The 99,319-nt window shown below is 64.1% G+C and carries 85 protein-coding genes and 1 pseudogene; 53 read left to right on the top strand and 33 right to left on the bottom strand.

Annotated elements, in window-relative coordinates; genetic code table 11:
• The 11 genes from QRN22_RS21115 to pobA form a co-directional block, all read right to left on the bottom strand.
• Positions 1 to 493, bottom strand: a 493-nt coding sequence (locus tag QRN22_RS21115) for a TRAP transporter small permease (protein WP_285403967.1), incomplete at its 3' end; no start/stop codon positions are given.
• Between the two features lie 166 nt (positions 494 to 659).
• Complete coding sequence (gene dctP / locus QRN22_RS21110) at positions 660 to 1,655, bottom strand: C4-dicarboxylate TRAP substrate-binding protein DctP (RefSeq protein ID WP_042556739.1); 996 nt, start codon at positions 1,653 to 1,655, stop codon at positions 660 to 662.
• Between the two features lie 342 nt (positions 1,656 to 1,997).
• Positions 1,998 to 3,383: a sigma-54-dependent transcriptional regulator gene (locus QRN22_RS21105; RefSeq protein WP_042556741.1), complete on the bottom strand. Its 1,386-nt coding sequence runs from the start codon at positions 3,381 to 3,383 to the stop codon at positions 1,998 to 2,000.
• Positions 3,380 to 5,197, bottom strand: coding sequence for a sensor histidine kinase (locus tag QRN22_RS21100; protein ID WP_179539259.1), 1,818 nt, complete (start codon positions 5,195 to 5,197; stop codon positions 3,380 to 3,382). Before QRN22_RS21100 ends, QRN22_RS21105 begins: the two co-directional genes overlap by 4 nt.
• A gap of 127 nt (positions 5,198 to 5,324) precedes the next feature.
• Positions 5,325 to 6,194 carry a dTDP-4-dehydrorhamnose reductase gene (rfbD, locus tag QRN22_RS21095; RefSeq protein ID WP_042556742.1) on the bottom strand — a complete coding sequence of 290 codons (870 nt, stop codon included), beginning with the start codon at positions 6,192 to 6,194 and terminating at the stop codon, positions 5,325 to 5,327.
• On the bottom strand, positions 6,191 to 6,736 hold the full coding sequence (rfbC, locus tag QRN22_RS21090) for a dTDP-4-dehydrorhamnose 3,5-epimerase (protein WP_042556743.1): 546 nt from the start codon (positions 6,734 to 6,736) through the stop codon (positions 6,191 to 6,193). Before rfbC ends, rfbD begins: the two co-directional genes overlap by 4 nt.
• Entirely contained in the window at positions 6,736 to 7,605 is an 870-nt protein-coding gene (rfbA, locus tag QRN22_RS21085; protein ID WP_042556744.1) for a glucose-1-phosphate thymidylyltransferase RfbA, read from the bottom strand. The genes rfbC and rfbA overlap by 1 nt, the downstream gene beginning before the upstream one ends.
• A complete protein-coding gene (gene rfbB, locus QRN22_RS21080) occupies positions 7,602 to 8,669 on the bottom strand; it encodes a dTDP-glucose 4,6-dehydratase (protein ID WP_042556745.1) in 1,068 nt (355 codons plus the stop codon). Before rfbB ends, rfbA begins: the two co-directional genes overlap by 4 nt.
• A gap of 104 nt (positions 8,670 to 8,773) precedes the next feature.
• Entirely contained in the window at positions 8,774 to 9,637 is an 864-nt protein-coding gene (ypfJ, locus tag QRN22_RS21075) for a KPN_02809 family neutral zinc metallopeptidase (RefSeq protein WP_042556746.1), read from the bottom strand.
• Positions 9,638 to 9,653: 16 nt separating this feature from the next.
• Positions 9,654 to 10,088 carry a DUF411 domain-containing protein gene (locus QRN22_RS21070; protein WP_042556747.1) on the bottom strand — a complete coding sequence of 145 codons (435 nt, stop codon included), beginning with the start codon at positions 10,086 to 10,088 and terminating at the stop codon, positions 9,654 to 9,656.
• Positions 10,089 to 10,142: 54 nt separating this feature from the next.
• Complete coding sequence (pobA, locus tag QRN22_RS21065; protein WP_042556748.1) at positions 10,143 to 11,327, bottom strand: 4-hydroxybenzoate 3-monooxygenase; 1,185 nt, start codon at positions 11,325 to 11,327, stop codon at positions 10,143 to 10,145.
• Positions 11,328 to 11,471: 144 nt separating this feature from the next.
• Between pobA and QRN22_RS21060 the strand changes: the two genes are divergently transcribed.
• From QRN22_RS21060 to QRN22_RS21045, 4 genes are read left to right on the top strand one after another with little or no spacing between them, the layout of a single operon-like run.
• Positions 11,472 to 12,338: a helix-turn-helix domain-containing protein gene (locus QRN22_RS21060; protein WP_042556749.1), complete on the top strand. Its 867-nt coding sequence runs from the start codon at positions 11,472 to 11,474 to the stop codon at positions 12,336 to 12,338.
• Between the two features lie 36 nt (positions 12,339 to 12,374).
• A complete protein-coding gene (locus QRN22_RS21055; RefSeq protein WP_042556813.1) occupies positions 12,375 to 12,761 on the top strand; it encodes a DUF4345 domain-containing protein in 387 nt (128 codons plus the stop codon).
• 31 nt (positions 12,762 to 12,792) lie between these two features.
• Positions 12,793 to 13,506, top strand: coding sequence for a GntR family transcriptional regulator (locus tag QRN22_RS21050; RefSeq protein WP_042556750.1), 714 nt, complete (start codon positions 12,793 to 12,795; stop codon positions 13,504 to 13,506).
• Positions 13,499 to 13,960, top strand: coding sequence for a GNAT family N-acetyltransferase (locus QRN22_RS21045; protein WP_042556751.1), 462 nt, complete (start codon positions 13,499 to 13,501; stop codon positions 13,958 to 13,960). The genes QRN22_RS21050 and QRN22_RS21045 overlap by 8 nt, the downstream gene beginning before the upstream one ends.
• A 253-nt stretch (positions 13,961 to 14,213) precedes the next feature.
• Here QRN22_RS21045 and QRN22_RS21040 read toward each other — a convergent pair whose 3' ends face one another.
• Positions 14,214 to 15,161 carry a PDR/VanB family oxidoreductase gene (locus QRN22_RS21040; RefSeq protein ID WP_042556752.1) on the bottom strand — a complete coding sequence of 316 codons (948 nt, stop codon included), beginning with the start codon at positions 15,159 to 15,161 and terminating at the stop codon, positions 14,214 to 14,216.
• Positions 15,162 to 15,229: 68 nt separating this feature from the next.
• Positions 15,230 to 16,294, bottom strand: a complete 1,065-nt coding sequence (locus QRN22_RS21035) for a Rieske 2Fe-2S domain-containing protein (RefSeq protein ID WP_042556753.1) — start codon at positions 16,292 to 16,294, stop codon at positions 15,230 to 15,232.
• 395 nt (positions 16,295 to 16,689) lie between these two features.
• Here QRN22_RS21035 and QRN22_RS21030 point away from each other — a divergent pair, with 395 nt between their 5' ends.
• From QRN22_RS21030 to QRN22_RS21015, 4 genes are all read left to right on the top strand, one after another.
• Positions 16,690 to 18,018: an MFS transporter gene (locus tag QRN22_RS21030; protein WP_042556754.1), complete on the top strand. Its 1,329-nt coding sequence runs from the start codon at positions 16,690 to 16,692 to the stop codon at positions 18,016 to 18,018.
• A 389-nt stretch (positions 18,019 to 18,407) separates the two neighbouring features.
• Positions 18,408 to 19,019 (top strand): hypothetical protein, encoded by a 612-nt coding sequence (locus QRN22_RS21025; RefSeq protein WP_042556755.1) that lies wholly within the window; start codon positions 18,408 to 18,410, stop codon positions 19,017 to 19,019.
• A gap of 9 nt (positions 19,020 to 19,028) precedes the next feature.
• Positions 19,029 to 19,235, top strand: a complete 207-nt coding sequence (locus tag QRN22_RS21020; RefSeq protein ID WP_042556756.1) for a helix-turn-helix domain-containing protein — start codon at positions 19,029 to 19,031, stop codon at positions 19,233 to 19,235.
• Positions 19,236 to 19,315: 80 nt separating this feature from the next.
• Entirely contained in the window at positions 19,316 to 19,993 is a 678-nt protein-coding gene (locus QRN22_RS21015; RefSeq protein WP_042556757.1) for a hypothetical protein, read from the top strand.
• A 142-nt stretch (positions 19,994 to 20,135) separates the two neighbouring features.
• Here QRN22_RS21015 and QRN22_RS21010 read toward each other — a convergent pair whose 3' ends face one another.
• A complete protein-coding gene (locus QRN22_RS21010; protein WP_082045931.1) occupies positions 20,136 to 21,455 on the bottom strand; it encodes an OprD family porin in 1,320 nt (439 codons plus the stop codon).
• Positions 21,456 to 21,819: 364 nt separating this feature from the next.
• Here QRN22_RS21010 and mhpT point away from each other — a divergent pair, with 364 nt between their 5' ends.
• From mhpT to QRN22_RS20975, 7 genes are all read left to right on the top strand, one after another.
• A complete protein-coding gene (gene mhpT / locus QRN22_RS21005) occupies positions 21,820 to 23,037 on the top strand; it encodes a 3-(3-hydroxy-phenyl)propionate transporter MhpT (protein WP_042556758.1) in 1,218 nt (405 codons plus the stop codon).
• Between the two features lie 13 nt (positions 23,038 to 23,050).
• Entirely contained in the window at positions 23,051 to 23,590 is a 540-nt protein-coding gene (locus tag QRN22_RS21000) for a DUF3237 domain-containing protein (RefSeq protein WP_042556759.1), read from the top strand.
• Between the two features lie 407 nt (positions 23,591 to 23,997).
• Positions 23,998 to 24,828 carry a p-hydroxycinnamoyl CoA hydratase/lyase gene (locus QRN22_RS20995; RefSeq protein ID WP_042556760.1) on the top strand — a complete coding sequence of 277 codons (831 nt, stop codon included), beginning with the start codon at positions 23,998 to 24,000 and terminating at the stop codon, positions 24,826 to 24,828.
• A 91-nt stretch (positions 24,829 to 24,919) separates the two neighbouring features.
• Positions 24,920 to 26,368, top strand: coding sequence for an aldehyde dehydrogenase (locus QRN22_RS20990; protein ID WP_042556761.1), 1,449 nt, complete (start codon positions 24,920 to 24,922; stop codon positions 26,366 to 26,368).
• 114 nt (positions 26,369 to 26,482) lie between these two features.
• Complete coding sequence (locus tag QRN22_RS20985) at positions 26,483 to 28,354, top strand: feruloyl-CoA synthase (protein WP_042556762.1); 1,872 nt, start codon at positions 26,483 to 26,485, stop codon at positions 28,352 to 28,354.
• On the top strand, positions 28,351 to 29,589 hold the full coding sequence (locus QRN22_RS20980; RefSeq protein ID WP_042556763.1) for a thiolase family protein: 1,239 nt from the start codon (positions 28,351 to 28,353) through the stop codon (positions 29,587 to 29,589). The genes QRN22_RS20985 and QRN22_RS20980 overlap by 4 nt, the downstream gene beginning before the upstream one ends.
• A gap of 30 nt (positions 29,590 to 29,619) precedes the next feature.
• The gene (locus QRN22_RS20975) at positions 29,620 to 31,359 is read left to right on the top strand and encodes an acyl-CoA dehydrogenase (protein ID WP_042556764.1); all 1,740 of its coding nucleotides are present in this window, start codon (positions 29,620 to 29,622) and stop codon (positions 31,357 to 31,359) included.
• A 63-nt stretch (positions 31,360 to 31,422) separates the two neighbouring features.
• Here QRN22_RS20975 and QRN22_RS20970 read toward each other — a convergent pair whose 3' ends face one another.
• On the bottom strand, positions 31,423 to 31,902 hold the full coding sequence (locus QRN22_RS20970; protein WP_042556765.1) for a MarR family winged helix-turn-helix transcriptional regulator: 480 nt from the start codon (positions 31,900 to 31,902) through the stop codon (positions 31,423 to 31,425).
• A gap of 252 nt (positions 31,903 to 32,154) precedes the next feature.
• Here QRN22_RS20970 and QRN22_RS20965 point away from each other — a divergent pair, with 252 nt between their 5' ends.
• The 7 genes from QRN22_RS20965 to QRN22_RS20935 all read left to right on the top strand — a co-directional run bounded on the left by QRN22_RS20965 (position 32,155) and on the right by QRN22_RS20935 (position 37,959).
• A complete protein-coding gene (locus QRN22_RS20965; RefSeq protein WP_179539244.1) occupies positions 32,155 to 32,316 on the top strand; it encodes a hypothetical protein in 162 nt (53 codons plus the stop codon).
• A gap of 159 nt (positions 32,317 to 32,475) precedes the next feature.
• Entirely contained in the window at positions 32,476 to 33,426 is a 951-nt protein-coding gene (locus QRN22_RS20960) for a SctD/MshK family protein (RefSeq protein WP_042556766.1), read from the top strand.
• A gap of 1 nt (position 33,427) precedes the next feature.
• The gene (locus QRN22_RS20955) at positions 33,428 to 33,799 is read left to right on the top strand and encodes a hypothetical protein (RefSeq protein WP_042556767.1); all 372 of its coding nucleotides are present in this window, start codon (positions 33,428 to 33,430) and stop codon (positions 33,797 to 33,799) included.
• A complete protein-coding gene (sctY, locus tag QRN22_RS20950) occupies positions 33,796 to 34,137 on the top strand; it encodes a type III secretion apparatus assembly chaperone SctY (protein WP_042556768.1) in 342 nt (113 codons plus the stop codon). The genes QRN22_RS20955 and sctY overlap by 4 nt, the downstream gene beginning before the upstream one ends.
• Complete coding sequence (gene sctV, locus QRN22_RS20945; RefSeq protein WP_042556769.1) at positions 34,134 to 36,275, top strand: type III secretion system export apparatus subunit SctV; 2,142 nt, start codon at positions 34,134 to 34,136, stop codon at positions 36,273 to 36,275. Before sctY ends, sctV begins: the two co-directional genes overlap by 4 nt.
• Before the next feature lie 17 nt (positions 36,276 to 36,292).
• Positions 36,293 to 37,549, top strand: a complete 1,257-nt coding sequence (locus QRN22_RS20940; protein ID WP_042556815.1) for a type II and III secretion system protein family protein — start codon at positions 36,293 to 36,295, stop codon at positions 37,547 to 37,549.
• Between the two features lie 14 nt (positions 37,550 to 37,563).
• Positions 37,564 to 37,959 carry a hypothetical protein gene (locus QRN22_RS20935; protein WP_231570252.1) on the top strand — a complete coding sequence of 132 codons (396 nt, stop codon included), beginning with the start codon at positions 37,564 to 37,566 and terminating at the stop codon, positions 37,957 to 37,959.
• A 26-nt stretch (positions 37,960 to 37,985) separates the two neighbouring features.
• On the opposite strand, the gene QRN22_RS20930 is transcribed toward QRN22_RS20935, so the two are convergent.
• On the bottom strand, positions 37,986 to 38,795 hold the full coding sequence (locus QRN22_RS20930) for a tetratricopeptide repeat protein (protein WP_231570253.1): 810 nt from the start codon (positions 38,793 to 38,795) through the stop codon (positions 37,986 to 37,988).
• A gap of 108 nt (positions 38,796 to 38,903) precedes the next feature.
• On the opposite strand from QRN22_RS20930, the gene QRN22_RS20925 reads away from it, so the two are divergent.
• From QRN22_RS20925 to QRN22_RS20865, 13 genes are all read left to right on the top strand, one after another.
• Positions 38,904 to 39,533, top strand: coding sequence for a type III secretion protein (locus tag QRN22_RS20925; protein ID WP_231570254.1), 630 nt, complete (start codon positions 38,904 to 38,906; stop codon positions 39,531 to 39,533).
• Positions 39,534 to 39,572: 39 nt separating this feature from the next.
• Positions 39,573 to 39,776, top strand: a complete 204-nt coding sequence (locus QRN22_RS20920) for a hypothetical protein (RefSeq protein ID WP_042556771.1) — start codon at positions 39,573 to 39,575, stop codon at positions 39,774 to 39,776.
• A gap of 102 nt (positions 39,777 to 39,878) precedes the next feature.
• Complete coding sequence (locus QRN22_RS20915) at positions 39,879 to 40,199, top strand: hypothetical protein (protein ID WP_373565160.1); 321 nt, start codon at positions 39,879 to 39,881, stop codon at positions 40,197 to 40,199.
• Positions 40,200 to 40,201: 2 nt separating this feature from the next.
• Complete coding sequence (gene sctJ / locus QRN22_RS20910) at positions 40,202 to 40,981, top strand: type III secretion system inner membrane ring lipoprotein SctJ (protein ID WP_042556773.1); 780 nt, start codon at positions 40,202 to 40,204, stop codon at positions 40,979 to 40,981.
• The gene (locus tag QRN22_RS20905; protein WP_052493878.1) at positions 40,978 to 41,604 is read left to right on the top strand and encodes a hypothetical protein; all 627 of its coding nucleotides are present in this window, start codon (positions 40,978 to 40,980) and stop codon (positions 41,602 to 41,604) included. Before sctJ ends, QRN22_RS20905 begins: the two co-directional genes overlap by 4 nt.
• Positions 41,601 to 42,185, top strand: a complete 585-nt coding sequence (gene sctL, locus QRN22_RS20900) for a type III secretion system stator protein SctL (protein WP_042556774.1) — start codon at positions 41,601 to 41,603, stop codon at positions 42,183 to 42,185. Before QRN22_RS20905 ends, sctL begins: the two co-directional genes overlap by 4 nt.
• A complete protein-coding gene (locus QRN22_RS20895; protein ID WP_042556775.1) occupies positions 42,182 to 43,504 on the top strand; it encodes a FliI/YscN family ATPase in 1,323 nt (440 codons plus the stop codon). The genes sctL and QRN22_RS20895 overlap by 4 nt, the downstream gene beginning before the upstream one ends.
• Complete coding sequence (locus QRN22_RS20890; RefSeq protein WP_042556776.1) at positions 43,501 to 43,980, top strand: hypothetical protein; 480 nt, start codon at positions 43,501 to 43,503, stop codon at positions 43,978 to 43,980. Before QRN22_RS20895 ends, QRN22_RS20890 begins: the two co-directional genes overlap by 4 nt.
• Positions 43,977 to 44,987 carry a type III secretion system cytoplasmic ring protein SctQ gene (gene sctQ / locus QRN22_RS20885; protein WP_042556777.1) on the top strand — a complete coding sequence of 337 codons (1,011 nt, stop codon included), beginning with the start codon at positions 43,977 to 43,979 and terminating at the stop codon, positions 44,985 to 44,987. Before QRN22_RS20890 ends, sctQ begins: the two co-directional genes overlap by 4 nt.
• Positions 44,984 to 45,643: a type III secretion system export apparatus subunit SctR gene (sctR, locus tag QRN22_RS20880; protein WP_042556778.1), complete on the top strand. Its 660-nt coding sequence runs from the start codon at positions 44,984 to 44,986 to the stop codon at positions 45,641 to 45,643. The genes sctQ and sctR overlap by 4 nt, the downstream gene beginning before the upstream one ends.
• A gap of 3 nt (positions 45,644 to 45,646) precedes the next feature.
• A complete protein-coding gene (locus tag QRN22_RS20875) occupies positions 45,647 to 45,916 on the top strand; it encodes an EscS/YscS/HrcS family type III secretion system export apparatus protein (protein WP_042556779.1) in 270 nt (89 codons plus the stop codon).
• A gap of 3 nt (positions 45,917 to 45,919) precedes the next feature.
• Positions 45,920 to 46,738, top strand: a complete 819-nt coding sequence (gene sctT, locus QRN22_RS20870) for a type III secretion system export apparatus subunit SctT (protein WP_042556780.1) — start codon at positions 45,920 to 45,922, stop codon at positions 46,736 to 46,738.
• Complete coding sequence (locus QRN22_RS20865; RefSeq protein ID WP_042556781.1) at positions 46,738 to 47,793, top strand: EscU/YscU/HrcU family type III secretion system export apparatus switch protein; 1,056 nt, start codon at positions 46,738 to 46,740, stop codon at positions 47,791 to 47,793. Before sctT ends, QRN22_RS20865 begins: the two co-directional genes overlap by 1 nt.
• A gap of 345 nt (positions 47,794 to 48,138) precedes the next feature.
• Here QRN22_RS20865 and QRN22_RS20860 read toward each other — a convergent pair whose 3' ends face one another.
• Positions 48,139 to 49,869: an ATP-binding protein gene (locus QRN22_RS20860; RefSeq protein ID WP_052493879.1), complete on the bottom strand. Its 1,731-nt coding sequence runs from the start codon at positions 49,867 to 49,869 to the stop codon at positions 48,139 to 48,141.
• A gap of 704 nt (positions 49,870 to 50,573) precedes the next feature.
• On the opposite strand from QRN22_RS20860, the gene QRN22_RS20855 reads away from it, so the two are divergent.
• Positions 50,574 to 53,954: a hypothetical protein gene (locus QRN22_RS20855; protein ID WP_042556782.1), complete on the top strand. Its 3,381-nt coding sequence runs from the start codon at positions 50,574 to 50,576 to the stop codon at positions 53,952 to 53,954.
• Between the two features lie 162 nt (positions 53,955 to 54,116).
• Here QRN22_RS20855 and trmA read toward each other — a convergent pair whose 3' ends face one another.
• The 8 genes from trmA to QRN22_RS20815 form a co-directional block, all read right to left on the bottom strand.
• On the bottom strand, positions 54,117 to 55,214 hold the full coding sequence (gene trmA, locus QRN22_RS20850) for a tRNA (uridine(54)-C5)-methyltransferase TrmA (protein ID WP_042556783.1): 1,098 nt from the start codon (positions 55,212 to 55,214) through the stop codon (positions 54,117 to 54,119).
• A 238-nt stretch (positions 55,215 to 55,452) separates the two neighbouring features.
• The gene (locus QRN22_RS20845) at positions 55,453 to 56,742 is read right to left on the bottom strand and encodes an NCS2 family permease (RefSeq protein WP_042556784.1); all 1,290 of its coding nucleotides are present in this window, start codon (positions 56,740 to 56,742) and stop codon (positions 55,453 to 55,455) included.
• A gap of 282 nt (positions 56,743 to 57,024) precedes the next feature.
• Complete coding sequence (locus tag QRN22_RS20840; protein ID WP_042556785.1) at positions 57,025 to 58,272, bottom strand: MFS transporter; 1,248 nt, start codon at positions 58,270 to 58,272, stop codon at positions 57,025 to 57,027.
• A gap of 136 nt (positions 58,273 to 58,408) precedes the next feature.
• The gene (locus QRN22_RS20835) at positions 58,409 to 58,702 is read right to left on the bottom strand and encodes a hypothetical protein (protein WP_042556786.1); all 294 of its coding nucleotides are present in this window, start codon (positions 58,700 to 58,702) and stop codon (positions 58,409 to 58,411) included.
• Between the two features lie 200 nt (positions 58,703 to 58,902).
• Complete coding sequence (locus QRN22_RS20830; RefSeq protein ID WP_042556787.1) at positions 58,903 to 61,014, bottom strand: ATP-binding protein; 2,112 nt, start codon at positions 61,012 to 61,014, stop codon at positions 58,903 to 58,905.
• Between the two features lie 116 nt (positions 61,015 to 61,130).
• Positions 61,131 to 63,521: a PAS domain-containing hybrid sensor histidine kinase/response regulator gene (locus QRN22_RS20825; RefSeq protein ID WP_042556788.1), complete on the bottom strand. Its 2,391-nt coding sequence runs from the start codon at positions 63,519 to 63,521 to the stop codon at positions 61,131 to 61,133.
• 62 nt (positions 63,522 to 63,583) lie between these two features.
• Entirely contained in the window at positions 63,584 to 64,069 is a 486-nt protein-coding gene (locus tag QRN22_RS20820) for a response regulator (protein WP_042556789.1), read from the bottom strand.
• 16 nt (positions 64,070 to 64,085) lie between these two features.
• Positions 64,086 to 66,377, bottom strand: coding sequence for an ATP-binding protein (locus QRN22_RS20815; protein ID WP_082045935.1), 2,292 nt, complete (start codon positions 66,375 to 66,377; stop codon positions 64,086 to 64,088).
• A 291-nt stretch (positions 66,378 to 66,668) separates the two neighbouring features.
• Here QRN22_RS20815 and QRN22_RS20810 point away from each other — a divergent pair, with 291 nt between their 5' ends.
• Positions 66,669 to 67,604 (top strand): SdiA-regulated domain-containing protein, encoded by a 936-nt coding sequence (locus QRN22_RS20810; RefSeq protein WP_042556790.1) that lies wholly within the window; start codon positions 66,669 to 66,671, stop codon positions 67,602 to 67,604.
• Positions 67,605 to 67,687: 83 nt separating this feature from the next.
• On the opposite strand, the gene QRN22_RS20805 is transcribed toward QRN22_RS20810, so the two are convergent.
• Genes QRN22_RS20805 through QRN22_RS20785 form a run of 5 tightly spaced genes read right to left on the bottom strand, consistent with a single transcriptional unit; the run spans position 67,688 to position 70,873 of the window.
• Positions 67,688 to 68,251 carry a DUF4136 domain-containing protein gene (locus QRN22_RS20805; protein ID WP_042556791.1) on the bottom strand — a complete coding sequence of 188 codons (564 nt, stop codon included), beginning with the start codon at positions 68,249 to 68,251 and terminating at the stop codon, positions 67,688 to 67,690.
• 33 nt (positions 68,252 to 68,284) lie between these two features.
• The gene (locus QRN22_RS20800) at positions 68,285 to 68,902 is read right to left on the bottom strand and encodes a DUF4136 domain-containing protein (protein ID WP_042556792.1); all 618 of its coding nucleotides are present in this window, start codon (positions 68,900 to 68,902) and stop codon (positions 68,285 to 68,287) included.
• A 26-nt stretch (positions 68,903 to 68,928) separates the two neighbouring features.
• Positions 68,929 to 69,678 carry a methyltransferase domain-containing protein gene (locus QRN22_RS20795; RefSeq protein WP_042556793.1) on the bottom strand — a complete coding sequence of 250 codons (750 nt, stop codon included), beginning with the start codon at positions 69,676 to 69,678 and terminating at the stop codon, positions 68,929 to 68,931.
• Positions 69,678 to 69,980, bottom strand: coding sequence for a MazG-like family protein (locus tag QRN22_RS20790; protein WP_042556794.1), 303 nt, complete (start codon positions 69,978 to 69,980; stop codon positions 69,678 to 69,680). Before QRN22_RS20790 ends, QRN22_RS20795 begins: the two co-directional genes overlap by 1 nt.
• Before the next feature lie 41 nt (positions 69,981 to 70,021).
• The gene (locus QRN22_RS20785; protein ID WP_042556795.1) at positions 70,022 to 70,873 is read right to left on the bottom strand and encodes a MaoC family dehydratase; all 852 of its coding nucleotides are present in this window, start codon (positions 70,871 to 70,873) and stop codon (positions 70,022 to 70,024) included.
• Positions 70,874 to 71,107: 234 nt separating this feature from the next.
• Here QRN22_RS20785 and QRN22_RS20780 point away from each other — a divergent pair.
• A pseudogene (locus QRN22_RS20780) lies at positions 71,108 to 71,479 on the top strand (helix-turn-helix transcriptional regulator); the annotation flags it as partial.
• On the opposite strand, the gene QRN22_RS20775 reads toward QRN22_RS20780, so the two are convergent.
• Positions 71,480 to 72,835 carry a 3-oxoacyl-ACP reductase gene (locus tag QRN22_RS20775; RefSeq protein WP_042556796.1) on the bottom strand — a complete coding sequence of 452 codons (1,356 nt, stop codon included), beginning with the start codon at positions 72,833 to 72,835 and terminating at the stop codon, positions 71,480 to 71,482.
• Between the two features lie 149 nt (positions 72,836 to 72,984).
• Between QRN22_RS20775 and QRN22_RS20770 the strand changes: the two genes are divergently transcribed.
• Complete coding sequence (locus QRN22_RS20770; protein ID WP_042556797.1) at positions 72,985 to 74,262, top strand: acetyl-CoA C-acetyltransferase; 1,278 nt, start codon at positions 72,985 to 72,987, stop codon at positions 74,260 to 74,262.
• A gap of 30 nt (positions 74,263 to 74,292) precedes the next feature.
• Here QRN22_RS20770 and ada read toward each other — a convergent pair whose 3' ends face one another.
• The gene (gene ada, locus QRN22_RS20765) at positions 74,293 to 75,333 is read right to left on the bottom strand and encodes a bifunctional DNA-binding transcriptional regulator/O6-methylguanine-DNA methyltransferase Ada (protein ID WP_042556798.1); all 1,041 of its coding nucleotides are present in this window, start codon (positions 75,331 to 75,333) and stop codon (positions 74,293 to 74,295) included.
• A 172-nt stretch (positions 75,334 to 75,505) separates the two neighbouring features.
• On the opposite strand from ada, the gene QRN22_RS20760 reads away from it, so the two are divergent.
• The 8 genes from QRN22_RS20760 to QRN22_RS20725 all read left to right on the top strand — a co-directional run bounded on the left by QRN22_RS20760 (position 75,506) and on the right by QRN22_RS20725 (position 89,067).
• Entirely contained in the window at positions 75,506 to 76,393 is an 888-nt protein-coding gene (locus QRN22_RS20760; RefSeq protein ID WP_042556799.1) for a PA4780 family RIO1-like protein kinase, read from the top strand.
• Between the two features lie 2,142 nt (positions 76,394 to 78,535).
• Positions 78,536 to 81,094, top strand: coding sequence for a nitrite reductase large subunit NirB (nirB, locus tag QRN22_RS20755; protein ID WP_042556800.1), 2,559 nt, complete (start codon positions 78,536 to 78,538; stop codon positions 81,092 to 81,094).
• Positions 81,094 to 81,474: a nitrite reductase small subunit NirD gene (nirD, locus tag QRN22_RS20750; protein WP_042556801.1), complete on the top strand. Its 381-nt coding sequence runs from the start codon at positions 81,094 to 81,096 to the stop codon at positions 81,472 to 81,474. The genes nirB and nirD overlap by 1 nt, the downstream gene beginning before the upstream one ends.
• Positions 81,475 to 81,578: 104 nt before the next feature.
• Positions 81,579 to 82,391, top strand: coding sequence for a formate/nitrite transporter family protein (locus QRN22_RS20745; protein WP_042556802.1), 813 nt, complete (start codon positions 81,579 to 81,581; stop codon positions 82,389 to 82,391).
• A gap of 9 nt (positions 82,392 to 82,400) precedes the next feature.
• Positions 82,401 to 84,149 (top strand): bifunctional protein-serine/threonine kinase/phosphatase, encoded by a 1,749-nt coding sequence (locus QRN22_RS20740; protein WP_042556803.1) that lies wholly within the window; start codon positions 82,401 to 82,403, stop codon positions 84,147 to 84,149.
• Between the two features lie 238 nt (positions 84,150 to 84,387).
• A complete protein-coding gene (locus tag QRN22_RS20735; RefSeq protein ID WP_082045938.1) occupies positions 84,388 to 85,146 on the top strand; it encodes a TerC family protein in 759 nt (252 codons plus the stop codon).
• Between the two features lie 411 nt (positions 85,147 to 85,557).
• Positions 85,558 to 88,032 (top strand): sensor domain-containing protein, encoded by a 2,475-nt coding sequence (locus QRN22_RS20730; RefSeq protein ID WP_082045937.1) that lies wholly within the window; start codon positions 85,558 to 85,560, stop codon positions 88,030 to 88,032.
• 276 nt (positions 88,033 to 88,308) lie between these two features.
• The gene (locus QRN22_RS20725; RefSeq protein ID WP_231570255.1) at positions 88,309 to 89,067 is read left to right on the top strand and encodes a type IV pili methyl-accepting chemotaxis transducer N-terminal domain-containing protein; all 759 of its coding nucleotides are present in this window, start codon (positions 88,309 to 88,311) and stop codon (positions 89,065 to 89,067) included.
• A 60-nt stretch (positions 89,068 to 89,127) separates the two neighbouring features.
• Here QRN22_RS20725 and mapR read toward each other — a convergent pair whose 3' ends face one another.
• Complete coding sequence (gene mapR / locus QRN22_RS20720) at positions 89,128 to 90,537, bottom strand: GntR family transcriptional regulator MpaR (RefSeq protein ID WP_042556805.1); 1,410 nt, start codon at positions 90,535 to 90,537, stop codon at positions 89,128 to 89,130.
• A 282-nt stretch (positions 90,538 to 90,819) separates the two neighbouring features.
• Here mapR and nirA point away from each other — a divergent pair, with 282 nt between their 5' ends.
• The 6 genes from nirA to QRN22_RS20690 all read left to right on the top strand — a co-directional run bounded on the left by nirA (position 90,820) and on the right by QRN22_RS20690 (position 99,010).
• Positions 90,820 to 92,490, top strand: a complete 1,671-nt coding sequence (nirA, locus tag QRN22_RS20715; protein ID WP_042556806.1) for a nitrite reductase NirA — start codon at positions 90,820 to 90,822, stop codon at positions 92,488 to 92,490.
• Entirely contained in the window at positions 92,487 to 93,002 is a 516-nt protein-coding gene (locus QRN22_RS20710) for a DUF934 domain-containing protein (RefSeq protein ID WP_042556807.1), read from the top strand. Before nirA ends, QRN22_RS20710 begins: the two co-directional genes overlap by 4 nt.
• A 52-nt stretch (positions 93,003 to 93,054) precedes the next feature.
• A complete protein-coding gene (gene cyoB / locus QRN22_RS20705) occupies positions 93,055 to 95,010 on the top strand; it encodes a cytochrome o ubiquinol oxidase subunit I (RefSeq protein WP_042556808.1) in 1,956 nt (651 codons plus the stop codon).
• A 158-nt stretch (positions 95,011 to 95,168) separates the two neighbouring features.
• Complete coding sequence (locus tag QRN22_RS20700; RefSeq protein WP_042556809.1) at positions 95,169 to 95,612, top strand: GNAT family N-acetyltransferase; 444 nt, start codon at positions 95,169 to 95,171, stop codon at positions 95,610 to 95,612.
• Between the two features lie 291 nt (positions 95,613 to 95,903).
• Complete coding sequence (locus tag QRN22_RS20695; protein WP_042556810.1) at positions 95,904 to 98,144, top strand: TonB-dependent siderophore receptor; 2,241 nt, start codon at positions 95,904 to 95,906, stop codon at positions 98,142 to 98,144.
• A 179-nt stretch (positions 98,145 to 98,323) separates the two neighbouring features.
• On the top strand, positions 98,324 to 99,010 hold the full coding sequence (locus QRN22_RS20690; RefSeq protein WP_156152824.1) for a hypothetical protein: 687 nt from the start codon (positions 98,324 to 98,326) through the stop codon (positions 99,008 to 99,010).
• The last annotated feature ends 309 nt before the right edge of the window (positions 99,011 to 99,319 follow it).

Raw genomic sequence — 99,319 nt, 5'->3', positions numbered from 1 at the left:
GCACGATCATCACGATGTGCCACTGCTGGACGCCGAAGCGGTCCAGGTCCTCGGCACCGGTGCCGATGTTGAACAGCACCGCCACCCACTGCTCGCTGGAGTAGGCCATCAGCGCGCAGTACGCCAGGCAGATGACCAGGGCGATGATCGCCACGGTTTTCTGCAGGGCTGGCTTGAACATGCGCACCAGCAGGTCGACGCCGATGTGCGCACCGATGCGCACGCCCCAGGCCAGACCGACGAAGATCAGCCAGCCGAACATGGCCTTGGTCAGGGCCACGCTCCAGGTCATTTCCTGGGCGACATAAAGGATGCCGTCGCCAATGCTGAACATCGCATCGTTGGCGAACGGCAGGGAATCACCCAGGGCGTAGAAAACGCCGTAGAGGTTGTTGAATACCACGTACGAGAAGGTGACCAGGGTCATGCCTGCAAGCAGGAATGCCACCATCACCTCTTCGGCTTGGTTCCAGACACGAGCGACAGCGTGCATGGGTTATCTCCGTGTATGAGAGCGGTCGCGAGGCGACGTAAGAGACAGCGGCACCCGGGGCTCGGCAGCGGCGCTGCAGCCATCGGGTGTCGATATCGGCAAAGCGGGTGACGACCCCGTTCAGGAGTCGCCACCGGATGGCTCCAGGATGCGGAGCCGGGCGGCCTCAGTTGGCCTGGTTGGCGGCTTCGGCAGCCTTGATCAGATCGGCACCGATCTCGCCTTCGAACTTCTTCCACACCGGACGCATGGCTTCACGCCACAGTTCGCGCTGCTCGGGCGTCAGGGTGACGATTTCGGTGGTGCCGGCATCGAGGATGCGCTGCTTGTCTTTCTGGTTCAGCGCTTCGGCCTGCTTGTTCACCTCGACGGTGACCTCGGCCAGGATAGCGGTCAGCTCGGTGCGGATGTCTTCCGGCAGGCCGTCCCAGAACTTGGTGTTGGTGATCACCATGTAGTCCAGAACGCCGTGGTCGGACTCGGTGATGAACTTCTGCACTTCGTGCATCTTTTGGCTGTAGATGTTCGAGTAGGGGTTCTCGGCACCGTTGACCACGCCAGTCTGCAGGCCTTGATAGACCTCGGCGAAGCTCATCTTGCGCGGCGCGGCGCGCAGGGCCTTGAACTGCTCGTCGAGCACGGCGGAAGCCTGTACGCGGAATTTCAGACCACGGGCATCTTTCGGCTCGACCAGTTTCTTGTTGGCCGACAGCTGCTTCATGCCGTTGTGCCAGTAACCCAGGCCGGTGATGCCTTTGCTCTCCATGCTGGTCAGCAGGGATTTGCCTTCAGGGCTTTGCTGGAAACGATCGACGGCGCTGATGTCGTCGAACAGGAACGGCAGGTCGAAGATCTGGATCTGCTTGGTGTAATGCTCGAACTTGGCCAGGGACGGGGCGATGATCTGTACGTCACCGAGCAGCAGCGCTTCCATTTCCTTGCCGTCGCCGAACAGCGAGGAGTTCGGGTACACCTGCACGGTCACCTTGCCGTCCAGACGCTCGTCGACGAGCTTCTTGAACAGCAGCGCGCCCTGGCCTTTCGGAGTGTGCTCGGCAACCACGTGGGCGAACTTGATGGAGATTGGATCGGCAGCCTGGGCCAGGCCTGCGATGCTCAGCGACAGGGCGCAGACCAGCGCCTTGGCAGTGAAATTGAACATGGGATGCTTCCTCTTGTTATTGCCTGTCTTGTTGTTGGATGGCGCACCCTCGATGGGGGCGCTGAAACGAGCGAACAAGGGCAAGTCGAGGATTGCCGTGGAGACGGCAGCATCGGTTGGCAGCGATTGGCCTGGACTTGTACTTGTTTTTCGCTGGATCGGACTAGAGCAAGCGCTGTGCCAGGGTGTGGCGAAAATACGCAGGACAGCTTTGCGCAGGGCGCAAAGCCTTGCCCGGCATGGGGTGCTTGATTTGACGAGCTGATGACGCCAGCCCTTGCGGCTGGCGGTTTGCGGAGGGAGCGGCGAGGACGCTGAAAGAGTCGGCAATAATCCGCTTGTTTACTCGATGTCCTCTGGCGAGCTTCCGCCAGCATCCGCGAAGTTCAGCCCGTGCTTGCGCAGTTTGTCGTGCAGCGTCTTGCGTGGCACCCCCAGGGCTTCTGCCAGGCTACGCAGCGAGCCGTGATTGCGGGTCAGCTCAGCGGCGATCAGCGCGCGCTCGAAGGCCTCGACCTGCTCGCTCAGGCTTCCGGACAGGGGGGCGTTGTGCAGCGGGCTGTCATGGGACAGTTCCAGCCCAAGGTCCAGCCCCAGCGCGAAACGCTCGCCAGCGTTCTGCAGTTCCCGCACGTTGCCTGGCCAGGGATGACGCAGCAGCAGGGCACGTTGGCCAGGCTGCAGTTCGCGCTGGGTCAGGCCATGGCGGGTGCTGGCGTTGTTGGCGAAGTGCTGGAACAACACGAGGATGTCTTCGCCACGTTCGCGAAGTGGCGGAATACGCAGCGGCGCGACGTTCAGCCGGTAATACAGGTCAGCGCGGAAGCGGCCCTGATCGGCGGCGGTGCGCAGGTCTTCCTTGGTGGCCGCGATCACACGGATATCCAGGGGGATCAACTGGTTGCCACCGAGGCGCTCGACCACACGCTCCTGCAGCAGGCGCAGTAGCTTGACCTGCACCTCCAGGCTCATGCTCTCGATCTCGTCGAGGAACAGGGTGCCGCCGTTGGCGAACTCGAATTTGCCGATGCGGCGTTTCTGCGCGCCGGTGAAGGCACCAGGCTCGTGGCCGAACAGCTCGCTTTCCACCACCGACTCGGCTAACGCGCCAGCGTTGATGGCCACGAATGGCCCGTCACGTCGGCTCGACAGATCGTGCAGCGCACGCGCCACCACTTCCTTGCCGGCACCGGTTTCACCGAGGATCAGCACATCGGTGCTGATCCCCGCGAGGGAGCCGATCTGCTCGCGCAGGCGCTGGATCGCGGGCGAGTGACCGACCAGGCGAGCGGACAGTTGCTGGCGGTCGGCAAGGGCCAGACGCAGGCTGCGGTTGTCCAGCACCAGGCGCCGCAGGGCCAGGGCGCGGCGCACGCTTTCCAGCAGGTCTTCGCTGGCGAAGGGCTTCTCCAGGAAGTCGTAGGCGCCGGCGCGCATGGCCTGCACGGCCAGGGGCACGTCGCCATGGCCGGTGATCAGTAGAACCGGCAGCTCAGGGTCCTGTTCGTGCAGTTGCTTGAGCAGTTGCAGGCCGTCGACGCCGGGCATGCGGATATCGCTGACCACCACGCCGGGCCAGTCGCGGTCGATACGCTCGGCGAGGCCCTTGGCATCGGCCAGGGTGGTGACCTTGAGGCCGGCTAGGTCGAGGGTCTGGCTGAGGGCCTGGCGCAGGTGCGGGTCGTCGTCGATCAGTAGAACCTGGGTACGGGCGTCGATGATGGTCATACGGCGAAGTCCTCTGGCGGCTGGATGTTCACGCCGTTTTCGGCGCTGTGCAGGCGCAGGATCAGGTGAGCCCCCCCTTTGGGGTGGTTGCTGAATAGCAGCTCGCCACCCAGGGCGCGCATCAAGGTGTCGCAGATCGCCAGGCCGAGGCCGAGACCCTGGGCGCTGGTCTTGGTGGTGAAGAAGGGTTCCCGGGCGTGGGCCAGGGCCGTCTCGGAAAAGCCCGGACCGTTGTCGCGCAGGTGCAGCTCGACCAGATTGTCGTGCAGCTCGGTGCTGATCCAGATACGTCGCGGTTGTGCCCGTTCGCCGAGGGCATCGAGGGCATTGGCCAGCAGGTTGCTGAGCACCTGACGCAGGCGGGTTTCGCCGGCCTGGACCCAGAGCGTGGCATCGGGCAGGTCGCGGATAAGCTCCACGTCCATGGCACGACGGCGCTTGGCCAGTAGCGCCAGGGCATCGTCGATGGCCGGTTGCAGGGCCACGCTTTCCGGGGCATGGCGATCGCGCCGGGCGAAGGCGCGCAGGTGAGCGATGATCGAGGCCATGCGCTCGGTAAGCTGGCTGATCAGCTTGAGGTTGCCGCGAGCGTCTTCGGTGCGTTCGTGGTCGAGCAGTACCCCGGCGTTCTCCGCGTAGCTGCGGATGGCTGCCAGTGGTTGATTGAGTTCGTGGCTGATGCTGGCACTCATGGTGCCCAGGGCCGTTAGCTTGCTGGCTTGCACCAGTTCGTCCTGGGCCTGTACCAGTTCCTGCTGAGCCTGCTCGCGCTCCAGTACTTCCTGCTTCAGACGGCTGTTGAGGCGCTCAAGATCCTGGGTTCGCTCCTGCACGCGCTGCTCCAGTTCCTGACGGGCCCGGGTGCTCAGGGCGATGCGGTCGAGGTAGTGACGGCGTCGCTGCATCATCAGGCCGAGGAGCAGAATCAGCACCAGCAGGGCGCCGCCACCGATGGCCACCACGGTGCGTACCGAGCGATCGAGCACCACGCGGGGGGCGAGAATGCTGACGCTCCAGCCGGTCTCGTCGAGCACCCTGCTCTGGGTCAGCCAGACATCGGCATCGAGGTGCAGGGGCGGTGGCGATTGGGTCGGATACGGCTGGATGGCGGCGATGGAGGCGCGCTCGGCCTTGTCCAGCGGACGGCTGGCGTGAAACCGCCAGTCCGGTCGCGACGTGAGTATCACCACGCCATTGCCGTCGGTCACCAGTAGCTGTTCCGGGGTATTGCCCCACAGGCTCTCGGTGTGGTCGAGGTCGACCTTGATCACCATCACGCCAATCTTCTGGTTGCCATCGTAAACGGCGGAGGCGAAGTAGTAGCCACGCTTGCCGGAAGTCGTGCCAAGACCGAAGAAGCGTCCCAGGCGGCCAGCCAGGGCTTCCTGGAAGTAGGGCCGGAAGGCGAAGTTGCCACGCACGAAGGTGTCCTGCTGATCCCAGTTGGAGGCAGCCAGGGTTTCCCCGGCGGGGTTCATCAGGTAGATCACGTCGGCACCAGTCTGCTGGCGAACCCGTTTGAGCAGCTGATTGGCCGCGGCCTGGGCCGCTTCGTCTGCCGGCGTCGCGAGGACGGTACGCAGGCCTGGCAAGTCGCCAAGAATCGGTGGCAGTACCTCATAACGGCGCAAGGTGCCCAGCAGGTTGGCCACATACAGGTCGAGGGTCTGACGATTCTGCTCGGTCAGTTCGGCGCGGTAGTAACGCTCGGCGAGGTGCTGCAGCGGCCACAGCAACGGCGCCAGCAGCAGCGCCAGCAGGGCCAGGCTGCGCCAGCGTGGGCGTTTGGGCATGGTGGTGGGAATCGTGTTCATGAAGTAGGCGCCGGGAAGACCCGGGCATTATGAGCGCATAAGCTTTCAGCCGGGTAGCCCGGGTCGAGCCTGCGATGCTTGGCAAGAGCCGTGTATCGCTGCGCTCAACCCAGGCGGCGCAGTGGCGTCAGCGCGGGCTGTTCAGGCATTCCAGCAGGCCGTCCTGCCAGTCCGGCAGGCGTACGCCCCAGTCCTGCTCCAGACGAGTACCGTCCAGGCGCGAATTGAGGGGGCGCTGCGCGGGTGTCGGGTAGTCCGTGGTGGCAATCGGCGCCAGCTGCGCGACGGATCTGCCTTGGGCCTGCAACTGTGCGGCGATGGCTTCGGCGAAACCGAACCAGGAGGTCTCGCCGCGCGCGGTGAAGTGATAGAGACCCCAGGCATTGGTCTGCTGCGTTTGCCAGCGCTCGATCAACTGAGCGGTGGCCGCTGCGATGCTGCCTGCCCAGGTCGGTGCACCAACCTGATCGGCCACTACGCTGAGCTGCGCTCGATCCTGCAGCAGGCGCTGCATGGTCAACAGGAAGTTGCGTCCGTGCAGGGAATACACCCAGCTGGTTCGCAGGATCAGGTGCTTGCCACCGACCGCGGCGATGGCCTGCTCGCCGGCCAGCTTGCTGCGCCCGTAGACGCCCAGCGGATTGGGCGTGTCCTGCTCGTGGTAGGCAGCGGGGTTGCTGCCATCGAACACGTAATCGGTGGAGTAGTGGATCAGCGGCACGTCGAGGTCGGCCGCTTCCTCGGCGAGTACACCGGGAGCGCTGGCATTGATCGCGAAGGCCGCGTCCGGCTCGCTTTCTGCCGCATCGACCGCGGTGTGTGCGGCGGCATTGACGATCAGTTCAGGGCGCAGGTGGCGTACGGCGTCACGAACGCGCCCGGTATCGGCAAGGTCGAGTTGCTCTCTGCCCAGCACGATGAGTTCGTGATGCTGACCAAGCAGCAATTGCAGCTCGCGGCTGACCTGGCCGTGCTGGCCGAGCAGAAGGATCTTCATGGAAACAGCTCGGCGTCGTCGAAGCTCAGGCCCTGCTGATCCTTCGCCGAGAGTTTGGGATCGCCTTGCAGTTGCCAGTCGATGGCCAGCTTGGGATCGTCCCAGCGGATGCAGCGCTCGTGGGCCGGGGCGTAGTAATCGGTGGTCTTGTAGAGGAATTCGGCGAATTCGCTGAGCACCAGAAAACCATGGGCGAAGCCTTCCGGCACCCACATCTGGCGCTTGTTGTCCGCGGAAAGGTAGGCACCGACCCACTGGCCGAAGGTTGGCGACTGGCGACGCAGGTCAACGGCGACGTCATAGACCTCGCCTGCGCTGACGCGCACCAGCTTGCCCTGGGCCTGTTGCACCTGATAGTGCAGGCCGCGCAACACCCCGCGCTGCGAGCGGGAATGGTTGTCCTGCACGAAGGTGGGGTTCAGGCCGGTCGCTTCGGTGAAGGCCTGGGCATTGAAACTCTCGAAGAAGAAGCCCCGCTCATCACCGAACACCTTGGGTTGCAGAATGAGTACATCGGGGATTTCGGTTTGGATGACTTGCATCAATTGTCCTCGGCCAGCCCGAACAGGTACTGGCCATAGCCGGTTTTGCCGAACGCCTTGGCCTGTTGCAGCAGGCGGTCACGATCGATCCAGTCCTGCCCGTAGGCGATTTCTTCCAGGCAGGCGACCTTCAGACCCTGGCGGTGCTCGATGGTTTGCACGTATTGCGAGGCTTCCAGCAGGCTGTCGTGGGTGCCGGTGTCGAGCCAGGCGAAGCCACGGCCGAGGCGTTCCACGCGCAGATCGCCGCGCTGCAGGTAAGCGTTGTTGACGTCGGTGATTTCCAGTTCGCCACGTGCCGAGGGTTTGACCGCCTTGGCGATCTCGATCACGTCGTTGTCGTAGAAGTACAGCCCGGTCACCGCATACTGAGAGCGCGGTTGCGCCGGTTTTTCCTCGATGGAAATGGCCTGGCCCTGGGCATCGAACTCGACCACGCCGAAGCGCTCGGGATCGCGCACCCAGTAGCCGAACACGGTGGCGCCCTTGTCCGCTGCGGCCGCACGCAGCAGTTTCTCGGTGAAGTGCTGACCATGGAAGATATTGTCGCCAAGGATCAGGCACACCGAGTCGTCACCGATGAACGACTCGCCAATGATGAAGGCGCGTGCCAGGCCATCCGGCTCGGGCTGTTCGGCGTAGCTCAGTTGCAGGCCGAACTGGCTGCCGTCGCCAAGCATCTTCTGGAACTGCGGCAGGTCGTGGGGCGTGGAAATGATCAGGATCTCGCGGATGCCGGCCAGCATCAGCACCGAAAGCGGGTAGTAGATCATCGGCTTGTCGTAGATCGGCAGCAACTGCTTGGACACGCCCAGGGTGATCGGGTGCAGACGGGTGCCGGAGCCTCCGGCGAGAATGATGCCTTTCACTGTTGTTGCTCCTTGGGGGCGCCGAGCCGCTCACGCTGATAGCTGCCGTCCTGTACGCGGCGGCACCAGTCGAGGTTGTCCAGGTACCAGCGCACGGTCTTGCGCAGGCCGCTGGGGAAGGTCTCTTGCGGTGTCCAGCCCAGCTCGCGTTCGATCTTGCTGGCGTCGATGGCGTAGCGCAGGTCATGACCGGGGCGGTCGGTGACGAAGGTGATCTGCTCGCGGTAGGAGCCCGCCGCGCGCGGCTGAAGCTCGTCGAGCAGGTCGCAGATGGCATGCACCACGTCGAGGTTCTTCTGCTCGTTGTGGCCGCCGATGTTGTAGGTCTCGCCAATCGCGCCGCGGCTGACCACTTGCAGCAGGGCCCGGGCGTGATCCTCGACGAACAGCCAGTCGCGCACCTGCTGGCCGTTGCCATATACCGGCAGCGGTTTGCCATCCAGGGCATTGAGGATGACCAATGGGATCAGCTTCTCCGGGAAGTGATACGGGCCGTAGTTGTTCGAGCAGTTGGTCAGCAGCACCGGCAAGCCATAGGTGCGCTGCCAGGCGCGCACCAGATGGTCCGAGGCGGCCTTGCTGGCCGAGTAGGGCGAGCTGGGGGCGTAGGGCGTCTGCTCGGTGAACAGATCGTCGACGCCGTGCAGGTCGCCGTACACCTCGTCGGTGGAAATGTGGTGGAAGCGGAATGCCTGACGGCGCTGTTCGTCCAGCCCCAGCCAGTAGGCGCGGGTAGCCTCGAGCAGGGCGTAGGTACCGACGATGTTGGTCTGGATGAACGCCGCCGGGCCGTCGATGGAACGGTCGACGTGGGACTCGGCAGCCAGGTGCATGATGGCGTCCGGCTGAAAGTGCTGCAGGGCATCGGCCACTGCGGCCTGATCGCCGATGTCCGCCTGCACGAAGCGGTAGCGCGGGTCGTTCTCGACCTGCTGGAGGGATTCCAGATTGCCGGCGTAGGTCAGCTTGTCGAGATTGAGCACCTCATGATCGGTATCGTTGATCAGGTGGCGAATCAGCGCGGAGCCGATGAAGCCCGCGCCGCCGGTGACGAGAATGCGCATTGAAGATAGCCCGACGGTAAAAGTGTGAAGTATGCCTGCCCGGCAGGTTTTGCGTACAGCGGGCAAGCCCCGGCCGCTTCCGTGAGCCGGGTGCGGCTGGCGGTTTACAGCCGCGCGCTGGAAAAGGTGTCGCAGGCACTGACCTGGCCACCCTCGAAACCGGTGGTGAACCAGCGCACGCGCTGCTCCGACGTGCCGTGGGTGAAGGAGTCCGGCACCACCCTGCCACGGGCCTGTTGCTGCAGGCGGTCATCGCCGATGGCGTTGGCGGCGTTCAGGGCTTCCTCCAGGTCGCCGGGTTCGAGCCAGTCCAGGCGCCGCTGCGCATGGTGTGCCCAGATACCTGCCAGGCAGTCTGCCTGCAGCTCCTGGCGAACCAGCAGACCGTTGGCACCCTCCAGATTCTCGCCGCGCTGGCGCGCCGCGTTGACCTTGGCGGAGACGCCCAGCAGGGTCTGCACGTGGTGGCCGACCTCGTGAGCGATCACATAGGCCTGGGCGAAGTCGCCAGCCGCGCCGTAGCGCTGCTCCAGATCGCGGAAGAAGCTCAGGTCCAGATAGACCTGCTTGTCGCCCGGGCAATAGAAGGGGCCCACCGCCGAACTGGCGAAGCCGCAAGCGGAGTTCACACCGCCATCGAACAGCACCAGCGTCGGGTCCTGATACTGGCGATTGGCGGACTGGAAGATAGCGCGCCAGGTGTCTTCGGTATCGCCGAGAACCGCCCGCACGAATTGCGACTGTTCGTCATCCGCCGCTGGCTGCTCCGTCTGGCTGGTGGAATAGCCGCCCGACTGGCCAGCCAGTTGGCCGAGAATCTGTAACGGATCCTGGCCCATCAGCAGGCCGACCACCACGACGATGGCGATACCGCCCAGGCCCAGGCCGCGGCCACCGCCAAAGCGCGACCCACCGCTGCCGCGGGCATCCACCACGTTGTCACTGCGTCGTGCTCGTTTCCAGCGCATGGCATTGTCCTTTCAATCAGTTGCCCGGGTAGCTACTGACCACGCTTTCCTCGCCTCGTGCGTCCAGGCCGATGACCTGGTAGGCATCGCGGATGTCGCCGCGCTCCATGCCCGGCGAGCCGGTGGGCATTCCAGGTGCGGCGATGCCGAGCAGATCCGGGCGCTGGCGCAGGGTGAGGATGTCCGCCGCCGGGACATGGCCCTCGACGAATTTGCCGTCGATCACAGCGGTGTGACAGGAGCCCAGGTGCTCGGGCACGCCGAGGCGCTGTTTGACCCTATGCATGTCGGTCTCGACATGGTCGTTGACCTGGAAGCCGTTGGCCTGCAGATGGCTGATCCAGCCCTTGCAGCAACCGCAGTTGGCATCGCGGTGGACGTCGATGGTCGGTGGCTCGGCGGCCTGGGCTATGCCGGCGAACAGGCCGGCCAGCAGAAGCAGTGGGCGCATGCTGGAATCCTCGATTGGGTTGCACGAGCATAGCGCCGCGACGATGCATTTACCTCATTCGATGGCTTCGTAGGGCAACCCCACGTAATTCTCGGCGATGCTGGTGCGGCCCGCCTCGGAGCCGACGAAGTAATCCAGTTCGGTCTGGCGCATGCGCACGGTGAAGGCGTCGGTATCCGGAAAATTGTGCAGCAGCCCGGTCATCCACCAGGAAAACCGCTCGGCCTTCCAGACTCGCCGCAGGCAGATCGCCGAGTAGCGTTCGAGCAGCTCGGTACGGCCTTCGCGGTAAACCTTGAGCAGGATGCGGTACAGCGTGTTGACATCGCTGGCGGCCAGGTTGAGGCCCTTGGCGCCGGTCGGCGGGACGATGTGCGCCGCGTCGCCGAGCAAGAACAGGCGACCATACTGCATGGGCTCGACGACGAAGCTGCGCAGCGGGGCGATGCTTTTCTCGATGGACGGGCCGGTCACCAGACTGGCCGCGGTTTCGCTTGGCAGGCGCGCTCTGAGTTCGTCCCAGAAACGCTCGTCCGACCAGTCCTCCACCTGCTCCTCGAGCCCCACCTGCACGTAGTAGCGGGTGCGCGTCGCCGACCGCATGCTGCACAGGGCGAAGCCGCGCGGGTGGCTGGCGTAGATCAGTTCTTCGGCCACCGGCGGGGTGTCGGCGAGGACGCCAAGCCAGCCGAACGGATAGACCCGCTCGAACACCTGCAGGGTTTCAGCGGGAATCGATTGCCGCGACACACCATGAAAGCCGTCGCAGCCGGCGATGTAGTCACAGTCGAGGCGCTGCTCGATGCCATCCTTGCGGTAGGTGACGTGGGGCGAGCCGTCCTTCAGGTCGTGCAGGCGTACGTCGCTGACTTCGTAGTGAGTGGTAGCACCGCTGGCTGCGCGGGCGTCCATCAGGTCGCGGGTGACTTCGGTCTGGCCATAGATCATCACCGTCTTGCCGCCGCTCAGGCCCTTGAGATCGATGCGTTCGCGACGGCCGTCGAAGGCCAGCTCGAAACCGTCATGCACCAGCCCCTCTCGATCCATGCGTGCGCCCACGCCAGCTTCGCGCAGCAGATCCACCATGCCCTGTTCGAGCACCCCGGCGCGTATGCGGCCGAGCACGTAGTCGGGCGTTTGCCGTTCGAGAATGACGGTGTCGATGCCCGCCTCGTGCAGTAACTGGCCGAGCAGCAGGCCGGATGGACCGGCTCCGATAATGGCGACGGAGGTTTTCATGGGTTGTCCTCGATATTGTTGTTTGGACCCTTTGTGCTTGTATTTTTGATTGGACTTGGCCGGCGGATAAGGCAAATTCACGTCGTTTACTTGGACTTTCATAAACTCCGTTCGCCTATCGGCCATTTCTTCGAGGAGGGCGCCATGAGCCAGCAGCAGATCGCCGTGCCGGCATTCAAACTGTATGGCGATGCGCTGGAGTGGCCGACCCCCGACCTGCTGCACTGCGAGTCGATTCCCAAACGCAGCCGCCTGCATGACTGGGTGATCGAGCCCCATCGCCATCCGGATCTGCTGCAACTGCTGTATCTGCGCCGTGGCTGGGCGCTGATCGAGGTGGAGGGCGTGCAGTCGCGTATCGAAGAGGCCGCGCTGCAGGTCTTGCCGCCGCTGTGCGTGCATGGTTTCCAGTTTTCCGATGACGTGGACGGCTACGTGCTGACGCTGGCCGCGCCACTGGTAGCGCAACTGGAGGTGCATCTCGGCGCGCAGCATCCGGTTTTCAGCGCACCCGCGCTGTATCCGGCGGGCGGCGATCAGGGCTATCTGGATAGCCTGTTCGACGCCATCGACGGCGAGTACGGGCAGAGCGCACCGGCACGCAACCTGCTGCTGCAGTCGCTGGTCGGCGTGCTGGCGGTCTGGCTAGGGCGCCAGGTGCTGGTGCGCCAGGCCGCTGATCGGCCGGCGCGCGGTGAGCAGCATCTGACCGCCTTCACACGCTTGGTGGAGCTGCATTTCCGTGAGCAGCTGTCGATCGAGGAGTACGCCAGGCGCCTCGGCATCACCACGGCGCACCTCAACAGCATGACCCGTCGTTACGCCGGGCAGAGCGCCCAGGCCCTGGTGCATCAACGCCAACTGCTGGAAGCCAAGCGCCTGCTGGTGTATTCGTCGATGACCCTCAGCCAGATCGCCGACGCCCTGCAGTTTTCCGAGCCCGCGTATTTCTCGCGCTTCTTCAAGCGCCTGACCGGCCAGACGCCCAGCGCCTTTCGGCAGCAGCGTTGAGTGGCCTATGCTCAACTGACCTTGGAGGGTCATGCCATGTTGTTCGCCCGTATTTTTCTCGCTGTGCAGATTCTCGTGCTCGCCGGATTCGGCGTGGCGTATTTCCTGCGCCCTCAGGAGATGGGCGCGGTCAGCGGCATGCTGCTGATGGAGGCCGCTGCGGTGACCGATGTGCGGGCCTATTACGGCACCCTGCAAATCGGCGTGGCGGTTTTTCTCGGCCTGGGGCTGTGGCTGCGCGACCTCACCCGACCGGCGCTGATCCTGCTGCTGGTCGTCTACGCCAGCCTGGCGCTGGGGCGCATCGCCGGCCTGTGGCTCGATGGCGGCGCGCAGCAGACGTTCAATCTCTGGGCCGCGCTGTTCGAGGTGGTGTCAGCCGCTCTGGCAGGCTGGGCACTGCAGCGCTGGCGAGCGGTATGATGGGGCTTCCTACGAGGGGGGCGAGGGCGTGATGTACAAATCCGGACAGCGGGTACTGGCAGCGTTGCGGCAGATGATCGCGTCTGGCGAGCTGGTGGCCGGCGAGCGTATCGCCGAGATCCCTACCGCCGAACGGTTGCAGGTTTCCCGTACGCCCGTGCGCATCGCCTTTCGCACGCTCGAACAGGAGGGTTTGCTCTGCAAGGCGCCTGGCCGCGGTTACACGGTACGCGCGGTGACCGACGACGATATCGCGGGCGCCGTGGAGGTCCGCGGCGTGCTGGAGGGGCTGGCGGCGCGCCAGGCGGCCGAGCGAGGCCTGTCCGAAGCCATTCGTAGCCGTCTGCATGCCTGCCTGGTGGAAGGCGATCGCCTGTTCGAGAAAGGCCATGTGGTGATGGAGGAGCTGGAGATCTACCACGACCTCAACAAACGCTTTCACCAAGCGATCATCGAAGCCAGCGGCAACAGTGCCATCGCCGTGGCCCTCTCGCGCAACAACCATCTGCCGTTCGCTTCGGTCAGTTCCCTGGCGGTGGATGGCAACGACATGCCGCGCGAATACCGGCGCTTCAGCTTCGCCCATATGCAGCATCACGCCGTCTACGACGCGCTGATCAACGGCCAGGGCGCCCGCGCCGAAGGCATCATGCGCGAGCACGCCAACGCCACGCTGCGTTACGCCCGTACGGTGCAACTGGGGGATTCGAGCGAGACGGCGATGACCGTGTTGCGGCATGGCTGAACCCTGCATTCGCCGCGCACTCGAGGGTGATGCCGAAGCGCTGAGTCGGGTGATCGTGGAGACCCTGCGGCTCAGTAATGCCGAGGATTATCCACCCGAAGTGATCGACCGGGTGGTGGATAATTTCGACGTCGCTGGCGTGCGTGCACTGATGGCCTCGCGGCAGGTATTCGTAGCGCTCGATGAGGCCCGAGTGGTGGCCACTGCGAGCCTGGCGGACGATGTGGTCAGGTCAGTGTTCGTGTTGCCCGAGATGCAGGGCCGTGGTCTGGGCAAGGCGCTGATGAACCATGTCGAAAGCGTGGCGCGTGATGCCGGCGTTCACCGACTGCTGGTGCCGGCTTCGCTGACGGCCGTGGGCTTCTACTCGGCCCTCGGTTACAGCGTGGTACGTGAAGTCGTCGAAGGTGACGAGCGAACCCTGGTGATGGCCCGCCCGATCGGTGATGGCTGATCGCCCCAGCACGCTGTCGGAGATTCGACTTGGTGGGCTGAAGCCCACCCTACCGTGAGCTCAGGCCGTGGATTCGATTTGGTGGGTTGAAGCCCACCCTGCCGAGGGCTCAGGCCGTGGATTCGATTTGGTGGGTTGAAGCTCACCCTGCCGAGGGCTCAGGCCGTGGATTCGATTTGGTGGGTTGAAGCTCACCCTGACGAAGGCTCGGGCTGTAGGGTGGGCTTCAGCCCACCATCGCTGGCGGCAGGGATCAGATATCCAGCACCAGCCGCGCGCTCTTCGAGCGTGAGCAGCAGGGCGTGAACTGGTCGTTGGCGGCCTGTTCGTCCTCGGTGAGGAACAGGTCACGATGGTCCGGCTCACCTTCCAGGACGCGGGTCAGACAGGTGCCGCAGATGCCTTGCTCGCAGGACACCGGAATCTCCACGCCGATGCCACGCAGCACCTCCACCACACTGATCCCTACCGGTACCTGCAGCACATCGCCGCTGCTGGCCAACTGAATCTCGAAGCCCTCCTGAGGCTGGTCATCGGTTTCGGCGCTGAAGTATTCGCGGTGCAGGTTGTCGCCTGCCCAGCCCAGGTTGCGGGCGCTGTCGAGCACATGCTCCATGAAGCCGCCGGGGCCGCACACGTACAGATGGGTTGTCGCCTGCGGCGTGCCGATCAGCGCTGCGCTGTCCGGACGTTTACCGGGGTCGCCTTCATCGAAGTGCAGGTGCACGCGGTCGGCGAACGGCGATTGCCGCAAGCGTTCCACGAAGGCGGCCTGCTGCGCCGAGCGAGCGAAGTAGTGCAGGGTGAAGTCGGCGCCGGTATGGCTCAAGCGTTCGGCCATGCAGAGGATCGGGGTAATGCCGATGCCGCCAGCCATCAGCAGGTGACGGCTGGCATCGTGCTGCAGCGGGAACAGATTGCGCGGCTCGCTGATGCTCAGCCTGACACCTTGCTGCAAGCCATGCATGGCCCTGGATCCACCGCGGGACTCGGCGCTTTGCAATACGGCGATCTGGTAGCGATGACGCTCTTCAGGATGGTTGCACAGCGAGTACTGGCGAATCAGCCCATCGGGAAGGTGCACGTCGATGTGAGCACCCGCGCTGAAGGCCGGCAGGGGGGCATCATCTTCACGGGCCAGGTCGAAGCTGAGAATGTTCTGGGCCTGCTGCTCGATGGATTTGACGACGACGTCGATCATGATGGTTCTCTCACGAAAATTCGCTCCGCTCCCCACATCGGTGGCGAGCGCTACGGGCGGACGAGGTCTCAGCCGACCTGGCGGACGTCGATCTTCTGGGCGGCGCTGGGCTGTTCCTCGTTGATCAGGCGTTCGATGATGCGCCGCGACTGCACGCCGCCGGCGTCGATATTGAGCTTGAGCAACTGGCGCTCGGGCTGCCAGAGCAGGTTGCGCTGCTGCAGTTCGAGCATCTCCAGGTCTTCGCTGAAGATCTTGCCCTGCCCTTCGCGAATGCTGTCGGTGAGGGCCTGGTCCTCGGGCTTGAAGCTGCGTGCCATGCCCCAGAAGTACCAGATCGAGGTATCGCTCTCGGGGGTGATGAAGTCCACCACCACGCTGGCCGCCTTGACCTCCGTGGGTGCCTCGTAGCCGCCATGGCCGGCATGAGCCACACCGACTTCGATCATCACGTGGCTGGGCGGGCTGAAGCGGCAGATCTGCCAGCGGTCCACCGGTACATCCTCGGCCAGGCCATTGCCACGCAGCGCCATGCGCCAGAAAGGCGGGGCCATGATGTTTTCCATATGGCGGCTGGTGATCACTTCATCGCCTTCCACCTTGGTGACGGGTGGGGCCTCGTCGATTTCCTTCTGGCCGATGCTCGACGCGTGCACGTAGGTCTCGTGGGTCAGGTCCATCAGGTTGTCGATCATCAGGCGGTAATCGCAGTTGATGTGAAACAGGCCGCCGCCATATGCCCACTCTGGGTTTTGCGCCCATTCCAGGTGGTGAATGGTGGCCGGATCGGCCAGTTCCTGATCGCCCGTCCACACCCAGATGAAACCGTGGCGCTCCACTGCAGCGAAACGGCGGATGCCCGGGAAGCCACGAACGCGCTGGCCAGGCATGGCCACGGTCTTGCCTTCGCAGCCCATCTCCAGGCCGTGATAGCCGCAGATCAGGTTGCCGTTCTCCACATAGCCGAGCGACAGCGGCGCTCCGCGGTGCGGGCAGAAATCTTCGAGTGCCACGACCTGCGCATCGGCGCCTCGATAGAAGACGATCTTTTCTCCGCAGATCTGCCGGCCGAGGGGCTTTTCGGCGATCTCGTCAGGGGTGCATGCGACATACCAGGCGTTTTTCGGGTACATGAGTGACCTCTATTCTTGTTGGTGTTATTGGATCCAATGGTTGATTTTTAAACAGCCTAATGTCAATGGCCGTTCGGAAAAATAGTTAACAAAACAAACTGTCCGATCATCGAACGTAATATTCAGATCAGCCAAGTAGGCCTGGCACCCGGTTTTCGGGCATCGCATCGATTCAGAGCCGTCCAAGGGCTTTTTCAGGCAGTTTCCATGGATTGAGAGTTGGATCCATTTCTGCGAGTTTGCTGTTCAGCTGTTCCCCATAAAAACAATCAAGGGTTTGCGCTGATGAACCATCCTTTCTCCTTTCTGGACGTCGCTGCCGTGGGCAGCCTCCGCTCGCCTGCACCCGCACGTCACCCGCTCGCGTTCTCCACCTTCGATGCGGGAGGTGCGCAATGAGCGATCTCAGGCAGGTCGTCGACCAGGGGCCGATGCGCGGCTTTCAGTGGGTCGCCATCGGGGTGTGCATCGTCCTCAACATGATCGATGGCTTCGATGTGCTGGTAATGGCCTTCACGGCGTCGTCGGTGGCGGCGGAGTGGCAGCTCAGTGGTGCCGAGATCGGCCTGCTGCTCAGTGCCGGTCTGCTTGGCATGGCGGCCGGTTCGCTGTTCATCGCGCCCTGGGCGGATCGTATTGGCCGGCGCCCGCTGATCCTGCTGTGTCTGGTGGTTTCCGGCACCGGTATGCTGCTGTCGTCTCTGAGCCAGACGCCCACCCAGCTGGCGCTGCTGCGCGGCCTAACGGGTCTGGGTATCGGCGGCATTCTGGCCAGCAGCAACGTGATCGCCAGCGAGTACGCCTGCAAGCGCTGGCGTGGTCTGGCGGTCAGCCTGCAGTCCACCGGCTATGCGCTGGGCGCCACACTCGGCGGCCTGCTGGCGGTGTGGTTGCTGTCGCAATGGGGCTGGCGTTCGGTGTTCTTCGCGGGTGGTCTGATGACCTTCGCGGCCATTCCGCTGGTGCTGCTGTGGCTGCCCGAATCCCTGGATTTCCTGCTGTCCAAGCGGCCAGCGAAGGCGCTGGTACGGGTCAACGCGCTGGCGGTTCGCCTGGGGCAGCCGAGCCTTGCAGCACTGCCGCCGTTGCCGGCGGGGGAGCAGGGCAGAGGTGGATCATTCGCACGCCTGTTCGGCCCCGAGCAGCGTCGCAGTACCTTCCTTATCTGGCTACTGTTCTTCCTGGTGATGTTCGGCTTCTACTTCATCATGAGCTGGACGCCCAAGCTGCTCACCTCTTCCGGCCTGTCGGTGCAGCAGGGCGTAACGGGGGGTGTATTGCTGAGCATCGGCGGGATCTTCGGTGCGGCGCTGCTCGGCCTGCTGTCGGCACGTTTCTCCCTGGCCCGGGTGCTGGCGTCGTTCATGCTCATCACCGCGGTGATGCTGGTGGTGTTCACCAGCATCGGCTCGTCGTTCACGGCCGCTCTGTGCATGGGGCTGCTGATCGGCCTGTTTTCCAACGGCTGCGTGGCCGGCCTTTACGCGCTCTCGCCACTGATCTATGGCGCTTCGGTGCGCGCCACCGGGGTGGGTTGGGCCATCGGTATCGGGCGAGGTGGCGCGATCCTGTCGCCGACCGTAGCTGGTTTCATGCTCGATGGCGGTTGGCAGCCTCTGCAGCTGTACACCTGGTTCGCGCTGGTGTTCGTGGCGGCTGCACTCCTGTTGCTGACCCTGCTGCCCGCGCAGAAAGCCGGCGGGTTGAAGCCTGCGCAAGCGTGATCATCGTGCAGCGCGAGGCGCATGCCTCCCGCTACCACTTTTATCACCACAATCTCGCTGGCCCGCCTTGGGCCAGGCTTCTCGGCTTTGGCGATGAAGGGGGCTGGTGATTCCGGCCCTCTCTGCCTCGTTTCATCGGCCGACATGCTGGTGTCAGCCAGAAGCGTGCTGCTCGACCGATCGACAGATGAGCTTGCCGTCCGGCATGCGCAGGGCTGCATCATCGATCGGCGCGACGCGAGACCTGTCTGGTCTCATCCTTCTCCATGAGTGGTGAGCTGTATCGAGCGGATGGGGGTGGCCTGCTTTATTTGAATATAATTATTGTAATTTGATAATTTATTTCTAATAATCGGCGCGCACTTACCTCCCCATAAGGAAATACCCGTATGAATACCCACATCACTGGCCTGGCCCGGAAGCGGTTGCGCTGGGTCGGCATACTCGCCGCCATGCTGGCTTGGGGCATGGGCGCGATCGAGTTCATCAGCTATGTCGCCATCTGGGTCAGTGACAGGAATGGAATGCTCACCGTCATCCTCAGCGCCTTCGCCAATGGGGTATCACCGCTGCTCGATCCTTTCACCGACGCTGGCGAGGTATGGATCAATCCCGGGTTGATGCTCTCACCGCTGAGTGCGGCACTGATCATCGTCCTCGATGCCCTGCCTCAGGTGCTGGTGGCCTACATGCTGTGGCTGACCGGAGTGTTTTTCCTGCGCCTGTCGAGAGGCGAAACCTGGACCGACCGCAACGTACGCATGCTCTGGATCATCGGCGTGCTGTGCATCATTTCTCCGGCCACATTCCCCATCGCATTGACCTTGCAGAGCCTGGCGCTGTCCATCGATCTGCCCGCTGGAGAGCGCATCGTTCACGTTTCGGCAGGCATGTCTTCCTACGCGGCTTCCGAGGTGGTCAAGGGCATACTGCTCTGTTCGTTTTCCACTATCATGCGCGACGCCAAAGTGCTCAGCGACGAGCAGAGCCAATACATATAGAACAATGAAATGACCATTATCATTCGTCTTGACGTTGTCATGGCCAAACGCAAAATTCGCTCGAAGGAGCTCGCCAGCACCCTGGGAATCACCGAGGCGAATCTGTCGTTGCTGAAAAATGGCAAGGTCAAGGGAATGAAGATGGAAACGCTGGCCAAGCTTTGCGCCGCGCTGGATTGCCAGCCCGGTGACCTGCTGGAATATCAGAAAGACTGAGCTCCCTCGAATCACGGCGCCCTGCGATGCCGGGGGGCTGACTCACGAGGCACGGCTCTTCGTCGCGCAATGGCACTTACATGAATCGATACAGACTCTTCGCGCTGCTATGTCTGCTCGCGCTGGTCAGCGGCTGCGCCAGCAAAATGGATGTGGCGATCAATGCGACCCCCGACCCCGATTACCCTTTCGACCGAAATGCCGCGGTACTGGTGACCACCGCCGACGGTGACGATGAAAATGCTCTCAATGCCCGCTACTACCTGCATGACATGGTCAGCGCATTGAAGGGGGAGGGCTTTCGCAATGTCTTCACCGATCGCACCCGTCCATCCGTCGACACGGCGGCGGACCTGACCTTCACCCTCGATGTCGGCAGCAAGCGCACCCGCTACCGCTATACCGCCAACGATTACGGGCAGGTCACGACGCATACCTCGACCGTCTGCCGGGAAGACAGGAAGAGCAAGAAGAAGGACAAACGCCTCATCTGTACCCATACACCGCAAAGCCACTATGGCGTGGTGGGAACTTCGGAGCGCACCGGTCAGACCACCCGTTCGACATTCACCCTGACGGCCTGGGACCGGCACCTGCGGCGAATCGTGTATCGGCTGCGGGTTACGGCCTACAACGAGAACTGCCAGAACGGCAAGGTCGAAGCCTTTCTGGTGCAGCAGGGCCTGCAGTACCTGAATTTCCACGAACGTATCGAGCAGAAGCGAACGGTCGCGTTGCCTGAAGGCCGCGGCTGCTAACACAGGCCCACGGTCTCGGATGAGCGCTGCATCCTGCGCATCATTGGTCACCACTGCCAGCGATGCGCGAGCACCGACTGGCCTGGTGATGATGGACTCCAATCATGCCGCGTCGCGGGTAGTTGGCTCTCGCCGAGGCCCGTCACCAGAGCGCCAGGGTGTAGTCGATGTGCAGGCGGGTCTGGTTCTCGTCGCGAAACGATGCGGCAGTGGGGAAATCATTGCGGTAGATCGAGTGACGTGCCTTGAGCCCGACGCCCTTGAAGGTGCCGCTTTGAATCACGTAGCCCACTTCCAGCTGCAGTTCCCGCTCCTTGAGGTCGCTGCCGCCGAGGGCGACCAGTTCGATGTTGTCGCCACGCAGATAGCGCAAGCGGGTCTTCAGACCCGGAATGCCGGTAGTGGCGAAGTCGTGATCGTAGATCGCCTGCCAGGTGCGTTCTTTCGGATTGACGAAGTCCGAGCTCATCGCCATTTCGCTGATCACCATCGACTCCGTGCCGGAAATGTAGGGTTTGGCGCTGTCGCCGCTCTGGTGCATGTAGCCCAGCGTGAAACGATGGCCGTCGATGGCGTAGGCGAATTGCGCCGCCAGGTTGCGGTTGTCGACCTTGCCGGCCCTGGCGCTGCCGTCCTCGCCGCTGTCGAAAGCACGTAGATCGGTGCTCAATACGCCGGGGCCAATGGGCAGCTCGTGCAGCAGACCAAGGTATTCCTGGCGATACAGTTCGGCGACTTCGGTGTGGTAGGCACGCAGTTTCAGGCGTTGGCTGACTTGATAGTCGCCCCCGAAAAATACCGCGTGCGAGCTTTCGGCTGTCGGGTTGAAGCGTCGGTTCGGCGAGGCGACCGTCATCGCCTGGTAGTTGCTGGAGTCGCGGCGGTTGATGCGATCGAGATAGCCAGCGTGCAGCGTCAGGTCGTCGACGTCCATGGACTGCAGATACGCGCCGCGAAATGACTGCGGTAGCAGCCTGGCCGGACTGGCGACGATAGAGGGCAGGAACGGCGAGACATCGCCCACTTTCAATACGCTCTTGCCGGCGCGTACCTTGGCCGTAGGCGCCAGGCGTGAATATTCGTCCGCCGCGCGGCCCGTGCTGGCCGATACCGGCAGCAGCTCGGTGCCGCTGCGCTCAGGCGAGGAGTCCAGCTTGACGCCCAGCAGGCCGGTAACATCCAGGCCGAAGCCGATCTCGCCAGGTGTGTAGCCCGATTCCATCTTCAGGATGAAGCCCTGGGCCCATTCGCGGGCCGCGGATTTTGCCCCGTCATCCTTGTAGTCCCGGTCCATGTAGTAGTTGCGTGTGGTCAGCTTGGCGGTGCTTTCTTCGATGAACCCTTGCGCCACGGCGTTGCCAGCCAGTGCCCAGGGGGCCAACAGAATGCCCAGTAGAGGGACGCCGTAGCGCCAGTGGATAGAAGGCGGAGTCGTGGTGGTATTCACCCGATGGGTCTGCATGTCATTGTCCTTTTATTCTTGTTGTTGGCGCGTTGTGGCGGCAGCCTCTCGGAGGGGCCTGTGCCGGTGCAGGAATGCGTGCCTGCTGGGTGGCGAGAATGGAAAGGCAATGACGGGCGGTCAATGTGCGGTGATCGATAATCGAACGTTAAAATTGTTAATTATTTTTAGTTTTAATCGTTTCCTTTGGGTAAGTGGCTGATTCCTATCCGGTAATCGCTCGAAGCAGCATTCAATGAAGATTACTTTCGTTATTCATTATCTTTGTTAATCTTTTCATGGGTCTTCAAACGACTACCCGTCACGGGCGGTAATCGGCCGTTTTCGGGGGCGGATACAACAACAATAAAATCGAGGTTTATCCATGGACACGCCATCGCGTCGCTCGACGCTGACCGTCACGCTGTGTTTCATCGTCGCGCTCATCGAAGGGCTGGATCTGCAGTCGGCAGGTATCGCTGCCGCCGGAATTCGCCAGGCCTTCGAGCTCGATCAGAAAATGATGGGCTGGATGTTCAGTGCCAGCATCATCGGCCTGCTGCCCGGCGCCTTCTTCGGGGGCTGGCTGGCCGATCGCATCGGTCGCAAGCGAGTGTTGATCGGTGCAGTGATCATCTTCGGCATCTTTTCCCTGTGGACGGCCTATGTCGGCAGTGTCAATGCGCTGCTGCTGGCGCGCTTCATGACCGGCCTGGGCCTTGGTGCGGCATTGCCCAACCTGATCGCGCTGTGTGCCGAGGCCGTCGACGAGCGGCGTCGCGGTACGGCCATCAGCATCATGTACTGCGGTGTTCCTCTGGGGGGGGCGATCGCGGCGGTGGTCGGCATGCTCGGTGGTGAAAGCTGGCAGGCGGTGTTCATCGTCGGCGGCGTGGCGCCGTTGCTGGTAGCGCCCCTGCTGATGGTGCTGCTGCCCGAGTCCCGGGATTTCCGTGAGCAGCGCCAGAGTGCGGTGCCGGTTCGCGAATCCACCCTGCACGCGCTGTTCGGCGAGAACCGTGCGGGTGCAACGCTGGCCCTGTGGGTCAGCTACTTCTTCACCCTCACCGTGATGTACATGCTGCTCAACTGGCTGCCTTCGCTGCTGCTCGAACAGGGTTTCAGCAAGTCCCAGGCCGGCACCATCCAGATGCTGTTCAACATCGGCGGCGCTATGGGTTCGCTGCTGGGCGGGGTATTGCTGGATCGTCGTGGTCGCACTGGCGTGGTCCTGTTCGTCTATGGCGGCGTGCTGGCATCCCTGGCCGGCCTGGGGCTGGCCTCGGGCATGCTGGCCATGGCGATCGCCGGGTTCGCCGCCGGGCTGTTCGTCATTGCCGCACAATTGGTGCTCTACGCACTGGCTCCGCCCACCTATCCGACCTCGGTGCGCGCTACCGGTGTTGGCGCTGCGGTGGCGATAGGTCGTCTGGGTTCGGTATCCGGGCCGTTGGCTGCCGGGCAGATCCTGGCAGCAGGTGCCGGTACCGCCGGCGTATTGCTGGCCGCCTCGCCCGGGTTGGTGATCGCCGCGCTGGTGGTGCTCGGCATGAGTCGTCGACGAGCTGCCGATGCGCCTGTGGTTTCGCCGACTTCCCACTGAGAGGGCCGTGCCGATGAAAAGACTGACAGCTGTACTGGCAATCATCCTGAGCCTGGCAGGCGGCCTGGCCTGCGCCGATGTGAATGCACCGCCGCCGATAAAGCTCGAACCCCTGGCGCGTTTCACCGTGAATCTGGAGGCGCCGGTCTGGGAACTGGGCGCCGTCGGCCCGCAAGGCCAGCGGCGAATCATCCCGATCACCAGCGGTCATTTCGAGGGGCCCGGCTTCAAGGGCAAGATCCTCGACAACGGCGCGGACTGGCAACTGGTCGACAGCAATGGCCTGGCCATCATCGATACCCGTTACCTGCTGCAGACCGATGATGGCGCGCTGCTCTATCTGCAGACCAAAGGCTATCGCCATGGGCCAGCCGAGGTATTGCGCAAGGTCGCCAGAGGCGAGCCGGTGGATCCGTCGCAGTACTACTTCCGGGTGACCCTGCAGTTCGAAACCAGTGATCCTAATTACAGCTGGCTCAACGGCATGGTCGGCGTAGGCAGTGCCATGCGCCTGCAGAAGGCCGTGGTCTATGACGCCTTTCTGGTGAAGTGAGTGAAAGGCGCGGTGGCCCTATGGTCGCCGCACTTTTCCACAGGCAATAAAAAACCCGCCGAAGCGGGCTTTTACTGACCAATGCCAACATCCTGTCGGCGCGCCATCCTGGCTATGGTCATGTCGTCCATGACCCTGAGCACGTCCTGTGCTGCAGGTATGGGCATAGATTACGGCGCCGCCTGGGTTGTCACCAGAGCCAACCGGCGCACTGTCGTGTAAGCCTTTCGCTATACCGAAGCGGCGATGTGCACGGGTCGAGGTTATAAAGGGCGGCCTGTGTCGCTTACAGCGTGCGTTTATACGGTCGCCGAGGAAATGATGATTTTTAATAATAGTTAATTGACATAACTATTTTTCAGGGCTAGCTTCTGCTCATCGACAACAGACAACAAGAGAGCAATTCGATGAGCAAGTACGAAGGCCGCTGGCAAACCGTCAAGGTCGATGTCGAAGAAGGCATCGCCTGGGTCACCCTCAATCGTCCTGAAAAACGCAACGCCATGAGCCCGACCCTCAATCGCGAGATGGTCGAGATTCTCGAGGTGCTGGAACAGGATGCCGAGGCTCGCGTGCTGGTGCTTACCGGTGCCGGCGAGTCCTGGACCGCGGGCATGGACCTCAAGGAATACTTCCGCGAAGTGGACGCTGGCCCGGAAATCCTTCAGGAGAAGATCCGTCGCGAAGCCTCGCAATGGCAATGGCGCCTGCTGCGCTTTTACGCCAAGCCGACCATCGCCATGGTCAATGGCTGGTGCTTCGGAGGCGGTTTCAGCCCGCTGGTGGCCTGTGACCTGGCGATCTGCGCCGACGAAGCCACCTTCGGTCTGTCGGAGATCAACTGGGGCATCCCGCCGGGCAATCTGGTGAGCAAGGCGATGGCCGACACCGTGGGCCATCGTCAGTCGCTGTACTACATCATGACCGGCAAGACCTTCGGTGGTCAGAAAGCCGCCGAGATGGGGCTGGTCAACGAGAGCGTGCCTCTGGCGCAACTGCGTGAAACCACCCTGGAGCTGGCGCGCAACCTGCTGGAGAAGAACCCGGTGGTGCTGCGCGCGGCCAAGCATGGCTTCAAGCGCTGCCGCGAGCTGACCTGGGAGCAGAACGAAGATTACCTGTACGCCAAGCTCGATCAGTCGCGTCTGCTCGACGAAGAGGGTGGCCGCGAGCAGGGCATGAAGCAGTTCCTCGACGACAAGAGCATCAAGCCCGGCCTGCAGGCCTACAAGCGCTGATCGCTGTGCCTTGCTTCAGGTGGCGCTGGCGACAGCGCCGCAGTGTTGCCGACACAGGCAGCTCCCGATAAAGACAATAAGAGGAATCATCATGCTGGACGTGCCCCTGCTGATCGGCGGCCAATCGTGCCCCGCCGGTGATGGACGAACCTTCGAGCGCCGCAACCCGGTGACCGGTGACGTGGTTTCGCGTGTCGCTGCCGCCACGCTGGAGGATGCCGACGCGGCGGTTGCCGCGGCCCAGGCTGCCTTTCCCGCCTGGGCTGCGCTGGCCCCCAACGAGCGGCGTACACGCCTGCTCAAGGCGGCCGAGCAGATGCAGGCACGGGCCGGCGAGTTCATCGCCGCCGCCGGGGAAACCGGGGCGATGGCCAACTGGTACGGTTTCAACGTGCACCTGGCGTCCAACATGCTGCGCGAGGCGGCGTCGCTGACCACGCAGATCAACGGCGAGGTGATTCCCTCCGACGTCCCCGGCAGTTTCGCCATGGCCTTGCGGCAACCCTGTGGCGTGGTGCTTGGCATCGCGCCCTGGAACGCGCCGGTGATTCTCGCCACCCGCGCCATCGCCATGCCGCTGGCTTGCGGCAATACCGTGGTGCTCAAGGCATCCGAGCTGAGCCCGGCGGTGCATCGGCTGATCGGCCAGGTGCTGCAGGATGCCGGCCTGGGTGATGGCGTGGTCAACGTGATCAGCAACGCGCCGGCCGATGCCGCGGCGATCGTCGAGCGGCTGATCGCCAACCCGGCGGTGCGACGGGTCAACTTCACCGGCTCGACCAAGGTCGGGCGCATCGTCGGTGAGCTCTCGGCACGTCACCTCAAGCCGGCACTGCTGGAGCTCGGTGGCAAGGCTCCCTTGCTGGTGCTCGATGACGCCGATCTGGATGCCGCCGTCGACGCCGCGGCGTTCGGTGCCTACTTCAACCAGGGGCAGATCTGCATGTCCACCGAACGGCTGCTGGTGGATGCCCGGGTTGCCGATGCCTTCGTGGCCAAGCTGGCCGAGAAGATCGCCACCTTGCGGGCCGGTGACCCGGCTGACAGCGCTTCGGTGCTGGGTTCGCTGGTCGACGTGTCGGCAGGCGAGCGTATCAAGGCATTGGTCGACGATGCCGTCAGCAAGGGCGCGCGTCTGGTCGCGGGCGGTCAGGTCGAAGGCAGCATCATGCAGGCCACGCTGCTCGACGGGGTGACCCCGGCGATGCGTCTGTATGCCGAAGAGTCCTTTGGCCCGGTTGCCGTGGTGCTACGCGGTGACGGCGACGAGGACCTGCTGCGCCTGGCCAACGACTCCGAGTTCGGGCTGTCGGCGGCGATCTTCAGCCGTGACACCAGCCGAGCGCTGGCGCTGGCGCAGCGCGTCGAGTCGGGCATCTGCCACATCAACGGGCCGACCGTGCACGACGAGGCGCAAATGCCTTTCGGTGGCGTCAAGTCCAGCGGCTACGGGAGCTTCGGCGGCAGATCGGCGATCGAGCAGTTCACCCAGCTGCGCTGGGTCACCCTGCAGAACGGCCCGCGGCACTATCCCATTTAGCCGCGGCCGGTCCAATACCGTACCTGCCTGGCTGCGTCTGCCTGCCGTCCTTTCAGCGGGGCGGCGGCGCGACAGAAGAAAACAAGAACAACAGTGGCGGACCGATCCGCCCGAATGGAGAAACGCAAGGTGAACTCCGATATCAGACCGCGTTATCGCCAGGTTTCCATCGGCCATCCGGCCGTGGAAGTCAGTGAGCGCAAGGGCATTCTCCACATGCGTTCGCTGGAGCCGTTGGCGCCGCTACCCGAGCGCCTGCTCGATCGTCTGCTGCACTGGGCCGAGGTGCGCCCGCAGCAGACCTTCCTGGCCGTGCGCGACAGTGCGGGTGCCTGGCAGCACACCAGCTATGCACAGATGCTCGGCCAGGTGCGCGCCATCGCGCAAAGCCTGCTGGGCTTCGGCCTGAGCGCCGAACGGCCGCTGGCGATCCTCTCCGGCAATGGCCTGGAACATCTGCAGATCGCCCTCGGCGCGATGTACGCGGGCATCCCCTATTGCCCGGTATCGCCGGCCTACTCGCTGCTCTCCCAGGACTACGCCAAGCTGCGCCACGTCTGCGATCTGCTGCGCCCCGGGCTGGTGTTCGTCGCCGATAGCCAGCCGTTCCAGCGCGCCATCGAAGCGGTGATCCCAGGCGATGTGCCGGTGATTGCCGTACGCGGTGAAGTCCACGGCCGGCATTGCCTCCGCTTCGCCAGCCTGCTGGAACAGCCAGGTGGTGCCGAAGCCGAGGCGGCATTCGCGGCCACCGGGCCGGACAGCATCGCCAAGTTTCTCTTCACCTCCGGTTCGACCAAGCTGCCCAAGGCGGTGGTCACCACCCAGCGCATGCTCTGCGCCAATCAGCAGATGCTCCTGCAGACCTTTCCGGTGTTCGGCGAAGAGCCACCGATACTGGTCGACTGGCTACCCTGGAACCACACCTTCGGTGGCAGCCATAACCTGGGTATCGTGCTCTACAACGGCGGCACCTTCTACCTCGACGAAGGCAAGCCCACGCCCCAGGGCATGGCCGAAACCCTGCGCAACCTGCGAGAGATTTCGCCCACTGCCTACCTCACCGTACCCAAGGGCTGGGAAGAGCTGGTCAGTGCACTGGAACAGGACGCCGCCCTGCGCGAGACCTTCTTCGCCCGCATCAAACTGTTCTTCTTCGCCGCTGCCGGGCTGTCGCAGAGTGTCTGGGACCGCCTCGATCGGGTCGCCGAGCAGCACTGTGGCGAACGTATCCGCATGATGGCCGGGCTGGGCATGACCGAGGCCGCGCCGTCCTGCACCTTCACCACCGGACCGCTGTCCATGGCCGGCTACATCGGCCTGCCGGCGCCGGGCTGTGAAGTGCGTCTGGTACCGGCTGACGGCAAGCTGGAAGGTCGTTTCCGCGGGCCGCACATCATGCCCGGCTACTGGCGTGCTCCGCAGCAGAGCGAGGAGGTGTTCGACGAGGAAGGGTTCTACTGTTCCGGTGACGCCCTCAAGCTGGCCGATCCGGCAGATCCGCAGCTCGGCCTGATGTTCGACGGGCGTATCGCCGAAGACTTCAAGCTGTCTTCCGGGGTGTTCGTCAGCGTCGGCCCGTTGCGTAACCGCGCAGTGCTCGAAGGCTCGCCCTACGTGCAGGACGTGGTGGTCGCCGCGCCGGATCGCGAATGCCTGGGGCTGCTGGTGTTCCCGCGCCTGCACGAGTGCCGGCAGCTGGCCGGGCTGGATGCCGTTGCCAGCGATGCCGAGGTGCTGTCCAGTGCCGGGGTGCGCGACTGGTTCGCCGGCTGGCTGCAGCGTCTCAACCGTGAAGCGACCGGTAATGCCACACGTCTGGAGTGGCTCGCGCTGATGGACCAGGCGCCTTCCATCGACCGTGGCGAGATCACCGACAAGGGCTCGCTCAACCAACGTGCCGTATTGCAGTGGCGTGCCGATAAGGTCGAAGCGCTGTATCGCGGGCAGGACGATTCGATCCTGCGGGCCGAGACGGGTTCGTGAACGGCGGGCAGTTCACCGGCTTCGACGATGTCGCGATCATCGAGGCGGTGCGCACGCCCTGGGTCGACCTCAATGGGGCGCTGGCCCAGGTCTCGCCCATCGATCTGGGCATCAAGGTCGGGCGCGCCGTGCTGGCACGAGCAGGTCTCGAGCCAGGCGCGGTAGACAGCGTGCTGGCCGGCTCCATGGCCCAGGCCAGTTTCGACGCCTACCTGCTGCCAAGGCATGTCGGCCTCTACAGTGGCGTGCCACGACAGGTGCCTGCTCTGGCCTTGCAGCGGATCTGCGGCACCGGCCTGGAGCTGTTGCGCCAGGCCGGCACGCAGTTGCGTGACGGTGTGCAACTGGCACTGTGCGTGGGCGCCGAGTCCATGTCGCGCAACCCCATCGTCGCCTATGCACACCGCGCAGGGTTTCGCCTTGGCGCAGCGGTGGAGTTCAAGGATTTCCTCTGGGAGGCCCTTTACGACCCGGCCCCAGGCGTGGACATGATCGCCACCGCAGAACGCCTGGCCCATGACTATGGCATCAGCCGCGAGCAGGTGGATGCCTATGCGCTGAGCAGTCACCAGCGAGCCCTGCAGGCTCGCGACGGTGGCTGGCTGGCCGAAGAGATCGTCGCCGTCGGCAATGAGCGCTTTGAACTGGATGGCTATCAGACGCGCGGCATTCAACTGCCCAGGCGGGTTGCCGACGTGGCGCAGGATAGTCATCCACGGCCTACCGATGCCGAGGCGCTGGCCCGCTTGAATGCCATTCATCCCAACGGTGTGCAGACCGCTGGCAACAGCTGCGCGGTGGTAGATGGCGCGGCGGCGGCCCTGGTCGGCCGCGCGTGCGACTGCACGCGCTCGCCTCTGGCGCTGCTGCGCGCTGCCAGCGTGATCGGCGTGGCGCCGGAGATCATGGGCATCGGCCCCGCGCCCGCCATCCAGCTATTGCTGAAGCGCAGCGGCCTGAGGCTCGATGAGATCGGTCTGCTGGAAATCAACGAGGCTCAGGGCGCCCAGGTACTAGCGGTCAGTCAGGTGCTGGAGCTGGATCCTTCGCGTCTGAATCAACGCGGCGGCTCCATCGCTCTTGGCCACCCACTGGCCGCTACCGGCCTGCGTTTGGTGATGACCCTGGCACGGCAGCTGCGCGACGCCAATCTACGTTACGGCATCGCCGCTGCCTGCATTGGTGGTGGACAGGGCATGGCGCTGCTGATCGAGAACCCAGGCTATCGGCCTTGAGGTTTCAACCGGTACTTTGCGAGGTGCTTCATGTGGCATTACCAAGCGCCTCTGCGCGATATGCAATTCGTTCTCGAACACTGGCTGCAGGCACCTGCGGCCTGGGCCGAGCTGCCGTCTTTCGCTGACGTCGATCTGCCGTTGGCGCTGCAGGTGCTGGAGGAAGCCGGGCGCTTCAGTTCAGGCGTGCTGGCGCCCCTGAACGGCAGCGGCGATCGTCAGGGTTGCCGCTGGCACGATGGCGAGGTGAGCACGCCCGAGGGATTCGCGGACGCCTACCGCGCATTCGTGGAGGGCGGTTGGCCGGCGCTGGCCTGTGACCCCGCCCATGGTGGCCAGGGCTTGCCGCAGTTGCTCGACGCAGCGCTGCAGGAAATGCTCTACGCCAGCAACCACGCCTGGGCCATGTACACCGGCATCGCCCATGGTGCCTACCTGTGTCTGCAGGCCCACGCGCCGGAGGGCATCAAGGCACGCTACCTGGAAGCCGTCGTATCCGGGCAGGCGCTGCCGACCATGTGCCTGACCGAGCCGCAGGCCGGCAGCGATGTCGGCTTGCTGCGTTGCCGAGCCGAAGCCCATGCGGATGGCAGTTACCGGATCACCGGCAGCAAGCTGTTCATCTCCGGCGGCGAGCACGACCTGACCGACGATATCCTGCATCTGGTGCTGGCCCGGCTGCCGGATGCGCCAGCCGGCAGCCGAGGCATTTCGCTGTTTCTGGTGCCCAAGTACCTGAAGGATGGCCAGCGCAATGCCCTGCGTTGTGACGGCATCGAGCACAAGATGGGCATCAAGGGCAGCGCCACCTGTTCGCTGAATTTCGACGGCGCCCAGGGGTGGTTGATCGGTGAGGCGCATCGCGGGCTGGCGGCGATCTTCGTGATGATGAACTCGGCGCGCCTGCACGTCGGTCTGCAGGGCCTTGGGCATGCCGAGGCCGCCTGGCAGAACGCCGCGGATTACGCCCGTCAGCGTCAGCAGATGCGGGCACCGGCGCGCCCTGCCGGGGTGGCTGCTGCTGGCGCCGACCCGATCCATTACCACCCGGCCATGCGTCTGGCCCTGCTGCGCCTGCGCACGGTCAGCCAGGGTCTGCGGGTCATCGGTTACTGGGGGGCGCATCTGCTGGACCAGGCCGAGCACGCCGTCGCCGAGCCGACGCGCCAGCAGGCTCAGCGCCTGGCGGGTCTGCTGACGCCAGTCATCAAGGCATTCTTCACCGATCAGGGCTTTCACCTGGCCAGCGAGGCGCTGCAGGTCTTCGGTGGTTACGGCTACATCGGCGAGTACGCCGTCGAGCAGACCCTGCGCGATAGCCGTATCGCCATGATCTACGAAGGCAGCAACGAGATTCAGGCCAACGATCTGCTGCTGCGCAAGGTGCTCGCCGATCAGGGCCTGGCCTTCACCGAACTGCTCGCACTGTTCGACGAGGAGAGTGCCGCTGGCGGTGCGTACGCCGGGCTGTTGAATGACCTGTGCAGCACGCTGCGCGGGGTCTTGCTACGGATCCGTGAAGGCGTCGAGGGCGACGCTGAATATCCCTACCGGATCGCCGGTGACTTTCTCCATCTGATGGGCTGGGCACTGCTGGCCCATGCCTGGGCGCGTTCGGCACGCCTGGCGCGCACGCTGCTGACGGAGGATGCCGGGTATCAGGAAAAGCTCGATAGCGCGGCGTTCTTCTTCAGCTATCTGTTGCCGGAAATCGACCTGCGTATCGCGCGAATCGAGGCCGCCCGTGCGCCGTTGGCCTTTCTGCACTGAGCCAGGTGCAAGCACCTGCAGCGTGTCGACAGGCAACGCGAGCCTTGCCGCTCGACGCTGCGCTTAGCCATTGACCTTGCGCAGCAGGTGCAGCAATTGCACGCGCTCATCTTCGTCGAGGGCGGCGGTGGCGGCATCGTCGCTGGCCACGGCGACGGCTTTGAGCTGCTCCAGCAGGGTCAGCCCGGCCTTGGTGAGGAACACCCCGTAGGCGCGCTTGTCCTGCACGCCCCGTACGCGCTGCGCCAGGCCGCGGGTTTCCAGCTTGTTGAGCAGAGGCACCAGTTGCGGCGGTTCGATGGCAAGCTGGCGGGCCAGATCCGCCTGCATGAGGCCGGGCTCGTTGTCGATGATCACCATGGCGGTGAATTGTGCAGGGCGCAGGTCATGTTCGGCGAGATTGCCCACCAGATGCTGGAACACTTTCAACTGGGCGCGGCGCAGGGCGTAGCCGACCAGCGTGTCCAGCCAGTTGTCGCTGAGGGCATCGGCCCCGTGCGAGGTGCCTGGAGCGGTATCGATCTGACTGGAGGGGCTGCTCATGGGGGCTCTTCTTCGGTTAAGCGTGTTAAGCATTTTGCATGCTCGTGCTGCAGCTGGCCAGTGGCGCGGTTCTGCACATTCGTTAAGCGCTGCTCAACAAGCTTTAACAACCTTTAACAACACCGCTCGGTCATCCCTCCCTAGTCTTCGAGTCGTTGCAGGAAAGCCCGCTCACCGAGGTGGTTTTCCTGAAACCGGCCATCACCGCTGGTGGTGCCGCCAATTACCCTTAGAACCGTTCGGAGATATCCCATGGCTGAGACTCCTGCAGTAAACAGTGGCAACTCAGACGCCGCCATCGACAAGATGTCCGCAGTATTCGATATGGCGATCGAGAAGTCCGCCAAGATCACCGAGATCACCACGGCCAAGAAAGCCGAGCTCGACGCGACCAAGCAGCGTCCGCAGAACTGACCCGGGCTGCAGGCGGCGCTCGGCGTCGCCTGCAACCTGTGTCTGCGCCGTTATCGGCATCTTTTCCATCGAGTGCGTGGTCGAGCCGTTCTGGCCCGATGCGTCGTTCGATAGTGCAATCCCTGAGCCCAGGCGCGAGCCGCGAACCCGGTGAGTCATATGACTGCGATAGCCTCTAGTTCCGTCCTGCCGAACAGCGGCGACCTGCCCCGTCTGGATGTGACCGCCGGCATCCACCGTGGCGTTTCCCTGTCGCTCGATGAAGCGGTGTACAGCATCGGCAGTGGCGCTGCGGCGAACCTGATGCTGCGTGACGCCGGGGTTGCGGAGCGTCACCTGACCCTGCGCTTCAGTGCCCGCCACGTCGGCGTGGAGGCCACCGGCGGCGACGTACGGGTGATCCGCGGCGGGCGTGAAACCATGATCGCGCGCGGGCACGGCTACCGCGGTCGACTGCCTGTGGATATCCGCGTCGGCGACGCCACCCTGCGTCTCGCCATGCCGCAGCGTGGCACGGCTGCCAACCCCGTGTGGTACGGCAAGGCGCAATGGGCCATCGCCGCGCTGTTCATGTTCATCTGCGCGGGCGCCCTGGCGATGCTGCGCGACTCCCCGATGTACGCCGCGGAACCCGAGTCGCTGCAGCGGCTGACGATCGCCGAGGAGCAGCCAGCGCAAGTGCCCAGGGCCGCGTCATTGCAACTGGCCCGCGCCGATCTGGCCAGCCAGGCCAAGGCCGCCGGGCTGAACAACCTCAAACTGGACGCCAGTGCCGGGCAGTTGCGCGTCAGCGGCACCGTGGAGCCTGGCCAGGAGCAGGACTGGCTGGCCCTGCAGCAGTACTTCGATGGCCGTTACGGGCGCCAATACGTACTGCGCGGTGATGTCAGCGTACGCGAAAACGCCGCCCGCCCCCGGGTCAATTTTCAGGCCGTGTGGTTCGGCGACAACCCCTACGTGATCAACGCATCAGGTGCGCGCCTGTACCCCGGTGCCCCCCTCGAAGGTGGCTGGAAGCTCGAGCGTATCGAGGATGGCCAGGTGGTGCTGGCGCTCGGTGACGAGCGTTTCGCCCTCACGCTCGGACCTTCGCCAGTGCCTGAGGGCTAGCATGAAGATCGATTCACGCGCCCCGTTAGCTCCAGCGGACGCAGCGTCGGATGTTCGGACGCGTCCGAGCGAGCTGTCCCCCGCATCACCCACGCCGCCACCGGCCGTCCGCCAGCCCAGCCTGCCGCGCACGCCACCTCTGCCATCGGTACAGGATGACCTGCAGGCGCTGGAGCTGGCCGCTGGTGTGGAACCGGGGCTGTTCGCCGGTTCGCGGCCCGCGGAAATTCTCGAGGACATTCTCGAACGCATCCTGCCGACGCTGCCGCTCGACGGCGAAACCAGAACGCTGGCCATGGCCCTCGTCCGTGAAGAGCTCGACACCCGTCAGGCACTGGACCGGCAGCGGGTCGAAACCGAGACGGGGGAATGATGCAGCGCGACGATCATGATGCCGCCAAGCTGTTGCAAGGCCTGGGCGATCTCTATCTGCGGGTTGGTCAGGGGCAGCGCGCGCTGGTGCTGTTGCTGCTGGCCGTGCAACTGAACCCTGACGACCAGGTGTTGCTGGCCCGCCTGGCTGCGGCCTTCACCGCCATCGGCGATGGCGAGCGGGCGCTGCGCACTCTGGATCGCCTGCATGCGCTGCAGGGCGAGTCGGCAGCCTGGCTGCTATTGCGCAGCCGTGCCCTGTGGAGCTGCGGCCAGTACACCGAGGCCCGCGCCTGTTTCACTCGCTACCGGCAACTGCGCCAGGAGCGTGACGCATGATGGCGCGTCTCAGCGCCCTGGCGGGCATGGCCGCGCAACGTACCGAGGTGGTGATCGTCGCCTTCATGATGATGGCCATCGTGATGATGATCATCCCGCTGCCGACCTACCTGGTCGACACCCTGATCGGCATCAGCATCGCCCTCAGCATCCTCGTGCTGATCGTCGCGTTCTACATCAGCAAGCCGCTGGAGCTGTCTGCGCTGCCAGCGCTGATCCTGCTCAGCACCCTGTTCCGGCTGGCTCTGTCGATCAGCACCACGCGGCTGATTCTGCTGCACGGCGATGCCGGGCACATCATCGAAGCCTTCGGCAAATTCGTCATCGCCGGCGAAGTGGTGGTCGGTCTGGTGATCTTCCTGATCATCACCGTGGCGCAGTTCGTGGTGATCACCAAAGGCGCCGAGCGGGTCGCCGAGGTGGCGGCGCGTTTCAGCCTGGATGCCATGCCTGGCAAGCAGATGAGCATCGACAACGACCTGCGCAACGGCGATATCGATGCCGGCGAGGCCCGTCGTCGACGTTCCGATCTGCAGCGCGAGAGCCAGCTGTTCGGCGCCATGGACGGCTCGATGAAGTTCGTCAAAGGCGACGCCATCGCCGGCCTGGTGATTCTCTTCGTCAACCTGATTGGCGGCCTGCTGATCGGCATGCTGTCGCGTGGCATGTCCTTCGCCGAGGCCGGGCACACCTACTCGCTGCTCACCGTGGGCGACGGGCTGATCGCGCAGATCCCGGCCCTGCTGATCGCCGTGGCGGCCGGTACCGTGGTTACCCGGGTCAACAACGAGGCCGAGCAGGCCGACCTGGGTACCGAGATCATCCGCCAGATGGGCAATAGCCAGCGGGCCCTTACGCTCACGGCGCTGATCCTGGCTGCCGTCGCCTTCATCCCTGGCTTCCCGGCGCCGGTTTTTCTCGGCCTGTCGGCGGTGCTGGGGCTGTGCGCCTGGATGCTGATGCGTCGCCAGCGCCGCGAGCAGGAAGCCGAGGCGTGCGCGGCCGAGGTGGTCGAAGCGGCTGCTGTGGAGGTCGAGCCCGAAGGCGAAGCCGAGGCCTCTCCCGCCACCGCCGACTCCCGCGTGCTGCTGTCCATCGGTCCTGGGCTGGCCGAGGTGGTGCCTCTGCAGCCCTTCAAGCAGCGCCTCGAGGTGCTCTGCCACGATCTGCACAACGAGCTGGGCATCGAATTTCCGATGCCGTCGGTGCGGGTCGACATGGCCGCTGCAACGGGCAGCTACCGGGTCGAACTGGAGGGTGTGCCGGTGGATCAGGGCGACCTGAATCCTGCCCAGGTACTGCTGCGCGACGACCCCGTGCATCTGCAACTGCTCGACATTCAGGGCGAGGAGCGCGCCTCGCCGCTGAGCAGCCGCCCGGGCCTGTGGATCCCTGGCGAGCACCAGGCCGAGCTGAGCGATGCGGGCATCGTCTACCTGCGCCCGGATGAAATTCTTCGCGACGTGATGGCGCGCACCCTGCGCCGCTACGCCGGGGACTTTCTCGGTATCCAGGAAACCCGTCAGTTGCTCGCCCATCTGGAGGAGAGCCATGGCGAACTGGTCAAGGAAGCCCTGCGTGCCGTGCCCCTGCAGCGTGTCGCCGATGCCCTGCGTCGGCTGGTCGCCGAAGGGGTATCGATCCGCAATCGCCGTGCGCTGCTCGAAGCGATGGTCGAGTGGGGGGGCCGCGAAGGTGACGTCGGGCGTTTCAGCGACCACCTGCGTACCGCGCTGGCCCGCCAGATCAGCCATCAGCATGCCGATGAAAAGCGGGTGATCGCCGCCTTCGTGCTGGGCTCGGCCCTGGAGGCTCAGTTGCTGGAGGCGGCGCGCCAGCAAGACACCGGCCGCGGTGAAATCCGTGCCCGGGAGGCCACCCGCGGTCTGCTCAAGGCACTGCGTCAGCAGTGTGCGCAACTCCCCGAACAGATCAAACCGACCCTGGTGGTACACCCCGAGCTACGCCGCCGGATCCTGCGCCTGTGCATTCGTGACGAACTGGAGATGGCCGTGCTGTCCTTTACCGAACTGGCTCCGGAATACAGCCTGCAGGCGATCAAGGTGATCGGCTCACCGGCCACCTCGCGGGCGGAAAGAAACGAGCCCGCACCTGCTGCTCTGGCAGGTGCCACATGATGCGCGGGCTATTGCTGATGCTCTGCTGCATGCCGTTGCTGGCCGTGGCGCAGTCACCGTCAGGAGGCAGCATCGACCTGGCGACGGGGGAGGGGCGCATCATGCGCTTCGCCGAGCCGGTGGATGTGGTGATGGTCGCCGAGCCTGGCGTCGCCGACCTGCAGGTGGTGTCGCCTGGCGTCATCTACCTGTTCGGCAAGCGTGCCGGGCACACCACGCTGGTGGCCCTGGGCAGCGACGAGCGAGAGATCGCCTCGCTGCAGATCAACGTCGGCAGCAATGGTCGACCGATCAGCAGCGCGCTGCGCAGCCGCCATCCGCAAAGCGCTACCGAAGTGAAAGGCGTGGGCAACCGCCTGGCGGCCCGCGGCCAGGTCAGCAGCGTCGGCGAGGCGCTGGACCTCAATGCCATGCTCGACCCTACCGGGCAGGAATGGCAGGGCGCGGTGAATACCGCGACCTACCCGGGGTCGGCGCAGGTGAACATTCGCGTACGCTTCGCCGAAGTGTCCCGCGAAGAGCTGCTGCGTTACGGGGTGAGCTGGAACGCGCTGTTCAACAACGGCACCTTCTCGTTCGGCCTGCTCACCGGAGGCAATCTGGCGGCGGAGGCTGCCGCGGGCGCCTCCAACCTGATCGGCGTAGGCCTGGACAGCGGCAACTTCAATATCGATACCGTGCTTGAGGCGCTGCAGAGCAACGGCGTGCTGGAGATTCTCGCCGAGCCCAACATCACCGCCATGACCGGTGAAACGGCGAGCTTCCTGGCGGGCGGCGAAGTGCCGGTGCCGGTGCCGGTGAACAGCGATCTGGTGGGCGTCGAGTACAAATCCTACGGTGTGTCGCTGCTGTTCAGCCCGACACTATTGCCCAATGACCGTATCGGCCTGCAGGTGCGTCCGGAAGTCAGCAGCCTGATGGGCGGCAGCACGCTGGAGGTGTCCGGGTTCCGCGTGCCGTCGTTCCGTGTGCGCCGCGCCGATACCCGTGTTGAGGTGGGCAGCGGGCAAACCTTCGCCATCGCCGGCCTGTTCCAGCGGGAGAACGCTCAGGATCTGGAGAAAGTCCCGCTGCTCGGTGACATGCCGATCCTCGGCAACCTGTTCCGCTCCAAGCGCTTCCAGCAGAACGAAACCGAGCTGGTGATCCTGATCACGCCCTATCTGGTCGAGCCGGTGCAGACCCAAGCCATGCTCACGCCCCTCGATCGCACCCTCGGGGCACGTGCCGATGCACCGGCGCGCAGCAGCTCCTTCGGGTTCCACGTGCAATGAACGGGGGTATCGCGATGACGCGTCTGAGCGTGCTGTCCACCTGCCTGCTGCTTGGCGCCTGCCAGACGGAACTGCAGGCGCCGAGCTATTCCCACGGCTACCAGACCCTCGTCGACGCCAACGGCCAGACCTTGCTGGTGCCGGATGCCTGCCGTCGCGTCAGTGAGGAGGGTCAGCCGGTCGACGAGCGTGAGCTGCTGCCACTGCCGCCTGGCTGCGCCAACAACGCCAATCTGCTGCAGATGGTCGAGCGCCGCGGTGATCTGCTGCGCGGCAGACAGACGGGGCCGACGCTGGCCGCGCCGGTGGGCCGGGCAGCTCAGTCGTATCTGGAAGGCTTCGAAACCGACGAGAAGCGCCGTCGCCGGCAGGAGCAGGCGGCGCAGAGCGATACCGGGGGTGGGCAATGAGCCAGGCGATCACGCGGTCGCCACTTTTATCTCCCAGCGCTCAGCCCCAGGGCCCGTGCCCGTTCGGCGGGGTCACTGATGGCAGCGATGCGCCGGGCTTCGGCGATCAGCGCCTGGCGCTTGGCCGCGCTGGTGTCGTCGAGCTGCACGCTGGCCGGTTTGCCGCGCTCGCCAGCCAGCACCTGGACCAGCAGCGCGTTGCGCTGATGGCGCAACTGAGCGGTTGGCGCGCGATCGATGCCGTCGATCTCGCGCAGCGCATTGGCACTGTCGCCATTGAGGGCGTAGGCCAGCGCCAGGTTGCTGCGCGCATCGAGATCGCCGGGAGCCAGCTTGCGCGCGGTGGCGAAGGCACGCTGCATGGCGGCGATATTGCCCAGTTGCGCTTCGGCGGCACCCAGGCGGGCGAACGCCTGGGCATCGTTGGGCAATTGCTCGGCGGCACTGGCGAGCAGGGGCTGGGCGCGCTCCGGGTAACCCAGGCGCAGCTGCGCGGTGCCCAGGCCGAGCAGGCCCGCTGGGTTGTCCGGCTCCAGCGCGACGGCTTTCTGGTACGCCTCTTCAGCACCCCGGGTATTGCCGCTGTCCAGCCGCGCGCGGCCCAGTCGCTGCCAGGCTTCGAAACCGGCGCCGGGTTGTTCGGCGGCACGCTGATACAGCGTTGCGGCGGTACCACGGTCACCACGCGCCTCGACGTCATTGGCCAATTTCATCAGGCGTTGGTAGGCGTCATCGCTCGCTGGCGCGGATGGATTGCTGGGCGCGTTGCTGCTGCAGGCGCCCAGCAGGGCGAAGCTGGCGAGCAGCACGAAGTGGCGGGGGGAAATCGACGGCAAAGGCGCTGCTCCTGGGTTGATCCGGCACGTGCTGGGCATTCTATAGAGCCATCTTCGGCGGGGTATGTGAAGCGGCTGCGAAATCTTGTGATTGTTGCCGGCCGGCGGTTGTTTCATCGCCCTGCCTGCGCCGATAGTGGCTCCGTCAGGCGCGGCCTGGCGCTGTCGCTGCTGTTGCTGGCGGGCAGTGCGGGGCTGGCGCGCGCCGAGGCGATGCCGCAGTGGTACGAGCGGCCCTATGCCTACGTGGTGATCAATCAGGATCTGCGCAGTGCGCTGGAGGCCTTCGGGCGCAACCTCGGTCTGCCGATGGCGATTTCCAACCGGATCAAGGGGCGTGCACAGAGCAATCTGCGTGCTTCCAGCGCTGGCGAGTTTCTCGATGCGCTGTGTGGCAACAGCGGCCTGACCTGGTTCTTCGACGGCAACATGCTGCACGTGAACAGTGAGGAAGAGATCGAGATTCGCCAGTTCGAACCCAGCGGTTTTCAGCTCGACGAGTTGCAGAGCTCCCTGGACGAGCTGGGCGTGGCAGGCAAGCACCTGTCTCTGCGCAGCAGTTTTCACGGTGACGGCATGCTGATTTCCGGGCCGCCGCCCTATATGGCGCTGGTTCAGCAACGTATCGATCAGCTGCAGAGCCCGGTGGTGGCGGAGCCCGAGGTGGTTCGCGAGCGGGGGGTGCGGGTGTTTCGCGGTAGTGCCGGCATCCAGGTGGTCAAGGGTGCGGACCAATAGCAGGTAGCTTTTCAACATCCAGGTGAAAGGAGAGATTCCATGGCAGTCAGCTCGGTAGATGGCAACACCGCGGTAGAGAACACCCCCGAGGCCGAATTCGACCAGGCGTTGGAAAACGCCCAGGCCGAGGACGAACTCACCAACGACATGATCACCCAGGCGGTCATCCTCGGTGGTCAGTTCATCGTCATGCCGCGGGCTCAGGAGATCCTCAAGGAAGCCACCGCGGACGACGAAGAATAATCACGGGGATCGGCCATGACAGTCAGCGCAGCAGTCGCCACAGCGGCCCCCTCGGCCGCTGGTCAGGATGTCGCCCAGGTCTCGCAGAACCTGTTCGAGCACATGGCCAACCAGGCCAAGGGCATGCCGCAGGGCGCCAGCCCGAACCAGATTGGTGAGAACCTGATGGAGCGCCTCAACGGTTTCATCGACCGCTCACGGGGTTTCTCCGACGCAGCGGCAGTGGAGCGCACGCCCTACGTCAGCAGCTCGCCGGTGGACAAGGGCGCTGGTGTCGAGCCGGGCAAGGTCAACGAACAGCAGATCGACCGGCTGGTCGGCTCCCTCAGCCGGGTCTTCGATTACTCCATCGAAACCCAGATGGTGGTGCGTGGCGCCACGCAGATTTCCGGCTCTGCCAACACCCTGCTAAGGGGCCAGTGACCATGCGCGGGCATCCCTTTCGGCTGGTCGCGCTATTGCTGTTGACGCTGCTGTTGCAGGCCTGTGACGGCATGGTGCTGTACAGCAACCTGGGCGAGCGTGAAGCCAACAGCATGGTCGCTGCCCTACTGCGTGAGGGCATCGCCGCCCAGCGCCAGGTGCAGGAGGATGGCCGCATCACCGTCAGCGTGCCCCAGGAGCGGCTCTCCGATGCCGTGGCCCTGCTCGACGAGGCCGGCCTGCCGCAGCAGCAATTTTCCAACATGGGCGAGGTGTTCAAGAACAACGGCCTGGTGTCCTCACCGGTGCAGGAGCGGGCGCAGATGGTTTACGCCCTCAGCGAGGAGTTGTCGCACACCGTGTCGCAGATCGATGGCGTGCTGTCGGCGCGCGTGCACGTGGTGCTGCCCGACAACGACCTGCTCAAGCGGGTGATCTCGCCGTCTTCGGCATCGGTGCTGATCCGCTATGAGCCGGATACCGATGTCGATCAGTTGATTCCGCAAATCAAGACCCTGGTTGCCAACAGCATTTCCGGGCTGAACTACGACGGCGTTTCGGTCACCGCGATCAAGGCGGCGATGCGCAATCTGCGTGACGATGCCCGGCCGCCGCTGAGTTCCTTCCTGGGCATCTGGATGCTCGATGAAAGCGTGTCGCGGGCACGCACCCTGTTCTTCGCCGGGCTGCTCCTGGTGCTCGGCATGGCCGGGGCCATCGCCTGGTACCTGTGGCGCGAGCGCCAGGGTCAGGGTACCTACGTACTGAGGGAAAGCGAGTGAGCCAGGCGTTGCGCGACGCCTGGCGCGCGCTGCTGGCTCGACCGATGCAGTTCGTCGCCGAGGACTGCCTGGAGGCCGCGCTGCTTGGCGCGGTGTCCCGCGAGCGGGTGACCGATCTGGCCACACAGCCGCGCTTCGAGAGGCGCATTGGCGGCTTGCTCGCGTCCTATTACGGGCTCGAGCCACTGGCGAGCGTCGGCCAGATCGCCGATGACGACCTGCCTGTGGTGCTGCTGTCCCGGCAGCGGTTCGCCCGTCTCGCCCCGACCTGTGGCGCCTGCCAGCATGCCGCCTCTCTGGCGCGGGAAATTCGCGGTCCGCTGGTACAGACGTTGCGCGAGCAGCTTGGTGACGATACCTACGACCTGGCCGTGAGCTGGCGCGAGCCGCCAGTCGGCAAGCCGGCGATCCTCGCGGGCGATGCGCTGCTCGCCGCCATCGACCAGGAGGGTCAGCGCTGCGTGGATGCCTGGCTGGGCGCCCAGCCGGCCCCGCTGCAGGCCTGGCTGCGCCTGCGCTTCGGGCTGGCTGCGCCGCTGTCGACAGGCAGCGCCGATGACATCCAGCGGGTACGCCAGGTGGCCGGTGCCCTGACCTCCCGCGAAGAGCGGGGTGCGGCATGAGTGGCCTGCCAAGCAAACCGGGCCAGCGCATTCTGCGTGGCGAACAGGCCGCCCAATGGATCGACGGCTACGCCTTTCTGCAGGCGGCCCGCGACGAAGCCACAAGAACCCGCGACGACATGCAGCGACTGCGCGATCAGGCGCGAGACGAGGGCCTGGCGGCCGGGCGTGCCGAGGGGCAACGCGAGGCCGCGGAGCTGCTTGCGCGCACGGCGCTGCAGGTCGATGACTACCTGGCCGGGCTGGAAGCGCAGATGACCGATCTGGCCCTGGGTATCGCCCGCCAGGTGATCGGTGAACTGGATGACGGTACGCGTCTGGCACTGTGCACGCGCCGGGCATTGTCGGCGTTCCGTGAGGGGCAGCGGCTGCGTCTGCACGTCCGCCCCGATCAGCTCGACGCGGTGCGCGGGCAACTGGCCGATCTCGGCGAGCGTCTGCAGGTGGAGGCGGCTGATGGCCTCGCCGCTGGCCATGCCCGTCTGAGCAGCCCCCTGGCCAGTGTCGAGCTGGATTTGCATACCCAGCTGCAGGGGGTGCGCCAGGCGCTGTTGCCCGGCGTGCTGGAGGGCGGTGCATGAATGCGCCCCTGAACGACCTGTTGCCAACCCTCAGCGCCCGCCTGGACGATGCCCAACCGCGGCCGTTGCGCGGGCGAATCCGCAGTATCCGCGGCACCCTGATCCAGGCCAGCGTACCGGACGTCGGCATCGGCGAACTGTGCCGTCTCAGCGATCCAGCCAGTGGCCGCGTGCTGACTGCCGAGGTGGTGGGGTTCGAAGGCGATGAGGCGATTCTCTCGCCGGTCGGTTCTCTGGAAGGCCTGTCGACCCGAACCGAAATCGTCGCCACGGGCGAGAACCAGAGCGTGCTGGTGGGCGACGCGCTGCTTGGCCGGGTGATCGGGCCGCTGGGCGACTGCCTCGATGGCGGCCCGCCAGCCAGTGGCCTGGTGCGCTATCCGTTGCAGGCCGAGCCGCCTGCGCCGTTTTCCCGGCAATTGATCGAACAGCCGATGCCGCTCGGTATCCGTGCCATCGATGGCCTGCTCACGGTCGCCCGCGGCCAGCGCATGGGGATTTTCGGCGAGCCCGGCGTGGGCAAGTCGTCGCTGCTGGCGAGCATCGTACGGCGCAGCGAGGCTGAGGTGATCGTCATTGGCCTGATCGGCGAGCGTGGACGTGAAGTGCGCGAGCTGCTCGACGTCCATCTGGGGGCAGAGGCCCGTGCCCGCACCGTCGCGGTGGTCGCTACCTCGGATCGCCCGGCCACCGAGCGGGTCAAGGCCGCCCTGGTGGCTACCGCCCACGCCGAGTACCACCGTGATCAGGGCCGCCATGTGCTATTGCTGCTCGACAGCCTGACCCGCTTCGCCCGTGCCCAGCGCGAGATCGGCCTGGCCATCGGCGAGCCGCCGACCCGCCGTGGCTACCCACCGTCACTGTTTTCCGCCCTGCCACGCCTGCTGGAACGCTCCGGGCCCGCAGCCACCGGGAGCATCACGGCGCTGTATACGGTGCTCACCGAAGGCGATGCGTCCCTCGACCCGGTAGCCGAGGAAGTGCGCTCGATTCTCGATGGTCATCTGGTGCTCAGTGCCGAGTTGGCCCAACGCAACCATTTTCCGGCCATCGATGTGCTGCAGAGCCGCAGCCGCCTGATGGATCGCGTGGTCGAGCCCGAGCAGCGGCAGCTCGCCGCTCACCTGCGTGCACTGATGGCGCGGCATGCCGATATCGAACTGTTGGTGCGTACGGGGGACTACGTGCCCGGCAGCGATCCGCTGGCCGACGAGGCCATCGCCCGGCAGGCTGCCATCGAACGGTTCCTGCGCCAGGATGCCGCCGAACCGAGCAGCCTCGACGACACGCTGCGCGCGCTGCGCAAGGTGCTGGCATGAGCAGCGCCCACGCCGTGCAGCAACTGGACGAGCTGCGTCGCCTGCGCGAGCGTCGTGCCGAGGCGCAACTGGCCAGCTGGCGCGTGCGTTGCCAGGAGGCTGCCCAGCGGCTGGCCGCAGCGCAAGCCGAGGTTCGCGAGGCACTGACGTTGCTCGAACAGGAAGCCATGCAGCTGCAGACCCTGCTCAGCGAAGGTGCGCTGCCGGTGGGGCAGTACCGCAGCGCCCTGGACCTGCTCGACGCGCTGGAGGCGCAGCGCGGGCATCTCGCGGAGCAGGCCAGCGAGGCGTCTCGGCACTTGGCCGAAGTACAGGCCAGTCGTGATCAGGCTCACCAGCTCTGGTTGCGACGCCAGTTGCAATGCGAGGCACTGGAGCCCTTGTTGCAACGCCATTACCGCATTCAGCAGCGGGCCGCCGAGGCGGTCGAGGAAAGCCTGGCCGAAGACCGTCCCCATGGAGCCACACGTCGATGAATTGCCATCAGTCGTCGCTGCCCGCGCCTCTGCTACCGTCGCTGCCGCAGCTCGATGTCGCCCGGCAGGCGCTGCACAATCGTCTGTTGCGGCGCCGCCAGCCCTGGCAGGGGCACGCGGCTGGCGAGCGGCTCGAGGTCGCCGTCAACGGCCAGCCAGCAGCATTGGACGCGGCCATCGTGCTGCCTGCACGGCTTGGCGACGCAGCGCTGCAAGTGCATCTGGATGCGCCCCTGCTCGCACACCTGCTGGCACCCCTCGATCTGCAGCGGGATTTTCACAGCCTGCCGCAGCCCCTGCAGAGCGTGCTGCTCGAACAGGCGCTGTTGCCCTGGATCGAAGCGCTGGAACAGGAACTGGGCGAGACGCTGACGCTGGATGCCGAGGCGCAGCCATGGGATTTCATGCTGACCCTGCAACTGAGTATCGCGGGCGCGCGGGGCGGCGTTCTTGGCTTGGGGCTGAGCGCTGCTGTGGGCGAAGCGGTGGCCGGTTTGCTGGATCGCCATTTGCAGCCGGCGCGCCGTGCTCTGCCCGGGTTGCAGCTGGGCCTGGCGCTGCAGCGCGGTTGGCAGACCCTGAGCCTGGCCGAACTGCGCAGCCTGCAGCCGGGCGATGTGCTGATGCTCGATTGTCCGCCGGGTGCAGATGGTCTGCTGGTACTCGCCAATGGCCATCGGCAGGCCCGTTTCAAACGCCAGCAGTCCGGTCTGGAACTGCTCGAAGCCTTGCAACCGATCAACCCGAATACGGAGAACGCCATGGGGCAAGACGCCGATGATGCGCAACTGGACGATGTGCCGCTGACGGTGATCTGTCAGATCGGCAGCCTGGAGCTACCGCTGGGGCAACTGCGTGCACTGGGCGAGGGCAGTGTGCTGGCCCTGCCGGATGGCGATGCGCAGCGGGTCGAGCTGATGGTCAATGGGCGCTGCGTGGGGCGCGGCGAGCTGGTCGCCATCGGTGATGGGCTCGGTGTGCGCCTGACCCGGTTCGCCAGCCTATGACGGATTACCAACCGAACCTGCTGGAAATCATTCTGGTCGTCACCACGATCGGTCTGATTCCCCTGGCGGTGGTGACCCTGACCGGCTTTCTGAAAATCTCCGTGGTGCTGTTCCTGATTCGTAACGCCCTGGGCGTGCAGCAGACGCCGCCGAACCTGGTGCTCTACGGTATCGCCCTGATTCTCGCCGTGTACGTGACCACGCCGCTGATCGGCGAAATGTACCGCGAGGTGGAAGGCCGCTCGATCAGCTTGCAGAACGCCGAGGAACTGCGCGAGCTCGGGGACGCCCTGCATGCTCCCTTGCAGACTCACCTGTCACGTTTTGCCAACCCGTCCGAACGGGCGTTCTTCGTGCAGGCCACGGAGACGGTGTGGTCCGAGGAAGCTCGCGCCGATCTGCGCGACGATGATCTGGTGGTGCTGATTCCGGCCTTCGTCAGTTCCGAGCTGACCCGTGCCTTCGAGATTGGCTTTCTGCTCTACATTCCGTTTCTGGTGATCGACCTGCTGGTGGCCAACGTGCTGATGGCCATGGGCATGATGATGGTGTCGCCGACGCTGATCTCGATCCCCTTGAAGATCTTTCTGTTCGTCGCCGTCAGCGGCTGGTCACGGCTGATGCACGGCCTGATCCTCAGTTACGGAGGAGGGTGAAGCATGGGCCAGGACGTATTTCTCTCGTTGATGAAGCAGGCGCTGATGACCGTGCTGCTGCTCAGCGCACCCGCGCTCGGCGTGGCCATCCTCATCGGCCTGGGGGTTGGCCTGTTGCAGGCGCTGACGCAGATCCAGGACCAGACCCTGCCACAGGCGGTGAAGCTGGTGGCGGTGCTGCTGGTGCTGGTGCTGATCGGCCCGTTGCTGGCGACCCAGGTGGCGGCGCTGGCGAGCCATGTGCTGGACAATTTCCCCGCCTGGACACGCTAGGGCATGGATGCCGACATCGGCCTGGGCATCGCCGAGATCGCCTACCCGGTGATCAGTGCGGCGGCCCTCGCGGTCTGCAGAGCGCTGGGTCTGGTGTTCATCACCCCGGCATTCAACCGCCTGGGGCTGACCGGGATGATCCGCAGTTGCGTGGCGGTAGCGATCTCCGCGCCGATGTTCCTGCCGGCCTTCTCCGCGCTGACCGCACTGGAGGATTACGGCAGCTTCTTTCTCGCCGGTCTGATGGTCAAGGAGTTCCTCATCGGGGTGACCGTGGGGCTGCTGTTCGGCATTCCGTTCTGGGCCGCCGAGGTGGCGGGCGAGCTGGTCGACCTGCAGCGCGGCTCGACCATGGCACAGCTGGTGGATCCCTCCGGCGCCGGCGAGTCGGGGGTTACCGCGACCCTGCTCAGCGTCACGCTGATCACCCTGTTCTTCATGTCCGGTGGCTTCATTCTGATGGTCGACGGCTTCTACCACAGCTACCAGCTATGGCCCGTCACCGCGTTCACCCCGGTCATCGCCAGCTCGGCGCTGGAGGCGGTGCTGGCCATTCTCGACCAGGTGATGCGCATCGGCGTGCTGATGGTGGCGCCGCTGATCATCGCCCTGCTGGTGGCCGACATGATGCTCGCTTACCTGTCGCGCATGGCGCCGCAGATGAATATCTTCGATCTCTCGCTATCGGTGAAGAACCTGATCTTCACCTTCCTGATGGTGCTCTACTGCGGCTTCCTGATCCCGCTGATGCTCGAGCAGTTGGCCGAGTTCCGCGGTACCGTCGAGGTGCTCAAGACGCTCTCCGGCGCAGGTGAGCCTTAGTGGCGGGTAACAGCGGCAGCGAGGAAAAATCCCAGCCGGCCTCCGACAAGAAGCTGCGCGAGGCCCGCCAGAAGGGCCAGGTCTCGAAGAGCCAGGACATGGTCTCGGCTGCGGTACTGCTTGGCTGTACGGTATGCATCGCCTTTCTTGCCGGGGTCGCCGAGTCACGGGTGCGGGGTTTGCTCGACTTGGCCGCGACCATCTACGTCGAGCCCTTCGCCACGGTCTGGCCGCGCTTGCTGGAAAGCGCTCAGCAGGTGTTGCTGCGTACCGCCTTGCCGATCCTCGGGGTAACCGTGCTGTGCGTGGTGCTCACCAATATCGTGACCATGCGCGGCGTGCTGTTCTCCGGCGAGCCGATCAAGCCGGATATCGCGCGTATCAACCCGGTCGAAGGGGCCAAGCGCATCTTCTCGATGCGCAACGTCATCGAGTTTCTCAAGAGCCTGTTCAAGGTGCTGGTGCTGTCGATCGCCTTTTACGTGGTCGGGCGTATCGCCTTGCAGGCATTGATGGAATCGTCGCGCTGCGGCGCCGGGTGCATCGAATCGGTGTTCTTCCTGTTGCTCAAGCCGCTGGTGGCCACGGTCATCGTCACTTACCTGGTCATCGGCGTCGTCGACGTGCTGCTGCAACGCTGGCTGTTCCAGCGTGAAATGCGCATGACCCGCAGCGAACAGAAACGCGAGCGCAAGGACATGGACGGTGATCCACTGATCAAGCGCGAACGTCAGCGTCAGCGCCGCGAGATGCAGGCCCTGAGCAGCCGCAAGGTAGGTATCGCTCATGCCACGCTGATGATCGGCAGCGAAGACGGCTGGTTGGTAGGCGTGCGCTACGTTCGTGGCGAGACACCGGTGCCGGTGCTGGTGTGCATCGCCTCGGCCCAGGACGCGAAAGCCTTGCTGGCCCAGTCGGCGAGCCTGGGCTTGCCATGCAGCGCCGACGCCAAGCTGGCTGCCGAGATCGCCAAGCGTGCGGTGAAGGGCGAGCCGATCCCGGCCAATACCTTCCAACCGGTGGCCGATGCGCTGGTCGCGGCGCGATTGATCTGACGGCCAGGCGTGACGTTGCAGCCGGATTCGTTGTGGGTCTGTAGATCAGATGGTTCCCGACGCTCCGCGTGGGATCCATCGATATTCGCCCTGGTGGGCTGAAGCCCACCCTACGGGTTGCTGGTTGTAGATACCGTCTCGCCTATTACCTCGCAAGCGCTAATTCGGCATCAAAAGGCATCCCCGATGTCAGGCCGTAGGGTGGACAACGCTCTTTTTGTCCACCGTTGCATTCGGGTTGGTGGACTGAGGCCCATCCTACGCAGGGGCTGGTTGTAGGGTGGGCTTCAGCCCACCAACTGATCCCCTCGCCAGCCGTCCCGAATGCTTATAGCGCACTGTCGCTCAACCAGCCCTCCGCCGTTCTGCCGGCTGATGTTGCTGCTGCTCCACGCGAGGCCGCGACGAGCGATCCCTGTAGGGGCCAAGGCCGAGTGCCGCCAGAGTCAGTTCCAGGCCCAGCGACTGGTTGCCGTCGGTGGAGCAGGCCCAGGTCAGGGCCGAGCGGATGGTGTCGCTTTCCGCGCCGTAGAGGTTCTTCCAGGCTTCCGGCACCACGGTTTCCAGTTGGCTCGCGGCTTTCTTCACCACGGCCAGCGCATAGGCGGCGTGGCGGGCGACGATCCGTTGGGTGTTGCCGGTCTGGTCGAGTTTTTCCAGGGCATAGAGACGCTCGGTCTTGGGCATCTGGTAGAACTTCAGGGTGTCGTCGCGGTGAGCGATCAGCAGGGACTTGTCCACCAGACTTTCGATCAACGGCAGCGGATCGCCCGATAGCAATTCGTCGCCCTCGACGATGGCGCGCACTGCATTGAGGGTGAAGGTGCCGTTGAAGATCGCCACCAGGCGCAGCATCGCCTGCTCGGCAGGTGCCAGCGTCCGGTACGACCAATCCAGTGTGGCGCGCAGCGAGCGATGACGCGGCGGGGCGGTACGGCGACCTTCCATCTGCAGGCGGAATTCACCGTCCAGCAGCTCGGCGAGCTGCGCCAGACCGAAGGCGCTGGCGCGGGTCGCGGCGATTTCGATGTCCAGAGGAATGCCGTCGAGCTTGCGGCAGATGCTGATCACGTCCGCCACGTTGCCGTCGTTGAGGGTGAAGGCGGTGTCGCTGGCCTGCACCCGGTCGACGAACAATTCGATGGCCGGGTAGGCCAGCGCCTGCTCGCCGTTCGGGTGTTCACAGGCCGCCGGCAGTTGCAGGGGCAGCAGGCGTTCGACGTGCTCGCCCGCAGTGCGCAATGGCTCGCGGCTGGTGGTGAGAATGGCGCAGTCGGGGGTCCACTTGAGCAGGGTTTCCACCACCAGAGCGGTGCCATCCAGAGCCTGTTCGCAGTTATCGAGAATCAGCAACTGGCGGCGTTGCTGCAGGTGTTGCACCACGTCACGCAGAGGGTCGCTGCCCGCCTGCAGACCCAGTGCTTCGGCAAGGGCGTGGGGGATACGGCTGTCGTCATCGATTTCGCTGAGGTCGACGAAGCAGGTACCGTGGGACATCTCGCCGGCGAGTTGATTTCCCAGCGCCAGGGCTACGGTGCTCTTGCCGATGCCGCCCGGGCCGACCAGGGAGATCAGTCGAGTCTGCAACAATTGCTCGCTCAGGCGCTGCAGCACCGTATCGCGGCCAAGTGGCCGGCTGATCAGGCTGGGCAGCGACTGCAGGCGCTCTGCCACGGCAGGCTCGCTGGACGCTTCATAACGCTCGGTACGGGCCACGAAGCGGTAGCCGCGACCTGGGACGGTGACGATGTATTCGAAGCCACTTTCATCTTCACCGAGTACCCGGCGCAGTGCGACGATCTGCGCGCGCAGGTTGCACTCTTCGACGATGACCTTCGGCCATGCACAGGCGATCAGTTCGGCTTTCTCCAGCAGCTCACCCGAGCGCGAGGCCATCGCGATGAGCAGGTCCAGCGCACGGCTGCCGAGGCTGACGGGCTCGCCGTTCTTCAGTAGCAGATGCTGGCGTGGATAGAGGATGAAGGCGCCGAACCGCAAGGCGCCTTCGCTGCTGAATGGTGCATGGTCATAAGGCGTCTCGGTCGGCGTGGTGGTGCCGAGAGTGGTCGAATACATGCCTATAGTCCCTCGAGGATTATGGTTGTTGTACGCACTGGCGACGGTTGCGCGCAAACGCACCCAGTCATGCTCGGGATCGGCTCGTGTGGCGGCCCGACGAGACGGGTGCAGATGAAACGTGCCAGTGCGGCAGTTTGAATAGGCAAGAAGAAATCCCCCCAAACGTCGTTTGTTTTTGTATATCACCGCATCGCTACAACACGGTGTCGATCAGAGGCAGGAGTACTCATCGCAATTTACGTGCCGCGCCGAGGCGTGACGCGATGGTCGCTAACTGATTGATTGTGAATGGCCGGTACGGTTCACCAATGAGCGTGCGTTCGGGAAATCGGATAACGGCCGAAAACGCGTTCGGAAATCCGTCCGCGGCGAGGTCGATCGAGCACGAATGAGCTGGCATGTCGCGGTACTCCTGACAGTCCGTTCAGCGCCGCCCCTGCATCCTGTTAAGGGCCATGTGGTGCTGTGAAAAGCTGCGAAATCCGTCGCGATCAGGTTGTTACATCAATGTGACGATTGCTTGAATGAGGGAGCCGCAGGTCCTGACTTTTTGCGTGCGCCGTTCTCGTTTTCGTCATTTCGCGAGTCGTCACGCACAGCTCTGCGCCGTTCAACAAGTGCCACAGGCACTCTCTTTTGCACAAGGATCGCCATCCGGTTTTGCGACCTTGTCCACTTATCGAGCTGGAGCGCAGACGCCGATGAGCACCATCGATACAACACGACCAGAACGAGTGACCGGGCAAACCGGTGACAGTGATTTCGATGACAAGCTGCGCGAGGCGCAGAACAAGGGCGGGCAGCTCGATAAGGAAGGCATCGAGGCTTACAAGGAGCACCGTGGCCCCTACCTGGATGGCAAGCCGCCGTTGGCCGAGAGCAACCACCAGTGGAAGGAAGAAGACATCGCCAACGTCGAGAGCGAATGGCTGTCTTCCAGCGGCCATCGCCTGATGTTATGGGACGACCTGCTGCTGGTGACCATGAAAAATGGCGATCAGGTGCTGGTGCACGCTGGCGTCAATCCGCGCCTGCATGAGGTCGCCAAAGAAAAGATGGACGCTGGCGACGTCAAGGGTCCCCCGGCCTGGACGGAGAAAGGGCTGTCCGACGAGCACGAAATCTGGCTGGGCCAGCGCGAAGCCGGCGGTTTCGAAGTGGTCACCTCGGGCGAGCAGATTCCCGAGCTGGGCGATCTGCGCTTCATCGAAGACGGCTACATGGACATGAGTGCCTCGGTGTATCACCCCGGCAACGGCTTTCAACTGACCGTCGACGACAGCGGTGCCTATGGCGCGAACGACACCGCACTCTTCACCACCGCAGATGGCAAGAAGTACGCGGTATCCAAGGAGGTATCCCCCGAGGCCTACAAGAGGGTGAAGGAGCTCGCCGAGGTACGTGACAAGATCGAGAACAAGATCGACGACGAAGGCTACAAGGTGATGAGCGCCCGGGACGACATTCCAGTGCTCACCGACGATACCAAGGTGGAGTCCCTGGCTCCTGGCGTACTCGCCGTCGAAACGCCCCGGCGTGGCAAGTTCATCGTCATCGAAAGTGTCACCCCCGAGCACTTCGCCAATCTGGAAGGTTCTCAGGTAGAGAAGCAGCAGGGGGCCGTGGACAAGGCCTTCGAGGATCGCGATCTACCACCGGCCAAGGACACCGACCTGATGCTGGCCGAGACCAGCGAGAAAAAGGATGGCAAGCCGAAAACCGTCGGCGAGCTGTATTACGAGAAGCTCAAGGAGCAATACAAGGACAAGCCGGACGACTCCAAGGAAGCCAAGTATCTGCGCCTGCTGGAGGCGCGGGCCATGCTCAACGGCGGTTTCCAGTTCCTGCCTTATGTCACCGAGGATGGCGCCTTCGCCGGCACCACCAACACCAGCTATGGCAAGGACCCCAAGGAAATGAGCGCGGCTGAAATGCGCGGCCTGGTCGACGAGGGCAAGCTGGGCGAAGAGCTGCTGGCGTTGATGACCGACCCGGACATCGCCGCCGACAACGACCGCCTGCTCAAGGAGGCCATCGACAAGGTCGAGGACAAGGACGGCTTCAAGGACAAGTTGGCCGACAGCTTGCGCGATCCCGAGTACAAGAAGGCCATGGAAGCGCTGGCGAAGGACAACCCCGAAGGTGCGGCAGCCCGCTATTCATCGGACATGCAGTCGCTGAGCCTTCTGGATCCCGAACTGGCAGCGCAGATCGACACCGAATACAAGTTCGGTATTCCCATCGAACAGCTCAACGAACTGTACAAGGACGGCCTGGAGGGGGTCGGCGAAGAGAACATCGACAAGGCCACCAGCGACATGGTGTCCACCCTGCTGACCACCCTGATGACGTCGGTGCTGGGGACCAAACGCGGTACCGATATCTACAACTACTTCTTTGGCGGCGGCAAGGAGAGCGGCCAGGCCAAGCCCGAGTTGAATGCCGAGGAGCAGAAGCTCGTCACCTCGGTGGAGAGCTCCCGCGGGCCGCTGACCCAATTGCTCAAGGACAGCGCCAAGGCGAGCATCGCCGATCCTTCCGGGCAGTCCGGCGCCATCACTGCCGAGAAAATCGAAAAGGCTGTCGAGAAGGTGCCGCTGGCCGAACGCGACGGTGCCGCCGGCGTGCTCGGGAAGCTCGGCAAGACGGGCGTGCTGAGCTCCAGCGCCGGGCTGATCTCGATGGTCGCGGGTATCTACAAACTCGCCGATGGCGGCCTGAATTTCGGCGAGACACCGGCCGAGCGCATCGAGGCGGCGAAGAACTTCGTCACCACCATCAGCATGATCTCGCCAATGGCCACCATGGTCACCGGCGCGTATGAAGAGCTGTTCCGCAAACCGGGAGCCGCCGATTCTCTCGGGCTCGGCAAGAGCCTCAAAGAAACCGTCTGGGACAAGCATTTCAAGCCGAAGGATGCCCCCGAATCGGAGGCCATTGAGCTCAAGGAAATCCAGAAAAAACTCGATAAATTGCCGGAAATCGATTTTGGCGACAAGTTCACGCCGGAATCTTTCTGGAAGGACTTCGACGCCCATACGCGCGATTCTCGCCCAGCGATCGAAGACATCATCGAGCAATTGCCTGCCGAGCAGCAGGAAGAGGTGAAAAAGAACATCACCAACATTGGCAGCAGCAATCCGAATACGAAGGACATTCCGGAGGCCGACCGCTTACGTTGGGTCGGTGGTGCGTTGTCGACCGTTGGCGGTATCGCCGATGTAGCTGGCGGGGTGCTCGACCTGGTACTCGGTGGCATGGGCATCGACAAGCTGCGCAAGGAAGGCGGCACGCCCGAGGAGTTCGCGGCCAAGAGTCTGCAACTGGTTGGCGGTACGGCCGGCCTGGTCATGGGCGGCGCCGGGCTTGCCGCCGCCATTGGCGTTGGCTCAGGGGCCGTTGCCGGTGTCGTCGCTGCCGCTGCCGGAGGTGTGGGGGCCGTGCTCGGCTTCATCGGCGCCATTATCGGTGGGGTGGTTGCACTGAAGAAAAGCGAAGAGACGGTCGAGAAGGTGCGCGACTACTTCCGCGAACTGGACAAGGATGGCGTGCTCGAGAAGGAGTGGGGCGACAAGCTCAATTATCTTGTTCACATGAGCTACGAATACAAGTACTACGAGGGCAAGTACGAGGACCGTTTCGACGCCTGGTACCCCGAGGACATCCCGGTGTGGGAAGCCCAGCCCGAGCACTTCAAGGCGTTCACCGAGAAGGTCGAGGAGAAAGGGCGTATCGGCAATGACTGGTTCCGCGACAGCATGCCGGATCTGGTGACCTACAGCGGCAAGTTCGACGCCGAGTTCTATCGCGAGAACAAGGACAAGATCGACCGCATCGTCGACAACTGGGAGCAATGGCAAGGCAGCGACGATATCGTCAGCGACAAGGACTTCAACAAGCTGCTCAAGGGCGACGACCGCTTCGACAACTCCAGGGAAGACATCGAGGCCGTGCAGTTCCTGATGGATAACAAGGAATTCTTCGAATTCCTCGACACCATCCGTTTCCATCCCAACAACGTCAAAGCCGACGGCAAGATCAGCCGCAAGGACGTCGACAAGTGGCTGGAACAGGTCAGCTGATAACGCGCTAACGGCCCGCACGCTGGAGCGTGCGGGCCATTAAGATGGCTGTTTCAAGGCGATAGAGGTCATCGGTGCAGTACCTGTGGGAGCGAGCTTCTACTCCCACCATTCAGCTGTAGGGTGGGCTTTAGCCCACCAAATCGAAGGTCCGCTATCGCCTTAACGACGACGAACCAGCAGCACCCCTGATTCCATGTGGTGGGTATAGGGGAACTGGTCGAACAGCGCGCAGCGCTCGATGCGGTGGGTGTCGTGCAACTGGGCGATGTTCTGCGCCAGGGTTTCCGGGTTGCAAGAGATGTACAGGATGCGCTCGAAGCGGCGGGTCAGCTCGCAGGTGTCGGTGTCCATGCCGGCACGGGGTGGGTCGACGAACACGCTGCCGAAGTCATAGCTCTTCAGGTCGATCTCGGCCAGGCGACGGAACGGGCGAACCTCGTTGAGCGCTTCGGTCAACTCCTCGGCGGAGAGTCGCACCAGGGTGACGTTGTCGATCGCGTTGTCGGCCAGGTTGGCCAGTGCCGCATTGACCGACGTCTTGCTGATCTCGGTGGCCAGCACCTTGCGCACGCGGGTAGCCAGCGGCAGGGTGAAGTTGCCGTTGCCGCAATACAGTTCCAGCAGATCGTCTTCGCGTTCGCCGAGTACGTCGTAGGCCCAGCCCAGCATCTTCTGGCACACCTCGCCATTGGGCTGGGTGAAGGCTCCCTCTGGCTGGCGGTAGCGGAAGGTACGGCCAGCCACGTCCAGTCGTTCTTCCACATAGGGGCGTCCAACCACGATGCGTTTGCCCCGCGAACGGCCGACGATGCTCACATCCAGCTCGTCGGCGAGCACTTTGGCGGCAGCCTCCCAGGCATCGTCCAGAGGGCGGTGGTAGCAGAGGGTGATCAGCGCATCGCCGGTCAGGGTGGTGAGGAACTCCACCTGGAACAGCTTGAAGCCCAGCGTCTGGCTGGCCTGCCAGGCGGCCTTGAGGCGCGGCATCAGCGCATTGATGCGCAGGCTGGCGATGGGGAAGTCTTCGAAGAAGATCGGACTGTGCTTGTCACCGGCTTCGAACATCGCGTAGTGACGATTCTCGCTGCCGGCTTCGCGCCACAGGCGGAATTCGGTACGCAGGCGGTAGTACTCGCGCGGCGATTCGAACACCTCGGGCTCCGGGGCGGCGAAGGGCGCCAGCAGCTCCACCAGGCGAGCCTTTTTCTCGGCGAGTTGGGCGTCGTAGGCGGCGGGGTCGAATGCGGGACGGCTCATCGGTCACTCGTACGGCAGGAAAACGGGGCGCCATTGTAGCGATTCCGTTGCCGGCGTGCCGTCACCGTCGATCATCTGCGCTGCGTGACGCGGAGCGTCCGGGGAGGCGTTCCCACGCAGAGCGTGGGAACGATCGATGCATTACCTGTGGGAGCTACATGACCGATCGGGTGGCAGTGAGCGGCGTAGGGTGGGCTTCAGCCCACCGATGAGCGAATGCCTGATCGGAGGCGAAATCTCAGAACAACGCCAGCTTGATCACGCAGAAGATAGCCAGCGCCACCAACATGCCATTGAGTTCACGGAAACGCCCGGCCAGGGTCTTGGCGGCGACCCAGGTGATGAAGCCGAAGGCGATGCCGGTAGCGATCGAGTAGGTCAGTGGCATCGCCAGGGCGGTGACTACCACGGGGGCGGCCACGGTGATGTCGCTCCATTCGATCTCGGCCATGCCGGAAGCCATCAGCACGGCGACGAACAGCAGCGCTGGCGCGGTGGCGAAGGCTGGCACGCTGCCGGCCAGCGGAGCGAAGAACAGGGCGAACAGGAACAGGATGGCGACCACGATGGCGGTCAGCCCGGTGCGCCCGCCAGCGCTGACGCCAGCCGCCGATTCGATGTAGCTGGTGGTGGTCGAGGTACCCAGCAGCGAGCCGCCCAGGGCTGCAGTGCTGTCGGCGATCAGGGCGCGGCCCATCTTCGGCAGGTGACCGTCCTTGCGCATCAGCCCGGCTTTCTTGGCCACGGCGATCAGGGTGCCGGAGTTGTCGAACAGGTCGACGAACAGGAAGGCGAAGATCACGCTGATCAGGCCGACATCCAGCGCCCCGGCAATATCCAGCTGCATGAAGGTCGGTGCCAGGGAGGGCGGCATCGACACCAGGCCGCCGAACTCGCTGACCCCGAGCAGAATGCTCAGCCCGGTGACCACCAGGATGCTGATCAGCACCGCGCCGGTGATGCGCAGCGCCTCCATGCCGATGATCAGAAAGAAACCGAGAATCGCCAGCAGTGCCGCGGGCGAGCCCAGATCGCCGAGACCGACCATGGTCGCCGGGTTGGCGGCGACGATGCCGGCGTTCTGCAGGGCGATCAGTGCCAGGAACAGGCCGATGCCAGCGGCAATGGCGGAACGCAGCTCCAGCGGAATGCTGTTGATGATCCATTCGCGGATCTTGAAGATCGACAGCAGAAAGAACAGGCACGCCGACAGGAACACCGCACCCAGTGCGACCTGCCAGGTGTGGCCCATGCCCATCACCACGGTATAGGTGAAGAAGGCGTTGAGGCCCATGCCCGGTGCCAGCGCGATCGGGTAATTGGCGATCAGGCCCATCACCGCGGAACCGAAAGCGGCCGCCAGGCAGGTGGCGACGAACACCGCGCCCTTGTCCATGCCCGTTTCGCCGAGGATGCTCGGGTTGACGAACAGGATGTAGGCCATGGTCAGGAAGGTCGTGACCCCCGCGAGTATTTCGGTGCGCACGTTGGTGTTGTGCGCTTTGAGTTGGAACAGTCTTTCCAGCATGAGGGGCTCCGAGGGGCAGCGGACGCGTGTTGATAGGTGCAGAACCCAGGCGAAGCACTTCACATGCCAAGGATTGCCGGTTCTCGAAAGCGCGGCATCATAGCAGTTCGTTTGCAGGCTGGAATCATGCCCGAACGGACAGATTCGTCCGGGCATTGGTAGCGGCAAACGTGTGGTGATACCGGCCGTTGGTCTCGCTGCCTGTGGGAGCGCGCCATGCGCGCGAAAGTGGGCGTCCCCGCCCGCTCCCACCATGATCACCGGCCGGCCGCTCTTGCCGTTCTACCGCCCTTGCGGTTTTTCGTCACCCACCAGCGGATCATGGATACGGTCGCGGCTCGACAGCGCCGGGAACAGTTTGATCCACAACACGCTGATGGCGATGGCGCCGACGCCGCCCATCAGCACGGCCGGTACGGTGCCGAACCAGGCGGCGCTGACGCCGGCGCGGAAGTCGCCGAGCTGGTTGGAGGCGCCGATGAACAGGCTGTTCACCGCGCCAACCCGGCCGCGCATCTCGTCCGGCGTTTGCAGTTGCACGAAGGCACCGCGGATCACCATGCTGACCATATCCGCCGCGCCGAGCAGCACCAGGGTCGCCAGGCTGAACCACAGCGAGGTGGACAGCCCGAAACCGATGGTCGCCACGCCGAAAATCGCCACCGAACCGAGAATCACCGGGCCGACCCGCCGCTCGATGGGATGGCGCGCCAGGTAGATCGACATCAGCAGTGCACCTACGGCCGGCGCCGACCGCAGCAGGCCGAGGCCCCAGGGGCCGGTGAGCAGGATGTCCTTGGCGAACACCGGCAGCAGCGCGGTGGCGCCGCCGAGCAGCACGGCGAACATGTCCATGGAGATGGCGCCGAACACTTCCGGGCGGCTGCGGATGAAGCGGAAGCCGGCCAGCAGCGATTCCACCGAGATTTTCTGCTTCAGCGGCTTCTGCTGCGACGGCAGGCTGAGCATCAGGGCCATGGCGATCATGTACAGCACCAGCGCGGGGCCGTATACCCAGGCCGGTGCCACCGCGTAGAGCACGCCGCCGAGGGCGGGGGAGACGATGGTCGCGGTCTGCATCGCCGAGCTGGAGGCGGCCACGGCGGCAGGGAACAGGCCGGGCGGCACGATGTTCGGCAGCAGTGCCTGGGTGGTGGGCATCTCGAAGGCCCGTGCCGTGCCCATCATGAAGGCAATGAGGAAGATCATCTCGCGGGTCAGGCTGCTCGTGCTGCTGCCGATCAGCAGGGTGATGGCGACTGCAGCCTGGCCGCACTGGCACAGCGCCGCGACCTTGCGACGGTCGAAACGGTCGGCGACGTGGCCGGTCAGCAGGATGAAGAGGATCTTCGGCAGGAACTCCACCAAACCGACCAGGCCCAGATCGAGCACGTTGCCGGTGAGGCTGTACATTTGCCAGCCGATGGCCACGGTGAGCATCTGAAAGCCGCTGGCGGTGAACACCCGCGCCAGCCAGAAGCGAATGAAGGGCGTGTGATGACGCAGCAGCAACTGACCATGAACGGACATTGGAATACTTAGGCGGCTAACGGTGGCCGCCCAGACTAGCACGTCCTCTGTAACATTTGGATGCAAGAAGCTTCAGGCCGCGACGAGGGGCAGCTGGCCGAGGTTCACCCCGCCCAGGACGGGATGTTTCGAGGCTCTAGCGAATCAGACCGCTGAGTAGCCACAAACCGAGGAACAGCCAGATCAGCCCGGCGATCACCGAGCCGCGCATGAACGAGCGTACGGCGCTGTAGAGCAGGATCAGGCCGATCAGCAGCACGCCGATGCTGAGCAGCGACGGGGTCACGCCCAGCGCCCCGGACATGCCATCGATGAAGCTCGCCACCGCGCCACCCAGCAGGGCGATCACGCCGCTCAGGGCATCGACGATGAAGCGGATGAACGAACCGAACGCCTCACCGAGGGATTCGAAAAAGCCTTCTACGCGCATGGACAGATTCCTGGAAAACAGAGGAGACGGTCAGAAATGGCCGGGAGCGATTGCCGACGTCGCTTGCGACGGGGCAACCAGGTAGGGGGCCACAAAACCGCCGTGCTGGCATATTGGGCTGCCTGCCGGTGGTGGAGTTCCCGGAGTTTGCAGATGGCGTATTGGCCCGATTGCCTGGCGCCGCGCCCTGGTGCTGAAGATCAGCCCTCGAGCATCGTCTTGATCTTGCTCGCCAAGGCCTCGAACGAGAACGGCTTGGCGATCATCTCCATGCCGCTGCTCAGGTAGCCGTCGCGCACCTCGGCACCCTCGGCGTAGCCGGTGGCGAACAGCACCTTGAGGTTCGGCTGTCGATAGCGTGCGGCGTCGGCGAGCTGACGGCCGTTCATGCCGGGCAGGCCGACATCGGTGAGCAGCAGGTCGAGCGGCCAGTGCTGTTCGAGCAGGCTCAAAGCGCTCTGCGCGTCGCCAGCCTGAATCAGCTGGTAGCCGAGCTCTTCGAGTACCTCGACGATCAGCATGCGCACCACCTTGTCATCCTCCACCACCAGAATCCGCTCGCCGGTGCCCCGTGGCGCTGGCAGCGGTGCGGTGTGGGTTGGCTCGGCCGGCGCGACGTGCAGGCGTGGCAGGTAGAGGTTCAGGGTGGTGCCGCGGTCGACCTGGCTTTCCAGTTGCAGGTAGCCGCCGGTCTGCTTCACGAAGCCATAGACCATCGACAGACCCAGGCCGGTGCCCTGGCCGATCGGTTTGGTGGTGAAGAATGGCTCGAAGGCGTGGCGAATGATCTCCTGGGACATGCCGCAGCCGGTGTCGCTGACCGCCAGCAGCAGGTAGTCGCCAGCGGGCACCTGGTGGTTCTTCGCGTCCGCCTCTCTGAGCTGCGTATTGCGGGTCTCGACGCGCAGCGTGCCGCCGTCGGGCATGGCGTCACGGGCGTTGATGGCCAGGTTGATCAGCGCATTTTCCAGTTGATGACCATCGCTGCGGGTCGGCCACAGGTCCTCGGCCAGCTGGATTTCCAGTTTGATCTGCTCACCCAGGGTTCGGGTCAGCAGTTCCTTGATGGCCTGCACCAGGGCATTGACCTCCACCGGACGCATGTCCAGCGACTGACGGCGGGCGAAGGCCAGCAGGCGGTGGGTCAGTGAGGCGCCGCGGTTGGCCGAGGCGATGGCAGCCTCGACGAACCTCATCAGTACCGGGTTTTCAGCGGCCGGCAGTTTGCGCTGGATCAGCTCCAGGCTGCCGAGAATACCTGCCAGCAGGTTGTTGAAGTCGTGGGCGATACCGCCCGTGAGCTGACCGATGGCTTCCATCTTCTGCGCCTGGCGCAGCAGTTCCTCGGCCTGGGTGCGCTGCAGCACCGCTTCGCTGACACGCTCTTCGAGGTTCTGGGTCAACTGGCGCAGGGCCAATTCGGTCTGCTTGTGCTTTTCGATATCGATCAGCACGCCGGGGAAACGCAGGGGTGTGCCATCCGCCGCCAGTTCGCAGTGGCCGTTCGCTTCGGTCCAGCGGTAACTGCCGTCTGGCTGCAGCAGGCGGTATTCGGCACGGTAGTCGCCGCCCGTCTGCATGGTCCGCGCGATCAAGGCTTCAACCCTGGAGCGGTCGTCCGGGTGGATGGCCGGCGTAACGCGTTCCAGCTTCATGCCCTGGCGGGCTTCCTGCGGGTCGATGGAGAAGACCCGGGCGAATCGCTCATCGCCGCTGACGCTGTCGTTGGGAACGTCCCATACCCAGGTGCCAAGCACTGCGCCGGCATTCAGCGCCAGTTCGATACGCTCGTTGGCCGTGCGCAACTCGGCTTCGGCCTGGGCCCGTTGCTGGGTGGCGACCATCTGTTGGGTGGTTTCCACCGCGATGCACATCATGCCGTGCGAGTTGCCCTGGGCATCGAGCAGCGGGTTGAAGTACAGGTTCATCCAGGCATCGTCCTGCAGGCCCGGGCGGCGCAGCGGCAGGTAGAGGTTTTCCTGGGATATCGATTTGCCCGCCAGGCCCGTGGCGATCACGTGGCGGTTCCAATCGGCGATCTCCGGCCAGGCCTCTTCGGCGGGCACACCGAAGATTTCCGGGTGGCGCAGGCCCGCGAAGGTCGCGTAGGCGTCGTTGTAGATCAGCACGCCACTCGGCCCGCACAGCAGCACAATGGGCGTTGGCGAGGAGAGGATCAGGCGCGTGCTGCTGACCAGCACGTCCGGCCACTGGTTGATCGGGCCGAGCGAAGTGGCGGCCCAATCGAAGCGTCGGATGATATCGACGGTGTCACCGGACTGGCCGGCAAACAGGCAGGATTCTGAGGGCATGATCTAGGTCGCGAGCAGTGGTCGGGACAGGCTAGCGCAACGGCGCCACCCGTGCATGGAGCGCCGTTGCGCCGTGACCGATGGCAAGGGCTTGCCACCAGTCGCAGGCTGCGTATTCAGCTGGACTTGCAGCTGGCGAAGGCATACTGGAGCTTTTCCGCCAGTTCTTCGCTGCGATAAGGCTTCTGCACGATGAAGGCTTCATCGGCGTCAAGCCCGCCCAGTTCGGCATAGCCGGTAACGAACACCACCGGCAATGCCGGGTAACGCTGGCGAGCGATCTGCGCCAGTTCGGCGCCGTTCATGCCAGGCATGGCGAAATCTGCCAGCAGCAGGTCGATTTCGCCGTCGAGCTTGCTCAGGGCCTGCGCACCGCTTTCCGCTTCGCGTACCTGATAGCCCAGGGCATCCAGCGTCAGTGCGGTAACTTCGCGTACGCGTGGATCGTCATCGACGAGCAGAATCGTCCGTTGTGCACCATGTTCGGCAACCGGTAGCGGTTGGCTGGAGATGGCATCATCGGGCTGTATGACGTTGCGCAGGCCCGGCAGGTATACCTTGACCGTGGTGCCAACGCCCATTTCCGTGAGGATGCGGGCGCCCCCACCCGACTGTTTGGCAAAACCGAACACCTGGGCCAGGCCAAGACCCGAGCCCTTGCCGATCTCCTTGGTGGTGAAGAAGGGTTCGAAGGCTTTGGCCAGCACCGCCTCGCTCATGCCGCTACCGGAATCCTGGACCGACAGCACCACGTAGTCGCCGGGCTCCGGGTCTTCCGGGCGGCGTGGCGTCTCGGTGATGACCTCGTTGCTGGTGCCCAGGCGCAGCGTGCCGCCTATCACCATGGCATCACGGGCATTGATCGCCAGATTGAGGATGATCAGTTCGATCTGCGTCGGGTCGACCCGTGCGTGCCACAGGCCGGGTTCGGTCGTGGTTTCGATCAGTACGCTGCCGCCCAGGGTGCTCTTGAGCAGTTCCAGCATGCCGAGCACGGTTTCGCCCAGGTTGACCGCTTCCGGCACCAGGCGCTGGCGCCGCGAGAAGGCCAGCAACTGGCCGGTGAGCTTGGCGCCGCGCTCGCCGGCATCGGTGATGTTCTGCAGACGGTTGCGGGCCTTGTCCAGGTTGCCCTTTTCCAGGTCGCGGATCAGGAAGCTGGTGCTGGTCAGCACCACCGTCAGCAGGTTGTTGAAGTCGTGGGCAACGCCGGCGGTGAGCTGGCCGACCGCCTCGAGGCGCTGCATCTGTTGCAGGGTCGCCTCGACGCGTTCGCGTTCGGCGATCTGTTCGCGCAACTGCTGGTTGGTCGCGGCCAGCTCTTCCACTACCGCCCGTTCATGGGTGATGTCGCGCACCGCAGCGTAGAGCAGGTCGTCGTCGCGCACCAGAATCCAGGACAGCCAGTGGTAGTCGCCATTGGCATGGCGCACGCGGTTGACGAAGCGTACCGATACGTTCTCCGAGGTCACTTGCTCGATCTGTTGCAGGGTGTCGGTGAGGTCTTCGGGATGCACCAACTCCCAGAGCGGCCCCTGGATCAGTTCCTGACGCGACCAGCCGAGGGTTTGTTCCCAGGCCGGGTTGAGCGCGCTGGGATGCATGTCGAAGCGCAGCACCGCGAGCAGGTCACGAGACAGCTCCCAGTTGCGGTCACGCTCGCGGGTACGCTTCTCGACGCGCTCACCGAGCATGTCGTTGAGGCGCAGCAGGGCTTCGTTGGCCTGCTTCTGTTCGGTGATGTCATGCAGCACACCGAGGAAGCGCGTGCAGGTGCCCTGGTCGAAAAAAGCCTGACCGCGGGCGGAAATCCAGCGTTCGCTACCATTGCTCAAGGGCAGGCGGAATTCGGCCTGGAACTCGTTGCCGGTGTCTTTGGACAGCGCTTCGGCAACCTGTTTGCGCAACTGCAGGCGATCATCGGGGTGGCAGCGCTCGTAGAAGACCGCCATGCCGACGTCATCGTCCGCATCCAGCTCATAGAGCGCCCTGCAGCGTTCGTCCCAGATCATGCTGTCGGTCGCTGGCACGTAATCCCACATGCCCATGCGTGCTGCACCAATGGCCATTCGGGCGCGGGCTTCGACCGCTTGCAGGGTATCTTCAACGCGCCTGCGTTCATGGCGCTCGTTGACCTCGGCCATGGCCCGGTCGATGGCCTTGGGCAGGAATGGCAGATTCTGCTTGAGCACGTAATCGACGGCACCGAGGCGCATCATCTCCACGGCGTGTTCTTCACCGAACATACCGGACAGGAAAATGAAGGGCGTTTGTGGTGCCAGGCGGCGCGCCACTTCCAGTGCCTGAGCCCCTGACGATCCCGGCAGCAGGTAGTCGGAAAGAATCAGGTCGAAGCTGTCTTTCTGCAGTGCGAGTTCGGCCGCCTGATGGTCATAGACCAGAGTGCTGTCGACCAACAGTCCATTGCGTTCCAGCGCTAGCAGGGCCAGTTCCGCATCACGCGGACTGTCTTCGATGAACAGCAGTTTCAGGGGCTCGAGCGGCATGGAATGGGTCGTCAGTTACTGTCTGGAGTAGGCCCGCGCTTCAAGCGAAAGCGTATTGATCGTCAGTCGCCGTCGGATTCCGACTCGGTCTCTGAACTGCGTCGGTGCAGACGCAGCGAGCCAGGAGGCGGCTCGTTGAGCACCGCCCAGAATACACCGAGATCGGAAATCGCAGACACGAAGGCCTTGAATTCGACCGGCTTGACCACGTAAGCGTTCACGTTCAATTCGTAGGCACGCTGCAAGTCAGGGCCTTCACGCGAGGAGGTGAGCATGACGATGGGAATGCTGCGCAATTCAGACGATTCGCGAACCGTCTCCAGCACTTGCAAGCCGTCCACCTTGGGCAGCTTGAGGTCGAGCATCATGATCGCCGGATTGCCGGGCAGGCGGTCGGCATGGGCGCCGCGACGAAACAGATAATCCAGCGCCTCGGCGCCGTCACGCATGACGATCACGTCATTGGCCAGTTGACTACGCTCCAGCGCGATCAGCGTCAGTTCCAGATCGTGGGGGTTGTCTTCGACCAACAAAATCGGTTTGAGCATTCAAGTCCTCTTCCCGTCAAGAAAGCGCGGGGTGGTGGCGTTTGGGTAACGCGAAGTAAAAGGTGGCGCCCTGGTCAATTGTGCCCTCTGCCCAGACTCTACCATCGTGGCGCTCGATTATACGTCGTACGCTGGCCAGGCCTATGCCTGTGCCTTCGAATTCTTCCATGCGGTGCAGGCGCTGGAAAACCCCGAACAGTTTGTCGGCGTACTCCATATTGAAGCCGACGCCATTGTCGCGTACGAACACCACGACCTCGTCATCGTCCTCCTGGGCGCCGATGACGATCACCGCCGGATTGCGATCACGACTGTACTTGATGGCGTTGGCCAGCAGATTGCGCAGTGCCAGGTGCAGAAACACAGCGTCGGCGATCACCATCGGTAGTGGTCGCACGTGCCATTCCAGGTTGCGTCCTTGGTAGTCTGGCTTCATCTCCTCGCGAATCGAGTCGACCAGAGCCTGCAGGTTGACGTCGGAGAAGCGCAACGCCGAGCGGCCCATCTGCGAGAAGCTCAGCAGGTTGTCCACCAGGGTGCCGGCAAACCGAGCCGACTCGCTGATGTGATCGAGGAAGCGCACGCCGCGCTCCGACAGGTTGCTACCTTCGAAATCACCGAGCAGCTCCGCATAACCGGCGATATGCCGCAGTGGCGCGCGCAGGTCGTGGGAGACGCTGTAGGAAAAGGCCTCCAGTTCCTTGTTGGATTTCTTCAGGTCGCTGGCCAGTTGGGCCATTTCCTCGGCTTTGCGCAGTACGATGCCAAGCACCGCGTTGCGCAGCTCCAGCGCGCTTTCCGGTTCCTGTGCGTGCCAGGGGGTGGAAAAACCACCGATGTCTTCCTGCCAGCGCGCAAAGCTGTTGCGCGGGTTGAGCACGCCGCTGGAGCTGATCGACTTCTCTGGCTTGCCAGCCCAGGTGACGATGCGCGTCTGCTCCGGCTTGAACCAGATCAGGTAATGCGAGTGCAGCTCGGAGATGGCGACGGCCAACAGGCCGCCGACATGTTTGGCGAGCCCAGGCAGCTCCGGAATGTCGCGACTGACGTTGTCGGTCTGGAACAGGTCTTCGCCGGTTCGTGCACCTAACCAGTGCACCAGCGCGTTGACCTGGTCGCGTGGCGGCGTTTGCCCAAGCAGGTCGCAACGCGACGCGGAAATGATCGCTCCCCCACTGGCCTGGGCGAAGTTCAAGAAGGTATCGGGCAGTGACAGCAACCCGTCGCTGATACTGTCGCGGTCGGCCATGGCAGAGAGCATCTGCACGATCTGCTGGCGCAACTGCAGCAGATGCTGGGTGCGCGCCTGAGCGATCTTCGCTTCGACCTGCAGCGACAACATGCGCCCCAGCAGCTCACAGGCGGTGCGGGTCTGGAAACCCACCGAGCGGGCTTCGGCATGGTGGCAGGAGATCAACCCCCAGAGCTGCCCTTCGACCACGATGGAAATCGACATCGAAGCGATGGTCTGCATGTTGCGCATGTACTGCAGGTGCACCGGCGACACGCTGCGCAGCGCGGCGTAGCTCAGATCCAGTGGTTTGCCGGTCAGCGGGTTGAGCGCCGGGCGCAGTGGCGACGGCTGGTAGTTGGCATCCTCGATCACCCGAATGCGGTTGCCGACGTACAGGGCGCGCGCCTGGGGCGGAATGTCTGCGGCAGGAAAGCTCAGGCCGAGGTAGCTCGGATAACCCGGGTCGACACGTTCGGCGAGCACCAGGCCATTGCCCTCGGCATCGAAGCTGTAGGCCTTGACCCGGCCGAAACCGGTGATGCGTTTGACTTCGTCGACCGACAGGCGGCACAGCTCGTCGACATCGTCAGCGTCCTGCAAATGGCCGATGAAGGTGCGCACCACCGGATAGAGGTTGTTGTAGGCCGCGATCACGTTGCTGGTCGGCTCGAACTCGGCGATCAGCACGCCGTCGTAGCGGTGCACCATCATGGCGATCAACTGGCCGTTGCGACTGCCCTCACGGAACCGCACGTCGCCGACGTGGAATGGCGTGGTTTCATCGTGAGACAGCTGCTCCAGGCGCTCGGCGAGCATGGCGCTGTCTTCGAGCAATGCGTCCAGATGCCGGCCCAGCAACTGATCGGGATCCACGCCCAGCCATTCGGCGACGTTCTCGCTCACTTGCAGCACCGTCAGCGCCTGCTCGTGGAACACCATCAGAAATCCCTGGGGCTGGATGCTGCCGGGAATATGGATGGGTTCCTTGGCGCAGTTGGCGATGGCGCTGCTCAATGAAGTGATGGTTTCGCTGGACGCCAAGATGTTCTCCTTCGGTTCCAGGCCGGTCTGCATGAGCGGTCTCGAGGGCGGATGCGTTGGGAGGCAGGGACGCCGCGGTCGCCAGGGGCAATGGCGCCATGAAGTTCTCTGCACGTATGTAGTTCCCTGCACAGTCAGTCTGCACGGTCTCGCAGGCCGGGTAAACCGTAATGCGGGGGAGCGCGGGTTGCGTCACTGCGCGCAGAATGCCGGGCGGCGAGGAACTTTGCATGCGCGCGTGCCTCTCAAAGCGGTCCCCGTCTTATCGACGGACTGCAACATTCTCCAGGCAGACTGCCTGCATCCGTGAACTCGAGAATCGCCATGATATCTGCTGCCAAGCGGGCCTTTTCCCGTCTGCCCGTCCTGCGCCCGTGGGCGTGGCTGCTGTTGTTGATCCTGCTCGTTGCCGGCTATCAGATGCGCGCTCTGCACCTGGACGACCGCCTCTATTACTGGCTGACCACCCCAGCGATCTCGCAATGGGCACCGAACAGCCTGCTTTCCCACAGGTACAAGGTCCAGATCGACGCCAAGGTGGTCGGTGGCGTCAGCGATAACCTCTCGGCCCTGAGCTACGACGACCAGCGCGACCAGTTGTGGGCGGTGCTCAACAACCCCGAAGAACTGTTGGCCATGAGCAAGGATGGCGAAGTGCTCGCGCGTTACCCGCTGAGTGGCTTCAGCGATGTCGAGGGCGTGACCTACCTGGGCGATGGCATGCTGCTGCTCGCCGAAGAACGCGAGCATGCGCTGGTGGTGGTGCCTGTACCGGAACGCGCCGGGGCGCTGTTTCGCGAGGACTATCGCGCCCTGACGCTGGGCATCCAGCGTGACGGCAATCAGGGCTTCGAAGGGGTGGGTTACGACCGGGCGCGGGATCGGCTGTTCGTGGTCAAGGAGCATTCGCCCATGAAGCTCTACGAAATCCGCGGTTTCAAAAGCAGCGTGAAGGGTAATTTCGGCCTTGAAATCATCGATCACGACGACTGGATCCGCGATTCGGTATTCGCGTCCGATCTGTCGTCCGTTCACTTCGACGAACACACCGGCAACCTGGCGCTGCTCAGCGACGAGTCGAAGCGGATCATGGAGCTGGATGGCGAAAGTGGTGAACTGATCGGTTTCCGTACCCTGGACAGCGACTTCGCCGGCCTCGGAAAGGCCGTGCCTCAGGGCGAAGGCATGACCTTCGACGATCAAGGCAACCTCTATATCGTCAGCGAACCCAACCTGTTCTACCGTTTCGGGCGCGGTTAGCCCGGCAAGGACATTTCAGCGCAGGCGCCGCGCCCCCGGGCGAAGGGAGCGGGTGGCGCCAACTGGATACTGCCTCGGCGGCCCTAGCGCGGTGGATACTGGCTCAGCACCCGGCCCACGGTTTCACGGATCACCGTCTCGCGCTGGGCGGGGTTGCCCTCGTCATTGCGCATGATGCGCTCGTCGCTGCCGCGCCAGACCAGTTTGCCGTCCTTGGCATCGAACAGGTCGATCTGCACCGTCGCGACCTTGTAATCGACGGTACGGGTTTCATTGTAGGCGGGGCCGCCCCAGTAATTACCCCAGTAGCCGCCGAAGCCGCCACCAAATCCGGTGCTGACCTGCTGCTGGCGTTGATCGACGATCAACCACACCTGTACATGCAGATCGCCCGAGGCCCCGGCCGCAGCAGGACGCAGGCCGCGCTGGTCGAGCTGCCCGCTCACTGCGCTGCGCAGACGCTGCTCGGTCAGGTCGCTGCGAACACGCGGATCATCGGGTTTGTACTGCACGGCCGGCTCCTGCCAGCTCCAGCTGCGGTAGCCGGCGAAGTCGCGGCTGGCATCGAAGTCACGGTTGATCTGCTGGCTCTGGCAGGCGCCCAGCAGCAACAGGACGGGGATCAACAGCAAAGGCAGGCGGCGCATAAGAGTTCTCCTGAATCGGTCAGAAAGCGGGGGTCATGCTGGGGGGTATTCGCCAAGAGCGTCGCTGACCGCCTTGCGCAGGGCCTCGGCGCGTTCGGATTGGCTGCCGCTGCTGCGCATTTCCGCCTGCCCGCTCCACACCTGTTCCCCGCTGCGGCCGTCGAAGAAGTCGATACGCACCACCACGATTTCTTCTTCATAGGTTCTGGTCAGCGGTACGCGGGCGCCCACACCGACACCGTTGCCGTAATAGCCGCGGTTGCCGTAACTGCCATAACCGCCTCCATAGTAGGGGTCGTAGCTATCGGCGACCTGGCGTACGCGGCGCTCGAGGCGAGTGTCCGTGCGCACCTTGAGGTCGGCCGCAGCGTTGCCCTGGGCGGGGCGCAGGCCGCGCTGATCGAGGGCATTGTTGAGCGCATCCTGGACCAGGTCCGCGCTGGCCCAGGCGCTGCCGGCCGGACGCTGCTGCCAGGCCCAGCTACGGTAGGCCGCATAGTCACGGGGCGCGGCGGGGTAGGCACTGCGGTCGAAGTGTTGGGCTGCACCTGGCGGGGCCGGTGGCATCGGCACGGAGTCCGTGGTGTACGGGTTCTGGCTCTGGCAGGCCGCCAGGGCAGTGGTGAGCAGCAATAACGCGATGCGTTTCATGGCGGTTCTCCTGGCAGAGCAGGCGTTCAGCGTGGCCGACAGATCCAGTGCAGGTAGCGTCCGAGTCCGGCGAAGGCCGGGTGACGACGGTGTGCCAGTTCCATTTCCAGCAGGTCGGCGAGGGCCGCCCTGGCCTGGAATTCCCGTGGCATGTAATCGTGGAAGACTCTTACCCCGCTCTCCACTTCGACCCGCCAGTGAGCGGCAAGTTGCGACTTCAGTTCGCGTGGATCGAGGGGCCGCTGTGGCGTCAGGCTCTGCTTTTCGCCGGCGAACTCTTCCTTGCGCAACTTGCGCAGATGGCCCTTGAGCAGGTTGCGGTAGATCAGCGCATCCTTGTTGTAAAAGGCCAGCGAAAGCCAGCCATCCGGCGCGGTCAGGCCATGCAGAGTCGGGAGAATGGCGGCCGGTTCGGCCAGCCATTCGAGCACCGCATGGCAGATGACCAGGTCGAAGGGCGCCGCGAAGCGCCCCGGCAGTTCCTGCCACGGCGCGTGAAGGAAGGTTGCCTCGACACCCGCCTCGGCGAAGCGCTCGCGGGCGCCAGCCAGCATGGGCTCGGCTGGCTCGGCCAGGGTTACCTGATGGCCGCGCTCGGCCAGCCACAGGGCCATGTGGCCAAGCCCGGCTCCGACGTCGAGCACCCGCAGTGGGCGCTCGGGCAGCGTCTCGCTGAGGTCGGCCTGCAGCACGGCGAGGCGGATAGCGCCCTTGGCGCCGCCATAGATCTTTTCGGCGAAGCGGGTCGCCAGCTCGTCGAAGTGACGGTCACTCATCAGCTGAACCGCCGTTCGCTGTCGGCCAGCTTGGCGCGGACCACCTGTTCCATGTCCAGGCCCAGCTCGCTGCACAGCAGGAGCAGATAAAGCACCACGTCACCGACTTCCTGCCCGGCATGCTCGAGCTTGTCGGCCGGCAGGCTGCGCGACTGATCCTCGCTGAGCCACTGGAATATCTCCACCAGCTCGGCCATTTCCACGCTGGCCGCCATGGCCAGGTTCTTCGGCGCGTGGAACTGGCGCCAGTCGTTGCGATCACGGATGGCGTGCAGGCGAGCGGTGAGTTCGGCGATATTCATGCGGTGCCCCCAGGCGATAGCCGCACATTCTTTCACGACGCTTATATGACCTGCCAGTACCCGGCCAAATGCGGCACATCCTCTTTGCCGAGCAGATCGAACTGGCCTTCGGCCGCGGGCAGGCTGGCGCGCATGCGGATGCTGCTCGGCAGCAGCACCGGTTTCTGGAAGCGCACTTCGACGCTGTACCCCGAGGCCGGCAGGTGCGCCTGCAGCGCCGCCAGGGCCCGCGCCTTGTTCCAGAGACCGTGGGCGATGGCGCGTGGGAAGCCAAAGGGTTTGGCGGTCAGTGCCGACAGGTGGATGGGGTTGTAGTCGCCGGAGATTCGCGCATAGCGGCGGCCGATGTTGGCAGGCGCCTGCCATTGAGTCAGCTCGTCCATCGGCAGGCTGGCAGGGTCGCTGCGCCCGACCGTCTGGCCGTCCAGTTTCATGCCTCGGCAGAGCAGGCGGCTGTCACCTTCCCAGAGCAGCCCGAGCTGGTCCTCGAGGCGGGTGATGACACTGAATACCGCACCCTTGTCATGGGGCGCCAGGTTGCTGGTCTCCACGCTCAGGGTAAAAGGGCCCAGCCCGGCGAGCTGGCGAATCACCCTGATACGATTTTCCAGGTGCACCAGGCCGAGCAGGGGAAAGGGAAAGTCGGCTTCGGTGAGCAGCTTCATCTGCAGCGCGAAAGCCAGCACGTGGGGGTAGGTGGCAGGCAGCCGGGCATCGTCGGCAAATCCGCACAACTGGCGATAGCGGGCCAGGTGGCTGGGGTCGACACTGACCTGGCAGCGCAGCCCTCGATGCGGCAGCACCTTGCCGGTGATACCACGACGCATCGCCGCGCGCAGGAGCAGGCCAGGCAGAGCCGGCGGGGTGTGCAGATCGAGCCATTCGGTTGCCATCGTGCGCTCCGGTGCAAAGTGGAATTCAGCGTACTTTCGCCGAGATTTAGGACAGTAGCCAGCCTGTATTGGTGCCCGCCGCGCTTGGGCCGGGCGCAAATCTTCAAAGCCGCCTACGCTTGTCGTCATTCAGCCAGGCAAGGAAGACGCCAGCATGCATGAAATTACCCGGCGGGCTGCGCCCTGATGCGGTCGATCACCGATACGCCGCAGCTCTCATACCTGCTCAATCCGCTGCTGCGACGCTCGTTGGGCGAAGCGCGCCTGGACCTGGTCAGCCAGGTGCATGAGCTGATCGATCAGTTACTCGCCGAAGGTGCCACCCTCGAGCAGGTCGCCACGCGCCTGCAGATGCCCGCCCGACGGCTTCGTGAGCAACTGTCGCAGGCCAATGTGCGCTTCAACGACATGGTCAACGATCGTCGTAGCCAGTTGGCCAAACGCCTGTTGCTGGAGACCGACGAGCGCATCGAGCTGATCGCCGAACGCACCGGGTTTTCCGAGCCCAGCACCTTCTACCGCGCGTTCAAGCGCTGGGTCGGCGAAACGCCGGTGGAGTTTCGCCGCCGCGGCCGGCTGCAGGCAGCCGAGCGCGGCCCAGTCTGATCAGGCACCCAGCAGGCTCTGCCCGCATACCCGCAACACCTGACCACTGACCGCGCCGGAACCGGGCTGGGCGAACCAGGCCACGGCTTCGGCGACATCCTGAGGCAGGCCGCCCTGATTCATGGCGTTCATGCGCCGGCCGGCCTCGCGGATGGTGAAGGGGATGGCGGCGGTCATGCTCGTTTCGATGAAGCCCGGGGCCACGGCGTTGATGCTGATGCCACGTTCGGCCAGCGTCGGCGCCCAGCTTTGCGCCAGGCCGATCAGCCCGGCCTTGCTGGTTGCATAGTTGGTCTGCCCGACGTTACCGGCGATGCCGCTCAGCGATGCGATCAGCACCACTCGGCCGTTATCGCGCAGGGTACCGGCTTGCAGCAGGGCATCGGTGAGCTGCTGCGGTGCGCGCAGGTTGACGTCGATCACCGACTCCCAGAGCCCCTCGCTCATCTTCGCCAGGGTCTTGTCACGGGTGATACCTGCGTTGTGCACGACGATATCCACCCCGTGCGGCAGGGCCTCGACCAGTTTCGCGGGCGCGTCGTCGGCGCATATATCCAGCGCCAGGCTGCGTCCGCCGAGGCGCGAGGCCAGGGCATCGAGGGCATCCTTGGCCTGGGGTACGTCCAGCAGCAAAACTTCGGCGCCGTCGCGCGCCAGGGTTTCGGCGATGGCGGCGCCGATACCACGGCTGGCGCCAGTGACCAGTGCGGTGTTGCCGGCCAGTGGGCGGGTCCAGTCGTTGACCTGCTGCGCGTAGGGCTGAAGGCGCAGTACCTGGGCCGACACATAGGCGCTCTTGGGCGAAAGCAGGAAGCGCAGGGCGCCCTCCAGCTGATCTTGCGCACCCTGATCGACGTGCAGCAGTTGCACGGTGCCGCCACGGCGGATCTCCTTGGCCAGGGAGCGGGTGAAGCCCTCCAGGGCACGCTGCACGCTGGACGCCTGAGGATCGTCGAGCGTCTGCGGGGCGCGACCGAGCACCACCACGTGTGGGCAGCGACCGAGGTTCTTCAGGGCAGGCTGGAAGAACTGACGCAGGGCATCGAGCTCCTCGAAGCGGCTCAGGCCACTGGCATCGAACACCAGCCCCTTGAGCTTCGGGCCATGCTCGGCGGTCCAGCGCGGCAGGCCGTACTGGTCATCGAGAGCGGCGAAGGTTTCGTCGGTCAGGCGGCTGGCGAAGGCTGCCACCGCAGCGCCCAGGTCGCCGTTACCGCCGATCAGCAACGCACCTTCCAGAGGCCTGTTGCGGCCCGCCACCCAGCGTTCCAGAGGCAGCGGAGCGGGCAGCCCGAGCGCGCCGACCAGGCGGCGTCCGGTAGGCGTATTGGCGAAGTTGAGGTAGCGATCGGACATGGAACAGACTCCAGGGCAGAAACTCAAAGAGGTTGACCACTGTACGCCATCACTCGTTTCATGCATCGACAGCAGCCCAATAACCGGCCACCGTGTCGGTGAATCGGCACCCTAAAGTGCCGCAGAATATTACCCGCAAGGAGCCGTACATGAGCCTGCCGCGCCGGGTCGCCATCGTTGGTGGCAACCGTATTCCCTTCGCCCGCTCCAATACCGCCTACGCCACGGCCAGCAACCAGGCCATGCTCACCAGCGCGCTGGAGGGCCTGATCGAGCGCTACAACCTGCACGGCGAGCGCCTTGGCGAAGTGGTCGCAGGGGCGGTGCTCAAGCACTCGCGGGACTTCAACCTGACCCGCGAATGCGTACTCGGCTCGCGCCTGGCCCCCGAAACCCCGGCCTACGACCTGCAACAGGCCTGCGGCACCGGGCTCGAAGCCGCGCTGCTGGTGGCCAACAAGATTGCCCTGGGGCAGATCGAAAGCGGTATCGCCGGTGGCGTGGACACCACCTCGGATGCGCCCATCGGCGTCAACGAAGGCCTGCGCAAGATCCTGTTACAAGCCAATCGCGGCAAGAGCACCGGCGACAAGATCAAGGCGCTGCTGCAGCTGCGTCCACGGCACCTGGCGCCCTCGCTACCGCGCAATGGCGAGCCGCGCACCGGCTTGTCCATGGGCCAGCATTGCGAGCTGATGGCGCAGCACTGGGCCATCCCGCGTGACGAGCAGGATCAGTTGGCCGTGGAGAGCCACCGCAAGCTCGCTGCCGCCTACGCCGAAGGCTGGCAGGACGATTTGCTGACGCCGTTTCTCGGCCTGACCCGTGACCAGAACCTGCGCCCCGATATCGACCTGGCCAAGCTGGCCACCCTCAAGCCCGTGTTCGAGCGTGGCCAGCGCGGCACCCTGACCGCAGCCAACTCGACACCGCTGACCGATGGTGCGTCGTTGGTCCTGCTTGCCAGCGAAGAATGGGCCAAGGCCCGTGGTCTGCCGATTCTTGCCTACTGGCGCGATGGCGAGGCGGCGGCGGTGGATTTCGTCAAAGGCAACGAGGGGCTGTTGATGGCGCCGGTGTATGCGGTGCCGCGCTTGCTGGCGCGCAATGGCCTCACGCTGCAGGATTTCGACTACTACGAAATCCACGAAGCCTTCGCCGCTCAGGTGCTGTGCACGCTCAAGGCCTGGGAGGACGCCGACTATTGCCGCAGCAAGCTGGGTCTGCAACAGCCGCTGGGCGGCATCGACCGTGCGAAGCTCAACATCAAGGGCAGCTCCCTGGCGGCTGGCCACCCGTTCGCAGCGACGGGTGGGCGCATCGTCGCCAACCTGGCCAAGCTGCTATCGGTGGCCGGCGAAGGCCGTGGCCTGATCTCCATTTGCGCCGCCGGTGGCCAGGGCGTTACCGCGATTCTGGAGCGCTGAGTCGGCCGACCAGGGCGACCGGCTGGCCGATCAATCCTCGCGCCGCGTCGTCTTGGCTTCGGCCTCGAGCAAGGCGGCCTTGCGTGCCACGCCCCAGCGGTAGCCGCCGAGGCTGCCATCGGCTGCGGTGACGCGGTGGCAGGGCACCAGCAGGCCCAGCGGATTGCTGGAGCAGGCTCGGGCGATGGCCCGTGGGTGGCTGCCCAGGTTGGCGGCCAGTTGTCCGTAGGTTCGCGTCTGACCCATTGGGATGGCCCGCAGGGCCTGCCATACCTGCTGCTGAAACGCCGTGCCTTGCAGATCCAGCGGCAGGCAGGCAGCGCGTGCCGGTTCCTCGAGCTGCATCAGCACCGCGTTCAGCCACTCCTCCAGTGCCTTGTCGTCACGCTGCAGCGTTGCCGCAGGAAAGCGCTGACGCAGCTCCGCCTCCACCGCGTTCGCGGATTCGCCGAACAACAGGGCGCAGAGGCCAGTGTCGCTGCTCGCCACCAGCAGGTAGCCCAGTGGGCAGGGCGCCACTGCCATGCGCAGCGATTCCCCGGCGGCACCTTTGCGTCGGCTGGCCGCGCTCACCCCATCGGCCCGCTCGTAGAGTGCGCGGGTACTGGAGTAACCGCTGTTCAGCGCAGCATCGAGCAGCGAACCGGCCTGGGGCAGTTCGAGCGCCAGGCGCTCACGCTGGCGGGCGCTGCCCCAGGCCTTGGGGGTCATCCCGGTACGTGCCTTGAAGGCTCTGGCCAGGTGCGACGGTGACACGCCGATGCGCGCGGCAAGTGCTTGCAGAGTCGGTGGTCTTTCCGCTTCGTCGAGCAGGCGGCAGGCTGCAGTCACCAGCGCGTCGAGCTGCTCGGCCAGGCTGCTGCCCCGGGGAGAGCAGCGTTTACAGGGCCGATACCCCGCCGCCTCGGCGTGTGCGGGCGTGGCATGGAAACTGACGTTCTCGCGCCTTGGCCGGCGTGCCGGACAGCTGGGGCGGCAGTAGATGCCGGTCGAGCGCACGGCGAAGACGAATTCACCGTCCTGCGTGGCATCGCGTTCGCATACGGCTTGCCAGTGGCGTTCTTCCGACATGTTCATCTCCTGTAACAGACACTGGATTGTCGGTATCGACCAGATTACGCGCCAGTGCCAATCACGCTTTCAAAGTGTATGAGTCGGCACATTTTCCATAGAGACTGTGCGCTGCCCGAGGATTGCCGTATAAAAGGGCCGCATAGCCCATTGAGGACCCTAATAAAAGCTGATGAAGACGCCAAAACGCATTGAGCCCCTGGTCGAAGACGGCCTGGTGGACGAGGTGATTCGCCCTTTGATGAGCGGCAAGGAAGCAGCGGTCTATGTTGTGCGTTGCGGTACCGAGTTGCGTTGCGCCAAGGTCTACAAGGAAGCCAACAAGCGGGGTTTCCGCCAGGCCGCCGAGTATCAGGAAGGTCGCAAGGTACGCAACAGCCGTGACGCGCGGGCTATGGCCAAGGGCTCCAAGTATGGTCGCAAGGGGCAGGAAGACGCCTGGCAGAACGCCGAGGTGGCAGCCCTGTTTCGTCTGGCCAGCGCCGGGGTCCGGGTGCCGAAACCCTATGACTTTCTCGAGGGTGTGCTGCTTATGGAACTGGTCGGGGACGGCGAGGGTGGCGTAGCGCCGCGCCTCAACGACGTCGACCTGCACCCCGAAGACGCCCGTGAATTCCACGCTTTCATGATCGAAGAAATCGTCAAGATGCTCTGCGCCGGCCTGGTGCATGGCGACTTGTCCGAATTCAACGTGCTGCTTGGCCCGGAAGGCCCGGTGATCATCGACCTGCCCCAGGCGGTGGATGCGGCCGGCAACAACCACGCCTTCAAGATGCTCGAGCGTGATGTCGGCAACATGGCCGCCTATTTCGGCCAGTTCGCACCGGAGCTCAAGTTCACCAAGTACGCCAAGGAAATGTGGGCGCTCTACGAAGACGGCAAGCTGACGCCGGATAGCGTGCTGACCGGGGAGTTCGATGACCCCGAGGACGAGGCCGACGTCGACGCCGTGTTGCGTGAAATCAAGGCCGCCCTGGCCGATGAGGCACGTCGTCAGGCCGCGCTCAACGCCGAGGACGAGCCCAAGGACCAGGAGCCGCCTCCGCCCTGGGAGCGGTGAGTGAGCTTGGTGCAGTGATGGGCTGAAGCGGATCGCCGCCCGGCCCACTCTGTACGGCTGCGATCCATCGAGGGAGCGGGCCGCGCCCGCGATTTCGCGCGCATGGCGCGCTCCCACAAGGTAGTGCGCTGAAGGGCGGTCTGCCTGATGGATGAACATCGACCCTGCGCCCGCTGACCTGTCTGGAGAACCGCAGGGAACGGCCGTTTTGCAATCCACTGTGGGAGCGGGCCATGCCCGCGATTTCGCGCGCATGGCGCGCTCCCACAGGTACTGCGCCGAAGGGTGGCTCGCAGGATGAGTGAACATCCATCATGCGTCCGCGAATCTGGCTGAAGAATCGCAGGGAACGGCGGTTCCGCGATCCACTGTGGGAGCGGGCCGCGCCCGCGATTTCGCGCGCATGGCGCGCTCCCACAAGTTGATGCGCTGAAGGGCAGCTCGCGGGATGAGTGAACATCCATCCTGCGCCCGCGAACCGGCCTGAAGAATCGCAGGGACCGGCGGTTCCGCGATCCACTGTGGGAGCGGGCCGCGCCCGCGATTTCGCGCGCATGGCGCGCTTCCACAGGTACTGCGCCGAAGGGCAGCTCGCAGGATGGGTGAACATCCATCATGCGCCCGCGAACCTGCCTGAAGAATCGCAGGAAACGGCGGTTCCGCGATCCACTGTGGGAGCGGGCCGCGCCCGCGATTTCGCGCGCATGGCGCGCTCCCACAAGTTGGTGCGCTGAAGGGCGATCCGCCTGATGGATGAACATCGACCCTGCGCCCGCTGACCTATCTGAAGAATCGCAGGGAACGGCGGTTCTGCGATCCACTGTGGGAGCGGGCCATGCCCGCGATTTCGCGCGCATGGCGCGCTCCCACAAGGTAGTGCGCTGAAGGGCAGCTCGCAGGATGGCTGAACATCCATCATGCGCCTGCGAATCTGGCTGAAGAATCGCAGGGAACGGCGGTTCCGCGATCCACTGTGGGAGCGGGCCGCGCCCGCGATTTCGCGCGCATGGCGCGCTCCCACAAGGTACTGCGCCGAAGGGCAGCTCGCAGGATGAGTGAACATCCATCCTGCGCCCTAGGACCGGCCTGGAGAATCGCAGGGAACGGCGGTTCCGCGATCCACTGTGGGAGCGGGCCGTGCCCGCGATTTCGCGCGCATGGCGCGCTCCCACAGGTTGGTGCGCTGAAGGGTGGTCCGCCTGATTGATGAACATCGATCCTGCGCCCGCTGACCTGTCTGGAGAACCGCAAGGAACGGCCGTTTTGCAATCCACTGTGGGAGCGGGCCATGCCCGCGATTTCGCGCGCATGGCGCGCTCCCACAAGTTGGTGCGCTGAAGGGCGGTCCGCCTGATTGATGAACCTCGACCCTGCGCCCGCTGACCTATCTGAATAATCGCAGGGAACGGCGGTTCTGCGATCCACTGTGGGAGCGGGCCATGCCCGCGATTTCGCGCGCATGGCGCGCTCCCACAGGTTGGTGCGCTGAAGGGCGGTCCGCCTGATGGATCAACATCGACCCTGCGCCCGCTGACCTGTCTGGAGAACCGCAGGGAACGGCCGTTCTGCAGTCCACTGTGGGAGCGGGCCATGCCCGCGATTTCGCGCGCATGGCGCGCTCCCACAGATACTGCGCCGAAGGGCAGCTCGCAGGATGGGTGAACATCCATCCTGCGCCCGCGAACCGGCCTGAAGAACCGCAGGGAACGGCGGCTCCGCGATCCACCGTGGGAGCGGGCCGCGCCCGCGATTTCGAGCGCATGGCGCGCTCCCACAGGCACTGCGCCGGCAGGTAGCGCTTACCCGACCTGCGCCCACGAATCCGCTTGGGCTGCCCCGAAATGGTGAGTTTCAGGATCGCCTGCTTCATCTTGGTTCGTATCCTGCGCCAGTCGCGCCGACCTGCAGTAGCCTGCCAAGCCCTTTACCATGGGCCTTCCCGGCTTTTTCAAGGCCTTGGCATGCAACCTGCTATCAAGCCTGTGCACCCATCATCGATGGGGCCGGTGAACAGGCCATGACCTGATACTCACCCCACATAACTGAATCCAAGGCAAAGACGCCTGAAGCTGACAACAGCTCCAGGCGTCTTTTTTTTGCGTTGCAGAAAACCGTGATACCGCAGCAGACAGAGGGCAGGCTATGAATTCCATCGTCACATCGATCAAGCGCGAGAACCTGATCGTCATCGGCAACGGCATGGTCGGCCACCACTGTGTGGAGCAGCTGATCGCCAGCGGCGCCCTGCATCGCTATCAGGTGCACGTGTATGGCGAAGAACGCCAGCGCGCCTACGACCGTGTGCACCTGTCCGAGTATTTCTCCGGCAAGGATGCCGAAGCCCTGGCCCTGGGCGAGCCTGATCTGTACGCCCGCAACGGCGTGCATCTGCACCTCGGCGAACAGGTGCTGGAGATCGACCGCGAGAACCGCGAAGTCGTCACCACCAACGGCCGTCGCGGCTACGACCGGCTGGTGCTGGCCACCGGTTCCTATCCGTTCGTGCCGCCGATTCCGGGCGCCGAGGGCAATTCGCGCCTGGTCTACCGCACCCTGGACGACCTCGACGGCATCCGCGCTGCCGCGGCCAGCGCCCGGCGTGGCGTGGTGGTGGGCGGCGGTCTGCTCGGTCTGGAGGCGGCCAATGCACTGAAGTCCCTTGGCCTGGAAGCTCATGTGGTGGAGTTCGCGCCACGCCTGATGCCGGTGCAGCTGGATAATGACGGTGGCGACGCATTGCGGGCGCGCATCGAGGCCCTGGGTGTGGGTGTGCATCTATCGCGCGCCACCCAGGAGATCGTCATCGGTGAGGAATACGCCTACCGCATGAAGTTCAATGATGGCGAATTCCTTGAGACCGACCTGATCGTGTTTTCCGCCGGTATTCGTCCGCAGGACGCCCTGGGCCGTGCCGCCGGGCTCGACATCGCGACCCGCGGGGGCGTGGTGGTCGACAACGACTGCCGCACCAGCGACCCGGCGATTTTCGCCATCGGCGAATGCGCGTCCTGGAATGGTATGGTCTTCGGCCTGGTCGCGCCGGGCTATTCGATGGCCCGCAATGTCGCCGCACAGCTGGCTGGCGCGCCCCACGAACTATTCACCGGCGCCGACATGTCGACCAAGCTCAAGCTGCTTGGCGTCGACGTCGGCTCCATCGGCGATGCTCACGCCGCCACGCCGGGGGCCAAGAGCTACCGCTACATCGACGAAGCCAATGCCAGCTACCGCCGTCTGGTGGTCTCGCCGGATGGTCAGCACGTCATCGGCGCCGTGCTGGTCGGCGACAACAGCTACTACGACACCCTGCTGCAGTACGCCCAGAACGGCATCAAGCTGCCGGCCGATCCGTCCAGCCTGATTCTGCCGCTGTCCGAAGGCGCGCCGACCCTGGGCGCCGATGCGCTGCCGGATACCGCGACCATTTGCTCCTGCCACAACGTCAGCAAGGGCGCGGTGTGCTGCCAGGTCGACGCCGGCATCACCGACCTCGGCGAGCTGAAGGCCATCACCAAGGCCGGCAGCGGTTGCGGTGGTTGCAGCGCCTTGCTCAAACAGGTCTTCGAGCATGAGCTGAGCGCCCGCGGCGTGGCGGTGGACAAGAGCCTCTGCGAACACTTCGCCCATACCCGCCAGGAGCTGTACGCCATCGTCCGGGTGGAAGGCGTGCTCAGTTTCGAAGAACTGCTGGCCAAGCATGGCCGCGGCCACACCGGCTGCGATATCTGCAAGCCAGCGGTCGGCTCGATTCTCGCGTCCTGCTGGAACCAGCCGATCACCGACCCGCTGATGATCCCGCTGCAGGACACCAACGACACCTTCATGGCCAACATGCAGAAGAACGGCACCTACTCTGTGGTGCCGCGTATTCCCGGTGGCGAGATCACCCCGGACGGGTTGATCGCCATCGGCGCCGTGGCGAAGAAATACGACCTCTACACCAAGATCACCGGCGGGCAGCGCATCGACCTGTTCGGCGCTCAACTGCACGAGCTGCCGGAAATCTGGAGCGAGCTGATCGCCGCCGGCTTCGAGACCGGGCATGCCTACGGCAAGTCGCTGCGTACCGTGAAGTCCTGCGTGGGCAGCACCTGGTGCCGCTATGGCGTGCAGGACAGCGTCGGCATGGCGCTGCGCCTGGAGGATCGCTACAAGGGCCTGCGCTCGCCGCACAAGATCAAGTTCGCGGTCAGCGGCTGCACCCGTGAGTGCGCCGAAGCGCAGAGCAAGGACATCGGCGTGATCGCCACCGACAAGGGCTGGAACCTCTACGTGTGCGGCAACGGCGGCATGCGCCCGCGGCACGCCGAGCTGTTCGCCACCGACCTGGATGACGAAGCGCTGATCCGCACCATCGACCGCGTGCTGATGTTCTACGTGCGCACTGCCGACAAGCTGCAGCGCACCTCGGTATGGCGCGAATCGCTGGAAGGCGGCCTGGATTACCTCAAGGCGGTGATTCTCGACGACAGCCTGGGCCTTGGCGCCGAGCTGGAAGCGCAGATGCAGCTGGTGGTCGACCGTTATGAATGCGAATGGGCCGGTGCCCTCAAGGACCCGGAGAAGCTCAAGCGCTTCCGCACCTTCGTCAACGACAAGCGCGGCGATCCGGACATTCACTTCGTCAAGGAGCGTGGCCAGCGCCGACCCATGACCGCCAGCGAGTTACATCTGATTCCCGTTACCGAGGAGGTGCTCTGATGAGCCAGTCCAATGCCGTGCGCGCCCAATCGCTTCCCGCCACCGAATGGCAACCGCTGTGCAGCAGCCAGGATCTGGTCGCCAACTCCGGTGTGGTGGCCTGGCTCGAGGGTGACCAGATCGCCCTGTTCCATCTGCCCCACAGCGAGGCCGGCGAGCAACTGTTCGCGGTGGAAAACCGCGATCCGAAATCCGGCGCCAACGTCATCGGTCGCGGCCTGATCGGCCAGATCAAGGGTGACCTGGTGATCGCTTCGCCGCTCTACAAACAGCATTTCCGCCTGGTCGACGGCACCTGCCTCGAGTACCCGGAGCAGCGCCTGCGCGTATGGCCGGTGCGGCTCAATGGCGACACCGTGGAAATCGGCCTGGCGAGCTGAATGCTCGACGACTTACCGCGAAGGCCGGAGAAGAACGCCAAGCAGGCGCCCCGGCCCATTCGCCCCCTCATTCCTGTTTGCACACCTGAAAAGAGAGCATCTCCATGTCCTACCTGGTTCCTGCCGAATTCGTCACAAAGATGGTGGATGCCGGCGAGTCGAAGATCTTCATGTCGACCCGCGATACCCTGATCCGCGCCTTCATGGCCGGTGCGATTCTGGCCCTGGCGGCGGTGTTCGCCATCACCATCACTGTCCAGACTGGTTCGCCGCTGCTTGGCGCAGCGTTCTTCCCGGTCGGTTTCATCATGCTGTACCTGATGGGCTTCGACTTGCTCACCGGGGTATTCGTCCTCGCTCCGCTGGCGCTGCTCGACAAGCGCCCGGGGGTCACCGTCGGTGGCGTGCTGCGCAACTGGGGGCTGGTGTTCATCGGCAACTTCGCCGGAGCACTGACGGTCGCCGTGATGATGGCTTTCGTCTTCACCTATGGCTTCTCGACCAGCGCGGGTGAGATCGGCGAGAAGATTTCGCACATCGGCGAGTCACGCACTCTGGGCTACGCCGAGTTCGGCACGGCCGGCTGGCTGACCATTTTCCTGCGCGGCATGCTGTGCAACTGGATGGTGTCCATGGGTGTGGTCGGCGCGATGATCTCCACCACCGTCAGCGGCAAGACCATCGCCATGTGGATGCCGGTCATGCTGTTCTTCTACATGGGCTTCGAACACTCGGTGGTGAACATGTTTCTGTTCCCCTTCGGGATGATCATGGGCGGCGATTTCTCGGTGATGGACTACATGATCTGGAACGAAATCCCCACCGCACTGGGCAACCTGGTTGGCGGCCTGGCCTTCACCGGCCTGACCCTCTACACCACGCACGTCAAGACCGCACCCAAGCGCTCCTACAACTGAGTACCGTCGATGGCCGCTGCTGAAAACCTGCGCACGGGCAGGAAGAGCCAACTGCAGGTCAGCATCGGTCAGTGCTCGGACAAGGGCCGCAAGGCACGCAATCAGGACTTCCATGGCCTCTGCGTGCCCCATGAGCCGCAACTGAGCAGCAAAGGCATCGCCATCGCCCTGGCTGACGGCATCAGCAGCAGTGACGTCAGCCATATCGCCAGTGAAACGGCGGTGGCGGCGTTTCTCTCCGACTATCTCAGCACCAGCGAAGCCTGGTCCGTGAAGACCTCGGTGACTCGCGTGCTCAGCGCCACCAACGCCTGGCTGCACGCCCAGACGCGGCGCGGCCAGCATCGCTACGACATGGACCGCGGCTACGTGTGCACCTTCAGCGCTCTGGTGCTGAAGTCGACCACCGCGCACCTGTTCCATGTCGGCGATACCCGCATCTACCGCCTGCGCGACGGCTCCCTGGAGCCGCTTACCCGCGATCACCGCGTCTGGGTCGGCCAGGACAAGAGCTACCTGAGCCGTGCCCTGGGCATCCAGCCGCAATTGGAGATCGACTATCAGGCACTGGCGCTGGAGAGCGGCGACCTGTTCCTGCTGGCCACCGACGGCGTGTACGAGTTCGTCGATTCGCGCTTCATGATCGAGTGCATCGCCGCCGCCGCTGATGACCTGCAACGGGCCGCCCAGCATATCGTCGACCAGGCCCTGGCCAATGGCAGCGACGACAACCTGACCCTGCAACTGGTGCGCGTCGACAGCCTGCCGCGTGCCGAGGTCGATGAGTTGCAGCACAAGCTCGGCGAGCTGCCGTGCCCGCCGATTCTGGAAGCGCGCATGCCCTTCGACGGTTACCGCATCGTCCGCCCGCTGCACGCCAGCGCCCGCAGCCACGTGTACCTGGCCACCGATGAAGACAGCGCTGCCACCGTGGTGATCAAGACGCCCTCCCAGGACTTGCAGCACGACGCCGCTTACCTCGAGCGCTTTCTCATGGAGGAGTGGATCGCCCGGCGCATCGACAGCCCCCACGTGCTCAAGGCTTGTGCACCGACCCGCAAGCGCAATTTCCTGTATGGCGTCAGCGAGTTCATCGAGGGCCGGACCCTGGCGCAGTGGATGATCGATCACCCGAGCCCGGATCTGGAAACCGTGCGTAGCATCGTCGAGCAGATCGCCCGCGGCCTGCGTGCCTTCCACCGTCTGGAAATGCTGCATCAGGACCTGCGTCCCGCCAACCTGATGATCGATGCAACCGGTACGGTGAAGATCATCGATTTTGGCGCCACCCGGGTGGCAGGGCTGCAGGAGATCGCCAGCCGCCAGGCGGACGACCCGATACTCGGCACCGCGCAGTACAGCGCCCCTGAATACTGGCTCGGCGAGCCCGGCACGGTACGCTCGGACGTGTTTTCCCTGGCGGTGATCGCCTACCAGATGCTCACCGCTCGGCTGCCTTACGGGGCCAGCATGGCACGGGCGCGAACCCGCGCGGCCCAGGCGAGGTTGCGTTACGCACCGCTCGGCCAGGGGCGCGAGCTGCCGTCGTGGCTCGACGACGTGCTGCGCAAGGCCTGTCACCCGGACCCGCTGAAGCGCTATGCCGACCCGGACGAATTCGCCCACGCGCTGCGTCATCCCGGTCAGGCGTTGCTGCGCCGTGGCCGGGTACCGTTGCTGGAGCGCAATCCGCTGTTGTTCTGGCAGGTCAGTTGTTTGGCGCTGGCGTTGACGGTGGTGGTATTGCTGGCGCGCTAGCGGTTGCCAAGGGCGCTTTACTGCCGGGTGTTTCCGAGGGGTTGCATGGCTGGCCGGCACGTTGCACGAGCGCTTCGTATCGCGCTTCGCGTGAAAACCGTGCAGGCCCCGCCAGTGCACGGTTTCAGGGCGTAGATGGAAAGGTAACTTAATGAAATAATTTGTCGCAAATTGTCATATTTGTTCTCTCGGCAACAAGACAGAATGCGGCTTCTGTTCAGCCATAAAGTGCGTGATCGTGGACTATCTCCTGCAACTAGCTAGCGACCCAACTGCCTGGGTCGCCCTTGCCACTCTGGTGGTAATGGAAGTGGTACTCGGCATCGACAACCTGATCTTCATCTCCATCCTCACCAACAAGCTACCCGAGCATCAGCGTGAAAAAGCGCGGCGCTTGGGTATTGGTGCGGCGCTGGTTCTGCGTCTGGGCCTATTGGGCACCGTGGCGTGGATCGTCCAACTGGTGGAACCGGTGATCGAGCTGTTCGGCCAGGCGTTCTCCTGGAAGGACATCATCCTCATCGCCGGTGGCCTGTTCCTGCTCTGGAAGGCGACCAAGGAAATCCATCACTCCATGGACCCGGAGCCGGAAGGCGACATGTTCGTCGGCCGTACCGCTACCCTGGGTTTCAGCGCCGCCATCGTGCAGATCCTGCTGCTCGACCTGGTGTTCTCGGTCGACAGCATCATCACCGCCGTGGGCATGACGCCGCACGTGCCGATCATGGTCATCGCCGTGGTCGCCGCCGTTACCGTGATGCTGGTTGCTGCCAACCCGCTGGCGCGCTTCATCGCCAACAACCCGACCGTGGTGATGCTGGCCCTGGGCTTCCTCATCATGATCGGCATGACGCTGATCGCCGAAGGCTTCGGTGCTCACGTGCCGAAGGGCTACATCTACGCCGCGATGGCATTCTCCGCCATCATCGAAGGGCTCAACATGTTGTCTCGCCGGGCGCGCCGCAAGGCGGCTGCCGAGGCCAACAAGGCACCTTGACGCCGCGCACCTCCCCCTGCCACAGCGGGGGGAGGTGGCTGCATTTCTCCGCTCCACGCCACTTTCCCTCCCGGCAAAGACTGACCGTTCAGTCATATTTTGCTGGCACGGTGCCATCTTGCACGGCAGAATCTCCCCCATGACCAGTGAGTGGGCGAGCCGGCATGCCTGTTTTCGCCAAGCTGAAAGCCGTCCGAAACGCCCATCCGCTCCTGCAACTACACTCAATGCCATGACCAGAACCGATCCGCCTGGGGCCTAATCGTCCACGAGCGCAACGGTGCACTGGGGTGGCCTTCCAGTGAGCCGGGATAACAGGCTCCTTGATCGATCGAGTGACCTTTTCGCGCACGACTCCTCTGGCCCGACCCGCCGAGGATCGCGCTGTTACGGATTCTCAGGACCGCCACCATGCTCCCCACTCATCCCAATGCCGACGTGATGTATCGCCTGTTGGTGCAGAGCGTGGTGGACTACGCCATCTACATGCTCAGTCCCGAAGGCGTGGTAACCAACTGGAATGCTGGCGCCCAGCGCGCCAAGGGTTACCTGGCGGCGGAGATCGTCGGCCAACATTTCTCGGTGTTCTACGGCGAGGCGGAGCGCGCCGCTGGCGTGCCCGAACGTGGCCTGCAGCAGGCTCGCGACACCGGGCGTTTCGAGGCCCAGGGCTGGCGCCTGCGCAAGGACGGTACGTCGTTCTGGGCCCATGTGGTGATCGATGCCGTACACGATGACGATGGCCAACTGATCGGCTTCGCCAAGATCACCCGTGACTGCACCGAGCAGCGTCAGTTGCAGATCGAGCAGCGCGAGCAGGAGCGGCGTTTTCGCCTGCTGGTACAGGGCGTCACCGACTACGCCATCTACATGCTCGATCCCCAGGGCCATGTGGAAAACTGGAACGCCGGCGCCGAGCGTGCCAAGGGCTACAAGGCCGAAGAGATCGTCGGTCAGCACTTTTCGGTGTTCTATACCCCCGAGGACCGTGAGGCCGGCCTGCCCGCCAAGGGCCTGGAAACCGCTCGTAGCGAAGGGCGCTTCGAAGCCGAGGGCGTGCGCCTGCGCAAGGACGGTTCGCCGTTCTGGACCAGCGTGGTGATCGACGCCATCTACGATGACGACCGCCAACTGATCGGTTTCGCCAAGATCACCCGTGACATCACCGAGCGCCGCCAGAACGAACTGGAACTGCTCAAGGCCAAGGATCTGGCGGAGAGCTACAGCGAAGAGATGGCCTCGCTGTCCCGCTTCCTCGACTCGGTAATCTCCAACATTCCGGCCAGCGTCATCGTGCAGGACTCCACCAGCCGAGAAATCCTGCTGGCCAACCCGCGGGCGGAAAAGCTGTTCGGCTGCAGCACCAGCGAGATGCTCGGGCGCCGTGCGGAGCAGTGCCTGGCGCCGGCGATCGTCGATTACATCGCCGAGCAGACCGAGCAGTGCATCCGCAGTGGGGCCCCGCATCTTTCCGAGGATTGCCTGGACACCCAGCTGGGCCCGCGCATGCTGCGTACCCGTGTGCTGCAGAGCAGTGGCGTCGAGCAACAGAGCAGCTACCTGCTGATGATCGCCGAGGATGTCACCGACGAGCTCGCCGCCCACGCACAGATCCACCACATGGCCCACCACGACGCGCTGACCGGGCTGCCCAACCGCACGCTGTTCGGTGAGCGCCTCGACGAGGCGCTGCGTGAGGGGGAGGAAAAACAGCGACTGACCGCGGTGCTCTGCCTGGACCTGGACAACTTCAAGAACATCAACGACGCCCTCGGCCATGCCTTCGGTGACCGCCTGCTGCGCTCTCTGGGCCAACGTCTCAAGGGTGTGCTGCGCGAGCGCGACACCCTGGCGCGGCTGGGGGGTGACGAATTCGCGGTGGTGCTCAACGGCCTGGAGAGCGCCGAGGATGCCCAGCGCACCGCCAAACGGCTGATCGCCGCCGTGGCGCCCGTGTTCCTGATCGACGGCCACAGCTTCTCGGTCGGGGTGAGCATCGGCGTCGCCCTTTCGCCGGACGATCACCAGCAGGCCGATCAACTGATGCGCTACGCCGACCTGGCGCTCTACGAAGCCAAGCGTAACGGGCGCAACCGCTACGAATGCTTCCACCCGGAGCTGGATGTTGCCGCGCGGCGCCGTCGCACCATGGAGATGGACCTGCGCACGGCCCTGCACCTCGGGCAGTTGCAGCTTTACTACCAGCCCATCGTCGATAACGGCAGCAACCTGATATCCGGCTACGAAGCGTTGATGCGCTGGCAGCACCCGAGTAACGGTCTGGTCATGCCGATGGACTTCATCCCCATCGCCGAGGAAACCGGGCTGATCCACGACGTAGGCGCCCGCGCGCTCAACCTCGCCTGCCAGGAGGCGGCGAGCTGGTCAGGCAAGCAAACGGTGGCGGTCAATCTGTCGCCCGTGCAGTTCAAGAACGCCGATCTGGTCAAGGTCGTCGGTCTGGCCCTGGCCGACTCGGGGCTGGAGCCCGAGCGCCTGGAACTGGAGATCACCGAGTCGGTATTGCTGGAGAACAGCGAAGGCAACATCGACACCCTCAAGGCGCTCAAGGCACTTGGCGTGAACATTGCGCTCGACGACTTCGGTACCGGCTATTCTTCATTGGGCTACCTGCGATCCTTCTCCTTCGACCGGATCAAGATCGACAAGTCCTTCGTTCAGGACATGGGTGAGAGCCGCGAGTCGCTGTCCATCGTGCGGGCCATCACCGGCATGAGTGGCAGCCTGCTGATCAAGACGACCGCCGAGGGCGTGGAAACCGATGCACAGTTCGAGCAGTTGAAAGCGGAGGGCTGCTCGCACTTCCAGGGGTACCTGTTCGGCCGTCCGCAGCCGGCCAGCGAGCGCATCGAGGTGCTGGAATAGGGCAGGCGGGAGCCGGCCAGTGTGACGGGCGTCACCAATCTCCATGTTCGCCCGCCGGATGGCGATCTATCGCAGACCGGCAACACGTCAACGACGGGCGTATGAACTAGAATTCAACAATCGCTGGCGTCGGAATGTTGGCAGCCCTTGCTGCCTCCGCGCTCCAGTATTAACTCAGGTCGACCGGCAACGCCCATTCCGTTCTTCACGGCAGTGGCTACAGGGCTGGGGCGACCTTTTAGCGCGCACGAGGATATCGAGTTGATTAAACGTTGCATGGGAACGCTCCTGCTGGGTCTCAGCCTGATCAGCTTCGCCAGTTGGGCCGAAATGAAACCGCTGGAGGCGATGAACATGGCGGGTCTGCAGCGCAGTCTCGGCCAGATCATGGCCAAGGATTATTTGATGATCGGCTCCGACGTGAAGGTCGATGACGCCACCAAACAGCTCAACACCAGCATCGCGCTGTTCGAGGATCATCACGCCCAGCTCAAGGCTCATCCCACCAATGATGAAGTCCGCGCAGCCCTGGCCCAGGTCGAGGTGATCTGGACGGCCTATCGCGCCATGATCACCGCCACGCCGGACAAGGCCCAGGCCCCCGCCATGCTCGCCAAGGCCGAAGAGCTGGTGAAGCAGTGCCAGCACGTTACCGACCTGTTCGAGAAGCACAACGGCGACGCCGCCTCGCATTCGATCAACCGAAGTGGCTGGAACCGTGTGCTCACCCAGCGCACCGCGATGTTCTACATGGCGCGTGCCTGGGGGGTGCAGGCGCCCAATCTGGATGCCAACTTCGACGCCTCGGTGAAGGAATTCGACAGCATCATGAAGGAGCTGCAGGCCAACGGTGCGCCGAATGAAGCGATCGCCGCGGCGCTGCGCAAGACCGATGCGCGCTGGCAGTTCGCGACCAAGGCCTTTGCCTCCAAGGACTTCGTGCCGACCATCGTCGCCGTGAATGCCGAGTCGATGTTCCGCCAACTGAACGAAATGACCCGCCTCTACGCCGGCCTGCAGGGCGACCAGCTCTGACCCGGTGGTGCTCATCCCGCCCGGGATGAGCATCCGCTCGTACCTCGACCCGCTACGCCCTCAGAACGAATCGATGATTCGCCCCAGCGTCGCCATGGCCTGCTCGCTCTGCGTGCTCCACGGGTGGCCGTGGTTGAGCCGAGCACAATGGCCGAAGCCGCGGGTTGCCGAGAAGATCGGCCCCGGCGCCAGGCTGATGCCCTGGGCCAACGCCAGCCGGAACAGCTGCAGCGCATCCACCCGTTCGGCGAATTCGAACCACAGAAAATAGCCACCGCTCGGCCGGGTTACCCGTGTGTCCGCCGGAAAGTGCCGCGCTGCCGAGGCCAGCATCGATGCCTGCTGGGTTTCCAGCTGATGGCGCAGCTTGCGCAGGTGACGGTCGTAGCCGCCGTGCTGCAGGTAGTCGGCGAGGGCCGCCTGTGCAGGTACCGAGGGTGAGATGGTGGTCATCAGCTTGAGCCGCGCGATGCGCTGGGCATAGCGGCCACCGGCGACCCAACCGACCCGGTAACCCGGCGCCAGGCATTTGGAAAACGAGCCGCAATGCATCACCAGGCCCTCGCGGTCGAAGCTTTTTACCGGCTTGGGCGGCTGGGTGCCGTAGTACAGCTCGGCATACACGTCGTCTTCGATCAGTGGCACCTGATGGCGTTGCAGCAGCGCGTAGAGACCGCGTTTCTTGTCGTCGCTCATGCTCGCGCCGAGTGGGTTCTGCAGGCTGCTCATGAACCAGCAGGCCTTGATCGGCAGCTGCTCCAGGCTGCTCGCCAGGCTGTCCAGGTCGATGCCTTCGCGTGGATGCACGGGAATTTCCACCGCCTTGAGCTTGAGTCGCTCCAGCACCTGCAGGGTGGCGTAGAACGCCGGGCTCTCGATAGCCACCAGATCGCCCGGCTCGGTCACCGACTGCAGGCACAGGTTGAGTGCCTCCATGGCGCCGGTGGTGATCACCAGCTCTTCCAGCGGCAGCCGCACGCCGCTGACCATGTAGCGCAGAGCGATCTGCCGGCGCAGGTCCGGGTTGCCCTCGGTCATGTCAGCGATCACCGCGTGGCTGGGCATGTCGCGCACGCTCTGCGCCATGGAGCGGGCCAGGCGCGGCAGCGGGAACAGGTCCGGGCTGGGAAAGGCCGAGCCGAAGGGCACGGTGTGCGGGTCCTTCAGCGAACCCAGCACCGAGAACACCAGTTCGCTGACATCGACATCGGTGGTCTGCGCCGTGCCCGCGCGCACTTCCGGCTCGTGCAGCGGGCGCCGGGCGTGCTCGCGGACGAAGTAGCCGGAGCGCGCCCGAGCGTGGATAAGCCCTCGGTCTTCGAGCAGGTAGTAGGCCTGGAACACGGTCGAAGGGCTTACCCCGTAGGTGCGGCTGGCGTGGCGCACCGAAGGCACCTTTTCGCCAGGCGCGAGCACGCCGGTGCGGATCAGCCCGGCTATTTCATCGGCGAATTTCTCGTAGCGTTTCATGCTGTCCTGACTTGGCGGTTGGGAGGCGGGCAGCGCCGCTGTTCGTCATCGTGTGGGCGCGGAGGGTGGCTCGCCGACGATTTTGGTAACAGATCCAAAAAGCTCCATAAAATACGGATCAGGCCTGAGGGGCCTATGCCATGTGGGTTTTTCAGGATACAAAAGGTAGCAGTTTCTGCTTCTGATATGGTTTTTTCAGTTTTATCTGCGTCTGTTTCGAAATGCGCCTCTTGTCCATAGTGCTGGCCTGTATGCCGTGTGTGGCGGCAATGAGGGCCTTGCATGTATCACTACGACGAGTACGACCACGCGCTGGTGCGCGAGCGCGTTGCGCAGTTTCGCGATCAGGTGCAGCGGCGTCTCAGCGGCGAGCTCAGCGAAGAGGAGTTTCTCCCGCTGCGCCTGCAGAACGGTCTGTACATGCAAAAGCATGCCTACATGCTGCGCGTGGCGATTCCCTACGGCACCCTGTCGGCGCGGCAATTGCGCACCCTGGCGACCATCGCGCGGGATCACGACCGCGATTACGGGCACTTCACCACACGGCAGAACATCCAGTTCAACTGGATCGAGCTGGAGCAGGTGCCGGATATCCTCGAGCGCCTGGCCGAGGTGGAGATGCACGCCATCCAGACCTCGGGCAACTGCGTGCGCAACATCACCACCGAAGCCTTCGCCGGGGTGGCGGCCGACGAGTTGCTCGACCCCCGCCCGCTGGCCGAGATCCTGCGCCAGTGGTCGACGGTCAACCCGGAATTCCTGTTCCTGCCGCGCAAGTTCAAGATCGCCCTGTGCGCGGCCGAACAGGATCGCGCCGCGGTGCCCATGCACGACGTCGGCCTGTACCTGTATCGCGATGCGGCCGGTGAGCTGCTGGTACGGGTGCTGGTCGGCGGCGGCCTGGGGCGTACGCCGATCCTCGGCCAGGTCATTCGTGACGGTCTGCCGTGGCGGCATCTCTTGTCCTACGTCGAGGCGATCCTGCGCGTGTACAACCGCCATGGTCGGCGCGACAACAAGTACAAGGCGCGCATCAAGATTCTGGTCAAGGCGCTGGGCATCGACGCCTTCGCCAGGGAAGTCGAAGCCGAATGGCAGCACATCAAGGACGGCCCCGCCGAGCTGACCGCCGCCGAGTATCAGCGCGTCGCCGCAGCCTTCGCGCCGCCAGCCTATGCTGCGCTTTCCCATGCCGACCTGGACTTCGGCACCGCCCTGGTCGCCGATGCCGCCTTCGCCCGCTGGGTGTCGCGTAACGTGCAGCCCCACAAGGTGCAGGGCTACGCCAGCGTGGTGCTGTCCACCAAGCCGGGTGCCAGCCTGCCGCCAGGCGACGTGACCGCCGGGCAGATGGACGCCGTTGCCGAGCTGGCCGAGCGCTACGGCTTCGGTGAGGTTCGCGTGGCCCACGAACAGAATCTGGTGCTGCCCGATGTGCGCAAGGCCGACCTGCACGCACTCTGGCAGCGGGCCGTGAGCATTGGCCTGGGCAGCGCCAATATCGGTCTGCTCAGCGACGTGATCGCTTGCCCGGGCGGGGATTACTGTTCCCTGGCCAACGCCAAGTCGATTCCCATCGCCCAGGCCATCCAGCAACGTTTCGAAGATGCCGAAGCACTGCACGCGCTCGGCGACATCAGCCTGAACATTTCCGGCTGCATGAATGCCTGCGGCCACCACCACATCGGCAATATCGGCATCCTCGGCGTCGACAAGAATGGCAGCGAGTGGTACCAGGTGACCATCGGCGGCGCCCAGGGCAAGGCCAGTGCGCTGGGCAAGGTGATCGGCCCGTCGTTCAGCGCCGCCGAAGTGCCGGACGTGATCGAGCGTCTGGTCGAGACCTTCGATGAGCAGCGCGAAGGCGACGAACGCTTCATCGACACCGTGCAGCGTGTCGGCATCGAGCCCTTCAAGGCGCGGGTCTACCGCAAGGCGGGGGAGCCGGCATGAACAACCTGATCACCCTGCGCGATGGTGCGGCACAGGTCGTCACCGACGATCCCTGGATGCTTTTGCGCAGAGACGATGCGCCCGCAGAAAGCCCGCTGATTCTGCCCCTGATGCGCTGGCGCGAACGGCAGAGCGAGGCCGTGCTGCAGGCCACCGAGGCCAGCCGCGACGGCCTGTGCCTGAGCCCCGATGACGACCCCGTCGAGCTGCAGCCCTGGCTCGCCGTGCTGCCGCTGATCGCCATCGATTTCCCCAGCTTTCGCGACGGCCGCGGCTACAGCCAGGCGTACCTGTTGCGCACCCGCCTGGGCTGGCGTGGCGAACTGCGCGCGGTGGGTGACGTACTGCGTGACCAGCTCAGCCATATGCGCCAGTGCGGCTTCGACAGCTTTGCCGTACGCGAAGACAAATCCGTGCACGACGCCCTCAAGGGCCTCGCCGGCATGAGCGTGCAGTACGGCCGCTCGGCCATCGAGCCAAGGCCGCTGTTCAGACGCCGCTCTGCCACCTGATTCCCACTGACCCAAGGAGCCCGTGCGCCGCCAGCCGGCGCCGATTCGACACATGCTCGGAAAACTGACCCTCGACGCGATACCCCTGCACGAGCCCATCCTCGTCGTCACCATGATCGCCGTGGCGCTCGGCGGCCTGGGCCTGTTCGCTGCGCTGACCTACTTCAGGAAGTGGGGCTGGCTGTGGCGCGACTGGCTGACCTCGGTCGACCACAAGAAGATCGGCGTGATGTACATTCTCGTCGCCCTGATCATGCTGCTGCGCGGCTTCGCCGACGCCATCATGATGCGCACCCAGCTGGCCGTGGCCACGGGTGGTGACGGCGGCTACCTGCCGCCCCATCACTACGACCAGATCTTCACCGCCCATGGCGTGATCATGATCTTCTTCGTCGCCACGCCATTGGTGGTCGGCCTGATGAACATCGTCACGCCGCTGCAGATCGGCGCCCGCGACGTCGCCTATCCGCTGCTCAACTCCCTGAGTTTCTGGCTGTTCGTCGGCGGCGTGCTGCTGACCAACATCTCGTTGTTCGTCGGTGAATTCGCCATGACCGGCTGGGTGGCCTATCCGCCGCTCTCGGGCATCGAGTACAGCCCCGGGGTCGGGGTCGACTACTACATCTGGAGTTTGCAGCTCTCCGGTCTGGGCACGCTGCTGACCGGGGTCAACTTCCTGGTCACCATCCTCAAGATGCGCGCGCCGGGCATGACCCTGTTCAAGATGCCGATCTTCACCTGGACGATCTTCTGCACCAGCGTGATCATCGTCGCCGCCTTCCCGATCCTCACCGCCGCCCTGGCGATGCTGACCCTGGACCGCTATCTGGACTTCCACCTGTTCACCAGCACCGGCGGCGGCAGCCCGATGATGTACGTGAACCTGGTCTGGGCCTGGGGCCACCCGGAGGTGTACATCCTCATCCTGCCGGCCTTCGGGGTGTTTTCCGAAGTGACCGCGGTGTTCGCCCGCAAGCGCCTGTTCGGGTATGCCTCGATGGTCTGGGCGACCATCGCCATCACCTTCCTGTCGTTCGTGGTCTGGCTGCACCACTTCTTCACCATGGGCTCGGGGGCCAGCGTCAACGCCTTCTTCGGCATCGCCACGATGATCATCGCCATCCCGACCGGGGTGAAGATCTTCACCTGGCTGTTCACCATGTACCGCGGCCGCCTGGAATTCACCACGCCGATCCTGTGGACCCTGGGCTTCATCGTCACCTTCTCCATCGGCGGCATGACCGGCGTGCTGCTGGCGGTGCCGGGCGCCGACTTCCTGCTGCACAACAGCCTGTTCCTGGTCGCCCATTTCCATAACGTGATCATTGGCGGCGCCGTGTTCGGCTACATGGCCGGCATCACCTTCTGGTTCCCGAAAGTGTTCGGCTTCAGGCTCCACGAAGGTTGGGGCAAGGCATCGTTCTGGTTCTGGTTGACCGGCTTCTACCTGGCGTTCATGCCGCTCTACATCCTGGGCTTCATGGGCATGACCCGGCGCCTCAACAGCACCACCAACCCGGAATGGGAGCCCTACCTGAACGTGGCCGTGGTCGGCGCCGTGCTGATCGGCCTGGGCATCGCCTGCACGCTGATCCAGTTCGCCGTATCGATTATCAAGCGCAAGGAACTGGCCGACCACACCGGCGACCCCTGGAATGCCCGTACCCTGGAATGGTCGACCTCGTCACCACCACCGTTCTACAACTTCGCGGTCACCCCGCGTGGCGACCGCATCGACGAATTCCACGAGATGAAACGCGACGGTCTCAAGCCCGCGCCGACCACCTTCCGGCCCATCCATATGCCGCGCAACACCGGCATCGGCCTGATCGCCGCAGCCTTCATGACCCTGATGTGCTTCGCCTTGATCTGGCACATCTGGTGGCTGGTGGGCGCCAGCTTCGTGGCCAGCATCGCCTGCTTCATCGTGCGCAGTTACGACGAAGACACCGACTACTACGTGCAACCCGACGAGATCGCGCGGATCGAGGCGGCGGGGCGGGGGTGACGCGCAGGCAGCAGCACTGACTCAGCGATGGCAACGCATGAGGGCGAATTCTGAATTCGCCCTCGACCTAGGCCCCATCGCTCCATGCCCCCAGCGTTGACTCCGGGCAGACAGTGCGCTTTATCATGACCCCCCGCACACAACCTCCGGAGGTTCGGATGGCGCTCGTACTCCGACCAGGCCGCATCACCGACATTCCTCTGGTTTATCGCGGAGAGGAGGCCTACATCCGGACTTGGGAGCCAGCCCATGAAGATGCCTGGCGGCTTCAGATGGAGCGGCATCTCACCAGTTGGGTGGAGAACATCGACCGCCTCACGGTCGCCGAGGTGGACGGCATGTTCGCTGGCTATTCGTTGTGGATGCCGGAGCAGGACCATGCCGAGCTCTGCACGATCAGCGTCAGCGATGCTTACCGACGAAACGGTATCGGCCGGGCACTGCTCAAGGCGTATATGGCTTCGGCAGCGGCGCAGGGGTTCACCCGGTTGGGCCTGCATGTGCGCCCAGACAACCCCGCAGTGATCCTGTACGAGCACGCGGGCTTCGTTCATGCCGGAGCCAGCGCTCAGGGCTACCTTCGCTATCAGCGGTCGTGTTAATCGGGCCTCGACGTATTCGCGGAAATCGAGAGCTACTACTCAAGAATGGCAACTCATCGCCTTTGCGATGAATTGCCATTTACAAATCTAACTCGTTTACATAGTCTCGCGCGGTTTTTGCCGATGTCATCCCGATATCGGTGCATGCCCAGCGTGAGCTTGATCGTTCCGGTACGGATAGCAGACCGGATGCGGCGATGCCTGCCCGGACGAATCCGTCTGCTTGCACATCCCGCACGTGTTTCAGGGAAGAGAGCGGTGACGCCCGAAGCGCTATTGTCGGAGCCTCTCATGTCCCATAACAAAACCTCTCGTCAGCAGGATGCCGGTGCCAGTGCTTCGTGCATGAATCTCTGCTCCCTCGCGCTGGCCGTGCGCCTCGTGGCTGCCGGTGCGCTGCTCGGCGCTCCCCTCGTGCATGCCCAACAGGCCGAGCAGGGCGCACCACTGGAGCTCGGTGCGACCGCCATCACTGATACCGTCACTCCCGCTGATGATGCCGTGACCGAAGGTACCCAGTCCTACACCAGCCGTGCTGCGCGTACCGCCACACCGCTGAACATGTCGCTGCGTGAAACGCCGCAGTCGGTCGGCGTGGTGACTCAGCAGCGCATACAGGATCAGAACCTGCAGACCATCACTGACGTGGTCAATAACACCACTGGCATCTCCATGAACCGCTACGAGACGGATCGCGGCCAGATCAACGCCCGCGGCTTCGAACTCAACTCGCTGATGATCGACGGCGTACCCACCATCTGGGATCAAGCTTGGAGTTCGGGGGAGATCTTCAGCAGCCTGGCCATGTATGACCGCGTTGAAGTGGTGCGTGGCGCCAACGGCCTGATGACTGGGGTCGGTGATCCTTCCGCCTCGCTGAACATGGTGCGCAAACGTGCCAACAGCCGCGAACTCACTGGTTCGGTCGAAGCCAGTGGTGGCTCCTGGGATACTTACGGCACCAAGGGCGACATTTCCATGCCGCTCAACGAGTCTGGCACCGTGCGTGCTCGCCTGGTAGGGGAGCTCAATGATGGCGATAGCTGGATCGACATGAAGTCGAGCAGGCGTGAAACCCTCTACGGCACCATGGATATCGACCTGACTCCCGACACCACGCTGTGGTTCGGCTTGAGCCACCAGACAACCGATAACAAGTCGCCGATGTGGGGCGGCCTGCCCGTCTGGTATGCGGATGGTACGCGTACCAACTGGAGCCGCTCCAAGACCTCATCCGCAGGTTGGAGTCGTTGGGAAACCACGTACGACACCTACTTCATCAATCTGGATCACACCTTCGCCAACGATTGGCAGGTCAACCTCAGCTATAACCGCGGTGAGCGCAAGTCCGAATCCAAGCTTCTCTACGTGTCCGGTAACCCCGTCATGGGGGGCGGTACACCGGCACTCTCGACGTTCCCGGGTTGGTACAAGCCGGAGACCGTCCAGGATGACTACAGCATCCGCTTCAATGGCCCCGTCTCTCTGTTCGGGCGCGACCATGAATTGGCCTTTGGCTATATCAACAGCCAGCAGGACTTCGATGTCGATTACCACGCTCCGGTAACCGGCTTTGAAGGTATTGCCAACTTCGATTCCTACAAAGGTGGTTTTCCTGAGCCTACCTGGGCGCCTCTGGCAAGTTATGGCTACAGCGACGTAGAACAGAAATCCCTGTTTGCGGCGACCCGGCTGAATCTGACCGACGATCTCAAGCTGATTCTCGGGGCGCGTGATACCAGCTACAAGAAAACCAGCGACGATATCTTCTCGGAAGTGAGCAAGATCGACGCCCGTCATGAACTTACGCCCTACGCCGGTGCGGTTTATGACCTGACCGAAAACCTCTCTGCTTACGTCAGCTATACCGAGATTTTCCTGCCGCAATCCGAGCGTGGCAGCGACCTGAAAGTGCTGGAACCGATCGTCGGTGAAAGCTACGAAACAGGGTTGAAGGCCGAGTTTCTCGATGGTCGATTGAACACCTCTGCCGCCATCTTCAGAATCAAGCAGGACAATCTGGCTCAAAGCACCGGTACTCTTCTCACTGGCGGAATGCCCGGCGAGTTCGCTTATGAGGGGACTGATGTCACCAGCGAGGGCTTCGAACTGGAGGTCTCCGGCGAACTGGCCGAAGGTTGGAATGCAACCGTCGGCTACACCCAGTTCAAGGTCAGGGACGCTAATGGTGATGCCGCCAATACCCTCTTCCCGACCAAGCTGCTGCGTACCTTCACCACCTACCGGCTGCCCGGCGTGTTCAACAAGCTGACCATCGGCGGTGGGGTGAACTGGCAGGACTCCAGCTATACCGATGCGCTGAACCCACAGGGTGTAAACGAGCGAATCAACATCGACTCTTACGCGCTGGTCAACCTGATGGCGCGCTACGACATCACCGACAACCTGTCGGCGCAGCTGAATGCGGACAACGTGACCGACGAGAAGTACTTTGACGTGTTCGACGCATTTGGCTCGCTCACCTACGGCGCTCCACGCAGCCTGACCGCATCGGCCAAGTACCGCTTCTGATGCGTTTCACTCCGCGACCTGCACGGTCGCGGAGTTCTCTTCTCGTCGGCCGTTCGGCCCATCGCTGATGCACGCTTCGTGCAACGCCTCGCAAGCCTCAGCCGAGGCCTGAAGGCATCGGCATGCTCATTTGCGCCCTCGATTGGCGATTGCTAGGGTAATCACTCTCATGGAAGGGAGTGTTCGTTATGAAAGGGATGTCATTCGTGCCGTTATCGCTAATCGCATTGGGTTCGGCTGCCGCAGGTGCGGCGACCGAGCAGGTTTCCATTCACGCGCTACCTCAGGGCGAGATCGCCTACCTGTATGAAAGCGTGGGCGGGGCTGGCGCTAGAGAGCGCGCCGCGATGATCGACTTCATCGTCACTCAGGCAAGGCAGCCGAAGAGCACGATGGTTGCGGATGCGGACCTGAAGAGTCGGCTCAGCGAAATCTCGGAACTGCAGGCACGCTCGAAGGCGCGCGAGCCATCAGCGCCTGCCGGCCGCGCCGAACCTTCTCCGCCGCCTGCGCAAATCGCCCCTTCGGCCTTCGTGAAGTGCACGCTCCAGAACCCTGGTATGGGCGTTCTGCATACCAGCAAAAAGGAAGTGATAAGCGCGTATTACTACAGCTGCCCGGACGGCGATGTTTTCATCCGTGCCCTGTCGTTGTCGCGCACCCAGCACCGCACCATCAAGGAGCTCTCGAACGTCAAGGTAGGCGATGCCTACGGCTATCTGTACGAATCGAGAGACGACAAGGGCAACGTGTTCACGCGGCTTACCTGGGCGACGAGCGACACGCACTTCCTGGTCGACAAGGCCGGCCGTTCTTCGGACGTACACGATTGGCTGGTCGATTATGCACAGGCCACGGTCAGGTAATTTCCCGCTTATGACTGGTCGCTGAATACCGCTGCCAAGGGGGCGACCACTACGACCGCGGCTCGTAGGCTCCAGCCCCCCACAAGCATGAAAATTCCGACCTGTAGGAGCCCGCTTGCGGGCGATACGACGGTGGCCTTCCCGCTGAATCTGCGTTGGCCCAATGATTCGCCCGCAAGCGGGCTCCTACGGTGGTGGTGGCGTTTACAACATGGATGCTCGACACCCGCGAAATAGGCGCGTCGACCCGCGACTCCTACAAAAGCATGAAGATTCCGACCTGTAGGAGCCCGCTTGCGGGCGATACGA

This window comes from Pseudomonas sp. MEJ086 (assembly GCF_030209025.1).
Taxonomy (GTDB): domain Bacteria; phylum Pseudomonadota; class Gammaproteobacteria; order Pseudomonadales; family Pseudomonadaceae; genus Aquipseudomonas; species Aquipseudomonas fulva_A.
Note: the sequence above shows the minus strand (reverse complement) of the source record. Positions and strands in the feature narration are given on the sequence as shown.

Coding starts and splice junctions, on each gene's coding strand:
- sctY (WP_042556768.1), top strand. CDS start 33,796: ATGATGCAGCGCGACGATCATGATGCCGCCAAGCTGTTGCAAGGCCTG.
- QRN22_RS20770 (WP_042556797.1), top strand. CDS start 72,985: ATGAGCCTGCCGCGCCGGGTCGCCATCGTTGGTGGCAACCGTATTCCC.
- QRN22_RS20985 (WP_042556762.1), top strand. CDS start 26,483: ATGGAGAAACGCAAGGTGAACTCCGATATCAGACCGCGTTATCGCCAG.
- QRN22_RS21105 (WP_042556741.1), bottom strand. CDS start 3,383: ATGACCATCATCGACGCCCGTACCCAGGTTCTACTGATCGACGACGAC.
- ypfJ (WP_042556746.1), bottom strand. CDS start 9,637: ATGCGCTGGAAACGAGCACGACGCAGTGACAACGTGGTGGATGCCCGC.
- QRN22_RS20920 (WP_042556771.1), top strand. CDS start 39,573: ATGGCAGTCAGCTCGGTAGATGGCAACACCGCGGTAGAGAACACCCCC.
- QRN22_RS21035 (WP_042556753.1), bottom strand. CDS start 16,294: ATGTACCCGAAAAACGCCTGGTATGTCGCATGCACCCCTGACGAGATC.
- QRN22_RS20835 (WP_042556786.1), bottom strand. CDS start 58,702: ATGCGCGTAGAAGGCTTTTTCGAATCCCTCGGTGAGGCGTTCGGTTCG.
- QRN22_RS20995 (WP_042556760.1), top strand. CDS start 23,998: ATGAGCAAGTACGAAGGCCGCTGGCAAACCGTCAAGGTCGATGTCGAA.
- QRN22_RS21020 (WP_042556756.1), top strand. CDS start 19,029: ATGACCATTATCATTCGTCTTGACGTTGTCATGGCCAAACGCAAAATT.
- QRN22_RS20975 (WP_042556764.1), top strand. CDS start 29,620: ATGTGGCATTACCAAGCGCCTCTGCGCGATATGCAATTCGTTCTCGAA.
- QRN22_RS21015 (WP_042556757.1), top strand. CDS start 19,316: ATGAATCGATACAGACTCTTCGCGCTGCTATGTCTGCTCGCGCTGGTC.
- nirD (WP_042556801.1), top strand. CDS start 81,094: ATGAGCCAGTCCAATGCCGTGCGCGCCCAATCGCTTCCCGCCACCGAA.
- QRN22_RS21045 (WP_042556751.1), top strand. CDS start 13,499: ATGGCTGAACCCTGCATTCGCCGCGCACTCGAGGGTGATGCCGAAGCG.
- QRN22_RS21030 (WP_042556754.1), top strand. CDS start 16,690: ATGAGCGATCTCAGGCAGGTCGTCGACCAGGGGCCGATGCGCGGCTTT.
- QRN22_RS20820 (WP_042556789.1), bottom strand. CDS start 64,069: ATGCTCAAACCGATTTTGTTGGTCGAAGACAACCCCCACGATCTGGAA.
- sctV (WP_042556769.1), top strand. CDS start 34,134: ATGATGGCGCGTCTCAGCGCCCTGGCGGGCATGGCCGCGCAACGTACC.
- QRN22_RS21000 (WP_042556759.1), top strand. CDS start 23,051: ATGAAAAGACTGACAGCTGTACTGGCAATCATCCTGAGCCTGGCAGGC.
- sctQ (WP_042556777.1), top strand. CDS start 43,977: ATGAATTGCCATCAGTCGTCGCTGCCCGCGCCTCTGCTACCGTCGCTG.
- sctL (WP_042556774.1), top strand. CDS start 41,601: ATGAGTGGCCTGCCAAGCAAACCGGGCCAGCGCATTCTGCGTGGCGAA.
- QRN22_RS20890 (WP_042556776.1), top strand. CDS start 43,501: ATGAGCAGCGCCCACGCCGTGCAGCAACTGGACGAGCTGCGTCGCCTG.
- QRN22_RS21100 (WP_179539259.1), bottom strand. CDS start 5,197: ATGAACACGATTCCCACCACCATGCCCAAACGCCCACGCTGGCGCAGC.
- sctR (WP_042556778.1), top strand. CDS start 44,984: ATGACGGATTACCAACCGAACCTGCTGGAAATCATTCTGGTCGTCACC.
- QRN22_RS20805 (WP_042556791.1), bottom strand. CDS start 68,251: ATGCGCCGCCTGCCTTTGCTGTTGATCCCCGTCCTGTTGCTGCTGGGC.
- QRN22_RS20810 (WP_042556790.1), top strand. CDS start 66,669: ATGATATCTGCTGCCAAGCGGGCCTTTTCCCGTCTGCCCGTCCTGCGC.
- trmA (WP_042556783.1), bottom strand. CDS start 55,214: ATGAGCCGTCCCGCATTCGACCCCGCCGCCTACGACGCCCAACTCGCC.
- dctP (WP_042556739.1), bottom strand. CDS start 1,655: ATGTTCAATTTCACTGCCAAGGCGCTGGTCTGCGCCCTGTCGCTGAGC.
- QRN22_RS20815 (WP_082045935.1), bottom strand. CDS start 66,377: ATGCAGACCGGCCTGGAACCGAAGGAGAACATCTTGGCGTCCAGCGAA.
- cyoB (WP_042556808.1), top strand. CDS start 93,055: ATGCTCGGAAAACTGACCCTCGACGCGATACCCCTGCACGAGCCCATC.
- sctT (WP_042556780.1), top strand. CDS start 45,920: ATGGATGCCGACATCGGCCTGGGCATCGCCGAGATCGCCTACCCGGTG.
- QRN22_RS20915 (WP_373565160.1), top strand. CDS start 39,879: ATGGCCAACCAGGCCAAGGGCATGCCGCAGGGCGCCAGCCCGAACCAG.
- QRN22_RS20745 (WP_042556802.1), top strand. CDS start 81,579: ATGTCCTACCTGGTTCCTGCCGAATTCGTCACAAAGATGGTGGATGCC.
- QRN22_RS20935 (WP_231570252.1), top strand. CDS start 37,564: ATGACGCGTCTGAGCGTGCTGTCCACCTGCCTGCTGCTTGGCGCCTGC.
- QRN22_RS21010 (WP_082045931.1), bottom strand. CDS start 21,455: ATGCAGACCCATCGGGTGAATACCACCACGACTCCGCCTTCTATCCAC.
- sctJ (WP_042556773.1), top strand. CDS start 40,202: ATGCGCGGGCATCCCTTTCGGCTGGTCGCGCTATTGCTGTTGACGCTG.
- QRN22_RS20855 (WP_042556782.1), top strand. CDS start 50,574: ATGAGCACCATCGATACAACACGACCAGAACGAGTGACCGGGCAAACC.
- QRN22_RS20970 (WP_042556765.1), bottom strand. CDS start 31,902: ATGAGCAGCCCCTCCAGTCAGATCGATACCGCTCCAGGCACCTCGCAC.
- QRN22_RS20730 (WP_082045937.1), top strand. CDS start 85,558: ATGCTCCCCACTCATCCCAATGCCGACGTGATGTATCGCCTGTTGGTG.
- QRN22_RS20775 (WP_042556796.1), bottom strand. CDS start 72,835: ATGTCCGATCGCTACCTCAACTTCGCCAATACGCCTACCGGACGCCGC.
- mhpT (WP_042556758.1), top strand. CDS start 21,820: ATGGACACGCCATCGCGTCGCTCGACGCTGACCGTCACGCTGTGTTTC.
- nirB (WP_042556800.1), top strand. CDS start 78,536: ATGAATTCCATCGTCACATCGATCAAGCGCGAGAACCTGATCGTCATC.
- QRN22_RS20695 (WP_042556810.1), top strand. CDS start 95,904: ATGTCCCATAACAAAACCTCTCGTCAGCAGGATGCCGGTGCCAGTGCT.
- QRN22_RS21025 (WP_042556755.1), top strand. CDS start 18,408: ATGAATACCCACATCACTGGCCTGGCCCGGAAGCGGTTGCGCTGGGTC.
- QRN22_RS21070 (WP_042556747.1), bottom strand. CDS start 10,088: ATGCGCCCACTGCTTCTGCTGGCCGGCCTGTTCGCCGGCATAGCCCAG.
- rfbD (WP_042556742.1), bottom strand. CDS start 6,194: ATGAAGATCCTTCTGCTCGGCCAGCACGGCCAGGTCAGCCGCGAGCTG.
- QRN22_RS20795 (WP_042556793.1), bottom strand. CDS start 69,678: ATGAGTGACCGTCACTTCGACGAGCTGGCGACCCGCTTCGCCGAAAAG.
- QRN22_RS21055 (WP_042556813.1), top strand. CDS start 12,375: ATGTTGTTCGCCCGTATTTTTCTCGCTGTGCAGATTCTCGTGCTCGCC.
- QRN22_RS20940 (WP_042556815.1), top strand. CDS start 36,293: ATGCTCTGCTGCATGCCGTTGCTGGCCGTGGCGCAGTCACCGTCAGGA.
- QRN22_RS20760 (WP_042556799.1), top strand. CDS start 75,506: ATGAAGACGCCAAAACGCATTGAGCCCCTGGTCGAAGACGGCCTGGTG.
- QRN22_RS20860 (WP_052493879.1), bottom strand. CDS start 49,869: ATGTATTCGACCACTCTCGGCACCACCACGCCGACCGAGACGCCTTAT.
- QRN22_RS20725 (WP_231570255.1), top strand. CDS start 88,309: ATGGGAACGCTCCTGCTGGGTCTCAGCCTGATCAGCTTCGCCAGTTGG.
- QRN22_RS20740 (WP_042556803.1), top strand. CDS start 82,401: ATGGCCGCTGCTGAAAACCTGCGCACGGGCAGGAAGAGCCAACTGCAG.
- QRN22_RS20840 (WP_042556785.1), bottom strand. CDS start 58,272: ATGTCCGTTCATGGTCAGTTGCTGCTGCGTCATCACACGCCCTTCATT.
- QRN22_RS21060 (WP_042556749.1), top strand. CDS start 11,472: ATGAGCCAGCAGCAGATCGCCGTGCCGGCATTCAAACTGTATGGCGAT.
- QRN22_RS20960 (WP_042556766.1), top strand. CDS start 32,476: ATGACTGCGATAGCCTCTAGTTCCGTCCTGCCGAACAGCGGCGACCTG.
- QRN22_RS20875 (WP_042556779.1), top strand. CDS start 45,647: ATGGGCCAGGACGTATTTCTCTCGTTGATGAAGCAGGCGCTGATGACC.
- pobA (WP_042556748.1), bottom strand. CDS start 11,327: ATGAAAACCTCCGTCGCCATTATCGGAGCCGGTCCATCCGGCCTGCTG.
- QRN22_RS20700 (WP_042556809.1), top strand. CDS start 95,169: ATGGCGCTCGTACTCCGACCAGGCCGCATCACCGACATTCCTCTGGTT.
- rfbC (WP_042556743.1), bottom strand. CDS start 6,736: ATGCAAGTCATCCAAACCGAAATCCCCGATGTACTCATTCTGCAACCC.
- QRN22_RS20955 (WP_042556767.1), top strand. CDS start 33,428: ATGAAGATCGATTCACGCGCCCCGTTAGCTCCAGCGGACGCAGCGTCG.
- mapR (WP_042556805.1), bottom strand. CDS start 90,537: ATGAAACGCTACGAGAAATTCGCCGATGAAATAGCCGGGCTGATCCGC.
- QRN22_RS20965 (WP_179539244.1), top strand. CDS start 32,155: ATGGCTGAGACTCCTGCAGTAAACAGTGGCAACTCAGACGCCGCCATC.
- ada (WP_042556798.1), bottom strand. CDS start 75,333: ATGTCGGAAGAACGCCACTGGCAAGCCGTATGCGAACGCGATGCCACG.
- QRN22_RS20830 (WP_042556787.1), bottom strand. CDS start 61,014: ATGCCCTCAGAATCCTGCCTGTTTGCCGGCCAGTCCGGTGACACCGTC.
- QRN22_RS20990 (WP_042556761.1), top strand. CDS start 24,920: ATGCTGGACGTGCCCCTGCTGATCGGCGGCCAATCGTGCCCCGCCGGT.
- QRN22_RS20895 (WP_042556775.1), top strand. CDS start 42,182: ATGAATGCGCCCCTGAACGACCTGTTGCCAACCCTCAGCGCCCGCCTG.
- QRN22_RS20785 (WP_042556795.1), bottom strand. CDS start 70,873: ATGGCAACCGAATGGCTCGATCTGCACACCCCGCCGGCTCTGCCTGGC.
- QRN22_RS20800 (WP_042556792.1), bottom strand. CDS start 68,902: ATGAAACGCATCGCGTTATTGCTGCTCACCACTGCCCTGGCGGCCTGC.
- QRN22_RS20710 (WP_042556807.1), top strand. CDS start 92,487: ATGAACAACCTGATCACCCTGCGCGATGGTGCGGCACAGGTCGTCACC.
- QRN22_RS21050 (WP_042556750.1), top strand. CDS start 12,793: ATGTACAAATCCGGACAGCGGGTACTGGCAGCGTTGCGGCAGATGATC.
- QRN22_RS20845 (WP_042556784.1), bottom strand. CDS start 56,742: ATGCTGGAAAGACTGTTCCAACTCAAAGCGCACAACACCAACGTGCGC.
- nirA (WP_042556806.1), top strand. CDS start 90,820: ATGTATCACTACGACGAGTACGACCACGCGCTGGTGCGCGAGCGCGTT.
- QRN22_RS21040 (WP_042556752.1), bottom strand. CDS start 15,161: ATGATCGACGTCGTCGTCAAATCCATCGAGCAGCAGGCCCAGAACATT.
- QRN22_RS20825 (WP_042556788.1), bottom strand. CDS start 63,521: ATGCCGCTCGAGCCCCTGAAACTGCTGTTCATCGAAGACAGTCCGCGT.
- QRN22_RS20790 (WP_042556794.1), bottom strand. CDS start 69,980: ATGAATATCGCCGAACTCACCGCTCGCCTGCACGCCATCCGTGATCGC.
- rfbB (WP_042556745.1), bottom strand. CDS start 8,669: ATGCGCATTCTCGTCACCGGCGGCGCGGGCTTCATCGGCTCCGCGCTG.